115 protein-coding genes (2 of these 115 cut by a window edge) are annotated in these 115,343 nt (G+C 37.5%); 82 read left to right on the forward strand and 33 right to left on the reverse strand.

Annotation, left to right across the window (positions count from 1 at the left end; translation table 11 throughout):
• From porU to NU09_RS00315, 10 genes are all read left to right on the forward strand, one after another.
• Positions 1-1,412 carry the 3' end of a type IX secretion system sortase PorU gene (gene porU, locus NU09_RS00270; protein ID WP_129749249.1) on the forward strand. Its footprint begins 2,431 nt before the window's first position, so 1,412 of the gene's 3,843 nt are visible here — the last part of the coding sequence; its start codon lies off the left edge, out of view; it ends in the stop codon at positions 1,410-1,412.
• 41 nt (positions 1,413-1,453) lie between these two features.
• Positions 1,454-2,674 carry a type IX secretion system outer membrane channel protein PorV gene (gene porV, locus NU09_RS00275; protein ID WP_129749250.1) on the forward strand — a complete coding sequence of 407 codons (1,221 nt, stop codon included), beginning with the start codon at positions 1,454-1,456 and terminating at the stop codon, positions 2,672-2,674.
• Positions 2,675-2,878: 204 nt separating this feature from the next.
• A complete protein-coding gene (gene pdhA, locus NU09_RS00280; protein ID WP_129749251.1) occupies positions 2,879-3,880 on the forward strand; it encodes a pyruvate dehydrogenase (acetyl-transferring) E1 component subunit alpha in 1,002 nt (333 codons plus the stop codon).
• Between the two features lie 2 nt (positions 3,881-3,882).
• Positions 3,883-5,514, forward strand: coding sequence for a pyruvate dehydrogenase complex dihydrolipoamide acetyltransferase (locus NU09_RS00285; protein ID WP_129749252.1), 1,632 nt, complete (start codon positions 3,883-3,885; stop codon positions 5,512-5,514).
• 417 nt (positions 5,515-5,931) lie between these two features.
• Entirely contained in the window at positions 5,932-6,606 is a 675-nt protein-coding gene (locus NU09_RS00290; RefSeq protein WP_410501049.1) for a M20/M25/M40 family metallo-hydrolase, read from the forward strand.
• Positions 6,607-7,284: an SDR family NAD(P)-dependent oxidoreductase gene (locus NU09_RS00295; protein ID WP_129749254.1), complete on the forward strand. Its 678-nt coding sequence runs from the start codon at positions 6,607-6,609 to the stop codon at positions 7,282-7,284.
• Between the two features lie 12 nt (positions 7,285-7,296).
• Positions 7,297-7,896: a SprT-like domain-containing protein gene (locus NU09_RS00300; RefSeq protein ID WP_129749255.1), complete on the forward strand. Its 600-nt coding sequence runs from the start codon at positions 7,297-7,299 to the stop codon at positions 7,894-7,896.
• Between the two features lie 80 nt (positions 7,897-7,976).
• A complete protein-coding gene (locus NU09_RS00305) occupies positions 7,977-9,041 on the forward strand; it encodes a mannose-1-phosphate guanylyltransferase (protein WP_129749256.1) in 1,065 nt (354 codons plus the stop codon).
• Positions 9,042-9,587: 546 nt separating this feature from the next.
• Complete coding sequence (locus tag NU09_RS00310) at positions 9,588-13,268, forward strand: gliding motility-associated C-terminal domain-containing protein (protein WP_165357627.1); 3,681 nt, start codon at positions 9,588-9,590, stop codon at positions 13,266-13,268.
• A 15-nt stretch (positions 13,269-13,283) separates the two neighbouring features.
• Positions 13,284-17,051, forward strand: a complete 3,768-nt coding sequence (locus NU09_RS00315; RefSeq protein WP_129749258.1) for a gliding motility-associated C-terminal domain-containing protein — start codon at positions 13,284-13,286, stop codon at positions 17,049-17,051.
• Positions 17,052-17,096: 45 nt separating this feature from the next.
• Here NU09_RS00315 and NU09_RS00320 read toward each other — a convergent pair whose 3' ends face one another.
• From NU09_RS00320 to NU09_RS00330, 3 genes are all read right to left on the reverse strand, one after another.
• Positions 17,097-17,897, reverse strand: coding sequence for an ABC transporter ATP-binding protein (locus NU09_RS00320; RefSeq protein WP_129749259.1), 801 nt, complete (start codon positions 17,895-17,897; stop codon positions 17,097-17,099).
• Positions 17,897-18,637 carry an MlaE family ABC transporter permease gene (locus NU09_RS00325; RefSeq protein ID WP_129749260.1) on the reverse strand — a complete coding sequence of 247 codons (741 nt, stop codon included), beginning with the start codon at positions 18,635-18,637 and terminating at the stop codon, positions 17,897-17,899. Before NU09_RS00325 ends, NU09_RS00320 begins: the two co-directional genes overlap by 1 nt.
• An 80-nt stretch (positions 18,638-18,717) precedes the next feature.
• A complete protein-coding gene (locus NU09_RS00330) occupies positions 18,718-19,569 on the reverse strand; it encodes a glycosyltransferase family 2 protein (protein ID WP_129749261.1) in 852 nt (283 codons plus the stop codon).
• 58 nt (positions 19,570-19,627) lie between these two features.
• On the opposite strand from NU09_RS00330, the gene NU09_RS00335 reads away from it, so the two are divergent.
• Both NU09_RS00335 and NU09_RS00340 read left to right on the forward strand, forming a co-directional pair.
• A complete protein-coding gene (locus NU09_RS00335; protein ID WP_129749262.1) occupies positions 19,628-20,503 on the forward strand; it encodes a glycosyltransferase family 2 protein in 876 nt (291 codons plus the stop codon).
• Positions 20,504-21,967 carry a lipopolysaccharide biosynthesis protein gene (locus NU09_RS00340; protein ID WP_129749263.1) on the forward strand — a complete coding sequence of 488 codons (1,464 nt, stop codon included), beginning with the start codon at positions 20,504-20,506 and terminating at the stop codon, positions 21,965-21,967. It abuts the gene before it with no gap.
• A gap of 46 nt (positions 21,968-22,013) precedes the next feature.
• Here the strand turns inward: NU09_RS00340 and NU09_RS00345 are convergent, their stop codons facing one another.
• The 3 genes from NU09_RS00345 to gcvP all read right to left on the reverse strand — a co-directional run bounded on the left by NU09_RS00345 (position 22,014) and on the right by gcvP (position 26,529).
• Complete coding sequence (locus NU09_RS00345; RefSeq protein WP_129749264.1) at positions 22,014-23,072, reverse strand: 3-oxoacyl-ACP synthase III family protein; 1,059 nt, start codon at positions 23,070-23,072, stop codon at positions 22,014-22,016.
• A gap of 121 nt (positions 23,073-23,193) precedes the next feature.
• Positions 23,194-23,565, reverse strand: a complete 372-nt coding sequence (locus NU09_RS00350) for a group III truncated hemoglobin (RefSeq protein WP_129749265.1) — start codon at positions 23,563-23,565, stop codon at positions 23,194-23,196.
• A gap of 108 nt (positions 23,566-23,673) precedes the next feature.
• Positions 23,674-26,529, reverse strand: a complete 2,856-nt coding sequence (gene gcvP, locus NU09_RS00355) for an aminomethyl-transferring glycine dehydrogenase (RefSeq protein ID WP_129749266.1) — start codon at positions 26,527-26,529, stop codon at positions 23,674-23,676.
• 155 nt (positions 26,530-26,684) lie between these two features.
• Between gcvP and NU09_RS00360 the strand changes: the two genes are divergently transcribed.
• Complete coding sequence (locus tag NU09_RS00360) at positions 26,685-27,485, forward strand: hypothetical protein (protein WP_242501804.1); 801 nt, start codon at positions 26,685-26,687, stop codon at positions 27,483-27,485.
• On the opposite strand, the gene NU09_RS00365 is transcribed toward NU09_RS00360, so the two are convergent.
• From NU09_RS00365 to NU09_RS00405, 9 genes are all read right to left on the reverse strand, one after another.
• Positions 27,480-28,382: a TIGR01777 family oxidoreductase gene (locus tag NU09_RS00365; RefSeq protein WP_129749268.1), complete on the reverse strand. Its 903-nt coding sequence runs from the start codon at positions 28,380-28,382 to the stop codon at positions 27,480-27,482. The genes NU09_RS00360 and NU09_RS00365 overlap by 6 nt on opposite strands.
• A gap of 29 nt (positions 28,383-28,411) precedes the next feature.
• Positions 28,412-28,765: a hypothetical protein gene (locus NU09_RS00370; protein ID WP_129749269.1), complete on the reverse strand. Its 354-nt coding sequence runs from the start codon at positions 28,763-28,765 to the stop codon at positions 28,412-28,414.
• A gap of 3 nt (positions 28,766-28,768) precedes the next feature.
• Positions 28,769-29,155, reverse strand: coding sequence for a hypothetical protein (locus tag NU09_RS00375; protein WP_129749270.1), 387 nt, complete (start codon positions 29,153-29,155; stop codon positions 28,769-28,771).
• 11 nt (positions 29,156-29,166) lie between these two features.
• On the reverse strand, positions 29,167-29,517 hold the full coding sequence (locus tag NU09_RS00380) for a hypothetical protein (RefSeq protein ID WP_129749271.1): 351 nt from the start codon (positions 29,515-29,517) through the stop codon (positions 29,167-29,169).
• Between the two features lie 61 nt (positions 29,518-29,578).
• A complete protein-coding gene (locus NU09_RS00385) occupies positions 29,579-30,082 on the reverse strand; it encodes a GbsR/MarR family transcriptional regulator (RefSeq protein WP_129749272.1) in 504 nt (167 codons plus the stop codon).
• Between the two features lie 118 nt (positions 30,083-30,200).
• On the reverse strand, positions 30,201-32,231 hold the full coding sequence (locus NU09_RS00390) for a M3 family metallopeptidase (protein ID WP_129749273.1): 2,031 nt from the start codon (positions 32,229-32,231) through the stop codon (positions 30,201-30,203).
• Between the two features lie 124 nt (positions 32,232-32,355).
• Positions 32,356-32,580, reverse strand: a complete 225-nt coding sequence (locus tag NU09_RS00395) for a hypothetical protein (RefSeq protein WP_129749274.1) — start codon at positions 32,578-32,580, stop codon at positions 32,356-32,358.
• A gap of 8 nt (positions 32,581-32,588) precedes the next feature.
• Complete coding sequence (gene purE / locus NU09_RS00400; protein ID WP_129749275.1) at positions 32,589-33,071, reverse strand: 5-(carboxyamino)imidazole ribonucleotide mutase; 483 nt, start codon at positions 33,069-33,071, stop codon at positions 32,589-32,591.
• Between the two features lie 15 nt (positions 33,072-33,086).
• The gene (locus tag NU09_RS00405) at positions 33,087-34,247 is read right to left on the reverse strand and encodes a 5-(carboxyamino)imidazole ribonucleotide synthase (RefSeq protein WP_129749276.1); all 1,161 of its coding nucleotides are present in this window, start codon (positions 34,245-34,247) and stop codon (positions 33,087-33,089) included.
• 199 nt (positions 34,248-34,446) lie between these two features.
• On the opposite strand from NU09_RS00405, the gene NU09_RS00410 reads away from it, so the two are divergent.
• Positions 34,447-35,910, forward strand: a complete 1,464-nt coding sequence (locus tag NU09_RS00410; protein ID WP_129749277.1) for a glycoside hydrolase family 130 protein — start codon at positions 34,447-34,449, stop codon at positions 35,908-35,910.
• 69 nt (positions 35,911-35,979) lie between these two features.
• Entirely contained in the window at positions 35,980-37,275 is a 1,296-nt protein-coding gene (locus tag NU09_RS00415) for an MFS transporter (RefSeq protein WP_129749278.1), read from the forward strand.
• On the opposite strand, the gene NU09_RS00420 is transcribed toward NU09_RS00415, so the two are convergent.
• From NU09_RS00420 to NU09_RS00430, 3 genes are all read right to left on the reverse strand, one after another.
• Positions 37,276-38,496, reverse strand: a complete 1,221-nt coding sequence (locus NU09_RS00420; protein ID WP_129749279.1) for a cation:dicarboxylate symporter family transporter — start codon at positions 38,494-38,496, stop codon at positions 37,276-37,278.
• The gene (locus NU09_RS00425; protein WP_129749280.1) at positions 38,496-39,062 is read right to left on the reverse strand and encodes a hypothetical protein; all 567 of its coding nucleotides are present in this window, start codon (positions 39,060-39,062) and stop codon (positions 38,496-38,498) included. Before NU09_RS00425 ends, NU09_RS00420 begins: the two co-directional genes overlap by 1 nt.
• Before the next feature lie 108 nt (positions 39,063-39,170).
• The gene (locus tag NU09_RS00430; RefSeq protein ID WP_129749281.1) at positions 39,171-40,580 is read right to left on the reverse strand and encodes a T9SS type A sorting domain-containing protein; all 1,410 of its coding nucleotides are present in this window, start codon (positions 40,578-40,580) and stop codon (positions 39,171-39,173) included.
• A 257-nt stretch (positions 40,581-40,837) separates the two neighbouring features.
• Here NU09_RS00430 and NU09_RS00435 point away from each other — a divergent pair, with 257 nt between their 5' ends.
• Positions 40,838-41,446 (forward strand): acyloxyacyl hydrolase, encoded by a 609-nt coding sequence (locus NU09_RS00435; RefSeq protein WP_129749282.1) that lies wholly within the window; start codon positions 40,838-40,840, stop codon positions 41,444-41,446.
• On the opposite strand, the gene NU09_RS00440 is transcribed toward NU09_RS00435, so the two are convergent.
• Both NU09_RS00440 and NU09_RS00445 read right to left on the reverse strand, forming a co-directional pair.
• The gene (locus NU09_RS00440; protein WP_129749283.1) at positions 41,443-43,512 is read right to left on the reverse strand and encodes a TonB-dependent receptor; all 2,070 of its coding nucleotides are present in this window, start codon (positions 43,510-43,512) and stop codon (positions 41,443-41,445) included. The two genes, NU09_RS00435 and NU09_RS00440, sit on opposite strands and share 4 nt — an antisense overlap.
• Positions 43,513-43,576: 64 nt before the next feature.
• Entirely contained in the window at positions 43,577-44,848 is a 1,272-nt protein-coding gene (locus NU09_RS00445; RefSeq protein ID WP_129749284.1) for a PQQ-dependent sugar dehydrogenase, read from the reverse strand.
• Between the two features lie 181 nt (positions 44,849-45,029).
• Between NU09_RS00445 and hpt the strand changes: the two genes are divergently transcribed.
• The 9 genes from hpt (at position 45,030) to NU09_RS00490 (ending at position 54,638) form a co-directional block, all read left to right on the forward strand.
• Positions 45,030-45,557 carry a hypoxanthine phosphoribosyltransferase gene (hpt, locus tag NU09_RS00450; protein WP_129749603.1) on the forward strand — a complete coding sequence of 176 codons (528 nt, stop codon included), beginning with the start codon at positions 45,030-45,032 and terminating at the stop codon, positions 45,555-45,557.
• Positions 45,558-45,573: 16 nt separating this feature from the next.
• Complete coding sequence (locus NU09_RS00455; protein WP_129749285.1) at positions 45,574-46,146, forward strand: adenylate kinase; 573 nt, start codon at positions 45,574-45,576, stop codon at positions 46,144-46,146.
• Positions 46,147-46,161: 15 nt separating this feature from the next.
• Positions 46,162-47,442: a hemolysin family protein gene (locus NU09_RS00460; protein ID WP_129749286.1), complete on the forward strand. Its 1,281-nt coding sequence runs from the start codon at positions 46,162-46,164 to the stop codon at positions 47,440-47,442.
• 54 nt (positions 47,443-47,496) lie between these two features.
• Positions 47,497-48,405, forward strand: coding sequence for a hypothetical protein (locus NU09_RS00465; protein ID WP_129749287.1), 909 nt, complete (start codon positions 47,497-47,499; stop codon positions 48,403-48,405).
• A 26-nt stretch (positions 48,406-48,431) separates the two neighbouring features.
• Positions 48,432-48,959, forward strand: coding sequence for a metalloprotease family protein (locus NU09_RS00470; RefSeq protein ID WP_129749288.1), 528 nt, complete (start codon positions 48,432-48,434; stop codon positions 48,957-48,959).
• 63 nt (positions 48,960-49,022) lie between these two features.
• On the forward strand, positions 49,023-50,024 hold the full coding sequence (gene obgE / locus NU09_RS00475; protein ID WP_129749289.1) for a GTPase ObgE: 1,002 nt from the start codon (positions 49,023-49,025) through the stop codon (positions 50,022-50,024).
• A 186-nt stretch (positions 50,025-50,210) separates the two neighbouring features.
• Positions 50,211-52,355: a S46 family peptidase gene (locus NU09_RS00480; protein ID WP_129749290.1), complete on the forward strand. Its 2,145-nt coding sequence runs from the start codon at positions 50,211-50,213 to the stop codon at positions 52,353-52,355.
• 230 nt (positions 52,356-52,585) lie between these two features.
• Positions 52,586-53,944: a UDP-N-acetylmuramate--L-alanine ligase gene (locus NU09_RS00485; RefSeq protein WP_129749291.1), complete on the forward strand. Its 1,359-nt coding sequence runs from the start codon at positions 52,586-52,588 to the stop codon at positions 53,942-53,944.
• 67 nt (positions 53,945-54,011) lie between these two features.
• A complete protein-coding gene (locus NU09_RS00490; RefSeq protein ID WP_129749292.1) occupies positions 54,012-54,638 on the forward strand; it encodes a hypothetical protein in 627 nt (208 codons plus the stop codon).
• An 11-nt stretch (positions 54,639-54,649) separates the two neighbouring features.
• On the opposite strand, the gene NU09_RS00495 is transcribed toward NU09_RS00490, so the two are convergent.
• Positions 54,650-55,234, reverse strand: coding sequence for a DUF1287 domain-containing protein (locus NU09_RS00495; protein WP_129749293.1), 585 nt, complete (start codon positions 55,232-55,234; stop codon positions 54,650-54,652).
• A gap of 89 nt (positions 55,235-55,323) precedes the next feature.
• Here NU09_RS00495 and radC point away from each other — a divergent pair, with 89 nt between their 5' ends.
• Positions 55,324-56,022, forward strand: a complete 699-nt coding sequence (radC, locus tag NU09_RS00500; RefSeq protein WP_129749294.1) for a RadC family protein — start codon at positions 55,324-55,326, stop codon at positions 56,020-56,022.
• A gap of 24 nt (positions 56,023-56,046) precedes the next feature.
• Positions 56,047-56,850, forward strand: a complete 804-nt coding sequence (locus tag NU09_RS00505; RefSeq protein ID WP_129749295.1) for a restriction endonuclease — start codon at positions 56,047-56,049, stop codon at positions 56,848-56,850.
• A 43-nt stretch (positions 56,851-56,893) separates the two neighbouring features.
• Here the strand turns inward: NU09_RS00505 and NU09_RS00510 are convergent, their stop codons facing one another.
• The gene (locus tag NU09_RS00510) at positions 56,894-57,532 is read right to left on the reverse strand and encodes an NAD(P)-dependent oxidoreductase (RefSeq protein WP_129749296.1); all 639 of its coding nucleotides are present in this window, start codon (positions 57,530-57,532) and stop codon (positions 56,894-56,896) included.
• A gap of 204 nt (positions 57,533-57,736) precedes the next feature.
• Here NU09_RS00510 and NU09_RS00515 point away from each other — a divergent pair, with 204 nt between their 5' ends.
• From NU09_RS00515 to NU09_RS00535, 5 genes are read left to right on the forward strand one after another with little or no spacing between them, the layout of a single operon-like run.
• On the forward strand, positions 57,737-58,366 hold the full coding sequence (locus NU09_RS00515) for an ABC transporter ATP-binding protein (protein WP_129749297.1): 630 nt from the start codon (positions 57,737-57,739) through the stop codon (positions 58,364-58,366).
• On the forward strand, positions 58,363-59,736 hold the full coding sequence (locus NU09_RS00520; RefSeq protein ID WP_129749298.1) for an ABC transporter permease: 1,374 nt from the start codon (positions 58,363-58,365) through the stop codon (positions 59,734-59,736). The genes NU09_RS00515 and NU09_RS00520 overlap by 4 nt, the downstream gene beginning before the upstream one ends.
• Complete coding sequence (locus NU09_RS00525; RefSeq protein WP_129749299.1) at positions 59,729-60,235, forward strand: hypothetical protein; 507 nt, start codon at positions 59,729-59,731, stop codon at positions 60,233-60,235. Before NU09_RS00520 ends, NU09_RS00525 begins: the two co-directional genes overlap by 8 nt.
• On the forward strand, positions 60,235-60,918 hold the full coding sequence (locus NU09_RS00530; protein ID WP_129749300.1) for a YjjG family noncanonical pyrimidine nucleotidase: 684 nt from the start codon (positions 60,235-60,237) through the stop codon (positions 60,916-60,918). The genes NU09_RS00525 and NU09_RS00530 overlap by 1 nt, the downstream gene beginning before the upstream one ends.
• Positions 60,919-60,920: 2 nt before the next feature.
• On the forward strand, positions 60,921-61,634 hold the full coding sequence (locus tag NU09_RS00535) for a hypothetical protein (RefSeq protein WP_129749301.1): 714 nt from the start codon (positions 60,921-60,923) through the stop codon (positions 61,632-61,634).
• A 4-nt stretch (positions 61,635-61,638) separates the two neighbouring features.
• Here the strand turns inward: NU09_RS00535 and NU09_RS00540 are convergent, their stop codons facing one another.
• Positions 61,639-62,916, reverse strand: a complete 1,278-nt coding sequence (locus NU09_RS00540) for a replication-associated recombination protein A (protein WP_129749302.1) — start codon at positions 62,914-62,916, stop codon at positions 61,639-61,641.
• Between the two features lie 89 nt (positions 62,917-63,005).
• On the opposite strand from NU09_RS00540, the gene NU09_RS00545 reads away from it, so the two are divergent.
• Positions 63,006-63,824, forward strand: coding sequence for a rhomboid family intramembrane serine protease (locus tag NU09_RS00545; RefSeq protein ID WP_129749303.1), 819 nt, complete (start codon positions 63,006-63,008; stop codon positions 63,822-63,824).
• On the opposite strand, the gene rlmB is transcribed toward NU09_RS00545, so the two are convergent.
• From rlmB to NU09_RS00570, 5 genes are read right to left on the reverse strand one after another with little or no spacing between them, the layout of a single operon-like run.
• Positions 63,825-64,559: a 23S rRNA (guanosine(2251)-2'-O)-methyltransferase RlmB gene (gene rlmB, locus NU09_RS00550; protein ID WP_129749304.1), complete on the reverse strand. Its 735-nt coding sequence runs from the start codon at positions 64,557-64,559 to the stop codon at positions 63,825-63,827.
• A 60-nt stretch (positions 64,560-64,619) separates the two neighbouring features.
• Positions 64,620-65,126: a lipid-binding protein gene (locus NU09_RS00555; RefSeq protein ID WP_129749305.1), complete on the reverse strand. Its 507-nt coding sequence runs from the start codon at positions 65,124-65,126 to the stop codon at positions 64,620-64,622.
• Between the two features lie 11 nt (positions 65,127-65,137).
• On the reverse strand, positions 65,138-65,788 hold the full coding sequence (locus NU09_RS00560; protein WP_129749306.1) for a DUF5011 domain-containing protein: 651 nt from the start codon (positions 65,786-65,788) through the stop codon (positions 65,138-65,140).
• Positions 65,789-65,808: 20 nt separating this feature from the next.
• Positions 65,809-67,350, reverse strand: coding sequence for a SusD/RagB family nutrient-binding outer membrane lipoprotein (locus NU09_RS00565; protein ID WP_129749307.1), 1,542 nt, complete (start codon positions 67,348-67,350; stop codon positions 65,809-65,811).
• Between the two features lie 11 nt (positions 67,351-67,361).
• Positions 67,362-70,517, reverse strand: a complete 3,156-nt coding sequence (locus NU09_RS00570) for a SusC/RagA family TonB-linked outer membrane protein (RefSeq protein WP_242501805.1) — start codon at positions 70,515-70,517, stop codon at positions 67,362-67,364.
• A gap of 473 nt (positions 70,518-70,990) precedes the next feature.
• Between NU09_RS00570 and NU09_RS00575 the strand changes: the two genes are divergently transcribed.
• Entirely contained in the window at positions 70,991-73,732 is a 2,742-nt protein-coding gene (locus tag NU09_RS00575) for a fibronectin type III domain-containing protein (RefSeq protein WP_129749308.1), read from the forward strand.
• 48 nt (positions 73,733-73,780) lie between these two features.
• Here NU09_RS00575 and NU09_RS00580 read toward each other — a convergent pair whose 3' ends face one another.
• On the reverse strand, positions 73,781-75,445 hold the full coding sequence (locus NU09_RS00580; protein WP_242501806.1) for a hypothetical protein: 1,665 nt from the start codon (positions 75,443-75,445) through the stop codon (positions 73,781-73,783).
• Positions 75,446-75,626: 181 nt separating this feature from the next.
• Here NU09_RS00580 and rpsL point away from each other — a divergent pair, with 181 nt between their 5' ends.
• The 45 genes from rpsL to NU09_RS00805 all read left to right on the forward strand — a co-directional run bounded on the left by rpsL (position 75,627) and on the right by NU09_RS00805 (position 107,842).
• Complete coding sequence (gene rpsL, locus NU09_RS00585) at positions 75,627-76,007, forward strand: 30S ribosomal protein S12 (protein WP_035129761.1); 381 nt, start codon at positions 75,627-75,629, stop codon at positions 76,005-76,007.
• A gap of 25 nt (positions 76,008-76,032) precedes the next feature.
• Positions 76,033-76,509, forward strand: a complete 477-nt coding sequence (gene rpsG, locus NU09_RS00590) for a 30S ribosomal protein S7 (protein WP_129749310.1) — start codon at positions 76,033-76,035, stop codon at positions 76,507-76,509.
• 25 nt (positions 76,510-76,534) lie between these two features.
• Positions 76,535-78,658: an elongation factor G gene (fusA, locus tag NU09_RS00595; protein WP_129749311.1), complete on the forward strand. Its 2,124-nt coding sequence runs from the start codon at positions 76,535-76,537 to the stop codon at positions 78,656-78,658.
• Positions 78,659-78,669: 11 nt separating this feature from the next.
• On the forward strand, positions 78,670-78,975 hold the full coding sequence (gene rpsJ, locus NU09_RS00600) for a 30S ribosomal protein S10 (protein WP_020213633.1): 306 nt from the start codon (positions 78,670-78,672) through the stop codon (positions 78,973-78,975).
• 103 nt (positions 78,976-79,078) lie between these two features.
• Positions 79,079-79,696: a 50S ribosomal protein L3 gene (gene rplC, locus NU09_RS00605; protein ID WP_129749312.1), complete on the forward strand. Its 618-nt coding sequence runs from the start codon at positions 79,079-79,081 to the stop codon at positions 79,694-79,696.
• Positions 79,696-80,325, forward strand: a complete 630-nt coding sequence (rplD, locus tag NU09_RS00610; protein WP_129749313.1) for a 50S ribosomal protein L4 — start codon at positions 79,696-79,698, stop codon at positions 80,323-80,325. The genes rplC and rplD overlap by 1 nt, the downstream gene beginning before the upstream one ends.
• A 7-nt stretch (positions 80,326-80,332) precedes the next feature.
• A complete protein-coding gene (gene rplW / locus NU09_RS00615; RefSeq protein WP_129749314.1) occupies positions 80,333-80,623 on the forward strand; it encodes a 50S ribosomal protein L23 in 291 nt (96 codons plus the stop codon).
• Positions 80,624-80,629: 6 nt separating this feature from the next.
• Complete coding sequence (rplB, locus tag NU09_RS00620; protein WP_129749315.1) at positions 80,630-81,454, forward strand: 50S ribosomal protein L2; 825 nt, start codon at positions 80,630-80,632, stop codon at positions 81,452-81,454.
• A 10-nt stretch (positions 81,455-81,464) separates the two neighbouring features.
• Positions 81,465-81,743 (forward strand): 30S ribosomal protein S19, encoded by a 279-nt coding sequence (rpsS, locus tag NU09_RS00625; RefSeq protein WP_020213638.1) that lies wholly within the window; start codon positions 81,465-81,467, stop codon positions 81,741-81,743.
• Between the two features lie 9 nt (positions 81,744-81,752).
• Positions 81,753-82,166 (forward strand): 50S ribosomal protein L22, encoded by a 414-nt coding sequence (gene rplV, locus NU09_RS00630; protein ID WP_129749316.1) that lies wholly within the window; start codon positions 81,753-81,755, stop codon positions 82,164-82,166.
• A gap of 8 nt (positions 82,167-82,174) precedes the next feature.
• Positions 82,175-82,900, forward strand: coding sequence for a 30S ribosomal protein S3 (gene rpsC / locus NU09_RS00635; protein ID WP_129749317.1), 726 nt, complete (start codon positions 82,175-82,177; stop codon positions 82,898-82,900).
• A gap of 19 nt (positions 82,901-82,919) precedes the next feature.
• The gene (gene rplP / locus NU09_RS00640; protein ID WP_129749318.1) at positions 82,920-83,339 is read left to right on the forward strand and encodes a 50S ribosomal protein L16; all 420 of its coding nucleotides are present in this window, start codon (positions 82,920-82,922) and stop codon (positions 83,337-83,339) included.
• 12 nt (positions 83,340-83,351) lie between these two features.
• Positions 83,352-83,543: a 50S ribosomal protein L29 gene (gene rpmC, locus NU09_RS00645; protein ID WP_129749319.1), complete on the forward strand. Its 192-nt coding sequence runs from the start codon at positions 83,352-83,354 to the stop codon at positions 83,541-83,543.
• Positions 83,544-83,560: 17 nt separating this feature from the next.
• Positions 83,561-83,818 (forward strand): 30S ribosomal protein S17, encoded by a 258-nt coding sequence (gene rpsQ / locus NU09_RS00650; RefSeq protein WP_129749320.1) that lies wholly within the window; start codon positions 83,561-83,563, stop codon positions 83,816-83,818.
• 2 nt (positions 83,819-83,820) lie between these two features.
• On the forward strand, positions 83,821-84,189 hold the full coding sequence (rplN, locus tag NU09_RS00655) for a 50S ribosomal protein L14 (protein WP_035129796.1): 369 nt from the start codon (positions 83,821-83,823) through the stop codon (positions 84,187-84,189).
• Positions 84,190-84,200: 11 nt separating this feature from the next.
• Positions 84,201-84,515, forward strand: a complete 315-nt coding sequence (rplX, locus tag NU09_RS00660; protein WP_129749321.1) for a 50S ribosomal protein L24 — start codon at positions 84,201-84,203, stop codon at positions 84,513-84,515.
• 2 nt (positions 84,516-84,517) lie between these two features.
• Positions 84,518-85,069, forward strand: a complete 552-nt coding sequence (gene rplE, locus NU09_RS00665; RefSeq protein ID WP_129749322.1) for a 50S ribosomal protein L5 — start codon at positions 84,518-84,520, stop codon at positions 85,067-85,069.
• A gap of 3 nt (positions 85,070-85,072) precedes the next feature.
• Complete coding sequence (rpsN, locus tag NU09_RS00670) at positions 85,073-85,342, forward strand: 30S ribosomal protein S14 (RefSeq protein WP_026981378.1); 270 nt, start codon at positions 85,073-85,075, stop codon at positions 85,340-85,342.
• A 70-nt stretch (positions 85,343-85,412) separates the two neighbouring features.
• On the forward strand, positions 85,413-85,811 hold the full coding sequence (rpsH, locus tag NU09_RS00675) for a 30S ribosomal protein S8 (RefSeq protein WP_129749323.1): 399 nt from the start codon (positions 85,413-85,415) through the stop codon (positions 85,809-85,811).
• Between the two features lie 17 nt (positions 85,812-85,828).
• Positions 85,829-86,371: a 50S ribosomal protein L6 gene (rplF, locus tag NU09_RS00680; RefSeq protein WP_129749324.1), complete on the forward strand. Its 543-nt coding sequence runs from the start codon at positions 85,829-85,831 to the stop codon at positions 86,369-86,371.
• An 11-nt stretch (positions 86,372-86,382) separates the two neighbouring features.
• Positions 86,383-86,733 carry a 50S ribosomal protein L18 gene (rplR, locus tag NU09_RS00685; RefSeq protein ID WP_129749325.1) on the forward strand — a complete coding sequence of 117 codons (351 nt, stop codon included), beginning with the start codon at positions 86,383-86,385 and terminating at the stop codon, positions 86,731-86,733.
• An 8-nt stretch (positions 86,734-86,741) separates the two neighbouring features.
• Positions 86,742-87,266 carry a 30S ribosomal protein S5 gene (gene rpsE / locus NU09_RS00690; protein ID WP_129749326.1) on the forward strand — a complete coding sequence of 175 codons (525 nt, stop codon included), beginning with the start codon at positions 86,742-86,744 and terminating at the stop codon, positions 87,264-87,266.
• Between the two features lie 12 nt (positions 87,267-87,278).
• The gene (gene rpmD / locus NU09_RS00695; protein ID WP_129749327.1) at positions 87,279-87,461 is read left to right on the forward strand and encodes a 50S ribosomal protein L30; all 183 of its coding nucleotides are present in this window, start codon (positions 87,279-87,281) and stop codon (positions 87,459-87,461) included.
• A 14-nt stretch (positions 87,462-87,475) separates the two neighbouring features.
• Complete coding sequence (gene rplO / locus NU09_RS00700; RefSeq protein WP_129749328.1) at positions 87,476-87,928, forward strand: 50S ribosomal protein L15; 453 nt, start codon at positions 87,476-87,478, stop codon at positions 87,926-87,928.
• 14 nt (positions 87,929-87,942) lie between these two features.
• Positions 87,943-89,286: a preprotein translocase subunit SecY gene (secY, locus tag NU09_RS00705; protein ID WP_129749329.1), complete on the forward strand. Its 1,344-nt coding sequence runs from the start codon at positions 87,943-87,945 to the stop codon at positions 89,284-89,286.
• A gap of 8 nt (positions 89,287-89,294) precedes the next feature.
• Entirely contained in the window at positions 89,295-89,510 is a 216-nt protein-coding gene (gene infA, locus NU09_RS00710) for a translation initiation factor IF-1 (protein WP_007136545.1), read from the forward strand.
• A 10-nt stretch (positions 89,511-89,520) separates the two neighbouring features.
• On the forward strand, positions 89,521-89,637 hold the full coding sequence (ykgO, locus tag NU09_RS00715) for a type B 50S ribosomal protein L36 (protein ID WP_002987490.1): 117 nt from the start codon (positions 89,521-89,523) through the stop codon (positions 89,635-89,637).
• A gap of 2 nt (positions 89,638-89,639) precedes the next feature.
• The gene (rpsM, locus tag NU09_RS00720; protein ID WP_129749330.1) at positions 89,640-90,014 is read left to right on the forward strand and encodes a 30S ribosomal protein S13; all 375 of its coding nucleotides are present in this window, start codon (positions 89,640-89,642) and stop codon (positions 90,012-90,014) included.
• An 11-nt stretch (positions 90,015-90,025) separates the two neighbouring features.
• Positions 90,026-90,409 carry a 30S ribosomal protein S11 gene (gene rpsK, locus NU09_RS00725; protein ID WP_035129822.1) on the forward strand — a complete coding sequence of 128 codons (384 nt, stop codon included), beginning with the start codon at positions 90,026-90,028 and terminating at the stop codon, positions 90,407-90,409.
• Positions 90,410-90,498: 89 nt separating this feature from the next.
• On the forward strand, positions 90,499-91,104 hold the full coding sequence (gene rpsD / locus NU09_RS00730; RefSeq protein WP_129749331.1) for a 30S ribosomal protein S4: 606 nt from the start codon (positions 90,499-90,501) through the stop codon (positions 91,102-91,104).
• 20 nt (positions 91,105-91,124) lie between these two features.
• Positions 91,125-92,117 carry a DNA-directed RNA polymerase subunit alpha gene (locus NU09_RS00735; protein WP_129749332.1) on the forward strand — a complete coding sequence of 331 codons (993 nt, stop codon included), beginning with the start codon at positions 91,125-91,127 and terminating at the stop codon, positions 92,115-92,117.
• A 33-nt stretch (positions 92,118-92,150) separates the two neighbouring features.
• Positions 92,151-92,654 (forward strand): 50S ribosomal protein L17, encoded by a 504-nt coding sequence (gene rplQ, locus NU09_RS00740; protein ID WP_129749333.1) that lies wholly within the window; start codon positions 92,151-92,153, stop codon positions 92,652-92,654.
• Between the two features lie 169 nt (positions 92,655-92,823).
• Positions 92,824-93,933, forward strand: coding sequence for a glutamine-hydrolyzing carbamoyl-phosphate synthase small subunit (gene carA / locus NU09_RS00745; RefSeq protein WP_129749334.1), 1,110 nt, complete (start codon positions 92,824-92,826; stop codon positions 93,931-93,933).
• A 212-nt stretch (positions 93,934-94,145) separates the two neighbouring features.
• Positions 94,146-95,441, forward strand: coding sequence for a phosphopyruvate hydratase (gene eno, locus NU09_RS00750; protein WP_129749335.1), 1,296 nt, complete (start codon positions 94,146-94,148; stop codon positions 95,439-95,441).
• A 160-nt stretch (positions 95,442-95,601) separates the two neighbouring features.
• Positions 95,602-97,581: a tetratricopeptide repeat protein gene (locus NU09_RS00755; protein ID WP_165357628.1), complete on the forward strand. Its 1,980-nt coding sequence runs from the start codon at positions 95,602-95,604 to the stop codon at positions 97,579-97,581.
• Positions 97,578-98,339 carry a LytR/AlgR family response regulator transcription factor gene (locus tag NU09_RS00760; RefSeq protein WP_129749337.1) on the forward strand — a complete coding sequence of 254 codons (762 nt, stop codon included), beginning with the start codon at positions 97,578-97,580 and terminating at the stop codon, positions 98,337-98,339. The genes NU09_RS00755 and NU09_RS00760 overlap by 4 nt, the downstream gene beginning before the upstream one ends.
• 102 nt (positions 98,340-98,441) lie before the next feature.
• The gene (locus NU09_RS00765; RefSeq protein ID WP_129749338.1) at positions 98,442-100,574 is read left to right on the forward strand and encodes a T9SS type A sorting domain-containing protein; all 2,133 of its coding nucleotides are present in this window, start codon (positions 98,442-98,444) and stop codon (positions 100,572-100,574) included.
• Positions 100,575-100,900: 326 nt separating this feature from the next.
• The gene (locus NU09_RS00770) at positions 100,901-102,184 is read left to right on the forward strand and encodes a citrate synthase (RefSeq protein ID WP_129749339.1); all 1,284 of its coding nucleotides are present in this window, start codon (positions 100,901-100,903) and stop codon (positions 102,182-102,184) included.
• Between the two features lie 178 nt (positions 102,185-102,362).
• A complete protein-coding gene (locus NU09_RS00775; RefSeq protein WP_129749340.1) occupies positions 102,363-103,277 on the forward strand; it encodes a dimethylarginine dimethylaminohydrolase family protein in 915 nt (304 codons plus the stop codon).
• A gap of 21 nt (positions 103,278-103,298) precedes the next feature.
• Positions 103,299-104,234, forward strand: a complete 936-nt coding sequence (ctlX, locus tag NU09_RS00780; protein ID WP_129749341.1) for a citrulline utilization hydrolase CtlX — start codon at positions 103,299-103,301, stop codon at positions 104,232-104,234.
• A gap of 2 nt (positions 104,235-104,236) precedes the next feature.
• A complete protein-coding gene (locus NU09_RS00785) occupies positions 104,237-104,650 on the forward strand; it encodes an RrF2 family transcriptional regulator (protein ID WP_129749342.1) in 414 nt (137 codons plus the stop codon).
• A gap of 78 nt (positions 104,651-104,728) precedes the next feature.
• Positions 104,729-105,001: a DUF2061 domain-containing protein gene (locus NU09_RS00790; RefSeq protein WP_129749343.1), complete on the forward strand. Its 273-nt coding sequence runs from the start codon at positions 104,729-104,731 to the stop codon at positions 104,999-105,001.
• A complete protein-coding gene (locus NU09_RS00795; protein ID WP_207209740.1) occupies positions 104,976-105,689 on the forward strand; it encodes a phosphoadenylyl-sulfate reductase in 714 nt (237 codons plus the stop codon). The genes NU09_RS00790 and NU09_RS00795 overlap by 26 nt, the downstream gene beginning before the upstream one ends.
• A 2-nt stretch (positions 105,690-105,691) precedes the next feature.
• Entirely contained in the window at positions 105,692-106,597 is a 906-nt protein-coding gene (gene cysD, locus NU09_RS00800; RefSeq protein WP_129749345.1) for a sulfate adenylyltransferase subunit CysD, read from the forward strand.
• A gap of 3 nt (positions 106,598-106,600) precedes the next feature.
• Complete coding sequence (locus NU09_RS00805; protein WP_129749346.1) at positions 106,601-107,842, forward strand: sulfate adenylyltransferase subunit 1; 1,242 nt, start codon at positions 106,601-106,603, stop codon at positions 107,840-107,842.
• A 45-nt stretch (positions 107,843-107,887) separates the two neighbouring features.
• Here the strand turns inward: NU09_RS00805 and NU09_RS00810 are convergent, their stop codons facing one another.
• Positions 107,888-108,520 carry a MarC family NAAT transporter gene (locus tag NU09_RS00810; protein WP_129749347.1) on the reverse strand — a complete coding sequence of 211 codons (633 nt, stop codon included), beginning with the start codon at positions 108,518-108,520 and terminating at the stop codon, positions 107,888-107,890.
• Positions 108,521-108,637: 117 nt separating this feature from the next.
• Between NU09_RS00810 and NU09_RS00815 the strand changes: the two genes are divergently transcribed.
• Positions 108,638-109,735 carry a carboxypeptidase-like regulatory domain-containing protein gene (locus NU09_RS00815; protein WP_129749348.1) on the forward strand — a complete coding sequence of 366 codons (1,098 nt, stop codon included), beginning with the start codon at positions 108,638-108,640 and terminating at the stop codon, positions 109,733-109,735.
• Between the two features lie 73 nt (positions 109,736-109,808).
• Complete coding sequence (locus NU09_RS00820; protein ID WP_129749349.1) at positions 109,809-110,177, forward strand: CoA-binding protein; 369 nt, start codon at positions 109,809-109,811, stop codon at positions 110,175-110,177.
• On the opposite strand, the gene NU09_RS00825 is transcribed toward NU09_RS00820, so the two are convergent.
• Positions 110,152-111,663, reverse strand: a complete 1,512-nt coding sequence (locus NU09_RS00825) for a sodium:solute symporter (protein WP_129749350.1) — start codon at positions 111,661-111,663, stop codon at positions 110,152-110,154. The two genes, NU09_RS00820 and NU09_RS00825, sit on opposite strands and share 26 nt — an antisense overlap.
• Positions 111,664-111,740: 77 nt before the next feature.
• Between NU09_RS00825 and recR the strand changes: the two genes are divergently transcribed.
• A complete protein-coding gene (gene recR, locus NU09_RS00830; RefSeq protein WP_129749351.1) occupies positions 111,741-112,361 on the forward strand; it encodes a recombination mediator RecR in 621 nt (206 codons plus the stop codon).
• 2 nt (positions 112,362-112,363) lie between these two features.
• On the opposite strand, the gene NU09_RS00835 is transcribed toward recR, so the two are convergent.
• Both NU09_RS00835 and NU09_RS00840 read right to left on the reverse strand, forming a co-directional pair.
• Positions 112,364-115,189 (reverse strand): carboxypeptidase-like regulatory domain-containing protein, encoded by a 2,826-nt coding sequence (locus tag NU09_RS00835; RefSeq protein WP_129749352.1) that lies wholly within the window; start codon positions 115,187-115,189, stop codon positions 112,364-112,366.
• A gap of 9 nt (positions 115,190-115,198) precedes the next feature.
• Positions 115,199-115,343: the 3' portion of a hypothetical protein gene (locus NU09_RS00840; RefSeq protein WP_129749353.1), read on the reverse strand. It continues 878 nt past the right edge of the window; 145 of the gene's 1,023 nt are visible here — the last part of the coding sequence; its start codon lies off the right edge, out of view; it ends in the stop codon at positions 115,199-115,201.

Raw genomic sequence — 115,343 nt, forward strand, 5'->3', positions numbered from 1 at the left:
ATGAAAACAAGTATCCGTTATTTATTACTGTAACCTGTGAGCTTACCCGTTTTGATAATCCGTACAGGCCAACCTGTGGAGAGTATCTTTACTGGAATCCAAAAGGTGGTGCGATTGGGTTAATTACTACTACAAGGTCTATTTTTGTAAATGCTGCTTTTGGTTTCAATGCAGCCTTGCCTGAACATCTGTTTGCTTTTGATGGTGGTGAATACCCTTCTATGGCAGAAGCAATGAGGATGGCTAAGGTAGCTGAGGGGAATAGTAATTTAAGGGTGGTTTCTTTTATTGGTGATCCGGCTCTAGTTGTGGCTATACCAAAGCCTAAAATTGTGCTTACCGAGATAAATGATGTACCTGTTAGCGGAGCGCCTGAAGCGCTTAAGGCATTATCTTTTGTAAAGCTTGAAGGTCAGGTTACAGACGAAGGGGGTAATCTGTTAAGTAATTATAATGGAGAACTTGCTGCTACTGTTTTTGATAAACCTATTGATACGCAGCTTTTAGAGAATGATGGTATAGCAAATGGAGATGCTACCGATTTTAAGGTTTTAGGAGAGGCTATATTTAGAGGTAATGCAACTGTTGCAGGAGGTAAATTTGAATTTAATTTTGTTGTGCCCAGGGATATTCGCATTCCTGTAGGTAACGGTAGGGTTAGTTTTTATTCAAAACGTAATAATGTGCTGGAAGACCATACAGGGTTTGATAGTGATATTAAGATAGGGGGGATTAACGAGAATGCAGAGGAAGATGTAACCGGGCCTACCGTAAGGCTTTATATGAATGATGAGAGTTTTATCTCGGGAGGGATAACTAACGATTCACCTATATTTCTGGCATTTCTTCAGGATGAGCATGGTATTAATACCGCAAGTGGTATAGGTCATGATATAGTTGCTATTCTTGATGGGGATGAAACAAAACCATTTGTGCTTAATGATTATTATGAAACCGATGTTGATGATTACATGAAGGGTAGTCTTAAATATCCTTTCAGTGATTTGGAACCGGGACTTCATACAATAACATTCAAAGCATGGGATGTTTATAATAATCTTGTTACTTCCGAAATACAGTTTGTAGTGGTAGGTGACGAAGAGATGAGGCTGGAAAAGGTGTTAAATTATCCTAACCCTTTTGTTAGTTATACCGAATTCTGGTTTACCCATAACAGGCCTTTTGAGCCGCTTGATGTTCAGGTACAGATTTTTACCGTAAGTGGTAAGGTTGTAAAAACAATTAACCAATCGGTTAGCACCGAAGGATTTTTGTGTCGTGATATCAAATGGGACGGGCGTGACGATTTTGGCGACAGGATTGGTAAAGGAGTGTATGTTTATAAATTGACAGTACGTTCAGTTTCAACAGGTAAAAAAGCTGAAAAGTATGAGAAACTTGTATTGCTATAAGAAAATACTATATTTGTTACCTTAAAATTTTCAAGATAAAAATGAAGAAAATAATTTTATTTGCCATTATACTTTTAGGAGTACAGGTGGCAAAGGCTCAAACTCAAACTCAAACAGAAAGAGTAATTACCACAGGAGTTCCTTTTTTACTGATAGCGGCAGATGCAAGAGCGGCAGGTATGGCCGATAACGGAGTTGCTACTTCAACAGATGTTTTCTCTCAGCAATGGAATCCGGCAAAATATGCTTTTGCGCTTAAAGAATATGGAGGGTCTGTGAGTTATACTCCATACCTTACTGATATTGCAAACGATATATCATTGGCTCAGTTAACATTTTATGACAGAATTAACGATAGAAGTGCCTTTGGTGCCAGTCTTCGTTATTTTGGTTTAGGTGATATCGAGTTAAGGCAAAACCCGGATGAAGAGCCTGTAGTGAGAAGTCCTAACGAACTTGCTTTAGATCTTTCTTATTCACTTAAATTAAGTGAGCGTTTCTCAATGGCTGTTGCTGGGCGTTTTATCAGTTCCAATTTAAGAATACCTGAAACATCAGGAGGTGGGGATGCAAGAGCAGCGACTACTTTTGCTTTTGATGTGGCTGGTTTCTATCAGTCGGAAGAAATACCTTATTCTGATTTTGACGGTAGATGGAGACTTGGTTTTAACTTCCAGAACATGGGGCCTAAGATCAACTACAATAATGATGACAATGAAGAAAATGCAAACTTCCTTCCTGCTAACATGAGATTAGGTGGAGGTTTTGATTTCATTTTTGACGAATACAATAAAATAGGGGTTAACCTTGAGCTTACTAAGCTTATGGTGCCTACACCTCCTGCTTATACTCTTGAGGATTTTGACGGAAACGGTACTATAGATGATTCTGATAAGGCTGTTGCCGATACTAACTATTCTCAGGATCTTCAGGATTACAGAAAAATAGGCTGGGTGTCAGGTATGTTTAAGTCATTTGGTGATGCGCCGGATGGTTTTAGTGAAGAGCTTAAAGAAGTTACGTATTCGGTAGGGGCAGAATATAGCTATCAGGATGCCTTTATGTTTAGATTAGGTTATTTTAATGAGAGCGAAATGAAAGGTGCCCGTAAGTTTTTCTCTTTAGGTGCCGGTTTCAGATATACAGCTGTTAAGGTGGACGTTTCTTATTTATTCTCTGCTTCGCAGGTAAGAAACCCGCTTGAAAATACACTTCGTTTTTCACTTTCATTCAATTTTGGAGACGATTACGACGAATATTAGTAGTTGGAAATACAATATTTAAAAGGGATTTGCTTAAAATCCCTTTTTTATTTTTTGTATGTGGAAAAAAGGGTAAAATACTTTGATTTATTTTTTTAGTTATTAAAGGGAAGTCTTATTTTTGCAGTTCGCAAATTTGTGTGAGGAAACTTTTTGCGTCATAATCAGATTTTTAAAGAACATATTAGCAACATCTATTAGGAAATGAAAGAAATTACAAAAGAAGTTTATCTGAAATGGTATGAAGACATGCAGTTTTGGAGAAAGTTTGAAGACAAGCTGGCTGCTTTATATATCCAGCAGAAAGTTAGAGGTTTCCTTCACTTATATAACGGGCAGGAAGCAGTTCTTGCCGGTGCTCTTCATGCAATGGACCTGTCTAAAGACAAAATGATTACGGCTTACCGTAACCACGTTCAGCCAATTGGTATGGGAGTAGACCCAAGAAAAGTAATGGCAGAACTTTTAGGTAAAGGTACAGGTACTTCAAAAGGTCTTGGAGGATCTATGCACATCTTCTCTAAAGAACATGGGTTTTATGGTGGACACGGTATTGTAGGAGCACAGATTCCTGTGGGTGCCGGTATCGCATTTGCAGATAAATATTTTGAAACAGGCGGTGTAACCCTTACTTATTTTGGTGATGGTGCTGCACGCCAGGGATCACTTCATGAAGCATTTAACATGGCTATGCTATGGAAACTTCCTGTAGTGTTTATTGTAGAAAACAACGGTTATGCAATGGGTACTTCTGTAGAGAGGACTGCTAACCACACAGATATATGGAAACTTGGTCTTGGTTATGAAATGCCTTGCGGACCGGTTGACGGTATGAACCCTGTAAAAGTAGCCGAAGCTATGCATGAGGCTATGGAAAGAGCAAGAAGAGGCGATGGCCCTACTTTCCTTGAAATGAAAACGTACCGTTACAGAGGTCACTCAATGAGTGATGCTCAGCACTACAGAACCAAAGAAGAGGTTGAGGAATACAAAAAAATTGACCCTATCACTCAGGTTCTTGATATCATCAAAGAAAACAACTATGCTACAGATGCAGAAATTGAAGCTATTGATGAAAGAGTAAAAGATCTTGTTGCGGAATGTGAGAAATTTGCTGAAGAGTCTCCGTACCCGGATTTAAGTATTATGTACGACGTTGTTTACGAACAGGAAAACTATCCTTTTATACCACATAAATTACAATAAAAATGGCAGAAATTATTACAATGCCACGATTAAGTGATACTATGACCGAAGGGGTTGTTGCTACGTGGCTTAAAAAAGTAGGAGATAAAATACAGGAAGGTGATATACTTGCTGAAATAGAGACAGACAAAGCGACTATGGAGTTTGAGTCTTTCTATGCAGGTACTCTTTTACATATAGGAATACAGGAAGGGGAGTCCGCTCCGGTTGATTCACTTCTTGCAATTATCGGTAAAGAAGGTGAAGATATTTCAGGCCTTCTAAGCGGTAATGCTGCTCCTGCTGCTAAAGCAGAAGAGAAAAAAGAAGAAGCAGCTCCAAAAGCTGAGGAGAAAAAAGCTCCTACTGCAGAGTTGCCTAAAGATGTTAAGGTGGTTACTATGCCTCGTCTTAGTGATACTATGACAGATGGTACTGTTGCTACTTGGCTTAAAAAAGTTGGTGATAAAGTAGAGGAAGGTGATATCCTTGCTGAAATTGAAACTGACAAGGCTACTATGGAGTTTGAATCTTTCAATGCCGGTACTCTTTTATATATCGGTGTTCAGGAAGGCCAGTCTGCTCCGGTAGATAGTATTCTTGCAATAATAGGCCCTGCAGGAACTGATGTTAGCGGTATTGCCGAAAACTTTCAGGCCGGAGGTGCAGCTGCAACTGAAACAAAAGAAGAAGCTAAGCCAGCTGAGTCTAAAGCAGAAACTGCTGAAGCTCCTAAGGCTGAAGCTGTAAATAACGACGGAGGCAGAGTATTTGTTTCTCCTCTTGCCCGTAAAATAGCCGAAGAAAAAGGAATTAACCTTAATCAGGTTAAGGGTACAGGAGAAAACGGAAGAATCGTTAAGAAAGACGTTGAGAGCTTTACTCCTGGTGCTGCGGCACAACCTGCTCAGGGCGCTCAGGCTCCGGCTGCACAGGCAGCACCTGTTGCTCAGCCATTTATTCCTGCTGGAGAGGTTAGCAAAGAAGAGGTTAAAAACAACCAGATGCGTAAAACTATTGCGCGTCGTCTTGCTGAATCTAAATTCACTGCGCCGGAATATAGCCTTACTATTGAGCTTGACATGGATAATGCTATTGCAAGCCGTGGTGTTATAAACGCTGTTCCTGATACTAAAGTATCGTTTAATGATATGGTTATCAAAGCATCTGCAATGGCGATTCGCAAACACCCGCAAATCAATACACAGTGGAAAGACGATGTAACGGTATACAACAAGCATATTAGTATTGGTGTAGCTGTAGCTGTAGAAGACGGACTTGTAGTTCCTGTACTTCCGTTTACAGATCTTATGAGTCTTTCTCAAATAGGTAATAACGTAAAAGACCTTGCCGGTAAAGCAAGAAACAAAAAACTTACTCCTGCAGAAATGGAAGGAAGTACGTTTACCGTTTCTAACTTAGGTATGTTTGGTATTCAGGAGTTTACTTCTATCATCAACCAGCCTAACTCGGCAATTCTTTCGGTAGGCGCTATCGTTCAGAAGCCTGTTGTTAAAAATGGTCAGATAGTAGTGGGTAATACTATGACAGTAACCCTTACCTGCGATCACCGTACTATTGATGGTGCTACAGGAGCTCAGTTCCTTCAAACACTTAGACAGTATATTGAAAACCCTGTTACAATGCTGGCATAAGCCTGATTGTAATTTATAATAATAAATCCGTTCTGATTTCAGGACGGATTTTTTTTGGGAATATCCGTAATGCAATAACTATTAGGTGCAGCGGGTGATTTTTACTATTTTAGCAATACAAAACAAAAAACAATGAAAAGAATATCATTCTTTTTCTTTTCGGCACTATTAACCTTGGTTGTTGGCTGTGCCGGTTCTCATACTAAAAAAGAAAATGGTTATAAGGTAAGCGAAGAGAGTGTCGCTACTACACTTAAATTTTTAACCTGTGATGAACTTAAAGGGCGTGACCCCGGGACAGAAGGTATTGAAGAAGCTGCCAAATATCTTGAGGAGGTATTTGTAAAAAACAGTATTAAACCCTATTTTATTACCTATAGGGATACATTATCTAACTTTTCTAAACCGGCTTATAATATTGTAGGCTATCTGGAAGGTAACGATCCGAAACTTAAAAATGAGGTTGTGGTAATTGGTGCCCATTATGACCACGTTGGTATTGGCAAGGCAGTTGCAGGTGACAGCATTTATAACGGTGCCGATGATAATGCTTCGGGTACTACAGCTGTAGCAGAGTTTGTAAATTACTACGCAAAAGCGAAAACAAACAAGCGCAGTATATTGTTCTGTTTTTTCTCGGCCGAGGAAAAAGGCCTTTTAGGGTCTAAGCATCTTGCTGCAAAATTAAAGCAGGCTAATATGAATGTTTACCTGATGCTTAACTATGAAATGATAGGTGTGCCAATGCCGGCAGGAAAAGATATGGTAGCTTTTATGACAGGTTACGGAAAATCTAACCTTGCAGAAAAAATCAATGAATACAGTGGTAAGAAATTTATAGGTTACTATGATTTTGCTATAAAGTATCAGTTGTTCAGGGCTTCGGATAACTATCCTTTCTATACGGAATTCAATATACCGGCCCATACATTCAGTACTACTGATATGGAGAGTTTTCATTACTACCACCAGCCGGGAGATGAGTTTGATGAGATGGATACTGCACACATGGCAGATTTTATACAGCAGATGATCCCGATAACGGAAAAGCTTATTAATGCTGAAACGAAAGAAATTGTACTTAAAGACTAAATGAAAAATATAATAATTACGGGAACGAGCAGGGGTATAGGCTATGAGCTGGCACTGCAGTTTGCAAATGCAGGTCATCAGGTTCTTGCTATTTCCAGAAAAGTTCCTCAGGCTTTTATAGAAAACCAGAATATTTCCTGTTTGGCTGTGGATATTTCAGAAGAAGTTAACCTGCAAAAAGTAGATGATTTTATAGCAAATACATGGCATAAGGTAGATGTACTTATCCATAATGCAGGAGCTCTTATCCATAAGCCGTTTGCCCAAATAACTTCTCAGGAATTTGAATACATCTATAAGGTAAATGTTTTTGGTGTAGCTGCCTTAAACAGGGTAGTGTTGCCTTATATGAAAAACGGGGCGCATGTTATTACAATAAGTAGTATGGGTGGTGTTCAGGGAACAGTTAAGTTTGCGGGACTTTCTGCCTACAGTTCCAGTAAAGGGGCTGTAATAACTTTATCTGAGCTTTTGGCTGAGGAATATAAAGAGGCTGGCATTGCCTTTAATGTTCTTGCTCTTGGTGCGGTTAATACTGAGATGTTGCAGGAAGCTTTTCCTGGTTATGAAGCGCCGCTTTCGGCAACTGACATGGCCAATTATATTTATGATTTTGCTTTAACAGGAAATAAATACTTTAACGGTAAAGTGCTGGAAGTATCTTCGAGCACTCCATAAAAGAAATTATAAGTGAAGCATATTATTGAGCCTTATTTGCCGGAGCATGCTGTTGATAGTGTTTTTGAAATGATAAAACATTATGGGGTTCATCTTAAGATTGTGAATGAAAGGGTTACCCGTCACGGGGATTACAGAAGGAATGCTAACGGTTATCATCAGATAACGGTAAACTCAAGTCTTAACAAATACAGGTTCCTTATAACACTGGTACATGAAATTGCCCATTTAGCGGCTTTTGAAAAGTTTGGAAGGAATATAAAACCACATGGCGTGGAATGGAAGGCTACTTTTCAGCGACTGATGGTTCCTTACATACGTCCTGAAATATTTCCGGCGCAGTTATTGCCACTTCTCGCGAGGCATTTCAGAAACCCGAAAGCAAGTAGCGATACTGATGCAACGCTCTCAATTGCGTTGAAGCAATTTGATGAGAAGTCAGATAAAAATTATATTTTTGAAATTCCTTACGGTAGTCATTTCCGCATATACAACGGTAAGATTTTTAGGAAAGGGGCACAAAGGGTTAAACGTTTTGAGTGTATGGAGGTTAGTACCGGAAGGGTGTATCTCTTTAACCCGAACGCCGAAGTGGAATTACTGCCTCATTAATTGTTAAATTGAGGATAAAGCATTTTGAAATTGATTTATAAAATAAAAACTTTACATAAATAAAAACGATTGCCAATATAATGAACAAAAATTATTATGCTGTTTTAATGGCGGGGGGTGTAGGTTCTCGTTTTTGGCCTGTTAGTACTGTACAGTTTCCTAAGCAGTTTCATGATATGCTGGGTACTGGGGAAACACTTATACAAAAAACTTTCAGCAGGCTTTCAAAATTAATCCCTAAAGAAAACATACTTGTACTTACAAACGATATATACAATGATCTTGTTTTAGAGCAGTTGCCCGATCTTTGTCAGGATCAGGTAGTGCTTGAGCCGGCCATGAGAAATACGGCTCCGTGTATTTTGTATGCTACCTTAAAAATAAAAAAACTTAATCCCGATGCCGTTATGGTGGTGGCGCCAAGCGACCACTGGATTGAGGATGAAAATGCTTTTTTGGATAACCTTCAAAAAGCTTTTGATTGTGCCCTTAAACAGGAGGTTTTAATGACTTTGGGTATTCAGCCTACTTTCCCTAATACAGGATATGGTTACATAGAATTTAATAAACAGGATACTAATCTTATTAAAAAGGTTTCTCAGTTTAGGGAAAAGCCGGACTATGCAACTGCAAAAACGTTTTTAAGCAGCGGTAACTTTTTATGGAACGCCGGTATTTTTATCTGGACGGTAGAGGCAGTTTTAAATGCATTTAGAAAGTTTCAGCCTCAAATGTACCAGTTGTTTAAAGAGGGTTACAATCATTATAATAATCCTGAAGAGAAAGAATTTATTGAAGAGAATTATACCAAGGCAGATAATATTTCCATTGACTATGCATTAATGGAAAATGCCGAAAACGTATATGTGCTTCCTGCTTCTTTCGACTGGAATGATTTAGGTACCTGGGGCTCACTACATGAAAAACTGGGTAAGGATGAAAATAATAATGCAGTTGTAAATGCAAGGGTTTTTCTTGAAAATGCTACAAATAATATTATCCGTACAGACAATGATAAGACAGTTGTTATAGACGGTTTGGATAATTACATTGTTGTGGATAGGGATGACATACTGCTTATCTATCCAAAAGAAAAAGAACAGGAAATTAAAAAAATCACTGCTATTGTTACTAAGAATAAATAGTAGTAGATATAGTACACTGTTAAATTTAACTTTTTTTTAAGTAATTTATTTTCAATAAACTATCTTTATTCGTCAGGATATAAATAGTGCTGAAAAAGAATTGCTAGTCTGGGATAAAAACATAATGTTTATCCTGTATTTTTTCGATTAGTAAGATTTATTACTGGTCGATTTTTTTTTGCCCGAAAGTTTCATCTTTTCGGATAGGCACTTTTTTTAAATCTCGTTTTTTATTAAGAACAGTCAATAGGATTATTTCTTTTTGTTGATAATCAATATGTAAGTATGTGTGTTGTTTTGTGTAGTATGGAATTTAGGGTGAATTGAGAAGGGAATTACAACTATTTAAGGAATATAGGCATCTTAATAAGTAAGGCTGTAATGATGTTGAGTTAAAGTACTACAGTTTTAAAACGAATTTCCGGAAAAATACATGTGGTTCTGTCAGTACTACCTGTATGTAAGAATAAACCAAACCGCTATATAATGAACATAGACCTTACTTTGAGGCGATTTCTTTTTACGTTTTCGCTCTTAATGTTTAGTATGGCAACTTTTGCCCAATTGCCCAATTTTACCTTAACGGTTACCCCTACACCGCAAACCTGTTTGGGTAATGGAATGCTTGGTTTTTCTGTTTCAGGTACTAATCCTTCGGCAAGTATAGATTATACGGTGTATCTTTTACCCGATACCACTACGCCTGTAGGTGTAACCACCTCATCATTTTTAGGTAGTTTAAGTGCAGGAGATTATATGGTAGTGGCGACCCAGTCGTTAGGCGGTAATTCTAATACTCAAACCGCTTCAGTTACCATAATAGATCAGGTGATTGCATTGAACTATCTTCTTCAAACGGTTAAAGTAAGGTGTGGTGCAGATGGAAAAATAACTGTGAATGTATTAACAGGAACAGCAGTTTCTTACGAAATAATATCCGGTCCCGTAACAAGGCCGTTACAGCCATCAAATGTATTTAATAACCTGCCTGTGGGTTTATACCAGGTAAGGGTACATGATAACTGCGGAAATGCAGTTGTTGTATCTGTACAGCTATTGCAGCAAACACCAACAATGTCGTTAGAACCTTTTACAGCTTTTTTAGATCCTTTACCTGACTGTAATACTATAACGATTCAAAATACTATTCCGGATTTTCTTCCTCCCGGAACTGATATATTTTTACCTATAACTGCAACTTATACTGTATATCCTCCAAACGGAGGTCAGCCTGTTACTTTGCTGGCTCCTGATAATGGTTTAAGTGTAGATATACCTTTTTATAATGGTGAACAATATAGTTATGATGTAACGGTTGTTGATGCCTGTGGTAATGTATTTGAATTTCAGGATTTTATAATAACACCTACTTTTTCTGCTATTGTTACTCCGGAAGTTTATACTTGCGAAGACTTCAGCTTCTCTATTGATGTGTTTAATTATATGCCGCCATTTACGGTTCAGTTTTTAGATACGCCTGCCGGATTTAATCCTGCTTCTTTTAATACCATGCATCCTAATTTTGCCGAAACCGAACAAATGGTGTATGGTTCTGAAACCAATAGTGTTCCTATGGGAGACTATACAGTACAGGTTACCGATGGTTGCGGGAATGTTGCGGTAAGTAGCTTTACAATCCAAACATTAGAGCTAACGCCTCAGGTAGTAGTACAAAGTTTGGGTTGTACTTCGTCCTCTGTAAAATTAAGTATACCAGGTAGGGATATTATTAGTATAGAATTAGTAAGTGCACCTGCAGGGTATCCGGAACCTTTGCCTCAGGATTTGTCGGCCATGATAAATGGTGATGGAGAATTTATGATCACAGGATTGGCTTATGGTACTTATGTTTTTGAATTTACCGATGAATGCGGTATAGAGTATACTGAAGAAATTACAGTAGGGTCTTCAACTTTTAATGTCGATGTTAGTCAGCGCCCCGGCTGCGAGGAGGGCATAGGTTCTATGATGGCAAAGGGCATAGGTACCAATCTCACTACTGCAACTATAATTGCTGCTCCGCCTGCATTTGAAGTCCCATTGCCTGTAAGCGTTTCGGGAAATATAAATTTTGTAGGCACCTTTTATATGAACAGCCTTCCGGAAGGAGATTATGTTTTTAGTTTCAGCAATGAATGTGGTGGTATTATCACTATGGATATTACAATATTGGGATACCACAAAATAGTAAACAGCTATGCAGTTACAGAAAATTGCGGCTCATTTGTGCTTAATATACAAAATGCCAGTAACGGTACCGAACTTCAGCAATTCTGGCTGCAAAAATATTATCCGGGTATTAATGACTGGGGGCATCCGGGAACCGGGGCAACAGCGGCTAATATAAGTAGTGTAAATGCAGCTGCGTTAATAAATAATGCAAATAATTTAAGCCTGCCTTATGATGGTCAGTTCAGGATAGTTAAAACATTTAATACCTATAGCAACGGCAGTTCGGCAAATAATAAATGTATAGAAGTTTTACATGAATTCTTTGTAAGTGGAGGTCCGCAAATTATAGATTATTATAATACTCCCTGTTTAACAGGTAATGTTGAAGTGGCTATTGAAGCCGAAGGTATAGGACCGTTAAACTATGCTGTAATAGAAATGAATGGTGAGCCATTTTTTATAGATAACGAAGAGTCTAATATTTTTACAGGACTGGTGCCCGGGACTTATATTTTTAGGGTGGAAGACAGTTGCGGTAATTACAGAAATGTACAACTTGATCTTACAGAGGTACAGCCTATAGAAATAACAGCTTCAAATTTGTGTCAGGGTGTAAATGGGGAGCTGTCTGTTCCGCAGTTTTCGTTTCTTAGCTATGAATGGTATAACGGCGATGACCCGGACACGATTTTAAGTACATCAAACACTCTTGAATTTTTACCTTTTAATGGTAATACAGATTCTGGTACTTATTATGTTAGGGTATTTACTGATAATCCTGTTTCTTGTATGAACCAGATATTAGAATATGAGGTTTTACCAACCAACGAACTTAATGCAGGTGATGATAATACAGTTTTGTATTGTAATGACGGTTCTGTAATAAATCTTGAAAACTTTTTAAGTAATCCTCATGATGAAGGAGGGGTTTGGAGTGATGTTGCCGGTACCGGAATGCTTTCCGGTAGTGAGTTTGATATTGCTAATATGGAAGAGGGAATATATGAGTTCAGATATATTATAACAGGAATGTGTAATATGGCCGATGAAGCTGTTATTACCATTAACCTTAGGGATATTCCTGATGCACCACAGGCAGACCCAGTAGCGGCGATTTGTGAGGGGGGAGATATTATACTTGGTGCCGGGGAAGTTGTAAATGCAGTTTATGAATGGACAGGACCGGATAACTTTACTTCTTCAGAACAAAATCCTGTTATAACAAATGCCGGGATAGCTGCTGCAGGTACTTATCAGGTAAGGGTGTTGGTAAACGGATGTGCTTCGTTAATGACACCTATAGATGTAATAGTAAAAGAATTACCTGTTTTTGAAATTGCGGGAGATGCTTCGTTATGTGAAGGACAAACAGGGCAACTTGAAATAATAAGCGGAAATTTTGATGAAGACCTTGTTACTTATCAATGGTACCTGGATAATAATCTTCTTGAAGGTGTAGATGCTTTGGAGATTGAGATTTTTGAAACCGGTGTTTATAGTGTAACAGTAAGCAGTGATGGCTGTATTGCAGAGGAGTCTTTTGAGGTAACCGAAAATACAGCTGCTTTTGATGTAGTAATAGAAAACGGTTGTCGTGATTTTGATTATATGGTGTGGATTTCAAATGCTGATGAACTGGATGGTGTTTCATATAACTGGACAGGCCCGGAAGGGTTTAATGCGGTAGGTGCGGAAATTAATATATCACAATTACCTGCGGGTACATACAAGGTAGAAGCTGTTAATGTTGAGGGCTGCAGTGTAACTGCCTCAGTAGATATTGATAATACTTTTTGCCTTATTCCGAGGGGAATATCTCCCGGAGATGCTGATTATAACAATGAATTTGATTTGTCTAACCTTAACGCGCAGGATTTAAAGATTTATAACCGTTATGGCTTACTGGTGTATGAAAAGCAAAATTACAAAAACGAATGGTACGGACAGTCGGATAAAGGTGATGAACTACCAACAGGGACGTACTATTATGTGGTGACGCTTTCTGCCGGAAAAAAAGTAACAGGCTGGGTATACCTGCAAAGAAATTTAAACTAACTAAACCTCTATATTATGTTAAACCTTACTGCCGGAAAAAAGATTTTTACACTTTTTTGGCTATTATTTTCACTTACTGCTTTTGCACAATTGCCATCCTTTACGGTAACGGCGACCCCCACCGCGCAAACATGTTTGGGTAACGGTTCACTTGCATTTTCTGTTTCCGGTACAGATCCCGCTGCAAATATTGATTATACCGTATACCTTTTGCCTGATACCACTACTCCTGTGGGAGTTACCACTACTGCAACTTTAAACAGCCTTGTGGCGGGGAATTATCTTGTTGTGGCTACCCAGTCTCTAGGAGGCGAATCTAATACAGCATCGGTAAACGTTACTATTGCAGATAATACTGTCCCTATTGGCTATACAATACAAGGGACGAATGTACATTGTGGCAATGATGGTGTTATTGAGGTAAATGTTACCTCTGGTGCCCCCCCGTTAACATACGAAATAATGTCTGGTCCCGTAACATTTCCTATACAGTCATCAAATGTGTTTAGCAACCTGCCGGCAGGGTCTTATCAGGTAAGGGTTCACGATGGCTGTGGTGATGCTAATGTGGTTACTTATCAGTTAATAGCAGTTCCGGCGGATATTGTTATTGATGATCCCATTGTGGAATCGGCGATGTTACCAAGCTGTACGACTGTAAATGTTACTCATTATTATACCCCCGGGGGTGGCAATAGTGAAATATTTTTCCCTTTGCAATTTCAGTTTACAGTTTATCCTCCGGGTGGAGGGATGCCAATAATAGTTACACAAAATATATCAACAGGTTCACCAACTAACATAAATAATACTACCTCAACAATTCCTTATTATAATGGGCAGGCTTATAGTTATGATTTACAGATCACGGATGCCTGTGGTAATATATTTACACTGGATGATGTTGAAATTGATGAGGAAATAGATATTGAACTTAATTTTATGAATAGCGGTTGTGAGGAGTTTGTTCTCAATTTGATGCCGGATCATTATATGGGGCCTTATACAGTAACGTTTATTGATTCTCCTGCAGGCTTTGTTCCTTCAGACTTTAATGCTTCACATCCGGTTTTTGCGTCGGGAGGAGCTTTTTATGGTACGCCGGCAAACCCTGTACCTTCAGGTCAATATACTGTACAGATTACAGATGCCTGTGGAAATACGGTTCAGAAAACTATCGTTGTTGGTGGAAGCGGAAATCCAGGTTATATAGCGTCTTTTAATTCTGAGATATGTGCCGGTCAGGTAGGTATTAGTATAGAGGGAGGAGTTATAGTGGACGTGGATATAATAGCAGCGCCGGGTACATATCCTCAAACCTTACCGGATGATGTTTCTGAATATATTGATGATGTTGATTTTTTTATGCAGCCTCTTCCTGCCGGAAATTATGTGTTTTTAGTAACCGATGCCTGTGGTAATGAGTCTGAACTTATTGTAGAAATATCACCCGGTCAGGGCCTTGATTTTTCTTTTGACCAAAGGCCGGGGTGTGCCATAGGGGAAGGCTCGGTAAGAGTATATATTAGTGGTAACAGTATTGTAGATACGATAGAAATAACTTCGGCGCCTGCTTCGTTTACTGAAGTATTACCTTTTGATGCATCGGCATTTATTGCAGAAAATGGGGCTTTATACATGAATTCGTTGCCTCAGGGTAACTATACTTTTGAAGGGCTTGACGGATGCGGAGTTGCACATTCAGGCCAGGTTTTAATTGAAGGTTATGCGGAACAAACCAATAACACGCAGGTTATTCCAAACTGTGGCTCATTTGATTTTTCTCTTGAGTTTGCATCAAACAACAATAACAGTGTTTCTTTTTGGTTGCAAAAATATGATGAGGTTACCGATACATGGGGGCATCCTGAAACGGGTGTGACTTATCAGGAAGGTACGCAGCCAAGTAATATGAATTCAAGATTCTTAAATAATAACACAACTAATGTTAACCTGGCTTATTTAGGACAATTTAGGGTTATAAGAGTTTTCTTTGTGTTTTCGAACGGGCAGGTTCCTACTACAAGGTGTGTGCAGGTAGTTAATGAGTTTACGTTTGATGGCCTGCCAAAAATTATTGATGTATTCAGTCTGCCTTGTGGTGGTCCAAATATGCAGGTAGCTGTTGATGCAGAAGGTATGCCGCCACTTACTTACAGTATTACTCAAATGAACGGAAATCCGTTTCTTATTGATAACGGTACTGATAATGTTTTTACCGATTTGGCTCCGGGGACTTATAACTTTAGGGTTACAGATGATTGCGGAAACTTTAGAAATATGCAACTGGATATTAACGATCTTGAACCGGTAGATATAGTAGCTACCGGATTATGTGATGGTGCAGACGGACAACTTTCGGTTTCGCAATTTTCAATATTTGAATACCAATGGTGGAAGGCGGATAACCCAGGGGTTATTTTGAGTACAACCAATACCCTGGATTTTCCTTCATTCAATTCTGCTACCGATGCAGGAACTTATTTTGTAAGCTTAGTGGCTACAGGTGGGGGTATTGATTGTGAACAGATACTGGAGTATGAAGTGTTACCTTCTGCAGCTGCAAATGCAGGGGACGACGATACTATTAACTATTGTAACGACGGAGAGGCTATAGACCTAAACGGACTTTTAAGTACTCCGCATGATGAAGGTGGTGTATGGAGTGATGTAAATGGTAGTGGGGCTCTTGTTGGTAATATGTTTACTACAGAAGGACTAACAGGAGGTGTGTATGAGTTCAGGTACAGGGTAACCGATATGTGTGATAATGCTGATGAAGCTGTTATTGTAATTAATCTTAGAGATATTCCTCAGGCGCCACTTGCCGATCCTGTGGCAGCAGTTTGTGAAGGTGAAGATATTCAGCTTGGTGCTGTTACTGTAGCAAATGCCGTTTATGAATGGACAGGTCCTGCTAACTTTACCTCTGCAGAACAAAACCCAATGATAGCAGGTGCAGGTGTTGCTGCCAATGGTATTTATGAGGTTAGGGTTATTGTAAACGGTTGTATTTCTGAAGCAGCTACTGTTAATGTTGTAGTTAATCCATCGCCTGATTTTAATATAGAAGGCGATACTGTTCTTTGTGAAGGGCAAACCGGACAACTGACTGTTGCGGCAGAAAACTTTGATGAAAATGTGGTTACCTACCAGTGGTATTTTGAAGAGGAACAGCTTCCCGGTGTAGATGCTTCTGTTATTGATGTTCAGGAAATAGGAACCTATCGCGTTGAGGTTAACAATAATGGTTGTTTAGCAGAACGAACTATAATAGTGACAAGAAATACAAATGCTTTTGAACTGGTACTTGAAAACGGATGTAATAATTTTGATTATGTAATATCTGTAACAAGTACTGATGATCTTGACGGGGCTACTTACAACTGGACGGGTCCTGAAGGATTTAATGCTTCAGGTTCTGAAATCGTAATTTCAGAAATGCCTGCCGGAACCTACGCGGTTGAGGTTACTAATATGCAGGGCTGTTCTGCAACTGCATCAGTAAATGTTGAAAGTACTTTTTGTACAATACCAAGAGGTGTATCTCCTGGAGATGATGGTTATAATGATACTTTTGATCTTTCTAACCTGAATGTCCAGGAAATAAAAATATTTAATCGTTACGGGCTTAAAGTGTATGAAAAGGTTGGTTATATAAATGAATGGCATGGCCAATCAGATAAAGGAGAACTACCTACAGGTACCTACTATTATGTAGTTACACTTTCGGCCGGTAAACAGGTAACAGGTTGGGTCTACCTTCAAAGACCAGTTAATTAATGGTATTTTAAGTGTCAAAAAAAGCTTAGCATTTGCTAAGCTTTTTTATTTATTAAGATGTAAGTCGTTACTTCTTTCTTCATCATCTTCTTCCAGAAGACTTTCACGTACTTTCTTGAACAGGTCTGACGAGTAAACAAATTCCACAATAGATTTATTTCTTGTTTCCAGTATCTGTTCATTATTACCTTCCCACTCTTTTATTCCGTTTTTAAGGAATATAATCTTTTCACCTATCTGTAATACAGAGTTCATATCGTGTGTGTTTATTACAGTAGTAATGTCATACTCACGGGTAATTTCCTGTATAAGTTCATCAATAAGGATAGATGTTTCCGGATCAAGGCCTGAGTTAGGCTCATCACAAAATAGGTATTTAGGGTTGTTAACAATAGCCCTTGCTATGGCAACCCTTTTTTGCATACCTCCCGAAAGTTCGTTAGGAAACTTATGGTTGGCGTCTTTCAGGTTAACCCTGTCAAGTACTTCATTTACCCTTTCTTTAATTACCCTGCTTTTCTTGTCGGTAAACATTTTTAAGGGAAAACCTACATTCTCTTCCACATTCATGGAGTCAAAAAGGGCGCTGCCCTGAAATACCATTCCTATCTCTGTTCTAAGCTTTCTTTTTTCGTCTTTGCTTAGTTCAGAATATATTCTTCCGTCAAATGAAATTGTTCCTACTTCAGGGGTATGTATGCCTAAAAGCGATTTAAGCATTACGGTTTTACCCGATCCGCTTCGTCCTATGATAAGGTTAGTTTTTCCGGTTTCAAAAGTTGCAGAAATACCTTTAAGCACTTTGGTATCCCCAAACGATTTTTCTATGTCTTTAATCTCAATCATTAGCTTAAAAGTAATTGCGTTATAATATAGTTAACGGTAATAATAACCACACTGGTCCACACGAATGATGTGGTACTTGCCTTACCAACTTCCAGCGCTCCTCCTTTCATGTAAAAACCATGGAATGAAGGAATGGTTGCCAACAGCATACCAAAAATAAAGGTTTTAAGAAATGCATAAAACACATGGAAAGGTATAAAGTCGGTTTGTATACCGGTAATAAACTGATCACTTCCTACAAAGCCTCCATAAACACCTGCAAGCCATCCTCCTAAAATACCAAGGAACATAGAGATTGCGATTACAAACGGATACAAGGTAAAAGCTACAATTTTAGGAAATACAAGGTAATTAATAGCATTAACCCCCATAACTTCCAGTGCATCTATCTGTTCTGTTACCCTCATCGTGCCTATACTCGAAGTAATGTAAGAACCTGCACGACCTGCCATAATTATGGAAATGAAAGTAGGTGCAAACTCAAGTATAACTGATTGCCTTGTCGCAAATGCGATAAGCGATTTTGGTATTAGCGGATTGGTAAGGTTAAGTGCTGTTTGTATAGCAACAACCCCGCCTATAAAGAACGAAATGAAGGCTACAATGCCTAGTGAACCGATAATAAGGTCGTCTATTTCCTTAAGTATCAGCTGTTTCATTACGACCCATTTTGTTGGCTTATTAAAAACCTCCTTGATCATAAGGAAGTAATGGCCTATCTGATGTAAAGCTTTAATCATCTAAATTTCGAAATAAAGGCTAAAGTACCGAATTGTACCCAGTTTTTAGTATTACTTAATAGTTTTTTAATATTCTTGGGTTAGTTAAAGACTTTCTTTTTCATCTTTGCCCAACGGTATTTTCTTATGAACTTTGCCTGCTCTTTTGTTACCAGCATAGTTTTCTTTTCTCTCTTTGCTTTAAAGTAACCGTTTATGTAATCGGCAAAAAGTGAAGGTTTGCCTTTTCTTATTGCCAGCTTAGCAGAAGCGATAGCGGTAATTAAAAATCCGTAGCCTAAAGTATAAAATGCTGCACCCTGTTTGTAACGTGCCGCTTTATCGTAATTAGCTCCGGTAGGTTTTAGGTGTTTTACCTTGAGGTTATCTATGGTTATTACTTCCCAACCGTAAAATTTTGCAAGCAGTTCGTCTACAGTGTCCCATCCCATGGCAACCCTTAGTTTGTCCATCTGTAAAAAACACTCTTTACGATACGCTTTAAATGCGCCGCGAATATGGTCTTTGTCAGTAAGGTTCTCCAGTATCCATTTGCCGTTTTGCTCTATATAGGCAAATCCGCCTACAATGCCTGCCTTCGGGTTATTTTTAAAAGTATTGAGTATAGTTTCAAAATAATTGTCAGGCAGTATAAGGTCGGCATCCAGTTTTACAATGACATCATAATCTTCATCAATGGTTTCATAACCGGCATTAAAAGCCTGTATTACTTTGCTTCCCGGTAGGTGAACTGCATCGGAAGATTTATTGACCAGTTTTATCCAGGGATATTTTTTAGCAAATTCTTTTACTATTTCTGCTGTCTTATCTGTTGAATTATCGTTTACCACTACAGCTTTTGCAGGCAAAACAGTTTGTTCTGCAAGCGATTGCAGAGTGATAGCCATAAAAGCTTCCTCGTTGTATGCCGGGATAATGATGTAATATTTCATTTTATACAGAAATTGGTGCAAATATCTCTATTTTTGTGTTATAAGAAAAACACAAATCTTGAATAAAACAGTTTTCGTAGTTATTGTAACCTATAACGGAGCACATTGGATGGATAAGAACATTCAGTCCCTGCTTAACTCCTCGTATCAGGTTAAGATTATTGTGGCAGATAACTGCTCTACGGATGATACTGTTAGTGTAGTTGAAAAGTATCCTGAGGTTACATTTCTTAAAATGACCTCCAATCTTGGTTTTGGCAAAGCTAATAATATAGGGATAAAGGAAGCCCTTGAAAAAGGAGCTGATTATGTTTTTCTTCTTAATCAGGATGCATGGGTGTTTAATGATACCGTAGGTAACCTAATACAGGTAATGGAAAAGGATACAGGTATAGGATTGGTAAGTCCGATGCATTATATAGCCGATGAGGTAACTCTCGATTCTAACTTTAAGACATATCTGGATAGGGGAGTACCTTTTCACAATTCACAAAGTTTAATACAGGTAACTTTTGTAAATGCTGCTGCCTGGATGTTAAGTAGGGAGTGTATTGAGAAAACAGGTTACTTCGAACCGCTTTTCGGACATTATGGAGAGGATCGTAATTACTGCGACAGAGTTTTATATCATGGCTTTTCCATTGTTATAAACGAATACTCTAAAATAGTGCATGACAGGGTAATAACCCGAAATTTTAAAAAGGATATTATACAATGCAGATATAAGCTGCTTACCACTTTGCTAAACATTAATCATGGTTTGGCTAAGAGCTATATGCTGGGATTAAAAGATGTTTTAGGATTGACCAAATATTTTAGTAAGTTTTATGGGTTTGGTAAATCAGTTAAATTGTTTTTTAACCTGTTTGGATATTATATCGGCCTGATGTTTAAATCGGGACAAATAATAACAGCCAGAAACAACGCAAAATAAATGGAAAAGAAAGCCTCCATAAAGCAGTTTTTTCTTTACTCGGTTATTAACTATATCGGTACGGCAATAGGTGTCGTGTCTACTGTTCTTATATATCCTCAAAACAAAGAGCTGTATGGTACCATAAGTTATGTAGAGGGTATAGCTCAGTTGCTATTTCCTATTATGGTACTTGGGGCGTCTCAGGCACTTATAAAGTTTTATCCTGCACTCGATGAATATAAAAAGAGGCAGCTCTTTAATTACAGCATTGTTTCGGTAGGGATTATTAGCGCTGTTGTTTTTTTAGGCATACTGCTTTATAATAATTTGAAGGAGAGTGAAACCGGCTGGTTGCTGTATTTTGCTTTTCCTATAGCCTTATCGTTGGCTTTTGTGGAGCTTTTCAGAAAACAGGCTCAGGATCTTCAAAAACTTGCGGTACCTACACTTTATGAAAAGCTGTTTCCTAAAATAGCTTTGCCATTGGTTTTTATATTATTCCTGAACCATATAATCGGGGTATATGAATCGCTTTTGTTTTTTGCGGTTTGTTACGGACTGATTTTTATCCTTACAGCTATATATGTTTTTAAGCATTACAAACCGGGATTTAATTACAGATTTAAAACCCTGTTTGGAGAAATATCAAGAAAAGAATACTTCCGTTATAGCCTGTATGCTTTTGCAGGCAGTTTAGGTTCGTTGCTGGCTTTCAGAATAGACAGTATAGTAATCTTTAATATGATATCCGAAGAGGCTAACGGTACTTTTAAAATAGGGTCTAATCTGGCTTCTACGTTGCAAATTCCGGCTGTGGGATTGTTTGCCTTATATGCGCCTATTGTTTCAGGCTATCTTAAAAATGATAACTTCAGCGAACTGCATGTTAAGTATAAAGAGGTGGCAAGGCTGCTGTTTTTTATAGGAGCAGTTTTATACAGTTGTATATTTTTAGGAATCGACGATCTTTTTATGCTAATGCCTACCAGGGATAAACTGATGGACAGCATACCTGTTATTCTTGTTTTAGGATTTAGTGTGCTGGTTAATATGGCTACCGGTTTTAATTCAGAAATTATTACCTATTCTAAGTATTACAGGTTTAATCTTATTACCATACTATTACTTATATTGCTTAATATATCGCTAAATGTGTATTTTGTTTATGCCGGTTACGGAATACTTGGTGTATCCTATGCTTCCTTTATTGCTATGGCACTGTTTAATATCTCTAAGCTTATATTTATTTACAAAAAGTTTAAACTTATACCTTTTGATGCTGCTTTCTTTAAGATGGCTGCTGTGTTTGTGTTTACTCTGGTGCTGGTTTATTTTTTACCTAATGCAGAAAGTCACCTTGTTAACCTGTTGTATAAGGTAGGCCTGTCGTTTATTTTAAACATTGTAATTGTTTATAAGCTGAAATTGGTGCATCAGGTAAACGTATGGATAGATAAAGTAATGTCTTTTGGGAGGAAATAAAAAAGGACAGCCATAGCTGTCCTTTCCAAGATAATATTTAGAGGAATTAAATTTTGTAAACAAAAGCATTGATATTCATTCCGGCACCTACCGAAGCAAAAATTAAAATGTCTCCTTTATTAAGTTCCTGATTTTCCAATTGTCCTTTTATAAGCAGATCATAAAGGGTAGGAACAGTTGCTACGCTACTGTTACCAAGTTTATGGATACTCATAGGCATAACTCCTTCAGGAGGTGTTTTGTCGTATAGTTTAAAGAAACGATCAATGATAGCTTCGTCCATTTTTTCGTTAGCCTGGTGTATAAGTACTTTCTTTACATCATCTATGGCTACCCCGCTATTGTCAAGACACTCTTTCATAGCGAGAGGCACGTGGTTAAGAGCAAATTCGTAAATCTTGCGTCCGTACATTTTTATATACCGAACATCAGGATCGTGAGTAACATTATAGGAATTTCCAAAGAAAAGGAAATAGGCTTCGTCATAAGTAAATGATGCTGTTTCGTGTGCCAATATACCGCCTTCCTCATCGGTAGCTTCAATAATACTGGCTCCGGCTCCGTCCGAATAGATCATGCTGTCGCGATCATGCGGGTCTACCACACGGGAAAGTGTCTCGGCACCTATTACCAGACAACGTTTTGCCATGCCGGCTTTTATAAATGCTTTTGCCTGTATAACGCCTTCTACCCATCCCGGACAACCGAATAGGATATCATAGGCCACACACTTAGGATTTTTTATTCTAAGGCTGTGTTTTACGCGTGAAGCAAGGCTTGGTAATATATCAGTTTGAATGGCGCCTTCCTTTACATTGCCAAAGTTATGGGCAAAAATAATATAGTCTATTGTTTCCGGGTCAATACCAGCATCCTCAATAGCTCTTTGAGAAGCAAAATAAGCGATATCAGAAGTAAGCATGTCATCATCAACATAACGACGCTCTTCAATTCCGGTTATCTGTTTAAATTTTTCAGCAACCTCTTCGTTAGAGTAAGGTAGTGGTTTTCCTCCTTCGCCTAAAAAGCTGTGCTGGGCAAATTCTAAGTTTGTTACTATCCTAGTAGGTATGTAACTTCCTGATCCTGTTATTCTGATATTCATTATATTGTTTGTTTAAAGCTAAGTTAATTATAAAAACGTTATATTAATATCTAAACTGTTATGCAAGCATATAATTTGCAGATATCTAAAAATAAAGGGATTTATTTATGAAAATGATATTTTATGCAGACTGAATTTTTATTTTCATTATAGTTGCTATGCTAAGCGCTCTTGTTTTTATTTTCTCTGCATTTGAACCTGTGAACAAAGTGTCTGTTGTGGTGTTAAAATGTGACAGCCAAATGTCAAAATGAGTATTGGTTAGGGGTTCTTTAGCATTTAAATCCAAATGTAGCTGCATCACATTTTTTTTATAATTGCCGGTATGAAACAGGCTTAATTCCCAAAAATCAGTAAGATGGGGCAGGTGTGCCTCCAGATCTATTTTAGCAACATCGGTAAATATATAGCTTATGGCAGGGTCGGCTAAAAGGCGGTTGTAAAATTCCCTCATTAGTAATTCTATGTCTGCTCTTGTTTCTATATCTTTCATCCTGTTTGAAGTTTGCTCAAAGTTAAGACACGACTCACAATTTGTTTATGATGCAAATCACTATAAATAAAAAAGGCTGCCTTTGGGCAGCCTTTTTTGTTGAAGATATTAGTTGTTTTCTTCCATGTAAGCTTCAATTGGTGCGCATGAGCAAACCAGGTTACGGTCGCCATAAGCATCATCAACTCTTCTTACACTTGGCCAGAATTTATTTTCTGTTAAATACTCAAGCGGGAAAGCAGCTTTCTCTCTTGTGTATGGTAAATCCCAAGAATCAGAGGTAAGCATTGCTAATGTGTGCGGAGAATTTTTAAGCACGTTGTTTTTGTCATCAGCAGAAGCCTCTTCAATTTCCTGACGGATAGCGATCATTGCATCACAAAAACGGTCAAGCTCTTCAAGGTTTTCACTCTCTGTAGGCTCGATCATTAATGTACCTGCTACCGGGAATGATACTGTTGGCGCGTGGAAACCGTAGTCCATTAAACGTTTAGCAATATCAGTTACCTCAATGCCATTTTGTTTAAACGGACGGCACTCAATAATCATTTCGTGAGCGGCACGGCCCATTTCGCCTGTATATAAAGTCTGGTAATGACCTTTTAGTCTTTCTTTAATGTAGTTAGCGTTAAGGATAGCGTGGTGAGTAGAGCTTGTTAAGCCTTCTTCACCCAGCATAGTGATGTAACCGTAAGAAATAAGGCATACAAGTGCAGAACCCCATGGAGCTGCAGAAATTGCAGTAATAGGAGTGTTACCACCGGTAGTAATTACAGGGTTTGTAGGCAGGAACGGAACAAGGTGTGAGGCAACACATATCGGGCCAACACCAGGGCCACCACCACCGTGAGGGATAGCAAATGTTTTGTGCAGGTTAAGGTGGCAAACGTCTGCGCCAATTGTAGCAGGGTTAGTTAAACCTACCTGTGCATTCATGTTAGCACCATCCATATAAACCTGTCCGCCGTTATCGTGGATAATTTTAGTTACCTCTTTAATTGAAGCCTCATATACACCGTGAGTAGACGGGTAAGTAACCATTAAACAAGCAAGGTTATCTTTATGTTGCTCAGCTTTGGCTCTTAAGTCTTCAACATCAATGTTTCCGTCTTCAGTTGTTTTGGTAACAACCACTTTCATACCTGCCATAGTAGCAGTAGCAGGGTTAGTACCGTGAGCCGAAGCAGGGATTAGGGCGATATCTCTGTGGCTGTCACCTCTTGACTGGTGGTAAGCACGGATAACCATTAAACCTGCATATTCACCCTGAGCACCAGAGTTAGGCTGTAGTGTAGTACCTGCAAAACCTGTAATAACATTAAGCTGCTCTTCAAGTTTTTTAAGCATTATCTGGTAACCCTGAGCCTGCTCAAGCGGAGCAAACGGGTGGATGTTGTTCCATCTTGGGTAGCTTAGCGGTAGCATTTCTGCAGCAGCGTTAAGCTTCATGGTACAAGATCCTAAAGAAATCATAGAGTGGTTAAGAGAAAGGTCTTTACGCTCCAGTTTCTTAATGTAACGCATTAATGCAGTTTCGCTGTGGTATTTGTTGAATACCTCGTGCTTAAGGAACTCACTTGTTCTTATTAAAGAAGAAGGGATGTTTTCTGTTTGTGCAAGGGCAGTAACAGTTTCAGCAGTTTTTCCTGTAGCTTCAGCAAATACAGCAACAATATCGTTAATGTCTTTTATAGAAGTGGTTTCGTTAAATGCTATAGAAACCGTATCGTTATCTACATAGTAGAAGTTAATCTCTTTGTTTTCTGCAGCAGCCTTAACTTTAGCAGCATCAGCTTTAACTGTAATAGTGTCAAAGAATGAAGTGTTTGTTTGATAAACACCAATTTTGTTAAGAGCCTCTGCAGTTGTAACAGCGCTTGCGTGTACTTTATCTGCAATGTACTGAAGCCCTTTAGGACCGTGGTATACTGCATACATACCTGCCATAACAGCAAGAAGTACCTGAGCCGTACAAATGTTTGAAGTAGCTTTTTCACGTTTAATGTGCTGCTCTCTTGTTTGAAGCGCCATACGAAGGGCACGGTTACCGTTAGTATCAACAGTTACACCAATAATCCTTCCCGGCATACTTCTTTTGTACTCTTCTTTAGTAGCAAAGTAAGCCGCGTGAGGACCACCGTAACCCATTGGGATACCAAAACGCTGAGTAGTACCTACTACAACATCAGCACCCATTTCGCCCGGTGAAGTAAGTTTCACTAAGCTTAATATATCTGCAGCTACAGCTGTCTTAATTTCTTTTTCTTTTGCTTTAGCAATAAATCCTGCATAATCGTAAACCTGACCGAATTTACCAGGGTACTGTAGGATAGCGCCAAAGAACTCATCAGAGAAATCAAACTCTTCGTGGTTACCTATTACAAGCTCCACACCTATTGGAGTAGAACGTGTTTGAAGTACCGATAAAGTTTGAGGTAGTATTTCTTCGGAAACAAAGAACTTGTTTACGTTGTTTTTCTTTTGATCACGTGTACGAACATCAAATAAAAGAGCCATAGCTTCTGCTGCTGATGTACCTTCATCAAGAAGGGAAGCATTGGCAATTTCCATACCTGTAAGTTCAATTACAGTAGTCTGGTAATTTAATAAAGCTTCAAGACGCCCCTGAGCAATCTCTGCCTGATATGGAGTATAGGCAGTATACCATCCCGGGTTCTCGAAGATATTTCTTTGTATAGGAGCCGGTACAATAGCAGGGTGGTAGCCCAAACCGATATATGACCTGAATATTTTATTTTTTGCTCCTAACTGATGTATGTGGTTTAGATACTCATATTCCGTCATTGCAGGATCCAGGTTTAACGGAGCCTTTAAGCGGATATCATCCGGTAAAGTTTCATAGATCAACTGGTCTATGGATTCGACACCAATGGTCTTAAACATGTGCTGCAGATCATTCTCCCTTGGGCCAATGTGTCTTAAAGCAAAAGCATCTGTTCTCATATGATATTGTTGCGTGTTTTTTAGAAGGTACAAAATTAGTTAATTATATCCAAATTTTAATGTCTTTTTTGCTGCGAAATTTAGGAATTTTTCATTGACGAATAAATACTGTTAACATATTGATTATTTTTGTAAGTATGATAGCACTAAAACGCATGTTAGATACTTACCTTCACGGTAGTATGCACGTGGCAATGTCGGTTCTTGCACTGGTACTTATGACCAATCATATGTTTGGGTTGAAATTTAATTTGCCTATGGCCGGATTTGCCTATTGTGGTACCATGTTTAGCTACAATTTTATGAAGTATGAAAGCTGGTATCGTTTTAAAAGGACAATAACACCAAGGCTTAAAATTATTACTGCACTTAGTGTTATTGCTTTTATAGCTGCTGTTGTTTTTTTTCTGATGCTTAAGAGGGTGACCCAAATTACCGGAATCATCTTTTTTGGGTTAACGGCACTTTATACCATACCTGTTTTTCCTAAACGTCCTAACCTTAGGAACCTCAGCGGAATAAAAGTCTATCTTGTAGCCTTATGCTGGGCTGGGGTTACTACCCTTATGCCGTTGGTTGAGATGGGGCACGAAATAGTTACCGATGTAATCCTTAAGTTTAGTCAGCGCTTTTTACTGGTGCTTATCCTTATCCTTATTTTTGAGATTATCGATTTAAGGGAAGATGATCCGATGTTGCGCACTGTTCCGCAAATAATAGGGGTAAAAATGACCAAGCTGCTTAACCTGTTTCTGTTGGTTCCCTTTTACTGTCTTGAATTCTTTAAAAGCACGGTAGATACCATGCAGCTTTTGGTTAATATAGTGCTTGTAGTGGCTACGGCCCTGTTTACCATTTTTGCCACTCCCGAACGTAATAAATACTATACGCTTTTTTGGGTGGAGAGTATTCCTATATTTTGGTTAGGACTGGTAGTATTGGCGAGTAATTTATAAGTTTTGTAATGCCTCTTCTAAATTCGGGTATTTAAAAGTAAACCCGTTTTCCTGTAAACGTTTAGGTATTACGTTCCTGCTTTTTAAAACCAGTTCGGTCTCTGTGCCTATTATCTTTGCACCCAGGTCTAACATGAGTTTGCTAATAGGAATAGCAAAAGGTGCTTTTACACGCTTTGCTATAGCTGCCATAAATTTAGTGTTGCGAACAGGGGTTGGATTAACCACATTTACAACGCCTTCCGCCTGAGTTTTGATTACAAATTCTACTGCACGGGCAAAATCATGTTGATGTATCCAGCTTACATATTGCCTGCCGTTGCCCTGTTTACCGCCCATTCCCATTTTTGCTAATTTCCTTAGCATAGGGTAGGCGCCTCCTTTTTTGCCTAATACTATTGAAGTGCGTAAGGCGGTTTTTATGGTTTGGGGAGTTTCTGTCTTAAAGAAAACCTTCTCCCAGGCGCGGGCCACTTTCATAGAGAAATCAAAACCTTTGTCTCCGTTAACCTCATCCATCTGTTTGTGATATGAACCCTTGTAAATGGTAGCAGTTGATGAGTTTAGCCATTGCTTTGGAGGGTTTTTGCATTGTAAAACAGCTTTGTTCAATATGGCAGTACTGTCTATTCGTGAAGCCATTATTTCATTTTTGTTGCGCTCGTTATACCTGCAGTTTACAGATTTACCGGCCAGGTTAATAAGTACATCGCAGTTTTCAAGTTCATGTTCCCATCCACTAAAACTTTTAGCGTCCCAGTTTACATATTTAATGTTGTTTTTTTTGCCCTCTTTACCTCGGGTAAGAATCACAATTTCTTGGGCCTTATCTTTAAAATATTCGATAAGGATGCTGCCGAGAAAGCCTGTCCCTGCAGCAATAATCATCTTTTTCATAACATTTTATAATTAAGGTAAGGTGTGGTTTATTCTTCTTTTGAGGTTATGAATTTGTCTATCCTGTAGGTTACATAAACAAAGTAGGCAGCAACCATCATAGGAATGACAAATACTGTCAAAATTATTAAGTGGTCAGGTATAGCATCGTTCCATCCTAAAAATGCTAGTATCAATGCTGTAATTGCAAATAACCAATAGTAAAGAATCAGATTTTTCAAGTTTTGCGGTATCTTTTTAAAGTATAGATATGTAATTGATATTGCTATTAGCAGTTGTAATGGCCCCAATACCATCTGAGCATACATCCCAAAGAATATAGTGGTATATAAAAGTAGAGTGGCAAAAAAACAAAAGCGGTTAAGTATGTGTAGGTATCTCATAATTTACGGTCTGTAAACAATATGTTCTTCAGTTCTGCTTTGTCTTGCTTTTCTTTTTCCCCTAAAAAAGAAGTATAGGTTTAAGAATAGCATTATGCCAAGGTAAATAGAGAATCCGCCTATCTTGTGGCTAAGTGCTTCCACTAAGCTCTGATAGCTATCGTTGCTCAGGTTAAGTTTCAGGATCATAAGAGCATAGCCCAGGTTAAGAAGGTAAAAGCCTGTTTCAAAAAGTTTGTTTGTAGCATTTGCTATTTCTTCCCTGCCCTTAAAAATGTCCAGCATAAAGATCTTTCCGTTTTTAAAAAGGGTACGTGAAACTATAAATGTAAGTGCTAATACAACAGGTAAGTAAATGGTGTAGCCGATTAAAATTTTTGTGGTTTCCATAATAATAAAATTTAGTCGTTAATAATTTTTTGAACGTATTTGGTTAACAGGAATATGTTGAGGTAATGCAGTATGCAGAGGATGCTTATTATTGTTGCCGACTTAACCGCTATGGTCTCTATTAGCTGGTTTAGTGTGGTTACGGTTTGCCAGTTTAGTAATGTCATTGCTGCATAGCCTATGTTTACCAGGTAATAGCCAACCAATAATATCCTGTTAATACGCAGGCAAAGTTCCTTATGGCCGTGCAGCAATTCCAAAACATATATATTCCCGTTCTTATAGCAAATTTTTCCCACTACCGCGATAATGTAAACTACAATGAGAAGGAAGATGCCGTATGTAAGGATATTAAGATTCATAACTTATTATTTATTTCAAAGTTTCAGAAAAAAATGAAAGTTTTGATTAAAAAAAATGATGTTATTTCATCATCTTCATTAAAAGTTTAGTAAGCCAGTTGTCTTTGTACTCTGTAGCTTTTTCTATAATGTTATCTGTTTTCAGTACAAACTCATAAAGCTTGTCAGTCTGTTCAGCAAAATATTTTGCTTCAGTTGATTTTTCCTCAACCCCGGTAGAAACTTCCTTCAGTACTTTAAGGGCAGGCTTTATTTCTCGCTTGCTGCGTTCTTTAGCTATTTTAATGGCAAGCTCGTCAAGATCTTTCTCTGCAGTAAAAAACTCCTTACGTTCGCCCTGTTTAAATTCTTTATAAACAATACCCCAGTCCATAAGCGCACGTATATTCATACTGGCATTACCTCGGGAAATTTGAAGCTCTTCCATAATGTCTTCCATAGAAAGCGGTTCTTTACTTACCATTAACAGGGCGTGTATTTGGGCCATTGTTTTATTTATGCCCCATTGCGAACCTAACGCTCCCCAGGTTTGTACAAACTTATTTTTTGCTTCCTTGAATTCCATAAGTCAAAGGTATAAATTATTTTTAAACTTTCAAAAATAATTGAAAGTTTATTTGTTAGGTATAAAAAAACGTTGCTAATATTATTAGCAACGTCTCCTATCGAATGATCAAAATAAACTAAACAAGCAGTCCGGCTCTTTTTAATAAAGCTTCCGGTTTAGGCTCCTGCCCGCGGAAACGTTTATAAAGTAGCATGGGGTGCTCTGTACCTCCTTTAGAAAGGATATTGTCTTTAAATTTACGGGCAGTTTCCCTGTCAAAAATTCCTTTCTCCTGAAAATATTCAAAAGCGTCGGCATCCAGTACCTCGGCCCATTTATAACTGTAATATCCTGAAGAATAACCTCCCTGGAAAATATGCGAAAAGGCGGTACTCATGGCATTTTCATGTACGTCGGGATATAGCTGAGTAGGAGAGAACTGCTCTATCTCAAAGCTTTTAACATCACCTATAGCAGCCGGATCCTGTGCATGCCAACCCATATCAAGTAAACCGAAGCTCAACTGACGTAGGGTTGCCATACCCTCCTGGAAGGTAGCACTCTCTTTAATTTTTTCTATGTACTCCATAGGGATAACTTCTCCCGTTTTATAGTGGTGAGCAAAAAGCTCTAATGCCTCAGGCTCATAGCACCAGTTTTCCATTATCTGGCTCGGTAGCTCCACAAAATCCCAATATACGCTTGTGCCCGATAGATTAGGGTAGGTAGTGTTTGCCAGCATACCGTGAAGTGCATGGCCAAACTCATGGAAAAGAGTAGTTACCTCGTTAAAGGTAAGAAGCGACGGTTTTGTTTCGGTAGGTTTTGTAAAATTACAAACTATAGAAACGTGCGGCCTTTCGTTAATACCGTCTTTAATATATTGCGATTTGAACGATGTCATCCAGGCACCGTTACGTTTGCCTTTTCTCGGGAAGAAGTCGGCATAGAAAATAGCTGTTAGATCACCATTTTCATCTTTCACTTCATAAGTCCTTACATCTTTATGATATTTATCGATATCCTGAACTTCGGTAAACGAAATGCCGTATAGTTTACCTGCAATGGTAAAGGCGCCGTTTAGAACTTTGTCCAGTTCAAAATAAGGTTTCAGTTTTTCATCGTCAAGATTAAAAAGCTTTTGTTTTAGCTTTTCGGCATAGTAGGCACCATCCCATTTTTCAAGATGATCCAGTCCGTCAAGTTCTTTGGCAAAAGCACTAAGCTCGGTAAATTCTTTTTGTGCTGCCGGTTTTGCTTTTACCAACAGGTCGTTTAGGAAAGAACGGACTTTCTCAGGACTCTCAGCCATACGTTCTTCAAGTACAAAGTCGGCATGCGATTTATAACCTAGAAGGTTAGCACGCTCGTGGCGAAGTTTCACTATCTGTAGTACTATTTCCTGATTATCAAATTCATTGTTCTGGAAACCTTTTGCGCCAAAGGCCAATGCCATTTTTTTGCGCAGATCCCTGTTATCTGCATAAGTCATAAACGGCATATAGCTAGGGAAGTCAAGAGTAAATACCCATCCTTCTTTTTCCATGCCCATAGCTATTTCTCGGGCTGCTTCTATGGCACCTTCCGGTAAACCGGAAAGATCTTTCTCATCTGTAATATGTAATGTAAAGGCATTGGTTTCTGCCAATACGTTTTCTCCAAACCTAAGGCTAAGTTGTGAAAGTTCTTTGTCTATTTCGCGAAGCCTTGTTTTTTTGTCTTCCGGCAGATTCGCACCGTTACGTGCAAAGCTCTTGTATTTTTTATCTAATAGTGTAACCTGTTCTATGGTAAGGTCAAGGCTGTCTTTACTGTCGTATACTGCTTTTACCCTTGCAAACAGTTCTTTGTTTAAACGGATGTCATTGCTGAATTCTGATAACATAGGCGAAACCTCCATGGCCGTTTTCTGTATCTCGTCATTGGTTTCGGCAGAGTGGAGGTTAAAGAATATGGAAGAAGTTCTTTCCAGCATGTTGCCACTAAAAGACAAAGCTTCTATAGTGTTTGAAAAACCTGGTGCTTCAGGGTTGTTTACAATAGCATCAATTTCCTTTTTAGCTTCGGCAATCCCTTCTTTAAAAGCGGGAAGAAAATCTTCGGTCTTAATTCCGTTAAAAGGGGCAGTATCGTGTTTTGTATTAAATTTTTGGGTAAGTAAATTCATAGTCTCGTTTAAGGTTTTAAACATAAATATGTTGAAAGTTGGTCAACAATTATACCAAAGGTATTCATTTTGACTTAAGGTAAAAAGCTATAAAAAAAGCTGCCCAATTGGCAGCTTTATAGTGTTATCCTTTTTTAGGCAAATTAGTGGACATCTTTGCTTTTATCGAATCAAGTGATTTATTCTTCGGACTTTCATATTTAGGTTCAACAGGTTCGTTTGTTTCTTCCTTTTCATTCAGAACTGATTCGTAGCTTACGTTATCATCAGTCTCAGTTTTTTGCTGAGAGCTTTTACAGCTAATAAATATTGCTGTTACAGCTATAAGTGTGAAGAATTTTACTTTCATACTCTTTATTATTTCTGTAAACCTTCGGCAGCTTTAAGAACAGCTTCCTTAAGTTTTAATTTGTAAGCAATAATTTTATCTAAAACAGCTTTGTCATGGCTTCCCACAATTTGTGCTGCCAGTATGCCTGCATTTTTAGCTCCGTTAAGTGCTACCGTTGCAACCGGTACACCACCCGGCATTTGTAGTATAGACAATACGCTGTCCCATCCGTCAATAGAGTTGCTTGACTTAACCGGTACGCCAATAACAGGAAGCGGAGACATAGAAGCTACCATACCTGGTAAGTGTGCTGCACCACCTGCACCTGCAATAATTACAGATATTCCATTATTGTGTGCATTTGTACTAAAGTCTACCAGTTTTTCAGGTGTACGGTGAGCAGAAACGATATCTACGTGTGTTTCTATACCAAACTCTTTTAACATGTCTATGGCGTCCTGCATTACCGGCATATCCGATATGCTGCCCATTACTACAGCTACTTTCATTCTTGTTCTATTAAGTTAGCCTTGCTGGCTTATTACTTTAATCGTGTTTTTTACTTCTTCGGCTATTTTTCTGGCAACAGTAATATCCTCATTTACTATGGTAACGTGACCCATTTTTCTGAAAGGCCTTGTTTCCTTTTTGCCATAGATGTGAGGTGTAACCCCGTCTTTATCTAAAATAGTCTCAATGTTTTGATATACCACATTTCCGGTATAACCTTCAGCACCTACTAAGTTAACCATAATTCCGGCAACTTTGCTATCTGTATTTCCTAAAGGCAGGTCAAGAATAGCACGCAGGTGCTGTTCAAACTGAGATGTATAACTTGCCTCTATAGAGTAGTGTCCGCTATTGTGTGGTCTTGGTGCTACTTCGTTTACCAGTATCTGGTCATCTTCTGTCTGGAACATTTCTACAGCAAGTAATCCTACGTGGTTAAATGCTTCCGAAACCTTTAAAGCGATAGCCCTTGCTTTTTCTGCAACAGCATCATCAATACGGGCTGGGCAAATTACATATTCTACCTGATTTGCTTCCGGGTGGAATTCCATTTCAACCACAGGGTATGTTTTTATTTGTCCCGACGGAGTTCTCGTAACTATAACAGCAAGTTCATTCTTAAACGGAATCATGGTCTCTGCTATACACTGTACATTGGCAAGCCCTTCAAAGCTTTCCATAGAGCGTATAACTTTAACGCCGTTTCCGTCATAACCACCTTCGGTACTTTTCCATACAAAAGGCATGCTTATTTCGTTATTTTCAACAGCAGCTTTTAAGTCGGTAAGGCTTTCAAAGCGTTTGTAATCCGCAGTAGGGATGTTGTTAGCGCTGTAAAAGTCTTTTTGAGTGCCTTTGTTTTGTATCTGTTTTAAGGTTTTTGGCGATGGGTATACTTTAACTCCTTCGGCTTCCAGTTTTTCAAGAGCCTCAACATTAACAAGTTCAATCTCAAAAGTAAGTACGTCTACCTGTTTACCAAAGTTATATACCGTATCAAAATCCATAAGGCTGCCCTTAAAGAATTTGTTACTGCCTATTTTGCATGGTGCCTCATCGCTTGGGTCCAGTACATAGGTTTGTATATCAAATTTTCTGGTTTCGGTAAGCAGCATTTTTCCAAGCTGCCCGCCTCCTAAAATTCCTAACTTAAAATCAGAAGAAAAATAATTCATTTATCGTGTTTATTATTTTGCTGTGCAAAGATACTTAAAGCCGTAAAATTATGCAGTGCTAAACGAATATTTATCGGCAAAGCTTTTTGCTGTCAGAAATTTTTGGGTAATTTTTTAGTTAATTTTAGCAATTGAGCCTAAGTCTTATCTAAATATTAGTTGTAATTTAGGCTTTCTGTTTACAGGTAAAATTAAGAATATGAGATTGACAGTTGACCGAAAACCCGTAAAAGTACTTCCTGATACAAGACGCGTTATAGCGCGCTTTTTTTTTAATGGGGAGGAACGTGCCGTTGAAATGCTGAAGAAAATACTGACACTGGATAAGGAGGAAGTCTTTAATATCATTTCTCCCTTACTTCAGGATTTTTCCAAAAGACACAGGAGTATTACCAAAAAACTGATGCGCCATTGCGAGCGGGTAAGGAGATATATAGAAATGGCCGGGGGTAATATTGATGAAATGGATGACTGGTGCAAACTTTTGATAGGTTCTTATTTTACTCATGAATATTCTATTGAATCAGCCGCATTTTTTAACCCGTCTATAGTACCCGATCCCGATCAGGCGAATCTTGAGGAAGGGCAGCTTCGTATTATAATCAGTTTCAGGGCAGTGGGTGAGGGACATGTGTCGTCTGTTGTTTTCAGGAGGGCAATACTTGACAGGGATGGTAGTATTACCGTAATTCCGGCAGGTAATTATATAGATGAAGCCGATAAAATTCATAATCTCATTTACCATAAAAGACAGTTTTTAAAGAAGGCTGATGAAGCCGATATTAATGAGCATTTTTTGCAGGTGGTTACAGAAAAACTGGAAGACCGGTTTGATTATAACCAGTTAAAAGAACTGGTGTATGAAGCTTGGGATAAAACGACCGATCCTAAGGATATAGCGCAGTACAAAATGATACTGGCCTTGAGTGACAGTTACAGACGTATTACTTTTTCTAAGGATACGGATATTAGTGACAGGGTTATTTTTCCTATTTCTGATTTTGAAAGTAAGGGTATAGAAGATGCACGTTTTGTAAAGTTTACCGATGATAACGGGCGTATTATTTATTATGCTACCTATACTGCTTATGACGGGGTACATATAATGCCCAAACTTTTAAAGACTACCGATTTCTACGAATTTAAGACCAGTCCGCTGCATGGTAACGGTGCACGTAATAAAAACCTGGCGCTTTTCCCGAGGAAAATTAACGGTAAGTATGCCATGTTGGCCCGAATAGACGGCTGGAACAATTACCTAATGTATTCTGATAATATTAATGAATGGGAAGATCCGGTAAAAATTCAGGGACCTGAATATTCGTGGGAATTTGTTCAGATTGGTAACTGCGGATCTCCTATTGAAACAGAATGCGGGTGGCTGGTTATTACGCATGCGGTAGGGCCTATGCGTCGTTATACTATTAGTGCTTCACTTTTAGATATAGAAGACCCGTCTAAAGAAATTGGCAGATTAAAGGATCCGCTTATTATGCCTAATACAGATGAGCGCGAGGGGTATGTACCTAATGTAGTTTACTCCTGTGGTTCTATTATTCATAATGACGAGCTGATAATACCTTATGGGCATTCCGATCATAGTTCGGGCTTTGCATCGGTTAATCTTAAAACTTTGCTGGACAGGCTTAAAAGTGGCGGTTAAATAATTGTTTTTAATGCAATTGATTTTGGTACTGTTGTATATTTGCATAAAATTACGCATCTAGCCATCATGGAAAACGACAGTGCCGAAAAGCAAACCGGCTTCTTTAAAAAAAATCCTGTACTTAAAATAAAAGAATTCCGCTCTTACCTTGCGGTGCGTTTCGGGCTCATTTTTGCCCTGAATATGCAAATTACCATAATATTCTATTGGGTATACCATATTACTTCCAATAAACTTGCCCTGGGAGGTGTAGGCCTTTCGGAAGTTATTCCTGCCATTACATTTTCCTTTTTTGCAGGTCATTTTGTAGACCTTAACGAAAAGCGAAAGATGGTATTGCTGTGCCTGGCTTCTTATATTTTGCTTGGAGCAAGCCTTTTTACATTAACCACTCCGTTTGCCCTTGATAATTTAGGGGTAGATTATACATTATACCTTGTATACTTCTTTGTGTTTTGTGGCGGTGCTATACGTTCGTTCATGGGGCCGTCCATGTTTTCACTTTTCGGTCTTGTGGTTCCAAGAAAACATTATGCAAATGCTACAAGCTGGAGCAGTATGGCTTGGCAAACGGGTTCGGTTTTAGGACCTCTTGCTGCCGGTGTACTTATTGCTCTTGACGGTATTACATTAGGTATGGGAGTAGTTGTGGCTATAGAACTGTTGTTGTTAATTCCTATGCTAAGTGTTGGTGTAAAGCCAATATTAAAAAAAGAAAAAGAGCCTATACTACAAAGCCTTACACAGGGTATACGTTTTGTGTTAAAAACCCCTGAACTTTTAGGGGCTCAGTTATTGGATATGTTCTCTGTATTGTTTGGTGGGGCAGTGGCACTATTACCGGTTTACCAAAAGGAAATACTTATGGTAGACGAAGTGGGTTATGGTATACTGCGCGCAGCTCCGGGTATAGGAGCATTAATTACACTGGGTATACTGGCCTTTTTACCATTACGTACCAACCCTGGTAAAAAATTGTTTGTAGCTGTAGGCGGATTTGCCATATCAATTATAATATTCGGTATCTCTAAAAACTTTATACTCTCATTTGCCATGCTTATGCTCTCAGGTATGTTTGATGCGGTAAGTGTAGTAATACGCAGTACGATTCTTCAGCTGGTAACACCAGATCATATGCGAGGCAGGGTTGCTTCAGTAAACACCATGTTTGTAAGTTCATCTAACGAGTTAGGTGATTTTGAAAGCGGTGTTATGGCACACTGGCTGGGTACGGTTAGGGCAGTAGTTGTGGGTGGTTGCCTTACCCTGGGTGTGGTTGCAGTAACATTCTTCAGTGCTCCGCAATTACGCAGGTTTGGTTTCTATGAAGAGGAAAAACAGGATGAACAAAAAGAAGAATAATTAAATTTCTTCCGGTTCTTCGGTAAGGAATTCACCTTCCGTTTTTGCTATAACTATAGTGGCTACACCATTGCCTATAAAGTTGGTTATGGCACGGGCTTCGCTCATAAACTTATCTACACCTAAAAGAAATGCAAGCCCTTCCAATGGTATTTTATGAATTGCTGTTAAGGTGGAAGCCAATACTATAAAACCACTTCCTGTAACTCCTGCTGCTCCTTTCGATGTAATCATGAGCAGGCCGATAATGGTAACTATTTCACCAAAAGATAAGTGTACATTGTAAAGCTGCGCTAAAAATATCACAGCCATAGAAAGGTAAATAGAGGTTCCGTCAAGGTTAAAGGAATAGCCTGTAGGTACAACCAAACCTACTACCGATTTACTGCATCCCATTTTTTCCAGTTTTTCCATCAGGTTAGGTAAAGCCGCTTCTGATGATGAGGTTCCTAAAACAATAAGTAACTCAGCTTTTATATAAGAAAGGAACTCCAGTATGTTCATTTTAAAATACCTTAGGATGCCTCCAAGTATTATAAATATAAAGATAGCCATAGTGATATAAATGGTTATCATGAGCTTGCTCAATGGGAGTAGTGTATGTAGTCCAAACTTACCTATTGTATAAGCCATGCCTCCAAAAGCACCTAAAGGAGCCAGATACATTACAAACTTTAAGGCCTTAAAAACAATATTCGAACATTTGTATAAAAAGGCCACAGCCTTTTCCCTTTTGCTGCTGTAGTTTAATACAATTCCCACTATGATAGCGGCAAGTAATACCTGTAAGGTTACATTGTCTAAAAAGAATTGCAGCCAGCTAAAATCACTTTTTTCTCCCGTGTATTTTGAAGCGTCGCCAATATCAAGGCCTGATTTGTCGATTTTACCGGGTTGGATAATGTAAGCTACGATAACCCCTATGGCCAGGGCAAAAGTGGTAACGATTTCGAAGTAGATAAGGGATTTTATTCCAATTCGGCCAACTTTCTTCAGGTTGCCCATTCCTGCAATTCCAAGTACGATGGTAAGGAAGATAATAGGAGCAATAAATACTTTTATTATTTTGATAAACCAGTCGCCTATAATCTTGGTTTTAACTGCTGTATCAGGGCTAAAGTGCCCTAATAGTATAGCAGCTATAATGGCAATAAGTACCCAAAATGTAAGATTTGTGGTTATTTTATAGAGTAAGCTGTTATTGGATTGAGGCTCTTGCATTATATTGCCTTTTTAGATTTTTCTATTCTTTGTAAAATGTCTTTAGCTGCCGATTTATATGCTGCTGTGTGTTGAGGGAACCCTAAAGGTAAAATGTTTTCCAGTTCAGGATAAATCCAGTCTTCTTTCTTGCCTAAAATATACAATGTCCTCATGGAGTAGGCTTTTGTGGCAACCTTACCTTTAGGGTCTATAAGCCAGTCAAAACAGGTTTCGGTTATTTTACTGAGATGTTTGCCGTTTAAAAAAGGAATCTTTCCTTTATAATGATGGTCAGCCGCAAACAGGCATATTTTGGAAACAGGTCTTATAGCACTCTCATGAGTGTATTTTTCCAATGTGTCGCAAAACGCATCAAGGTAATCCTGTAACCAATCAATTTTATTTTCAAATACAAGCTCACTTACCCAGCATGCCTTATGATGGTTTTTGTCGGTAACATCAATGGCAATCTTTACTAAATCGGGTAATAGGTTTTTGTCTCTAAGTACCATTGCGCTCAGTTCATCTCTTATTGGACGGTGAGCAGTACTGTTTGCAATCTTATCGTAAAAAAGCTGATTCAATTTGACTGATTATTAAGAATGCGGAAAATACAAAAAATAACAGAGCATAAAAAAACCAGGGCAAAACATATTGTTTTACCCTGGTTACACAAATTGGAAATTAGCAGTTTATTTCCTGATAAATATCTGGGAGAATTGTTTGTTATCTCCTGTAAGCTTAATAATATAAGTTCCTGCAGTAAGAGAAGAAACATCTATGCTGTTGCTTGTTGAGAAAACTCCCTGTAAAAGGGTTTTTCCTGTAACATCAAAAATTGTATAATCTTGTGCTTCTGTATTGTCAGGAAGCATCACGTTAAGAATGTCAGACGTTGGGTTAGGATACAAAGTTACGTTATTGTTTAATTCAGGGTCATTAATGCCTAAGTTGCACTCAGGGTTCATTGATACTGTAAACGGATCTATAGATGCCGTGTTGTCAGGGCAAAACGATGGTGCGGCTGTAACGTAGTATACTCCCGGAGTAGTTATAGTGTAGCTTACATCGGTAGCGCCTTCTATGGCTTCTCCGTTTTTATACCATTGTGCTATTGTATAAGGACTTTGTATAGTACATGTAATTGTGCTTTCCTCACATATAAGATATCCAAAATCCGGATCAAATATTACATCATCACTTAAGTCGTTAATTGAGATTAATCCTGCCCAGTTGTATGTGTCTATGGTGAATGGTGCTGATTCATATGTTTCGCCATCTAAAGTTACAATCACTTTAAAATCTCCGGCATCATAAGTATAAGTGTCATATGTAAATTCAGCTGCAGTTGCTCCTTCTATAAGTTGGAACTCCTCTTCTAAGAAATATTTAAAATACCATTGGTATGAGTCGTATTCCATAGTGTTTGTTACTTCTACACTACTTGTGCTTTGAGGGCACTGCATAGCTGTACCATCTATAATGGGAGTTGGGTCAACTGGTCCGCAGTCAGGATTGTTTATAACTACAATAGGTAGTGTGTTTGTTGTGCTGTTAGGGCAAAAATCAGGAGCGGCAACTGCATGATAAATCCCTGCTGTTGTAATGGTGTAAGTAGGTTCTGTTGCGCCTTCAATTTCTACGCCATCTTTGTACCACTGTACAACATTGTAAGGTAGTTGTATTGTATTAGTAATGGTGCTGCCCTCACAAATATAATATCCCTGGTCAGGATTAAATATAACATCATCACTTGTTTGGGTTTCAACAATTAACCCAGCCCATGCATAACTGTCTATCGTGATAGTGTTAGACTCATAAGTTTCTCCGTCAAGAGTAACCACTACTTTGAATATTGATTGGTCATAAGTATACCAGTCGTAAGTGAAAGATGCTCCGGTTGCGCCATCAATTGGCTCAAATTCATCTGTAGTAAACCAATATTTAGAATACCACTGATAGCTCTCGTATTCCATGTCTGTTGTTATTGAGGCAGTACCATTTGTGTACGGACACAGCATAGTGTCTCCCTCGATAGTGGGTGCCTGAGCCTTTGTTAATATAGGCGCAAGGCATAGTAAAATAAGTAATAACTTTTTCATAGTAAAAGCAGTTTTAGTTCATTATGCTAAATTACTTTACCTCATTTCCTTAGTGTTTACCATTGCTTGGATAAAGTGTGACATTTTAAAATATTAGTGTGACGTTTTTTTATTTAAAACATTTACAATGAATGTTTTAATTGAAAAAGTGCTGGACGGACAATGAGTCGTTTATAAAATTTAATCAAAAATTAATTAAGTAGGTATTTATTGGTTAAATCAAAAAGCTAACTTTAATGAACTGAAAAAATATATGTATGGTCAGGATAATTTTTATTCTCTTTTTTGTGATTGAATTGCATGCTCAGGAAGTTAAATCTCCGGCTAAATTTGAATTTGGTGCCTGCTATGGCTGGGGAAAGGAATTTGATAATTATGATTATACTTTTTCAAACAGCTATGTTCAGTTGCAGTTTTATTACAGCTTTAATCCGGAAAAAAAATGGGAATATCAGGTAGCACTTATGCCCGAAATAAACTTTGCCCAGCATCAGCTTCTAAACAAATACTTTGTTACACCTGATGATCCCGAATACGAAAGGAAAAGAAATGAGTATACCAGACTTAAAGATGTAAGGCAGGTTATTTTAAATGTTGCGTTCTTTTTGAGGTATAATGTATGCGATAATTTTAATGTGTATGCTATGGGTAACGTGGGGCCAATGTTTAATGATACCGAGACAGAAAGGCTTAACAAGGGTTTTGCCTTTAATGATGTTTTTGCTGTTGGTGCCGCAGTTAGTTTTTATGATATTACCCTTGATATACGTCCAGGTGTTGCTCATGTTTCCAATGCCGGGCTGTATGAATCCAATGCCGGATTCAATACCTATAATATCTCTTTGGGCATAATTGTTCCTCTTTAAAAATGATAATTTAAACGTAAATTTCCATAATAGTTAATAGGTAAGCCAGGATAATAAAATCTTGGTGCCGAATTGCCAAATCCTGTGGCGTTTACTAAAACCATACTTGCATAAGATGTATTTGTGAGGTTGTTAATGCCTGCGGAAAAAATTAGATAGAGATTTTTCATGGGATTTATCTGTTGGCTTGCTTTAATATTTATAAGTTGAAAGCTGTCGTTATATTCTGTATTGGCATCATTTAAAGGCATTTTATCTGTATAGGAATAATTTGCTGTAAAAGATAAACCAAACCCTGTTTTTAAATCAATACCTGTATTTACATTTTTGTTGGGGACACCTGTAAGATCGTTTCCTGTGTAATTATTACCATTGTCATTAAAATCTTTAAACTTATAATTGCCTATAGAAGCGTTTATGTAGGGTTGTAAAGTTATGTTGCCGAATCTTGTAATGTAATTTAGTTTTACTTCTAATCCCTCGTGCAATGTTTTTCCGGCATTTTTACCCACATATCTGTCATCGTCAACTCGTTGAGCCACCAGGAGATCTTTTATAATCATCCTGTATACAGATAATTCCAGATACATTTTTTTATTAATAAGATTAGTTTTGCTTCCTATCTCAATGTTATAACCACTTTCAGGTTTGATATTATCATTAATTGTGCCTTCTGGGGTAAGAGTTTCTTCAATCGCAGGAAGAGAGAATCCTTTGCTGGCCGATACATATAAGGTTTGACTGGAGGATGGTTTGTATAACATTGCTATTTGAGGAGACCAAATAGCATTATAATTATATTTTTGGGTAAATTCATTTTCGTTTTGTAAAGTATTTTTAAGCTCAAAATTTGTTTTGTTGTAGTTTATGCCTCCATGCATTTCCAGTTTTCTTGTAAAAGCTATATGTATCTGCATAAAAGCGTTAATAAAAAACCTGTCTTGATTTATGGCTGAAAGTTTTTCTCCCTGTAAGCTCCCATTGCCATTGTTCTGCTCGTATAAATTTGCGAAAGTATTACCGGTAAATCCGTCTTTAAATAATTCTGCTCCGGCAATGATTTTCGTACTTAATTTACCTGTTTTAAATGAGGAGTTAAACTGCGTGCGTCCTCCAAAACCGGTAGTGTTTTGTGAAAGAATATCAAACGGTCGCGGTTCATAATTGTCTTTTACGTTTATAAATACAGAAGTAGAGCTTGTTAACCCGTTTTTTATTTTTGCGTCAAAAGCCAATCCGCCTAAGTAAGAGCGGTATTGCTCATAACCTTTAGCGGCTTTCCATGTATTAGATGCTGCCTGCGGGTTAGTTTCAAATGTGTTTTTATCTATAGAGCTGGGTATGTATGCTTTTAAATAAGTATAATTTCCAAAATACGTAAAGCTTGTTTTTTCAGCTTTAAATAATTCTCCTGCTAAAGTTACCCCCTCACGGTTGTATGAGCTATTTTCTCTATAGCCTTTAGAACTAAGGTTGTGATAGCTAATGTTTATATTTCCTTTCTGAGAGGCGTAACCATATGTTAAGGTATTTTTTATCATACCAAAAGAGCCAACGGTGGAACTTATTACAGCACTATTGCCATAATAAGAACTTATTTTTGGAGAAAATAAAACAGCACCTCCCAGTCCGGCTCCGTAAATACTTGATAATGGGCCTTTAATTATTTCAGCCTGACTGAGTATTTCTAAATCTATATCTTCTATAGTGGTTTCACTATTTCCCGACGTTAATGGAATACTCCCGTAAAAAGCTCTTATTTTATTAGTTCCGTAGGGTGTTCGCGCACCTATTCCTCTTATCGTTATGCGGTTTGTATTTAAACTGCCCGACTGCATGTTTACACCGGCAACCTTGTTTAATACAAGTGATATATCAGAAAGATTATTGCTTTGTAATTCTTCGGATGAAAGAACGCTTATGGATGCTGGTACATTAAGCAGGGTATCATTAATATGATACGGGCTTATTACTATTTCTTTAAGTATGTTTAAAGTGTCTAAAGGATGCTGTGCTGATAAAGAAGAAGTAAATAGCAGTAGGATATTAAATTTAAACTTTTGCATATATTATTAAAAGCATAAACTCTATAACATCTGTATAGAGTTTATGCCACTTTAAATTTATTTTTTATTTGTCTGCGGTTACTTTCCAAATAGTGTTTCCACTGTCATCATTAACTAACAGGCTGCCATCATTCATAACTGTAATATCTACAGGTCGGCCATAGGCTTCAGCATTTTCTTCGTTATTAATAAAACCTGTAAGAAAATCTTCCGGTTTACCAGCAGGTTTGCCGTTTTTAAAAGGTACAAACAAAACTTTATAACCACTTAATACAGATCTGTTCCATGATCCATGTTGTCCAACAAATGCACCATTTTTGTATTTTTCAGGAAATGCGTTTTTGTCATAAAAAGCTATACCTAGAGAAGCGGTGTGGCTGCCAACAGGAACATCCGGTACGATTGCCTTTTCAACCAGGTCTTTGCGCGCACCCTTCATACGCGGATCCTCAATTTGTCCGAAGTAAGAATAAGGCCATCCGTAAAAACCTCCTTTTTTAACACTTGTTATATAATCTGGAACCAGATTATCTCCAAGATCATCACGTTCATTAACAGCTGTCCATAATTCTCCCGTTGCCGGATTCCAGTCCATGCCTACCGGATTTCTTAATCCGTTGGCATATATTACTTCTCCGGTTCCGTCGGGGTTTATTTCTAAAATATTAGCTCTGCGTTTTTCTTCATCCATACCGTGCTCTGCGTTATTGCTAGCAGAACCAACAGAAATATAAATCTTTGAGCCGTCTTTACTGGCTATAAGGTTTCGGGTCCAGTGATTGTTGTAGCCACCTGCAGGCAGCTCAGCAATTTTTTCACCTTTTCCTTCTAATTTAAGGATGCCTTCTTTATAAGGATACCTGTATAAACCATCAGTATTTGCAACATAAAAATAGTTGTTTAATATAAGCATCCCATAGGGCTGGTTCAAATTTTCAACAAAAACATTGTGTGTTTCAAAAATCCCGTCTTTATCATTATCACGAAAAATTATAATTCTGTCAGCACTATTTCTTGTGCCCGATTCAGCTACAAAAACATCATTATTAGGACCTATATATGTATTGCGCGGGTTTTTAAGGTTACCGGCAAACTTTGTTACAGTAAAACCTGAAGGGGCTTTTGGCATTTGCCCTTCGGGCCATTCGGTAATGCTGTTTCTTTTCGTTACCGACTTTGTTTCATAAGGAGGGGGCAATGTAATATCACCAATTGCAGTAGTAACGGTAGTGCTGCCTTTAGCGTTTGCCTGCTCTTTTTCTTCTTTATTCAGTTTTTCTTTGCATGAATATAATGTAAATACGGAAATAAGAGATAGTAGAAATATTCTTTTCATAGATTACGGATTGGTTCAATGTAGTAACTAAGTTAATTATAAGATTTTTTGTAAAAAGCAAAAGCATAAATATTAGCTATATTTTAACGCCTTATGGAAATTAAAACAAAATACTTAAGGTATAAGGACAGCAAATTCCTAATTAGTATATTTGCAAATTATTTCAAACCTGTTAGTAAGCGTGATACAGCTTCATGATAAACATTTTGTGCCCTTTATAAACGCTGACGAAATTGATACGGCAATAGCGGATATGGCGGCTAAGATTGCTGCCGATATGGAGGATGAAGTGCCCGTGTTTGTAGGCGTGCTTAATGGTGCCTTTATGGTAGTTTCCGATTTGATGAAGCACTATACAAAACCCTGTGAAGTAAGTTTTGTCAAGCTGGCTTCTTATGAAGGTACACAAAGCACAAATGAGGTAAAGCAGCTTATAGGTTTGGATAAAAAGCTTGAGGGACGCACAGTAATAATCGTGGAGGATATTGTTGATACCGGCAATACTGTGGAAGAACTCAAAAAAATGTTTGAGGCAGTTAATGTTAAGCAGCTTAAAATAGCTGCGTTATTTTTTAAGCCTGAAGCTTATACAAAAAACATAAAGCTGGATTATACAGCATTTAGCATACCTAATAAATTTATAGTGGGCTATGGCCTGGACTATGATGGGTTAGGCAGGAATTTACCGGAAATTTATCAACTTAAATAACATACTAAAACATACAATGATTAATATCGTATTATTTGGAAAACCAGGTGCAGGAAAAGGTACTCAGGCGGAATTTTTAAAAGAAAAATACAACTTAACACATATCTCTACAGGAGACATATTCCGTTACAATCTTAAAAACGGTACTGAACTTGGTAAAGAGGCTCAGCTTTATATTGATAAGGGAGAACTGGTTCCGGATGCATTAACAATAAAAATGCTTCAGGATGAGGTAGAGAAAAACCCTGAAACTAAAGGTTTTCTTTTTGACGGTTTTCCAAGAACAGTTGCTCAGGCAGATGCACTTGATGCGTTCCTTAAATCTAAAGGATGGGGAGTAACTGCTACGGTTGCTCTTGAAGCAGATGATGAGGTGCTTGTACAAAGACTTTTAGAGAGAGGAAAAACCAGCGGAAGGGCAGACGACCAGGACGAAGCACTAATAAGAAACCGTTACCAGGAATATAATGAGAAAACTGCTCCGCTTATTGAGTATTACAAAGGGCAGGGTAAATTTTATGCCGTAAACGGTATTGGCGAAATATCAGAAGTGACCGAAAGGTTAAGCCTGATTATAGACAAGCTGTAACTAAAAGCCTAACGATTGGAAATAGCCATAATATTATTTTTAATACTGCTTAACGGTGTTTTTTCCATGTCGGAAATTGCACTTATATCGGCACGTAAAAGCCGTTTGGAAACAGCGGCAAAAAAAGGTAACTCCAGTGCTCAAACCGCATTAGATCTTGCCAACTCGCCTAATAAATTCCTTTCTACCGTACAAATAGGTATTACCCTTATTGGTATACTTACCGGTATTTATAGTGGTGACAAGGTTACTGATGATGTAAAGGTATTTGTTGTACAGTTTGAGATGCTTGCGCCTTATGCCGACAGTATTGCTGTAGGTATAGTGGTGGTTATACTTACTTTTTTCTCTTTGGTATTAGGAGAGCTGTTGCCAAAAAGGATAGGTTTAACTTATCCTGAAAGCATTGCAAAGCTGGTAGCACTGCCAATGAAATTTATTTCGATAATAACGGCGCCGTTTATATGGTTACTTACTTCGTCTACTGATTTTTTAATGAAGATATTCAACATCCGCCCAACGGCAGATGGTAAGGTGACTGAAGAGGAGATTAAAGCTATAATTAAGGAAGGTACAGAAGGTGGCGAAGTTCAGGAGATAGAGCAGGATATTATGGAACGTGTTTTCCATATTGGGGACAGGAAGGTAAACTCACTGATGACGCACCGCAAATCGGTAGCATATCTCTCCACGCAGTCAGACAAAGACCGTATCAAGGAAATAATGCTGCAGGAACTTCATTCGGTTTATCCGGTATGTGAAGACAATCTGGACGATGTTATTGGTGTGGTATTGCTTAAGGATATTTTTGCTAATTACGAAAAGCCTTTATTTAACCTGCGACAGATAACAAAAGAGCCGGTATATCTTATAGAGCATACCTCGGCATACAAGGCTTTGGAGATTTTCAAGAAAACCAAAGTGCACTATGCTTTGGTTACCGATGAGTATGGAGTGTTTCAGGGTATAATTACCCTTAACGATATACTTGAGGCTTTGGTAGGGGACGCGTCTGATTTTTATCACGACGAATTCCAGCTTGTGGAAAATACCGATGGTACATGGACTGTAGATGGGCATTATCCGCTACATGATTTTTTAACTTATTTTGATCTCGACGAGCTTACTACCGATTATGAGGTAACAACGGTAAGCGGACTTATAATGACAGAGCTTTCTTACATTCCTAAAGAAGGAGAGAAGCTGGCTTGGAATCACTTTGAGCTTGAGGTACTTAAAATGGATGGTGTTAAGATTGATAAGGTAAAGGTGAAATCGATAAATAAAGAAGAGTAGTTTTTTAACTAAAAATCTTTATTTTTTTCGCCAAACCATATCAAACACCAATTTATGAAAACTAACTCCTGCATTGTTTGCGGTGACAGTAAACCTGTTAACGAAACAATAGCAATAAATAGCCAGTTGTACTGTACCGGCTGTTTTGAAAGTACTTTTACCAGCGAAAATATGCTGGAAAATAAAACTATTGAAGTACAACGAGACCCTACCGTTTGCTCATTTTGTAAAAAAGATTTTGATACTGTGGAATTGAATAAAATTTCACAGTATCCTATTTGTCCCGATTGTGAAGTTGATGTAAAAAATAAAACATTTCCTCTTTGGGTAAAAGGTTTTTTTGCTGCCGTACTTGTATTGGTGATATTTTCTTTTTTCTGGAACTGGAAATACTTCACAGCCTACAATAGTGTTAATGAAGCAGGTAAGCTTTATGGTGAGGGAGATTTTGCTTCTGCAGCAAAGGAAATGACAAAAGCCAGGGATATAGTTCCTGAAGTTCAGGATCTAACTATTCTTATATCATATTATAATGGTATTGCATTGTTGCAGGAAAGTAAATATACAGAGGCACTAAAGGAATTTGCTGTTTGCAAAGAATATCTGCCGGAAAATTATGATATCGATTTTTTAATCGTTAGTAGTAAAATTGGATTGGCATTCGATAATAAGGATTACGAAGCTTTTTTGGATTTATCTAAGGAACGTCTTGAATTATATCCTGACATAGCGGATTACAGAGCTTCTGTAGCTTCTGCCTATGCCTGTATTTATGCAGAAAAGGGTGATGACGATGCCAAGGCAGGTGCTTTTGAATATTTGGATAAAGCAAAAGCTGTTGATAGTATTAGTGATGATGCTAAACAATATTATAAGGCTATCGAGTATAGGATTTACTCTCGTAATATAATTACAAGAGAGGAATTCCAAAAGCAATTTCCTAACGGATGGACTAAAAGCTAGTTTCCTAATTAATATACTAATCAATTATGTTTTTTATACCAGGCGAAATAATATCAATAGTAACTTTTCCGGGAGTTATTGTACACGAGTTTGCACATATGTTTTTTTGTAAATTGAGAAAAGTGGCAGTATTTGATGCTTGCTATTTTCAGGTTGGTAACCCGGCCGGATATGTAGTACATGAAAGTACTTCAAATTTTTATACCACTTTCTTAATATCAATGGGGCCGTTTTTTATTAACACGCTCCTTTGCCTCCTTATTTGTCTTCCTGCTTATATGCCAATTAAGTTTTTTGATTTGGCCCACCCTCTATCCTATTTTTTAATATGGCTGGGTGTATCAATAGGTATGCATGCAGTACCCTCAAACCAGGATGCAAATAATGTTTATGACCAGGCAAAGCACGAAATAAAAAAGCTAAATCTGCTTGCAATCCTGTCGTTCCCTTTAATCGGATTAATATATGTATTTAATGTATTAAGGTTTGTTTGGGCCGATTTATTTTATGGAATTGCGATTGGTATAGGTATTCCGTCATTAATATTTAATTAATAAGGATTAAAGGCTTAACTTTGTCGCGGTAATTTTTTAACCTTAAGCTTTAAAGCAGATAGAATGACAGAAGGGAATTTTGTAGATTACGTAAAAATATATGTTGCTTCCGGTAAAGGAGGTAAAGGATCTACTCACCTGCACAGGGAGAAGTTTATTGAAAAAGGTGGGCCTGATGGTGGCGACGGTGGTCGTGGCGGTCACGTTTACCTGGTGGGGAACAAAGGTCTTTGGACATTGTTTCACCTTAAGTTTGCACGTCACATTAAAGCCGGACACGGAGGAGATGGTGGTAGTGCGAGAAGTACAGGTGCTGATGGCGAAGATAAGTATATCGAGGTGCCGTTGGGTACAGTAGTGCGCGATAAGGAAACAAATGAGATACTTTTTGAAATAACCGAAGAAGGAGAGAAAAAAATACTTGCAAAAGGAGGTAAGGGAGGTTTAGGTAACTGGCATTTTCGTAGTGCTACAAACCAGACACCACGTTATGCCCAGCCGGGACTTTATGGTGAGGAGCTAGATGTTATCCTTGAGCTAAAAGTGCTGGCAGATGTAGGATTGGTAGGATTCCCTAATGCAGGTAAATCTACGTTACTTTCGGTGCTTACTTCTGCAAAACCAAAAATTGCAGATTATCCGTTTACCACATTAAAACCTAACTTAGGTATTGTGGCCTACAGGGATTTTCAGTCGTTTGTTATGGCTGATATTCCCGGAATTATTGAAGGTGCTGCAGAAGGTAAAGGTTTAGGGCATTATTTCCTTAGGCATATAGAACGAAACTCTACATTATTGTTCCTTGTTCCTGCGGATGCTGAGGATATCAAAAAGGAATATGAGATACTTCTTGATGAGTTGAGAAGATATAATCCTGAAATGTTAGACAAAGACAGGCTGGTAGCGATTACAAAATGCGATATGCTGGATGAGGAGCTTAAGGGCGAATTAAAACAGCAACTGGATAAAGAACTAAAAGATGTGCCGTATTTGTTTATCTCATCGGTAGCACAACAAGGGCTTACCGAGTTAAAAGATAAACTGTGGCAAATGCTTAACAGTTAAAATAACAAAAGGCGCTTTATAGCGCCTTTTGTTATTTTATAATGTGTTTTTGCATCTTCTTTATTTTACGAAATTCTTAAAAATAGGTATATTCGCAGCTCTAAAACGAGATAGTTAATAATAACGGTGTAACAAATATGTAATACAGCTACTTATTAGCTAAACTATTAACTTTATTAAAATCAGATGAAAAAACTTATTTTATTCCTTACCATGTCACTTATGGTAATGCCTGTAAGGGCTGACGAGGGTATGTGGTTTTTAATGTTCATTGAGCGTTTAAATCACAGGGATATGCAAAAAATGGGCTTACAGTTAACTGCTGAGGAAATTTACAGCGTTAATCACAACAGCCTTAAAGATGCAATCGTACAGTTTGACGGAGGATGTACTGCAGAGGTTATCTCTAAAGACGGTTTAGTGCTAACTAACCACCACTGTGGTTATGAGGCTATTGCTGAACTTTCATCTCCTGAGGCTAACTATTTAAGAGATGGTTACTGGGCTCCAACAAGGGCAGATGAGCTTAAGCCAAAAAGCCTTTCGGTTCGTTTCTTTGTAAGAATGGATGATGTTTCTAAGAGAATCCTTTCTAAACTTAACGACAATATGACTGAAGCTGAAAGAGAAAAAGCTATTCAGCAGGAAAGTGCTCTTATTGAAAAAGAAAATAATGAAGGTGGTAAATATGTAGTTTCTGTTCGCTCATTCTTTCAGGGTAATGAGTTCTACTATTTCGTTTATCAGGACTATAACGATGTTCGTCTTGTAGGTACACCTCCTGAGAGCATTGGTAAATTTGGTGGTGATACAGATAACTGGGAGTGGCCTCGTCATACAGGTGACTTCTCTATGTTCCGTATCTATGCAGATGCAAACGGTAACCCGGCAGAATATTCTCCAAACAACGTTCCGTTACATCCTAAACAATATCTTCCGGTAAGCTTAAAAGGTGTGGAAGAAGGTGACTTTGCCATGATTTTAGGTTACCCTGGGCGTACAAACCGTTGGATGCCTGCTGCAGGTATCGAGCAAAATGTAAAGTATGCTTATCCTGCATGGGTAGAGTCTTCTAAATTAGGTATGGACAGGATGAAGGTATACATGGATCAAAGCGACAAAGTTCGTCTTGACTATGCTTCAAAATACGCTCAGGTAGCAAACTACTGGAAAAATCGTCAGGGTATGATTGATGCCCTTACAGCTCACAAAACAGCTGAAACTAAAGCAGCGGGTGAAGCTAAATTTAATAAATGGGCTAACAAAAAAGAAAATAAAGCCAAGTATGGCGATGTTGTGGCTAACATCAACGCTTACTATGCTAAAACTAATGAAAAAGCACGTCAGGATAACTACCTTGTAGGTTTATTAAGAACAAGTGCTTTTGCAGTTCTTCCGTACAGAGTAGGTGGTGCATTAATGCAGTATGCTAACTCTAACGAGGCACAAAAAGCACAATATCTTCCAAGAATTGAAGAGTTTGTGGCAGAAGAGTATAAAACATTATACATGCCTCTTGAAAAAGATGTTCTTGCTGCTCAGCTTCATTTATATGCTACTAAATCTACAGGTTATGCAATTGCTCCTTTAGTAGCTAAAATAGGTGAGGAGAATAACTACGATTATACAAAATATGTAAACGAAGCTTTTGAAACAAGTATCTTCAGATCTAAAGAGAGTGTTGAAGAGTTCCTTAAGAGTCCAAATGCTGAGGCACTACAAAACGATCCTTTATTCCTTCTTTCAAACGACATCTTAACTCAGTACAGAGCGGTGCCGGATGAGATTGCTGCTTTAGAGGACAGCTATTCAAAATCATTCCGTTTACTGGTTCAGGGTATGAGAGACGCTAACCCGAAAGAGAAGTATTACCCGGATGCAAACAGTACACTGCGTTTAACTTACGGTAAGGTAATCGCTTTGCCTAAAGACGACAGGAACGATGCTGAGAAAAACTACTACACTACAATGAAAGGTGAAGTAGCTAAATATAAGCCAAACGATGCTGAGTTTGATTTACCTAAGAGACTTCTTGAAATGTATGAGGATAAAGATTTTGGCCAGTATGCAGACAAAGAAGGTTATATGCCGGTAAACTTCCTTACTGATAACGATATTACAGGAGGTAACTCAGGTTCACCTGTGTTAAACGGTAAAGGTGAACTTATAGGTGTTGCTTTTGACGGTAATATTGAGGCTATGGCCGGAGACGTTATATTTGATGACAAACTGCAAAGAACAATTAACGTAGATATACGTTATGTACTTTGGGTTATCGACAGATTCTCTGGTGCGAAACATATTGTGGACGAAATGACGATTGTGAGATAATTTAATTATTTGTTCAAATTAAAAACGGCTTCTTTTAAGAAGCCGTTTTTTTATTTACCTAAAAAAGTAAGGATGGGCTAGGGTATGGCCCGGTTTATTTTGTGTTTAATATATGTTTTGCAGTATGGGTGTTCTTATGCCATGATTTTATTACTTTTGGTATTTAATAGTATAGAGCATTATTTTCCGGCAAAGGTTGGGAAGCTCCTAAAAAAATAATCAGAAACTAAATGCGTACACATTTTATAGCTATTGGCGGTGCTGCTATGCACAATCTGGCCCTGGCCCTGCATGAAAAAGGATATAATGTAACAGGTAGTGACGATGCCATTTTTGAGCCATCGCGTTCACGTCTTGAAAAGAAAGGATTACTGCCGCAGGAACTGGGGTGGTATCCTGAAAAGATCACTGCCGATATTGATGCTGTAATTTTAGGTATGCACGCTAAGGCTGATAACCCTGAGCTTTTAAAAGCGCAGGAAATGGGGCTTACAATTTATTCTTATCCTGAGTTTTTATACGAACAGTCTAAAAATAAAACCCGCGTGGTAATTGGAGGGTCACATGGTAAAACAACCATAACCAGTATGATACTTCATGTAATGCACTATCATGGTATAGAAGTAGACTATATGGTGGGTGCACAACTTGAAGGCTTTGAAACCATGGTACACCTTACAGAGGATAACGACTTTATTGTGCTTGAAGGGGATGAATACCTTTCTTCACCGATGGACAGAAGGCCTAAGTTTCATCTGTACAATCCTAACATAGCGCTTATAAGCGGTATTGCATGGGATCATATAAATGTATTCCCTACCTATGAGAACTATGTGGGGCAGTTTGAGATATTTATCCAGAAGATTACAAACGGTGGCATATTAGTATATAATGAAGATGATGCTGAAGTAAAAAGGATTGCCGAAGCTGCTACAAACCCAATTCGTAAGCTGCCTTACACTACGCCTCAATATTCTGTTGAAAATGGTATTACCTATCTTGAAACTCCGGAAGGGGCTATGCCTATTGAGGTGTTTGGGGCGCACAACCTTAATAACCTGGCCGGAGCCAAATGGATATGCCAGAATATGGGTGTTGATGAAGCCGACTTCTATGAGGCTATTGCAAGTTTTAAAGGTGCCAGTAAACGCCTTGAAAAAATTGCAGAGAATGGTAAGAATGTGGCTTATAAGGATTTTGCCCATTCACCAAGTAAGGTTGCTGCTACAACTAAAGCCGTAAAAGAACAATATCCCGAAAGAAAACTTATCGCCTGCTTAGAACTGCATACTTACAGCAGCCTTAATGCTGAATTCTTAAAAGAATATGAGGGAGCGCTTGATAATGCCGATGTGGCAGTGGTGTTCTATTCGCCGGAAGCGGTTAAGATAAAACAGCTTGAAGAGGTAACCTATGAGCAGATAGCCAAAGCCTTTAATCGTGAAGACCTTATAATTTATACCAACCCTGAGGCTTTTAAGGAATATCTTTTCCATTTAAAATATGATACCGAAGGCGTGGCGCTTCTTTTAATGAGTTCCGGTAATTATGGCGGACTTAATTTTGACGATGTAAAAACACTGATGTAAAAACACTGATGAAGCAATATATAATTGGTTTTAAAGTTTATATCTTACAAATAAACCAATTATTGCTATGAAGAAAATTTTAAGTGTTTTAGCCTTGTCGGCTATTGTATTGTCATGCTCTGATGATGACAGTAACTCAACTCAGGAATCTTTTTTTAATCTTAAAGACGGTAATCTCTGGGTGTATAAAAAATATATTGCTAATGCAGAAGGAGTAGAGAGCTTTTCCGGAATAACCGATAGTGTAACGGTTTCCGGTAATCAGACAATTGGGGATGTTAGTTATGTGAGGTTGCTACATGAAGAATATAACCAGTCGATTAAAGTTAATGAGAGGGAAGAGTTTGTGAGAGTTGATGAAAGCGGATATCTGGTAAATGAACAGGGTGTTGTTATCCATCCTGGTGCTGACTTTAACTTTCAGGATACACAACCGGCAAATGATGGATCTGAGGTTTATGGGGAATTGAATTATACTCTTAACGAAATGCAAAACGTTACTGTAGAGGGACAAAATTATTCTGTTTACCCATATGTAGCGATGTTTGTTTCTGATCCGGAACATAATTTGCCTGAAGGGGTAGGTTGTTTTAATAATTACTCTGCGGGCATAGGAATGGTGGCTACACATACAAGATTTGTCTCTGGGACAAATTATATAGAATACAGGTTAACAGATTATGATATAAATTAAAAAAGAGGGACTTAATGTCCCTCTTTTTTATATCGGTAGTGCCCGCTTATCGAATAGTCAAAGAGGCAGTCGTCTAAATTCTGTCCGCTGCCTATATTGTGTACAATCATATAATTGCCTGATTTTCCTTTTTTGTTTACCACTATACCTATATGGGGCAGCCTGTCGTTTAACATCCAGGTTACAATATCTCCCGGTTTGTAGTCGCTTCCCTTTTGTGTTACTGCAAGTTTTTCTCCTTTACGGGTAAAAAAAGTTTGCAGGTTAGGCACCCTTCTGTGGTCAATATTAGTATCGGTAGATTTTAGTCCCCATATCTTGGGATATTTAGCAAAGTTAGCCTTCATGTCTTCATGAACTTCCTTTTGCAGGTCGATTCCAAGTTTTCGGTAAGCACGTATAACCACATCGGTACATACACCGGTATGGGCAGGAACATCTCCGTTAGGATATTTTATTTTTACATATTTCGGCTCATACCTTACAGCATCTTTAGTAAGTGTTAGGGCAGCATCAGAAAGTTGTATGTAGAAATCTTTTTGTACATCAGCTTTTAAAACAGAACCGATAAGGAATAAGAGTAAAAGTTGCTTCATTCACTATGGTGTTTTAATTTGTAACGTAATATTATTCTGTAATAGTATGTGGTTTTTAATTAAATTCGTATAACCTTACTTTAATAATTATGGAAGAAACCACAGGAGCCTTTTCGATCAAGTATTGGGCAGAAGACGATAAACCCCGCGAAAAATTAATGCTTAAGGGCAAAACCGCCCTTAGTGATGCCGAACTGATTGCCATACTTATAGGCTCAGGTAGCCGCAACGAGAGTGCTGTAGAACTCAGCAAGCGCATACTTAAAAGTGTAGATAACAACCTTAATGCTCTGGGCAAATTATCCATTCAGCAACTCATGAACTTTAAGGGGATAGGGGAGGCAAAAGCCGTAACCATTGCCGCCGCTGCCGAACTGGGCCGAAGACGAAGGGAAGAAGATACTCCTGACTTAAAAAAGGTAACTTCCAGTAAAGCAGTTTATGATATTATGCAACCGCTTATAGGTGAGTTGCCCCATGAGGAGTTTTGGGTACTTTACCTTAATAACTCCAACAAGGTTATTTACAAGTCGCAATTAAGCAAAGGTGGTATTACAGGTACAGTTGTAGATGTTCGTTTGGCCTTTAAACTTGCGCTGGAACATAATGCAACAGGTATGATACTGGTGCATAACCATCCTTCCGGAACCTTACAGGCCAGTGAGCCTGACAGGCAGATAACCAAACAAATGCAACAGGCAGGGCATAGCCTGAGCATTAATATCCTTGACCATGTTATAGTAACCGAGAAATCATATCTCAGTTTTGCTGACGAGGGTATGTTGTAATTTTTAGAATTTATTATCAAGCTTATGGGTGAAGGTTTAAAGTATGAACAGTTTACAAGGGATATATATCAGACTTTGTTGGAAAGAGAAGGCTTAACTGTCGATGTACAACATAATTTAAAAATTAAAGGTAAAGCTACTTTTCATCAAATAGATGTTTATTGGGAGTGTAAAGTTGGACTGGGTATTCATAAAGTAGCAATAGAGTGTAAAAACTATAATAAGAATTTATCGGTAGGGCGAGTTAAAGAATTTTGGAGTTCAATTTCTGATATAGGTAATATTAATGGAATAATGGTAACGTCAAAAGGATACCAAAAAGGAGCTAAAGAATTTGCAGAATATTATGGGATTAAATTGGTTGTTTTACGTGAAACTATTGACGAGGATTGGGAAGGAAGAGTTAGATATCTTACGACTACTATTGAATCAATTTCTAGTAAGGTCACAAATATTTATATTAAACTGGATAAAGAATGGATGTTTGAGAAGTTTAAGGGAAAAATATCTGATAATTTAAATTTAAAGCTTAATTTGACTAATGAATTTATGGTTGTTGATTCTAAAGGTGCTAAAGTAAATTCTTTGCTTGAATTAGAAGATAGATTACCTATTTTGGATAGTGAAGCAAAGCAAGGGTTAAAACATTTTTATACTTTTAATGATTCGTATATAATTACTGAAATGTTTGGGATGGTAAAAATTGTAGGTATTGAATTTACTTATAATATTTCAGTTGGTAAAATGAAGTTTGACTATGATGGTAAAGAAACTGCTAAAGCAATTATGAAAGATGTTTTATCAGGTGAAATTAACTTTGTTCGATGATATTAATCTTTATGACAAAGCGGGCAATATGCCCGCTTTGTTTTTATTTGTTGGCTATAAAAGGAGCCTGCCTTATGTAGGCTTCATCAGTAAGCAGCTTAATTAAAAACTGCGCCAGTGAGGTAGCGCTTATCTTACTGCCGGGACAGTCTGTAAGGCTTATGGCAATTTCCGGAGATTCTTCGGTTAAGTCAATCATCGGGAGTCTTACCATAGTCCAGTCTGTAATGCTTTCTGTTAGCATCTCATATTCTTTCTGCTTGTTTTTTGTGGTAGCGGGAAAATGCTCATACATCCAGTTGGTGGCTGCTTTAGAGTTAGGGCTTTTATTATCGGTAGGAGTATCTACATTCAATCCTGTAATAACAATGTATCGGTTTATATTCAGCTTATTCATTGCAGACAGAATATTGCCTGTAGAAGTTGTGAATATATCGATAGGATTTGGTGAGACACCCATACCCAGCACGCTTATAACCGCATCACAATCTTTTAATATCGAAAGTACATCATCAGGGTTTGAAACATTTCCTGTAATGACTTCGATTTCAGGAAGATTTGTGTTCTCAGGATTTCTAAACAACGCCTTAACTTGATAGTTGGTTTTTGCGAGTTCTTCAATAAGGAATTTACCGGCTTTTCCGGTGGCGCCTATAACGGCAATTTTTATAGATGGTTTCATAAAATTTCTCTTTTAAAATAGATAATAAACTATTGCTTCGCTAACCGGTTTTAAGGTTGGCAAAGTGCGGCAAAACCAGTTTGCCTGTCTGTTACTATTTTATAAAGAGATTCTAATGTGTTAAAAGTAGTAAATTGTAGGAAGATTACAATTTTATTATCGCCCTATTTTCGCTAACTTGCATCACATCAAAATAAATCCGGAATGATTACTACAAAAGATATACGCTTTTCTTACGGGAAAGGCACTTCTTTTCAGTTTCCTGACATAACAGCTTCAAAAGGAGACAGCCTGCTTATAACGGGAGGATCGGGAAAAGGAAAAACCACATTGCTGCATTTGCTTGGAGGGCTTTTACGTCCGCAATCGGGAGATGTTTTTATAGATGATACAAGCCTGTCTGTTTTGTCAGACAGGAAACTCGATCACTTTAGAGGTAAAAACATTGGGTTGGTATTACAGCAATCCTATTTTGTGGCATCACTAAACGTTTTGGAAAATGTTGTACTGGCATCATGGCTGGCAACAGGACGTCATGCAACAGAAAAAGCTAAGCAGCTTTTAGAACAACTGGATTTAAAAGACCATATGCATAAATTGCCTTCTCAGCTTAGTATTGGTCAGCAGCAAAGGGTGTCTATTGCCCGTGCACTTATTAATGAGCCAAAGCTGTTGCTTGCCGATGAACCTACTTCAAGCCTTGATGATGAAAATGCCTATAAGGTAGCCGATATGCTTTCGGGACTTGCCAAGCAGTTTGGTACTGCACTGGTTATAGTAACTCACGACCAAAGATTAAAAGACCGTTTCCCTAATCAAATTACGTTATCATGATTACTAAAATAGCCTGGAAAAATATATGGTTTAAGCCACTAAATACACTTCTTAGTATTATCCTGCTAACAGCGAGTGTGGCCATTATTACCCTTCTTATTTTACTGCAGGATCAGTTTGAAAAGAAATTCAGTGACAATATAGATGGTATAGATATGGTGCTTGGTGCTCAGGGGAGCCCGTTGCAACTGATACTGTCTTCGGTTTATCAGGTAGATGCTCCAACAGGTAATATAGATTATACCGAAGCTAAAAAATGGATGAAACACCCGTTTGTGGAAACAGCAATTCCGCTTGCCTTTGGTGATAATTACAGAGGATTTAGGATTGTTGGGACAACTCCGGAATATTTACATAAATATGGTGCGGAGATAACCAATGGTAAGATTTTCGATAAGAATTTTGAAGTTGTTGTAGGTAGTACAGTGGCACAAAAAATGAATATCAAGGTAGGAGATAAGTTCTTTGGTTCTCACGGAGATTCAGAAGAAGGTGAGGTGCATGAGAACCATGCCTATATAGTAACTGGTATAGCATCTTCAACAGGTAAGGTGGTAGATAACCTTATTCTATGTAATATTCCAAGCGTTTGGGCAATGCATGACCACGAACACGATCATGAAAATGAAGGGGAGGCGGTGGAAGACCATGATCACGAAGGTCACGGCCATCACGACCATGAAGCTGCTGAAGAAGCTCATGACCACGAAGACCACATGGCAGCTGAAGAGGAAGGTGAAGAGCATCATCATGAAGATGGCCACGATCACGATCATGCAGAAGAAGTTCATGATCATGTGGATATGCCTGTAAGCGAAGAAGGGAAAGAAATAACAGCTGTGCTTATTAAGTTTAAAAGCAAAATGGGGATAGTAACCTGGCCAAGGCTTATACCTCAAAATACAAAAATGCAGGGAGCTCTTCCGGCTATAGAGATAAACAGATTGTTTACGCTTTTTGGTATAGGCCTTGATGCATTACAGTACCTTGCTTATGGTATTATGCTTATATCGGGTATCAGTATTTTTATTGCCTTGTTCAATACGCTTAAAGAGAGAAAATACGAATTTGCCCTGTTGCGCGTTAATGGTGCCAGCAGGCTGCAACTATTAATGCTTGTTCTTATAGAAAGCCTTTTATTATGCGTTACAGGATACATTTTTGGAACGATTGTTGGGAGGTTAGCATTGAGCTTTATTTCGGGTTCGTCTGAAAGCGAATTTAAAATTTCGTTTAATCCTCTCGAGTTTGTGTGGGAAAAAGAGGGATATTTATTCCTGCTCACTATCTTTGTAGGGGTTTTAGCGGCGGTTATACCTGCGGTTAAGGCTTACGGATTAAATATTTCAAAAACACTGGCAAATGCGTAAAAATTATTTCATTGTAGCAGTACTTATGTTCTCGGGGTTGATGTTGATGTCATTGCGAACACCTTCTTTACAAAGTTCCGGTTTTACAACTACAAACACAGAGGCAGACAATACTGCTGTTTTCTCGGATACCTTATCCTGGAAACTTTTAGGACAAATAAAATATATTAAGAAAGCAACCGATGATTATCCTGAAGGGGTAATGTTCCCGGTTGTAAACCCTACACTAAAAGCAAAAAGCAAAAAAACTATAATAATGAGCGGCTTTATTATTCCTATTGATAATAAAAGTTATGCGCTTAGTAAAAATGTTTTTGCTTCCTGCTTTTTCTGTGGTCAGGCCGGTCCTGAAACCATAATGGGAATTAAGTTTAAAAATCCTAATATGAAGCTTAAAACCGACCAGTATGTAACGCTGGAAGGTACATTTAGATATAATGACTCTGATGTGGACGACTGGATTTACCACATTGAAAATGCTGTTATTATAAAAGGGTAATGAAGCTAAAGGAAAAGAAAGCAGTGTTTTTTGATCTCGACCATACATTATGGGACTTCGAGAAAAACTCTGCGCTTACTTTTCAGGTAATTCTTCAAAAGCATAATGTTGAGGTTGATATAGAGATGTTTATAGAGAACTATATTCCTATCAATCTTAAATACTGGAAAATGTATCGCGATGGCCATATCAGTCAGCAGGAGTTAAGATACAAAAGGCTTAAAGAAGCATTTGTTACTGTAGGATGTGATGTGGAAGATATTATTATTGATAAGCTTTGGGAAGATTATATAGCTCTTTTGCCTACCTATAATCACTTGTATGAAGGGACTGTAGAGATACTGGAATATTTGAGGCCTAATTACAGCCTTCATATAATTACTAATGGGGTTCAGGAAATAGCTAAACTTAAAAATGCGGATATTTACCATTATTTTGATACCATAACAAACTCTGAGCAGGCCGGATGTAAAAAGCCGGATGCGAAGATTTTTGAATATGCCTTAAAAATTGCTAACGTAGAAAAAAATACCGGGGTAATGATAGGCGACTGCATTGAAGCTGATGTTCAGGGTGCCCTGGATTGTGGTTTGGATGCAATTTACTTTAACGAAAACAAGCTGGCAGTAAAAGAGGGGATACCCCAGGTTCATAATCTGCTGGAATTAAAAAATTTCCTTTAAAAATGAAAAAGATAGCTCTTTTAGCAGCGTTGCTGTTTAGTGGTGTTTTATTTGCTCAAAGTACAGATATTAATGATTATAAGTATGTAGTGCTACCAAAACAGTTTACTTTTCTTTCTGATAAAAATCAGTTTAGTCTGAACGATCTTACTAAAATGATGTTTGAGAAGAAAGGTTTTGAGGTTTATTATGAAGGAGATGAAATGCCTTTTGAGCTGAAAATGGACAAATGTAAGGCCTTGTATGGTGATTTGATAATGGATTCAAAGTTTCTCTCTACACAAATGACGATTGTGTTGAAAAACTGTGTAGGTCAGGAAGTTTTTAAATCATTAGAAGGCTCAAGTAAAGAAAAAGAGTTGAGGAAAGCCTATTATGAATCACTTCGTGAAGCTTCCAAATCGCTTGAGGTTACGGATTACAAGTACAAAGGGGAAAATGCACAACCTCTACAGCAACAAACTTCACAGGATAAAACAACTGTTGCACAAAGTAAAGATAATCAGCTGTATGCAAAGCCTACGTCATACGGTTATGAACTGCTGGATAAAACACAAAAAACAGTTCTTAAAATGTATAAAACATCTCAGTCTGATTCTTATAGTGCTAAGATGGAAGATATAACGGGAGTTGTGTTTAAAAAAGATGGTAACTGGGTTTTTGAATACTATCTTAACGATGAACCTGTTTCACAGGTGCTGAATATTAAATTCTAAGTCTTTAATAATTATATTTTCCTTTCCACCTGTTCTTCAAAAAGTCGCGGGTAGAATTTTCACGGCTATTATTTCCCGGTTCATAAAAAGGTGTGCCTTTTATTTCGTCCGGTAAAAATTCCTGATCGGCAAAATTGTTGTTGTAGTCGTGTGCATACTTGTAGTCATCTCCATAACCTAAGTCTTTCATGAGTTTTGTAGGCGCATTACGCAAATGAAACGGCACAGGCAGATCACCTGTTTGTTTTACCATTTGTTGCGCTTTTCCTATAGCCATATAAGAGGCATTGCTTTTAGGTGATGTGGCAAGATATATTGCGCACTGACTTAAAATGATGCGGGATTCCGGATAGCCTATGGTAGATACTGCCTGAAAGGTGTTGTTTGCCATGATAAGAGCGGTAGGGTTGGCATTGCCTATATCTTCAGATGCGAGTATAAGCATGCGTCGTGCTATGAATTTTAAATCTTCACCACCTTCAATCATCCGTGCCAGCCAATACACGGCACCATTTGGGTCGCTGCCTCTCATTGATTTGATAAAGGCAGAAATAATATCATAATGCTGTTCTCCGGTCTTATCATAAAGTACAGTGTTTTTTTGAACCAACTGCATTACCTTATCATTAGTTATTATAATATCATCGTCTTCTGATGCATTAATAATAAGCTCAAAAATATTAAGAAGTTTTCTTCCATCACCTCCTGAAAGTCGAAGTAGGGCCTCTGTTTCCTTTAGGTCAATATTTTTATGCTTTAAAGTTTCATCAGTATTCATTGCCCTATGTAGTAATGCTTCTAAATCCTCTTTGGAAAAAGCATTTAATACATATACCTGACATCTTGACAATAAAGCGGGAATAACCTCAAAACTCGGATTTTCGGTAGTAGCGCCTATTAGTGTTACCCAGCCTTTCTCTACAGCAGCTAAAAGGGAGTCCTGCTGCGATTTGCTAAAACGGTGAATCTCATCGATAAACAGAATAGGATTTTTTGAAGTAAATAATCCGCCACTCTGTTTGGCTTTGTCTATCACTTCACGCACTTCTTTAACACCCGAATTAATTGCACTTAACACATAAAACGGCCTTTTAGATTCTTCGGCCATAATTTGAGCCAATGTTGTTTTTCCTGTTCCCGGAGGCCCCCATAGGATAAGAGACGGAATAACTCCGCGGGCTATCTGATGGGTTAACGAACCGTTTGGGCCAACCAAATGCTGTTGGCTGATATATTCTGATAAATGCTTAGGGCGTATGCGTTCTGCTAAAGGTGCTTCCATTGTGTAAAATTACTGAATTATGACAAAATTGCACTAAAGCAAAATTGGTTAAATTATTGTGTGGATACAAATAGCTTAACATACCTTTTATGACCGATAATCAATTCAAATTCACTCCTTCTGTACTGGCCTGGCCTTTGTATTTTGTTCTTTCTTTGTGGGTTATATATTGGGCCGACATTAAATTCCATCTTCATTTAAATGATTTTGGTATTTATCCGCGTACATTAAAGGGATTGCGCGGAGTTGTTTTCAGTCCTTTTCTTCATGGTAGTTTAGAGCATCTTTATAATAATTCGATACCGTTATTGGTACTTGTAGCTGCCTTGCGATATTTTTATAGAAAACAGGCATTTAAGGTAATTGTTTATGGTATTTTACTTTCGGGGTTGTTTACCTGGGCAATAGGTAGGGAATCCTATCATATAGGAGCCAGCGGACTGATATATGTGTTGGTAAGTTTTATTTTCTTTAAAGGTATACAAACGGGTTATTACAGGTTAGTAGCTTTGTCTTTACTTATAATTATACTGTATGGAGGAATGATATGGTATATATTTCCGGAGGTTAAGCAGGGGATATCCTGGGAAGGTCATTTAGGCGGATTGCTGACAGGATTACTGTTTTCCAGAATATATGTAACCCCTCAATACAAAAAACAAATTACTTATGATTGGGAGAGGCCGGATTTTGATCCCAGTCAGGATGCATTTATGAAACGCTTTGATGAGAATGGTAATTTTGTAAATCCTCCCAAGCCAGATTCCGAAGAGTTATTTGAAGATGAAAATAATATGCCGGCAGATAATTCTACCCATACACACAGCAGGCCTGTAATAAGGATAGTATATAGTTATACTCCCAAACCTGAAAAGGATGGAGAGAAGGAAAACAAAAAATCAGATTAATTAAAGGCGTTGTCTAACAGCTTCATATAGAAAAGCACCGCAGGCTACCGATACATTTAGCGAAGATATTGTTCCAAACATAGGCAGTTTTGCTTTTTCGTCTACTATTTTTAAAACAGAAGGGTTTATGCCTCTGTCTTCCGATCCCATTATTATAGCTACGGGCTCGTTAAACGAAACATCATAAATGGTGTTTTCTGTTTTCTCTGTTGCGGCTATGGTTTTTATACCTGAACCCTGAAGGTGAAAAATAGCATCTTTTATATGCTCTACTTTGCAGATAGGTACATTAAATACCGCTCCGGCAGAAGTCTTAACAGTGTCTCCGTTTACAGGAGCAGATCCCTGTTTTTGTATTATTATACCATCTACACCTGTGCATTCTGCTGTACGGATAATAGCACCAAAGTTTCGGGCATCAGATAATTGGTCAAGAATAAGGAATAATGGAGTTTTACCACTTTCTAATACATTTTCTACTAAATTTTCAAGATCATGAAAGCGTATAGGAGCAATGGTTGCCACAGCTCCCTGGTGATTGTTTGGGGTAAGCCTGTTTAGTTTTTCAACAGGTACGTAACTAAAGTTAATGTTGTTTTGTTTTATAGTTTTCATCAGGTCACGCATCAAGTCTCCCTGTGCCTCTTTCTGAATAAAAACCTTATCAATTTCTTTACCTGCATTTATGGCTTCAACAATAGCCCTTATCCCAAAAATCTGATGTTCTTTTTCCATTTTGCAAAGGTATAAAAAAACCACCCTGTTAAGGGTGGTTTAAGAGACGAAGTTTCTCTTTTAATACTCATCTTCCAAAAAGCCGGTTCTTTTGTGTCCTGCGAAGATGATTATAGTACCCGGATCATAACTAAACTCCCCTTTAAAATAGATACTATCAACTACAACACCTGATTCGGTAACTGAAGCACCTTTAAGTATTTTACCGTCAGTTACATTAAAAGTACTTCCCGGGTCTACCAGGTTTTCCTCATCTGTAGTGCTGAAGGTAAAGTTGTTAAGATCTACCGCTACTGTTCCTTTTATCCAGTAACCGTTTTGATTATCATCTATAAACATCCTGCCGTCTCCGGCATTTGTATCATAAGTTTTATGAAGTACGTGCTGTGCTAACACATCGCCTGATGCTTCATCTATTATATCAATCCACCACTCTCCGTTCATTGCTACAGATGGAGTGGTTTCCATACCGTAGTCATCATAACCATCTTCATCACAAGAAACAATCAGTGTTGTAAACAGAGTTAAGAAGAAGATGTGTACTATATTTAATTTTATTTTTTTCATATTGTTCTCTTTTATCTTGTGAAATTACGAGTTGCGGTACCGTAATAAGCAGAAGCCGTAAGTACCCAGTTGAAAGAGTCTTGACTGATTATGTTTCCAATGTTACTTTCTACATCAATTCCTGATTCGGATGCATCAACCTGAAAAGGTACATATACATGAGCATCATCCAGGTTGTAGAATGTTACATTAAGAAGATTTCTAGAATCAGAAAGAGGCAGTCCTCCGGCATTATTACATTGATATACCCTGTCGCCAAGTTTTGTAACTGTGTTAGGATTACCGTTTCTGAAAAATGTTCCTTCAAGATTTATTGTGCTTGGATCTGCACTAAGTACAATTACAATTCTTCTTTGTGAAGTTGAGAATCCATCACTGTTAACAGCTGAATAGTAAACATTGTATACTCCTGGAGTAGAAGTGTCTACATCTTCAGACCCAACGGTTGTAACCTCAATTTCTTCACCGTTCTCAGTAGCCGATGCTCCTTCTTCAGTATATGTGTCTCCTACAGAGAGCACTTCAGTTGAAGGGCCATTCATTTCTAATAAGGGATAATAAGTGACCTTAGTTGTGCCAACAGGGTCTTCATATCCGCAGGAAGCCAGTACGGCAAGTGATAAAATTAATCCTGCTTTTATTGTTTTATATAAGATTTTCATGACTTTAATTTTTTTTGAAATTATTCTGTTTTCTGATCCCACCAAACATTATCTGTAAGGCTGGTGTGCTGAGTTATATTAGGATTTCTGTTTACTTCATCATCAGGATAGAATAAAATACTAGGTATTTGTACATTAGGTAATGTTGAAATAGCAGATGGTATCCTGTTTCCTATTGAATAATCTTCAGTTCCTTCAGGTACTACCTCAGGGAATTTAGTTCTGGTTGCCTCTATATAAGCTTCAATATTATTGATATAAGGAAGAGAAGCCCATTTTTGAATTATAACCTGTCTTACTAAAGTTTCAGTATCACCTGCTGCATTATATTCATATGCGCCACCTGCCTCTGTAAGTGCTGTAGCTGCAGCTGTAGCCTCACCCGCTGTAAATACCGGTATTAGGTTTTCTTCAGTATCGGTTAGATCGTCATCTTTTTCAAAATACTTAGAATAAGTAAGGAAAGACTGTAGTACACCGTTGTCATATTTTTCTTTTGCTCCTGCTCCGCCTGCATAGCGTATTAAAGCTTCGGCCTGAAGGAAATTGCTTTCGGCTAATGACATTAAGAAAACCGGAGTTTCCTGCCAAATATTAGGTCTTCCATAAGCAACAGCTGTGTTGTTAAAGTCATTACCTGTTCCCTGAGAAATTGAAGGGAAGTTTAATGGATCTTCTCCTGCCGGTCTGTATGCTGCCTGTATTCTTATGTCTCCGTTTGATTCATAAAAATCACGTAGTGTGTTGCTGGCTACATTGTTTACATCACCAAGTCTGTCAATCTGTACTTCATAAAAAGGATTTCTCTTGTTTTGAGTATCTGCAAAGTTTGTAAATGCAGCATCAACTGTAATAAAGTTGTCTTCGGCTAATAATGCATTTACAGCAGTTGGATTTGCCATAGGAGTATAAGCCATTCTTATATACATTTTTAATTTTAATGTATTTGAAAACTCAATCCATCTGGCTACATTACCTCCATATATCTGATCCTGAGAGCCTACACCTCCATTTACTGGGTTTGCTTCGTAAGCAGCAACAGCCTCGTCTAATTTTGCTATAAGATCTGTATAAACATCTTCTCCAGGAGTTACTGCAGGAGTGATGTTTTCTATACCTTGTAAAGCTTCTGTGTAAGGAATATCACCAAATAAGTCTACCATTAACTGAAAAGTATATGCTTTTAAACAGGTTGCGATAACTACAGTACCTGTATCACCGTCTTCTTGTGCAGTAGTTATAGTGAACTCCAAGTCGTTTAGACATCCGGCATAAATCTCAGTCCATAATCTGTCGGCATAAGAAGTTGTTAGGTTATATTGGTCAAAAACTTCATATTGGCTGGCACTAGGAGACTGTGTATGATATTGAGCCCAAAAACCTCCTAAGTTTGTTAATTCACCTCCAAGAATGGTTACTAACGATGCTTCAGAAGAAGCAAGTGCAAGTCCCTTAGTTATTTGAGCAGGTGAGTTTGGGTCTGTGTTTATATCCAGCTCATCGTCACAGGATGTGAAGACTACTGCAAATGATAATAAGAATATTTTAAATATATTTTTCATGATATTTTTTTTTAAAAGTTTGCTTTAATGCTAAAACCAATGCTTCTTGTAGAAGGGTTAGCGCTAAATTCACCAAACTGACTTTGTAGATCTGTACCAAATGTTGATGCTTCCGGATCAATGTACTGATTGCTTCTTGGTGTCCATATGAATAGGTTACGTCCTATTGCAGATACCTGTAATCTTTGTACAAATCCGTCGCCTAATAACTTAGATGGTATATCATAGCTTAAAACAACCTCTCTTAATTTAACGAATGACTTGTCTATAACTGTAGCTCTTGCAAGAGCATCAGCTCTGTAATAATCATCCATGTGTTCCACATCTACCGGAGTAGTGTTAGGTGAGTAAGAAACAGTTCCGTCATCGGCTACATCTTTAACTACCGATCCCGGTACAATAAATGGTTGACGATCGTTATAAGTTGTAGTTATAGAGTTACCTGTAAATCTTGTGATATCTGCTGTACGAGAGTACATTAAACCACCCTGACGAATATCAAACGTAAAATCTAGTGATACACCTTTCCATCTGAAAGTGTTTCCTATACCCATAGTGTAATCGTACTGAGTGTCACCGTAAACTTCTTTTACAGAAGAGGCTACAGGTACTCCGTTTGCATCAACAACAATGTTTCCGTCCGGATCTGTTTCCGGTACACTACCCATAATAAGGGCGATTGGCTGTCCAGGTTGTGCTACTAATGATGTAGTACTTAAACCACCAAGGTCTACCTGTTGGATACGAGGGTCTAGTTCTTCAAGTACCGCGTTGTTTGTTGCAAAGTTTACTGAAGTGCTCCACTCAAAGCCATCTGTTTTACTTCTTACAAGGTTTAATGTTAATAAAGCTTCAAAACCTTTATTAGAGATAGTACCAATGTTAGCTGTTTGATTTGTATAACCACTACTTGGTGCTAACGGAAGATTTAATATCTGATCTTCTACTTTTGCATCATAGTAAGTGGCATCAATTGAGATTAAGTTGTCAAAGAATGATGCTTCGATACCTACTTCAAACTCTTTTCTTCTTTCTGGTCTTAAGTCAGGATTTGCTAATCTGTTTCCTACTTCATAACCCGTAATACCATTTACAGGATAGTTGTAATTTCTAAAGCCCTGATTGTCTGTGCTACCTAAAGCATAAATAGGAAGTACCTGATACGGATCTGTATCAACACCGGTTTCACCATAACCAACCCTTAACTTACCATAGTTGATAACGTTCTTAATTTCCGGGAAAGTTTTAGTGAATAACCAGCTCATGTTAGCACCTCCGTAAAATACCGATCTTTGATCTTTAGGAAGAGTAGAGTACCAGTCGTTTCTTAAGTTAGCAGTGAAAAATAACTGATCCATAAATGAAAGGGTAGAAGAGTTATAAACACCATATAGTTTTCTTGAATTTCTTGTAGAAGCTATAGTTGGTACATCTGCACTGTTTGAGAAGGAGAAAAATCCTGGTATATCCTGACTGGGTACACTTGCAGCTAATGAACTGCCTTCTCTGGTGTTGGCATTGAAACCAAAAGTAGATGCTAAACCAAACTTTTCACTTAAGTCAAAATTCAGGTTATAAAGTATATCGTGGTTTAACTGCTTAATAGTGTTATGAGCTTCAGCATAAGTACCAGGTTGCTCAGTAGACGTACCATCGTTAGGGCTGCCTGGATCTGCATCAACTTCAGCAGTCCATATTCTTAATTTATCACTATACTGGTCCAAACCAAAACGGTATGATACGCTAGACCATTTGTTTATTTCATAAGAAAGTTCGACAGAGCCGTATATTCTTTCTTTGTTATAATCACTACCATTTTCATTAAGAGTGAAATATGGGTTGGTTACACCATAAGGAGTGTAGTAGTTTGAAACATTATGGAATGGGTTAGTATAGTCTGCAAATTCTGTGATTGGAATATCTGTAGGAATCTGCATAAGGTTATTGTATGTATTAACCCCTTGTCCTGTAGATACAGCACTACCGCCTGTATTAACATAGTTTAGGTTACCGCTTAAAGTAAATCCTTTGATTTTTGATGAACCCGATAAACCTAGTGTGTTTCTTTCAAAAGAATCTGAGTCTGTAGGGTATATACCATCCTGTTGCAGGTTAGAGTAAGAAAGCCTTACACTTGAGTCTCCATTACCTCCTGAAACTGATGTTGTTGTGAAGGTAGAAGTACCTATGTCAAAAAAGTTTTCAAGCTGGTCTTCCTGGAATGAATAAGGCTTGATAAGTTGTGAATTGTCTACAACATTACCCCATGTGCGTATTTGCCCATCAAATCTTGGTCCCCAAGAACCGTTTTCACCAAGATAATGTACTCCGTCCCAACCCTGTCCAAAAGTTGACTGGTATTTAGGAGTTCTTAGTATTGAGGTAAAGAATGTTGTGGTAGAGAAGTCTACTGCCAGTTTTCCGGCTTTACCTTTTTTAGTTGTAATCATGATAACCCCGTTGGCAGCACGTGAACCATAAAGTGCTGTTGCAGAAGCACCTTTAAGTATGGTCATGCTTTCAATGTCATCAGGGTTGATGTCTGATGATCCACGACCAAAATCATAACCTCCGTTTAGGTCATCAGAAAAGTTTGTGTTGTCATTAATTGGCACACCGTCTACTACATATAGAGGCTGGTTACTACCTCCAAGAGTACTAATACCCCTGATGATAACCCCTGATGATGCACCCGGGTCAGTTGAAGCGTTTGAGATAACAACACCGGCAACCTTACCTTTAATGGAGTTGGCGATATCGCCCTGTGCTCCTTTGCCAATTTCCTCTGATCTGATTGTTGATGTGGCGGCACCAATGGAAGCTTTTTCCCTTTTGATACCTACCGCGGTAATAACCACGGCATCAAGTTCAGTAGCGTCATCGGCTAATGTTACATTGACTGTAGTGGATGTAGCAGCGATTTCCTGCGTTTTCATACCAATGTAACTAAATACCAGTGTTTGACTTGGTGAAACCGAAATTTCATACTTACCGTCAATGTCTGTTTGAACTCCCGTAGTTGTTCCTTTAATAAGAACGTTAACACCCGGAAGCGGAAAACCTGTTTGGTCTACAACAGTACCCGAAACTGCCCTTTCCTGCGCAAATGAAATTTGCATTATTAACGCAAAAAAGAGCGTTAATAATCCCTTAAGTTTTGTCTTCATTGAAATAGATTTGAGTTAGTCTACCAAATTTCATATCTAGAATTTACTAATCCAAATTTTTTGGGATATATTTTAAAATTTTAACAGATAATTAGGTTTTTTTGTAGGAAAAAAAGAGCGAAAGTTATTTAAATATTAACTATTTGTATTTATTTTTGTTAAAAGTGTTATAAAAATTTAAAAAACATAATTATTTTAACAAATTTATGAGTGTCTTTTCTTTAACTCTAATTTAAAGATGAAGTAATTTAAATAAGGAAGGTAAGGGGTAGTTTTGTTGCGGACAAATAAGTAATAGTAGATTAAGTAGTTTTAGTTTAGTTTAAAGGAAGCTATCTGTGAAAACAGATGGCTTTTTTCTTTTTTAGGATAAGGATTATTGTTAACTCTTAAATAAAGTTTATATAATCTTTCTCATTTTACTGAAGAGTAGTTTTGTCTCACTATATATTATTAACTAATTAAAAATAAAAATGCGCAAAATTTACTTGGTGGTTTTTTTGTTTCTGCTTGGTTTAGGGATGAAGGCTCAAACATTATATCCTTATTTGCAGGCTCCTACAACAAATTCGATTTATGTTAACTGGAAAACAGAGGCAAACCCGAACTCTGTTGTTGAATATGGTATTTCGGCAGATGCCTTGGTAAATACTGTTAACGGTTCCAATCAGATTTTCTCTGATACGGGTTATCAGGATAACTATTATTATCATACTGTTAAGCTGGAAGGTTTGGATGCTAACACAAAATATTACTACAGGGTAAAAACCGGTTCTGCGGTTTCTGATGTGTATTCTTTTAAAACGCTTCCGCTTCCGGGGCAGGCTGCTACTCAGGATGGACATCTTCGCTTTTTAGTGCTTGGTGATAACCAAATGAGAAACGTTCCTCGCTTTGACTCACTTGTGTCTGCTGCTAAGAGAAAAATTGCAGACAAGTGGGGAATTGACGCCGATCCGGCAGATAATATTGCATTAACTGTTATGGTGGGTGATCAGGTTGATGTAGGTACGCTGGATCATTATGAAAATGTTCACTTCAAGAAAAACAAGGCTCTTTCAGGATATTTGCCTATCCAGACATTGGTGGGTAATCATGAAACGTATGGTACTTTAGGTATGCAGGCATATTATGACCATTATATACTTGATGAAATGTCTTATCAGGGTATATCTTCGGGAACAGAAAACTATTATGCTAACCAGGTGGGTAATACCTTGTTTATAGCACTGGATACTGAGCATACAGGTTTACAGCAGTTAAACTGGGTAACCCAGGTTCTTGAGGCAGCTAATGATGATGATACGGTGGACTGGATAATCTCATTAGGGCACAGGCCTTATCAGGCAGAACAATATGTAGGAGATATTTCTAACTGGGTAAGAAATACAGTTATGCCTGTTTTGGTTACATCTCCTAAACACATTCTGCATATTGGTGCACACCACCATTTATATCACAGAGGTCAGTTGAAAGATACACCTACTTATCAGATTATATCCGGAGGTGTGGCATGGGACCAGTACTGGGGTATGTCGGTAGAACAGGATTTTGAAGATGTTCAGAAAACTATATCAAACTGGTTGTATCAGATAATTGATATAGATGTGAACAACGGTACTTTTGATGTTGAGGCTTACTCTATTGGTAGTGTATACACATGGAAAAACAATGAGCTGATGGATGAGTTTCACCGTTACTTAGGGTTGGAGTCTCCTGATACACCTACAATCGTTAACGATTTTAATGGGGGTGATGTAGAGCTACCATTGGTTATTGAGAGTACGGAGTATGCTACTTCAACCGAAGAAGCTTTAAATTCTACTCAGTTTCTTATAGGTAAAACCCCACAGTTCGATATTATAGAAAAAGATGTTTATAGGGATTTTGAAAATTTATACGGTCCTGTAGGGACACAGGTAGATACTACTGCAAATATTAATTTAGGTGTGGATATTACAAAGCTTGCCATTGCAGAAAATGAAATTCCTAACGGGCAATATTTTGTAAAGCTTCGTCATAGGGATAGTAATCTTAACTGGAGTGAGTGGAGTGAGGTTAAATCGTTTAATGTAATAAACAGTGAGTTTGCAAATACATTAATCCAAACAGATACTATAGCATATCATCCTAATACGCCTGTTACTGTTTCGTATTCTGATGCACCCGGTAATACTACCGACTGGATTGGTATATACAAACTAGAACAGGAGCCGGGTAGTGGAAGTCCTTCTCAGGATTGGGCTTACCTAAACGGACAAAATAGCGGTAACGTAGTTTTTGATGGCTTTGCTGATTATGGCAGATACTATGCTGCGATATTTGAAAACGACAGTTATACTGAAATTGCCGAAAGACAAATATTCTATGTTGGTCCTTTTGTTACGCTTAGTACAGATCAGGAAGTTTATGATTCTGGTGCTGCTGTGACAATTTCTTTTGAAAACGGTCCGCAGTTACAAAACGACTGGATTGGTATATATAAGGTAGGTCATGTTCCGGGTTCGGTAAACTCTACGCAATGGCAATATGTTACTTCGCAAAGTGGTGATTTTACTTTTGAAGGACTTGCAGATGGTTACTATTATGCCGAATACTACCTGCAGGATGGTTATTACAGTATAGGTAATAAAGTGTTCTTTCAGGTAGGGGAGCAAATTACCCAGCTTATAATCAATAAAACTATCTATAACCTTAATGAAAATATTATTGCTACATGGACAGATGCTCCGGGTATAATAAAAGACTGGTTAGGTATTTACCATGAAGGTGATGATCCAAATGTAGACGAGCTTGTGAGTTATACCTATTTTGACGGGCAGCCGGAAGGGACTAAGGTAATTCCTGATGAAAACCTTCCTGCTGAGGCCGGAGATTATTTTATAGTAATGTTTACTAACGACTCTTATAATGAAGTGTCAAACAGAATTTCTTTTGAAGTTGTTGATGATACAATGGGGATTCCTGAAAACAGCAGTCAGTCGGGTGTTATGGTTTATCCTAATCCGGTTAAAAAAGGGGAGAGGACATATATCAAGTCTAAATATCCTATTGACAAAATAGATATGTTTGATATGACAGGTAATCTGTTCTATTCTTCACAAAATATCAACGACTATAATTTCTCTTTAATAAATCAAAGCCTTCCTACAGGAGTATACGTTTTAAAAATACACTCAAACAAGGTGTACACCGTTAAGGTGATAGTTGACTAATTAATTGCATTGTGATTAAAAGGCTGCCTTCAGGCAGCCTTTTTTATTTTAGAAGGTAGTCTTAAAACTTATGTGTACAATAGAGTTGGATAGTTTAATGGTTTGCCCTTTTGTACTTCCGTTAGCATAAATAATATTAAACAATCCTGTTTTTGTAAGTAGCCCAAAACCGAAACCAAAACTTAAAAGATTGTTATTTGTGTCGCTGGTTTCATCCTGATAGTATCCGTAATCGGTAATGGAGTGGAGGTACATATTTTGGGCCAATACAAAACGGTATTCGCTCATTATTGCCGAAAATAAATTCGCCTGAAGGCTGTTCTCATTAAAACCTCTTATTGAAGTAATACCTCCAAATCTAAAAAGCTCACTTACTATGTAGGAGTCGCTTTTAAGATAATAGGTTTGGTTCTTAAGGTTTATAATGTTTCTTTTATTGAGGTAAAAATTATACGCGGCATTAATTTGTGCAAAATGCTGATTGCTGTTTCCTGCTTTGCTGTCTCTGGTACCTATGCCTGCTTTTAGCTGAAGTATGGTTTTTTCCGGAAAGAGAAAATCATCAATATTGTAGTTTGTAAATTCATAGGTTGATGTCCAAAAACGATTGGAAAAGTCACTCAATGTACTGGTGTTTGTGTTTTGAATATCGACTGACTCAGTCGTCTGGCGGCCTAAGAATAATTTTGAGTTATAGCTAAAGTAATATCCTAAATTTAAGTCGGTAGAAGTGTTTTGAAAAGTACTGTCCTGTTTAAATATTTTAAGACTACCCTTTACGCCTAGCGGACTCTTAAATATATAAGGTAGCTCTAACGCTGCGTTAAAGGTGGTTTGTTTCTGTCCGTCACTTTTCCAGAAAAGATTGAATTTCTCTCCGGAATTCAATACATTATTAAGGAGTATGTCTATATATCCGTTAAAGATGATATTGCTTTCCTCATCGTTTGTAAAGCCTATAAATCCGTCAAAAGTATTTGGCCTTCCTTTTTCAAGGTATACATATACTTTGGTGCTGTCTTCCTTAAATAGTATTTCTGGGTAGCGAACCTGGTTTACAAATCTAAGGGCATTAAAGTCTTTGTATATTCTTTCAAGGTTGTTTTGGTTAAACACCTTGCCTTTGTATTGTTTTAATATGTTTCGGCGTATTCCTTCCGGGAATTTGTCATATCCCTGAATAGCTAGTCCGTCAATAGATCTTTTCTTGTCGGTCTTTAATTTTAGCGTTGTGTATAATGAGTTCCCTTTTGAGGTATGCTCTGTAAGTTTTAGTGAGCTTATAGAATACCCTTTCTGCTCCAGTAGTTTTATGCTGGAGTTCATAAAACTTTCGACTTCTCCCGGTGTTGTTGTAATGGTGTCCTTTTTAATATTAAGGAGTTCCTTTTCGTTTTCAGATAGTTTTCCGGTATATATGTATAAGGTGTTGGTGCGATTGCCCACATTTAAATGATAGAGAAAAGTGGAGTCGTTTGGTTTGGAATAATTGGATATATGTGTTTCAAAATAACCTCTTCTCTGTAAAACGGATACGATCCTGTCTGTTTCGTCTTTGGCCAATTTAGCATTCTCATGGCTTTTATTGTAGCCTATGGAGTCGATAGTTTTCGTTTCCGTCTCGTTCTTTCCTTCAACTTTTAAATAAAAATTTTGGGCTGTTGCCGAAACCGAAAAAAGTAATACTATATATATGGTGAAAAAATGCCTCAACTTAAAAATCTTATCCGGTAAAAGTAACGTAAAAAAAGTGCAAAAAATATACGAAGGCATTTTTGACTTTGATTCATTTGAAAATTAATGGATTAAGATTTGTTTTGTAAATTATAATTTATACATTTGCATCCCCGTAAAAAGCGGGTTTTTTAAACATAAGAAATTTTTAATATTAATTATGCCAACAATTCAGCAATTAGTAAGAACAGGGAGAGCCCAGATAACTAAGAAGAGTAAATCGGCTGCTTTAGATTCTTGCCCTCAAAGAAGAGGGGTTTGTACACGTGTTTACACTACTACACCTAAGAAACCGAATTCTGCAATGCGTAAAGTTGCAAGGGTTCGTTTAACTAACGGTAATGAGGTAAATGCTTACATTCCTGGAGAGGGACACAATCTGCAAGAGCACTCGATAGTATTAGTTAGAGGCGGAAGGGTAAAAGATTTACCAGGAGTTAGATACCACATCGTTCGTGGTGCTTTGGATACTGCCGGTGTTAACGGTAGGTTACAAAGAAGGTCTAAGTATGGTGCAAAACGCCCTAAAGACAAAAAGTAATTTTAAAAACTTTTAAAGTAAAGACATGAGAAAAAGACAGGCCAAAAAAAGACCTCTTTTACCAGATCCGAAGTTTAACGATCAATTAGTAACACGTTTTGTAAACAACTTAATGTGGGACGGTAAAAAATCAACTGCTTTTAAAGTATTCTATGATGCTATTGAAATCGTAGAACAGAAAAAACAGGATGCGGAGAAATCAGCATTAGAGACTTGGAAAGATGCTATTAACAATGTAATGCCTCACGTGGAAGTAAGAAGCCGCAGAGTAGGTGGTGCTACTTTTCAGATCCCAATGCAGATCAGACCAGACAGAAAAATCTCTATGGCTATGAAATGGCTGATCCTTTATGCAAGAAAAAGAAATGAGAAATCTATGGCTCAGAGACTAGCTTCTGAAATTTTAGCTGCTGCTAAAGAAGAAGGTGCTGCTGTTAAAAAGAGAATGGATACTCATAAGATGGCAGAAGCTAACAAAGCGTTCTCTCACTTTAGATTTTAATTCATAAAGAAACATTATAAATAAAATGGCAAGAGATTTAAAATATACTAGAAATATAGGTATTGCTGCTCACATTGATGCCGGTAAAACGACAACAACTGAGCGTATACTTTTTTACACGGGTAAATCACACAAGATAGGTGAGGTACACGATGGTGCTGCTACCATGGACTGGATGGCACAGGAGCAGGAAAGAGGTATTACAATTACTTCTGCTGCTACAACTTGTACCTGGAACTTCCCTACAGAGCAGGGTAAGGCGCTTGAGAATACTAACCCGTACCACTTTAACATCATCGATACTCCGGGTCACGTTGACTTTACAGTAGAGGTAAACCGTTCATTAAGGGTTCTTGATGGTCTTGTTTTCCTTTTCAGTGCGGTAGATGGTGTTGAGCCACAGTCTGAAACTAACTGGAGACTTGCAGATAACTACAGAGTTCCTCGTATGGGATTCGTAAACAAAATGGACCGTCAGGGTTCAAACTTCCTTGCAGTTTGTCAGCAGGTTAAAGATATGCTTAAGTCTAACGCTGTGCCAATTGTATTACCAATTGGTGATGAGGCAGACTTTAAAGGTGTAGTAGACCTTATCAAAAATCAGGCTATTGTATGGCATGATGATACTCAGGGAGCTACATTTGATATCGTTCCTATTCCGGATGATTTAAAAGAAGAAGCTCATCAGTACAGATCTCAACTAATCGAAGAGGTTGCTGCTTATGATGAAAACCTTCTTGAGAAATATATGGAGGATGAAAACTCTATAACTGAAGAAGAAATAAACGAGGCGTTAAGAAAAGCTACTATTGATATGGCTATCATCCCAATGCTTTGTGGTTCTTCATTCAAAAATAAAGGTGTTCAGTTCATGCTGGATGCAGTTTGTAAATTCCTTCCTTCGCCACTTGATAAAGAGGCTATCGACGGAACAAATCCTGATACAGAGGAGCCAATTTTCCGTAAGCCGTCAGTAACCGAGCCGTTCGCTGCGTTAGCATTTAAAATTGCTACTGACCCTTATGTAGGTCGTTTAGCATTCTTTAGAGCTTATTCAGGTCGTCTTGATGCTGGTTCTTATGTGTTTAATACTCGTTCAGGAAACAAGGAGCGTATATCTCGTATTTACCAAATGCACGCTAACAAGCAAAATGCTATCGATTTCATCGAGGCTGGAGATATTGGAGCTGCTGTAGGTTTTAAAGATATTAAAACTGGTGATACTCTTTGTGATGAGAAACACCCAATCGTACTTGAGAGTATGAACTTCCCTGATCCGGTAATCGGTATCGCTATCGAGCCTAAAACTAAGGCAGACGTAGATAAAATGGGTATGGCTTTAGCTAAACTTGCTGAAGAGGATCCAACGTTTACAGTGAGAACTGACCAGGCTTCAGGACAAACTATCATCTCTGGTATGGGTGAGCTTCACTTAGACATCCTTGTTGACCGTCTTAAGAGAGAATTCAAAGTTGAGGTTAACCAAGGTGAGCCTCAGGTTGAGTACAAAGAAGCTCTTACGCGTAATGCCAGCCACAGAGAGGTTTACAAAAAACAATCAGGTGGTCGTGGTAAATTCGCAGACATCGTGTTCAAAATTGAGCCTGCAGATGAAAATGTTGTTGGTCTTCAGTTTGTTAACGAGGTTAAAGGTGGTAACGTACCAAAAGAGTTTATACCTGCTGTAGAGAAAGGTTTCAAAGAAGCTATGAAACAAGGTCCTCTTGCCGGTTATGAAATGGATAGTATGAAGGTGACTCTAACGGATGGTTCATTCCACCCGGTTGACTCTGATGCTCTTTCTTTCGAATTAGCTGCTAAAATGGGTTACAAAGAGTCTGCTAAAGCTGCAGGAGCTGTAATTCTTGAGCCTATCATGAAGCTTGAGGTTCTTACTCCTGAAGAGAATATGGGTGATATCGTTGGTGACCTTAACAGAAGAAGAGGTCAAATCAACAACATGGATGACAGAGCTGGTTCTAAAGTTGTTAAAGCAAGCGTTCCGCTTTCAGAAATGTTTGGTTATGTAACTACTCTAAGAACACTTTCTTCGGGTCGTGCAACATCAACTATGGAGTTCTCTCACTATGCTGAAACACCTTCTAATATTTCAGAAGAGGTAATTAAAAAAGCAAAAGGTAACGCTTAATTCAAAGAAAAATGAGTCAAAAAATCAGAATAAAATTAAAATCATACGATCATAGCCTTGTAGACAAGTCTGCTGAGAAGATCGTTAAAACTGTAAAAAGTACAGGTGCAGTTGTAACAGGTCCAATTCCGTTACCTACACACAAAAAGATTTTTACTGTACTACGTTCTCCGCACGTAAACAAAAAATCAAGAGAGCAGTTTGAAGTTAGTTCATACAAAAGACTTCTTGATATTTACAGTTCTTCTTCTAAAACTATCGATGCTCTTATGAAATTAGAGCTTCCTAGTGGTGTTGAAGTAGAGATCAAAGTGTGATAAATAAATAAAAGTAAAGAAGGTGTCAGGCGGTTTCTTTCTGCCTGATACTTCTTGCTATATAGAACAAAATTTAAATAAGTAATTATAATTAATTTTTAATATGTCTGGGTTAATTGGTAGAAAAATCGGCATGACCAGTATTTTCGATGAAAACGGAAAAAATATCCCGTGTACAGTAATCGAAGCTGGACCATGTGTTGTTACCCAAGTCAGAACCAATGAGGTTGACGGGTATAAAGCGTTGCAACTTGGTTTCGATGACAAGTCAGAAAAGCACACAACAAAAGCGGCTCAAGGTCACTTTAAGAAAGCTGGTACTGATGTGAAGAAAAGAGTCGTTGAATTCAAGTATTTTGAACAAGAGCATAACTTAGGTGATGTTCTAACAGTAGATCTGTTTAATGAAGGTGAATTTGTAGATGTACAAGGTGTATCTAAAGGTAAAGGCTTCCAGGGTGTTGTTAAACGTCACGGTTTTGGTGGTGTTGGACAAGCTACTCACGGTCAGCACAACCGTTTAAGAGCGCCGGGTTCTGTAGGTGCATCATCTTACCCGTCAAGAGTATTCAAAGGAATGCGTATGGCAGGTAGAACAGGAGGAGAAAATGTAACAGTTCAAAACCTTAGAGTTTTAAAAGTAGTAGCAGAGAAAAACCTACTGGTTGTTAAAGGATGTGTTCCTGGACACAAAAACTCTTACGTAATCATTCAAAAGTAATGGAAGTAAAAGTATTAGATATCAACGGAAAAGAAACAGGCAGAACAGTTACTCTTTCTGACTCTGTATTCGCAATTGAGCCTAATAATCATGCGGTTTACCTGGATGTTAAACAATATTTAGCAAACCAGAGACAAGGAACTCACAAAGCAAAAGAAAGAGCTGAAGTTACCGGAAGTACACGCAAGATTAAAAAGCAAAAAGGAACCGGTACTGCACGTGCAGGAAGTGTTAAGAATCCTTTGTTCAAAGGAGGAGGAACAGTTTTCGGGCCAAGACCAAGAAACTACTCTTTCAAACTGAACAAAAACCTTAAACGTTTAGCGAGAAAATCTGCTCTATCAATCAAGGCAAATGAATCAAATTTAACAGTAGTTGAAGACTTCACTTTTGAAGCGCCAAATACTAAAAATTTCATTAACGTTTTGAAAGCTTTAGGGTTAGAGAATAAAAAATCTCTATTTGTGTTGGGTGATACAAATAAAAATGTATATTTGTCGTCACGCAATTTAAAGGCGTCTAATGTTGTAACTACCTCTGAATTAAACACTTACGCAATTTTAAATGCGAATAATTTAGTTCTTTTAGAAGGTTCGTTAGAAGGAATTCAAGAAAATTTAAGTAAATAATAGGGCAATGAGTATCATAATAAAACCTATCATTACCGAAAAAATAACTAAAGACGGTGAAATTTTCAACCGTTTTGGTTTTGTTGTTGACAAGAAAGCAAACAAAATCCAGATCAAAAATGCAGTTGAGGCTGCATACGGGGTTTCTGTTGTTGAAGTTAACACTATGAATTACAGGGCTGATAGAACAGTTAAATACACTAAGAGTGGTTTAATTAGCGGAAAGACAAGTGCTTATAAAAAAGCAATTGTACAAGTACAGGAAGGTGAAACAATAGATTTTTATAATAATATCTAATAGAAAATGTCAGTTAGAAAATTAAAACCTATTACCCCGGGTCAGCGTTTTAGAGTTGTAAATAGCTTTGACACTATTACAACTGATAAGCCGGAGCGTTCATTACTCGCACCGAAAAAAAACTCAGGAGGTAGAAATAGTCAAGGAAAAATGACCATGCGTTACACAGGCGGTGGTCACAAACAAAAGTATCGTATCATTGATTTTAAAAGAGCTAAAGCTGGTATTCCTGCTACAGTTAAAACTATCGAGTACGATCCAAACCGTTCAGCATTCATTTCGCTTTTAGCATATGCTGATGGTCAGAAAACTTACATCATAGCTCAAAACGGTCTACAAGTAGGTCAAACTGTTGTTTCAGGTGCTGATGCAGCTCCTGAAATCGGTAACGCTTTACCTTTAAGCAAAATTCCTCTTGGTACTGTTATATCTTGTATAGAGCTACGTCCTGGTCAGGGAGCAGTAATTGCTCGTAGTGCTGGTACTTTTGCTCAGTTAATGGCAAGAGATGGAAAATATGCTACAATCAAAATGCCTTCAGGTGAAACAAGGTTAATCCTTTTAACTTGTATGGCTACAATTGGAGCGGTTTCTAACTCTGATCACCAATTAGTTGTATCTGGTAAAGCAGGTAGATCTAGATGGTTAGGCAGAAGACCTAGAACAAGACCAGTAGCGATGAACCCGGTTGATCACCCAATGGGTGGTGGTGAAGGACGTTCTTCTGGAGGTCACCCACGTTCAAGAAAAGGTCTACCGGCTAAAGGTTACAGAACTCGTTCTAAAGTTAACCCGAGTAATAAGTATATCGTAGAACGTAGAAAGAAATAATAAGTAAGATATGGCACGTTCATTAAAGAAAGGACCTTTCGTTCACTATAAATTAGAAAAGAAAGTTCAGGAAAATATCGAAAAAGGTAACAAAGGAGTTGTTAAGACTTGGTCTAGAGCTTCAATGATTACTCCGGATTTTGTTGGACAGACTATCGCAGTTCACAACGGTCGTCAATTCGTACCGGTTTATGTTACAGAGAATATGGTAGGTCATAAATTAGGAGAATTTTCGCCAACAAGATCTTTCAGAGGTCATGCTGGTGCAAAAAATAAAGGTAAAAAATAATAAGAAGCTATGGGAGTTCGTAAAAGAGAAAGAGCAGAGCAGATTAAGGAAGCTAACAAGCAAGTTGCGTTTGCTAAGTTAAATAACTGCCCTACTTCGCCTAGAAAGATGCGTATTGTAGCAGATTTAGTAAGAGGTCAGAAAGTAGAATTAGCTCTTAATATATTAAAGTTTAACAGTAAAGAAGCTTCTCGCAAACTTGAGAAATTATTACTTTCTGCTATCAATAACTGGCAGCAGAAAAATGCTGAAGAGAGCTTAGAAGACGCCGGACTGTTTGTAAAAGAGATCAGAGTTGACGGTGGTATGATGCTTAAAAGGCTGAGACCAGCACCGCAAGGTCGTGCTCACAGAATAAGAAAACGCTCTAACCACGTTACTATCGTGTTAGGTGCTAATAATAATAACACACAAAGCAATTAATTAACAGTATGGGACAAAAGACAAATCCAATAGGAAATCGCCTTGGTATCATCAGAGGATGGGATTCCAACTGGTATGGTGGAAATGATTACGGTGATAAACTTGCCGAGGATCATAAAATCAGAAAGTATATCCATGCCCGTTTAGCTAAAGCAAGTGTGTCTAAAGTAATCATCGAGAGAACTTTAAAGCTTGTAACCGTTACTATCACTACTGCCCGTCCCGGTATTATTATCGGTAAAGGTGGTCAGGAGGTAGACAAGTTAAAAGAAGAGCTTAAGAAAATTACTGACAAAGAGGTTCAAATCAACATCTTTGAAATCAAAAGACCAGAACTTGATGCTTACTTAGTAGGTTCAAGCATTGCTCGTCAGATTGAAAGCCGTATCTCTTACAGAAGAGCTATTAAAATGGCTATCGCTGCAGCTATGCGTATGAATGCTGAGGGTATTAAAGTTATGATTTCAGGTCGTTTGAACGGTGCTGAGATGGCACGTTCAGAAATGTTCAAAGAAGGTAGAATTCCTCTATCAACTTTCAGAGCGGACATTGATTATGCACTTACAGAGGCTCATACTACTTATGGTAGAATGGGAATTAAAGTGTGGATCATGAAAGGCGAAGTGTACGGTAAACGTGATCTTTCTCCGTTAGTGGGTATGGATAAAAAACAATCCAAATCTACAGGATCAGGAAAGCCGGCAGGAAAACAAGGCCAACGCAAAAGAAAGTAATTATTTAAACTAAAGAAAAATGTTACAGCCTAAAAGAACAAAATACCGTAAGGTACAGAAAGGTAAAATGAAGGGCGTGTCTCAAAGAGGACACGAACTTTCTAATGGAATGTTTGGTATAAAATCTTTAGATTCATCTTTTATTACTTCTCGTCAAATCGAAGCTGCACGTATCGCTGCAACTCGTTACATGAAAAGAGAAGGTCAATTGTGGATTAAAATTTTCCCGGATAAACCTATCACTAAAAAACCTCTAGAGGTACGTATGGGTAAAGGTAAAGGTGCAGTTGAATATTGGGCTGCTGTTGTTAAACCGGGAAGAATAATGTTTGAAGTTGGCGGTGTGCCTTTGTCAGTAGCTAAAGAGGCTTTACGCCTTGCTGCACAAAAGCTTCCAGTAAAAACTAAGTTTATTGTTGCCAGAGATTTCGAAGCATAATCTAAATTTATTATGAAACAATCAGAAATTAAAGATCTATCTGCAGCTGAGTTGCAAACACAACTTGGAGAGTTACAGAAAACATATGCCGATCTAAAATCAGCTCACGCTATTTCTCCAATTGAAAACCCGTTACAAATAAGAACTGTAAGAAGGTCTATTGCTAGAGTAGCTACAGAGCTAAGCAAAAGAGAGTTACAATAAATGTATTCTGCTGAAAGATGGAAAAAAGAAATTTAAGAAAAGAGAGAATAGGTGTGGTTACTAGCAACAAAATGACAAAGTCTATTGTTGTTTCTGAAACAAGAAGAGTAAAACACCCATTATATGGTAAGTTCGTGTTAAAAACTAAAAAATACGTTGCACACGACGAAACAAATGACTGTAACATTGGTGATACAGTAAGGATTATGGAAACACGTCCTTTAAGTAAATCTAAATGTTGGAGATTAGTTGAAATCATTGAAAGAGCGAAGTAATTATGGTACAACAGGAATCTAGACTAAAAGTAGCAGACAACACGGGAGCAAAAGAAGTTTTGACTATTCGTGTATTAGGGGGTACGAAAAGACGTTACGCCTCTGTTGGAGATAAAATTGTAGTTTCAGTAAAAGATGCAACACCTAACGGTAACGTTAAAAAAGGAGCTGTGTCGACTGCAGTAGTTGTACGTACCAAAAAAGAAGTGAGAAGAGCCGATGGTTCATACATCAGATTTGATGATAACGCATGTGTATTATTAAATGCTGCTGGTGAAATGAGGGGAACTCGTGTTTTTGGTCCTGTAGCAAGAGAACTTCGTGAAAAACAATTCATGAAAATTGTATCATTAGCACCAGAAGTGCTTTAATTGTTTTAAAGATGATAAAGCTAAAGATAAAATCAGGAGATACAGTAAGAGTTATTGCCGGAGACCACAAAGGTTCTGAAGGTAAAGTTCTTAAAGTTCTTCGTGAGAAAAACAAAGCGATCGTAGAAGGCGTTAACATGGTGTCTAAACACACTAAACCAAGCGCTAGTAACCCTCAGGGTGGTATCGTGAAGAAAGAAGCTCCTATCCATATTTCTAACATCGCACTTGTTGATCCTAAAACTAAGGAGACTACAAGAACTGGTGTAAGAACTGAAGGAGATAAGAAAGTGAGATTTTCAAAAAAATCTAATCAAGTATTATAGTGATGGCTTATATACCAAGATTAAAAGAAGAATATAAGAACAGAGTTATCTCTGCTCTTACAGAAGAGTTCGGTTATAAAAACGTGATGATGGTTCCAAAACTTGAAAAAATCGTTTTAAGCCGTGGAGTTGGTGCAGCTGTGTCTGACAAGAAATTAATTGATCACGCAGTTGAAGAGTTAACAAAAATTACTGGTCAAAAAGCTGTGGCTACTATTTCTAAAAAGGACGTTGCGACATTCAAATTGAGAAAAGGTATGCCAATTGGTGCTAAAGTAACTTTACGTGGTGAAAGAATGTATGAGTTTTTAGATAGACTTATCACTTCTGCACTTCCACGTGTAAGAGACTTTGGTGGTATCAAAGCAACTGGTTTTGACGGTAGAGGTAATTACAACCTGGGTGTTACTGAGCAAATCATTTTCCCTGAAATTGATATTGACAAAGTAAATAAAATTGCAGGTTTTGATATTACATTTGTAACTTCTGCACAAACCGATAAAGAAGCGAAGTCATTATTAGCAGAATTAGGATTACCTTTTAAAAAGAATTAAGTTATGGCTAAAGAATCAATGAAAGCCCGCGAGGTAAAAAGACAAGCATTAGTAGAAAAGTATGCAGAAAAGAGAAAAGCTCTTTTAGAAGCCGGAGATTATGAAGGTCTGCAAAAATTACCTAAAAATGCTTCTCCTGTACGTTTACACAACCGTTGCAAACTAACAGGAAGACCAAGAGGGTATATGCGTCAATTCGGTATTTCACGTGTAACTTTCCGTGAAATGGCAAACAACGGGTTGATACCAGGAGTTAAGAAAGCCAGCTGGTAATAAAAGAATTATAAATTGGTTTCAGGTTCGGCCTTAACAGGCCGAAAACCGTTACCGCAAATTAATAAATATGTATACAGATCCTATCGCAGATTATCTAACTAGAGTTAGAAATGCAGTAAGAGCTAACCACAAAGTGGTAGAGATTCCTGCTTCTAACCTTAAGAAGGAGATCACAAAGATTTTATTCGATCAGGGATATATCTTAAGCTACAAGTTTGATGACAGTACTGTACAAGGTACAATCAAAATCGCTCTAAAGTATGATAAAGAGACTAAAGAGCCAGTAATTAAAGATATCCAGAGAATTAGTAAACCAGGTTTACGTAAATATGCAGGTGCTGATAACCTACCTAGAATCCTTAACGGATTAGGTATAGCTATCGTTTCTACATCAAAAGGTTTGATGACCGGGAAACAGGCTAAACAACTTAATGTTGGTGGTGAGGTAATCTGTTACGTATACTAATAATAAAGACTTATACGATGTCAAGAATAGGTAAAAATCCAATTGCAATACCGTCTGGAGTAACAGTAGATGTTAAAGAAGGCGTTGTTACAGTAAAAGGAAAAAAAGGTGAGCTTTCTCAGGAATTTACAGATGTAACTGTAAAAATTGAAGAGGGCAAAGTTATTGTTGAAAGATCTTCTGACAACAAAAACGACAGATCTAAGCACGGTTTATACAGAGCCCTTATCAATAACATGATTTTAGGTGTTTCTGAAGGCTTTACAAAAGAACTTGAATTGGTAGGTGTTGGTTACAGGGCTTCTAATCAAGGTAATAAACTTGATATAGCTCTTGGTTTTTCTCACAATATCGTTTTAGAAGTTGTGCCTGAAGTAACTGTAGAAACTGTATCTGAAAAAGGTAAAAACCCTATCATTAAACTAGCTTCTCATGATAAACAACTTTTAGGCCAGGTGGCGGCAAAGATTAGATCTTTCCGTAAACCTGAACCATACAAAGGAAAAGGAGTTAAGTTTGTAGGTGAAGTATTGAGAAGAAAAGCAGGTAAATCAGCTTAAAAATTAAGACTATGTCATTAACAAAATCTGAAAGAAGACAAAGAATTAAGTTCAGAATCAGAAAGATTGTAAGCGGAACTGCTGCTCAACCAAGACTTTCTGTTTTCAGGAGCAATAAAGAGATCTATGCTCAAATCATAGATGACGTGAACGGTGTTACTCTAGCTTCTGCATCTTCAAGAGAGGCAGGAATAACTAAAGGTACTAACATTGAAACTGCAGCTGCAGTAGGTAAATTAGTAGCAGAGAAAGCTTTGAAAGCTGGTATCGAAACCATCACTTTTGATAGAGGTGGATACCTTTACCACGGACGTGTTAAATCATTAGCTGAAGGCGCTAGAGAAGCCGGACTTAAATTCTAAGAAAAATTATGTATCATAATTATAAAAACGTAGAACTTGTAAAACCAAGCGGCCTTGAATTAAAGGACCGTTTGGTAAGTGTTAATCGTGTTACTAAAGTTACAAAAGGTGGTAGAGCTTTCGGTTTTTCTGCTATTGTAGTTGTAGGAGACGAGAATGGAGTAGTAGGCCACGGTCTTGGTAAATCTAAAGACGTATCTGAAGCTATTGCTAAAGCAGTAGAGGATGCTAAAAAGAACCTTGTAAGAATCCCTCTTTCAAGCCAGACTGTACCTCATGAGCAAAAAGGTAAATTTGGTGGTGCTCGCGTACTACTAATGCCTGCTTCTCACGGTACCGGAGTAATTGCTGGTGGTGCTGTACGTTCAGTTCTTGAATCTGTAGGTATTCACGATGTATTATCAAAATCTCAAGGTTCATCAAATCCTCACAATGTGGTAAAAGCAACTTTTGATGCTTTATTACAAATGAGAAGCGCAGCTACTGTAGCTAAGCAAAGAGGTGTATCTTTAGAAAAAGTATTTAAAGGTTAATTCAAGGAAAAAATGGCGAAAATTTTAGTAAAACAAGTAAAAAGTCAAATCAACTGTCCTCTTACTCAAAAGAGAACTCTTGAGGCTTTAGGTCTTAGAAAAATGGGACAAGTTGTTGAACATGATGCAACTTCTGCTATCCTTGGAATGGTAAACAAAGTTAAACACTTAGTTTCTGTAGAAGAAACTAAATAACAATAACAATAGTTATGGATTTAAGTAACTTACAACCAGCTGAAGGTTCAGTTCACAATAAGAACAAAAGAGTAGGTAGAGGAGAAGGTTCCGGTAAAGGTGGTACTGCTGCACGTGGTCACAAAGGAGCTAAGTCTCGTTCTGGTTATTCTAAGAAAATAGGTTTTGAAGGTGGTCAGATGCCTTTACAAAGACGTGTTCCTAAATTTGGTTTTAAAAACATCAACCGTAAGGAATATGCCGGTGTAAACCTAGACACGCTTCAGGCTCTTGTAGATAACGGAATTGTTACAGATACTGTAGACTTTACAGTATTAGTAGAAAACCGTCTTGCTACAAAAAATGAACAGGTAAAGATATTAGGAAGAGGAGAGCTTAAGGCAAAACTAAAAGTAACTGCTCACAAATTTACTGCAACTGCTAAAGCGGCTATCGAGGCTGCTGGTGGTGAAGCTGTAAGTTTATAATCTCTTATAGTCACATGAAAAAATTTATAGAAGCGTTTATCAATGTTTGGAAAATAGAAGAGCTAAAAAACAGAATTTTAGTTACTCTTGGTTTGTTACTTGTTTACCGTTTTGGTGCGCATGTTACATTGCCGGGTATTGATGCTACACAATTAAATAGCTTAGCAGATCAGACTGATGGAGGTATTGGTTGGTTGATCGATGTGTTTACAGGTGGTGCGTTTTCGCAAGCATCTGTATTTGCATTGGGTATTATGCCATATATCTCTGCGTCTATTGTTGTGCAGTTAATGGGTATTGCAGTTCCTTACCTTCAAAAGTTACAAAAAGAGGGTGAGAGCGGCAGAAAGAAAATCAATCAGATTACCCGTTGGCTTACAATATTAATCACATTGGTGCAGGGTCCTGGTTATATCTATAACCTTTATAAGACTTTACCACCACAAGCTTTTTTAATAAGTTCAGATTCATTTCTTTTCATATTTTCTTCTGTAGTGATTTTAACTACAGGTACAATTTTTGCAATGTGGCTTGGTGAAAAAATTACCGACAAAGGTATTGGTAACGGTATATCACTGTTAATTCTTGTAGGTATTATTGCAAGAATGCCTCAGGCTTTTATCCAGGAGTTTACTTCTCGTATGGTTGAAAACAATGGAGGGCCAATGCTTTTGGTTATTGAAATAGTAATATGGTTATTAATTATAATAGCTTGTGTACTGCTTATTATGGCTGTTAGAAAAATTCCTGTTCAGTATGCGCGTCGTACTGCTTCAGGTGATTTTGAACAGGATATTGCAGGAAACAGACAGTGGATTCCTTTAAAGCTTAATGCTGCGGGAGTTATGCCTATCATTTTTGCTCAGGCTATTATGTTTATACCAGCTGCACTTGCCGGTCTTTCAAAAGCCGATGCTGCACAAACCATTACTTCTCAGTTCCAAAACGTGTTCGGTTTGGCGTATAATATTGTTTTTGCATTATTAATTATAATTTTTACGTACTTTTACACCGCGATTACAGTACCTACGAATAAAATGGCGGATGATCTTAAGAGAAGCGGAGGTTTTATACCGGGTGTTAGGCCAGGTGTTGAAACCGGAGACTATCTTGATAAAATCATGTCGCTTATCACATTCCCTGGATCATTATTCCTAGCAATCATTGCCGTGTTCCCGGCGGTTGTTGTAAGTATAATGAATGTTCAGTCTCAGTGGGCTTTGTTCTATGGCGGAACATCGCTGTTAATCATGGTTGGGGTTGCAATAGATACTATCCAGCAAATAAATTCATATTTGTTGAATAGACATTATGATGGTTTGATGAAAAGTGGTAAGAATAGAAAAGCAGTAGCTTAATAATTTTTATGGCAAAACAATCAGCAATAGAACAAGACGGATCAATCATAGAAGCATTATCAAATGCTATGTTCCGTGTAGAGTTAGAAAACGGACATATTGTAATTGCTCACATTTCAGGAAAGATGCGTATGCATTATATCAAGTTATTACCTGGTGATAAAGTGAAACTTGAAATGAGCCCTTATGATTTGTCTAAAGCAAGAATTACTTATAGATACTAAAGCTATTAAAATGAAAGTAAGAGCATCAGTAAAGAAAAGAAGTGCCGAGTGCATTATTGTGCGTAGAAAAGGCAGATTATATGTGATTAATAAAAAGAATCCTAGATTTAAACAAAGACAAGGATAATTATGGCAAGAATTGCAGGGGTAGACATACCTAAAAACAAAAGAGGAATTATTGCTTTAACTTATATCTTCGGTATTGGTAAAAGCAGGGCTAAAGAGATTTTAGAAAAAGCTCAGGTTAGTGAAGATAAAAAAGTTCAGGAGTGGAACGATGAAGAAATCGGTAACATTCGTGAAGCTGTTTCTTACTTTAAAATAGAAGGAGAGCTTCGTTCTGAAATCCAGTTAAACATCAAACGTTTAATGGATATCGGATGCTACAGAGGTATCCGTCACAGAGTTGGACTACCTCTAAGAGGTCAGCGCACTAAGAATAACTCTAGAACAAGAAAAGGTAAGAGAAAAACTGTTGCTAACAAGAAAAAAGCAACTAAATAATAAGTAGTAGTATGGCTAAAGCGAATACAAAAAAACGTAAAGTTGTTGTTGAGTCAACAGGCGAAGCTCATATTAGTGCAACTTTTAACAACATCATCATCTCTTTAACTAATAAGAAAGGTGAAGTTATTTCATGGTCATCTGCTGGTAAGATGGGCTTTAGAGGTTCTAAAAAGAACACTCCATATGCAGCTCAGATGGCAGCAGAAGATTGCAGCAAAGTTGCTCTTGAGGCAGGTCTTAAAAAAGTAAAAGTTTACGTTAAAGGTCCTGGAAACGGTAGAGAATCTGCTATCAGATCTCTTCACAATGGTGGCATTGAAGTTACTGAAATTATCGATGTAACTCCACTACCTCACAACGGGTGCCGTCCTCCTAAGAGAAGAAGAGTTTAATTTATTTATTAGAGTATAACCAAACAGGATTACGGATTATCGGAGGATGAGACCTGAATTCATAATCCCCTGTTTATTAATTTTTAGAAATGGCAAGATATACTGGTCCTAAAACTAAAATCGCCCGTAAATTTGGTGAGGCGATCTTCGGAGATGATAAAGCCTTCGAAAAAAGAAATTACCCTCCAGGGCAACATGGTTTAGCTAAAAAGAGAGGTAAAAAATCTGAATATGCTGTTCAGTTAATGGAAAAGCAAAAAGCTAAGTACACTTACGGAGTTCTTGAAAAACAATTCAGAAACCTGTATGAAAAAGCAGCTGCTACTAAAGGAGTAACAGGTGAAGTACTTTTACAGCTTTGTGAAGCAAGATTGGACAATGTGGTTTACAGAATGGGTATTGCTCCTTCAAGAAGGGCTGCAAGACAAATCGTTTCCCACAGGCATATTACAGTAAACGGTGAAGTGGTTAATATTCCTTCTTACCACCTTAAAGCCGGAGATAAAGTTGCTGTTCGTGAGAAATCTAAATCTCTTGACGCTATAGAGCGCTCTTTATCAAATTCTGCTCAAGTATATGAGTGGATAACCTGGAACAACGACACTAAAGAAGGTACTTTTGTTTCAGTACCTGCCAGGATACAAATCCCGGAAAACATCAAAGAACAACTAATCGTTGAGTTGTATAACAAATAATAATTGACATCAGTCGAAATATGGCAATATTTAATTTTCAAAAGCCCGATAAAGTTATCATGATCGATTCTACCGATTTCCAAGGTAAATTTGAATTTAGACCTTTGGAACCGGGATATGGATTGACTGTTGGTAACGCACTAAGAAGAGTTTTGCTTTCTTCACTGGAAGGTTACGCAATTACTTCTGTTCGTATCGAAGGAGTTGACCACGAATTCTCTACAATAGCTGGGGTTGTTGAAGATGTTACGGAGATAATCCTGAACTTAAAACAAGTTCGTTTCAAACGTCAGATAGAAGACATCGATAACGAATCTGTTACTGTATCTTTTACAGGAAAAGATCAGCTTACGGCTGGTGATTTCCAAAAGTTCATTTCAGGATTCCAGGTATTAAACCCTGAGCTTGTTATCTGTAACATGGACAGCAAGATTAACATAAACCTTGAGCTTACTATTGAGAAAGGTAGGGGTTATGTGCCTGCAGAGGAGAACAAAAAGCAAAATGCAGCTATAGGAACAATCTTTACAGACTCAATCTTTACTCCGGTAAAGAATGTAAAGTATACAATAGAAAACTTCCGTGTAGAGCAGAAAACCGACTACGAAAAACTGGTTTTTGAAATTATCACAGATGGTTCTATTCATCCTAAAGACGCATTAACTGAGGCAGCTAAAACGCTAATACATCACTTTATGCTGTTCTCTGATGAAAGGATAACACTTGAGGCCGATGAGATAGCACAAACAGAATCTTATGACGAAGAGTCATTACATATGAGACAGCTTCTTAAAACTAAGCTTGTTGATATGGATCTTTCTGTAAGAGCATTAAATTGTTTAAAAGCGACTGAAGTTGATACATTAGGTGACTTAGTATCGTTCAATAAAAATGACTTAATGAAGTTCCGTAACTTTGGTAAAAAATCTTTAACCGAGCTTGATGAGCTTGTTGCTTCTAAGAATTTACACTTCGGAATGGATTTAACGAAATATAAATTAGATAAAGAATAATCTGGGCCGTTAAGGTTTTAATTACAGACAGCAATGAGACACGGAAAAAAAATAAATCACTTAGGCAGGCAAGCTGGTCATAGAAAGGCTATGCTGGCTAACATGGCCTGCTCCCTTATAGAGCACAAGCGTATCAACACGACTGTTGCTAAGGCAAAAGCCCTTAAGCAGTTTGTTGAGCCTCTTGTAACAAAATCTAAAGAAGACACAACTCACAACAGACGTATCGTTTTCTCTTACCTAAGAAACAAATATGCAGTTACTGAACTTTTCAGAGAAGTTGCTGCTAAAGTTGGAGATCGTCCGGGTGGTTATACTCGTATCATTAAGTTAGGAAACCGTCTTGGAGATAACGCTGATATGGCTATGATCGAGCTTGTTGACTTTAACGAACTGTACAACGCTACTAAAAAAGAAGCTAAGAAAACTACTCGTAGAAGTAGAACTGCAAAAAAAGCTACAGCTCCTGCAGCTGAGGCTCCTGCAACTGAAGCTCCTGCTGTTGATACAGAAGAAAACAAAGAAGCTACTGAATAATCATGGTAAAACTGATTTTTCAATAATATTAAAAAAGGATAAACTTTATAGTTTGTCCTTTTTTTTTGGCTTAGCGAAATCGGTTTATACTAATCAATTGACAGCTAAATTTTAGAAACACAATTTTTTGAAGTAAATTTGCACGCAATACAGCAACAAATAGTAATAAATGAAATATTCAAATCGTAACAAAGCCATACTTCTTTTAGCGGACGGCACTGTTTTTCACGGAAAATCTATTGGGATTGAAGGAACAGTATTTGGTGAAGTATGTTTTAATACCGGTATGACCGGTTACCAGGAAATTTTTACAGACCCGTCTTACTTCGGGCAAATTATGGTTGCATCTAATGCACATATAGGTAACTATGGTACTAATGAAGAGGAAGTAGAGGCTGATAGAATAATGATTTCAGGTCTTGTTTGTAAAAACTTTAGCTTTAACCATTCAAGGGTTAATTCTACTGAAGGACTTAAAGAGTATTTTGAAAAACAAAACTTAGTAGCTATTTCTGATGTAGATACAAGAGCGCTTGTAAGCTATATACGTGATAACGGAGCTATGAATGCTGCTATCTCTACAGATGGTACTTCTGTTGAAGATTTAAAGAAACAACTTGCTGAAGTTCCTAACATGGATGGTCTTGAACTTTCTTCAAAAGTATCGACTACTGAACCTTACTTTGTGGGTAACCCGGATGCTAAGTATAAAATATCTGCTCTTGACTTAGGTATTAAGAAAAATATCTTAAGAAATCTTGTTAAGAGAGACTGTTATATTAAGGTTTTCCCTTATAACTCAACTTATGAGGATTTAAGAAGTTTTAATCCTGACGGATACTTCCTTTCAAACGGTCCCGGTGACCCGGCTCCGCTTGTTGTAGCTCAGGAAACTGCTAAAAAGATATTAGAAAATAATGAACCGGTTTTCGGAATCTGTTTAGGACACCAGGTACTGGCTCTTGCTAACGGAATCTCTACTTACAAAATGTTTAACGGACACAGAGGTATTAACCACCCTGTAAGAAACATGATTACAGGTGAAGGTGAAATAACTTCTCAAAACCACGGTTTTGCCGTAGTAAGGGAAGAGCTTGAAAAGCACCCAGACTTTGAGATTACTCACGAGCATGTTAACGACGGTACTGTAGCAGGTATGCGTATGAAGAACAAGAACTGCTTCTCGGTACAATATCACCCTGAGGCAAGTCCTGGTCCGCACGATGCATCATATCTGTTTGATCAGTTTATCGAAAATATACAAAAAGCCAAAAACTAATTATGGGCTTTTAAAAACAAAAAACGAATTTGGGCTAATGTAAAAGTTAGCCCAAATTCTGTTTATAGACGTTTTGAAAATAAAATTTTGGTTAAGTGGCAGAAACTAAAACGATTGCGTTTATAAGTTTTTAAAAATAAGACCTTTTCATTTTTCAAAATGTTTAAATTTGTTTTGATTAATTATGAATATAACAAACTAAAAACTATATAATGAGCATTATTATTAAAGTACATGCAAGGCAAATATTGGATTCTCGTGGTAATCCTACAGTAGAGGTTGATGTAATTACTGAAAATGGTATACTAGGCAGGGCAGCGGTTCCTTCCGGAGCTTCTACCGGAGAGCACGAAGCAGTTGAATTGCGTGATGGCGGTAAGTCTTATATGGGTAAAGGCGTACTTAAAGCTGTAGAAAATGTAAATACTAAACTGGCAGGTGAAATTGTTGGTATGTCTGTATTCGAGCAAAACGCTATAGACAAAGCTATGATTGAACTTGATGGTACCGCAAATAAATCAAACCTTGGTGCTAATGCAATTCTGGGTGTTTCTTTAGCAGTGGCTAAAGCAGCAGCAAACGAGTTGGGTATGCCGTTATACAGATATGTAGGTGGTGTTTCTGCTAATACACTTCCTGTTCCTATGATGAATATCATTAACGGAGGTTCGCATTCTGATGCGCCTATCGCTTTCCAGGAATTTATGATCATGCCTGTAAAAGCTAAAAACTTTACTCATGCTATGCAGATAGGTACAGAAGTTTTCCATAACCTTAAAAAAGTACTTCATGACAGAAACTTAAGTACAGCTGTAGGTGATGAGGGTGGTTTTGCTCCAAACCTTGCCGGAGGTACTGAGGATGCTCTTGATACTATTAAAAAAGCTGTAGAAAATGCCGGATATAAATTTGGTGACGAAGTTATGATTGCTCTTGACTGTGCAGCATCTGAATTCTATGTAAACGGTAAATATGACTATACTAAATTTGAAGGTGCAGAAGGTAAAGTAAGAACTTCTCAGGAGCAGGCAGATTATCTAGCTGAGCTTGCTGCTAAGTATCCTATCATCTCTATCGAAGATGGTATGTATGAGGACGACTGGGAAGGATGGAAATACCTTACTGAAAAAATCGGAGATAAAGTTCAGTTAGTAGGAGACGATTTATTCGTAACTAATGTTGAGCGCCTTTCAAGAGGTATTAAGCAAAACATTGCTAACTCAATCCTTATAAAAGTAAACCAGATTGGTACTTTAACCGAAACTATTGCAGCTGTAAATATGGCTCACAATGCGGGCTATACATCTGTAATGTCTCACCGTTCTGGAGAAACTGAAGATAATACAATTGCTGACTTAGCGGTTGCATTAAACTGTGGTCAGATTAAAACAGGTTCTGCTTCACGTAGTGACCGTATGGCTAAATACAACCAGTTACTAAGAATTGAGGAAGAGCTTGCTGAAGTGGCTTATTTCCCAAGAGAAAACGCTTTTAAAGTAAAAAGATAATTTCTTTAGGCTATAAAATTATATAAGGCGCTCCTGCAATTCAGGAGTGCCTTTTTTTATGGATTAAACGAATTCTAATCCATAAGCATCAAATTCTAATCGGTGCCCTTTAATTCGGGAGGAAATCATAAATTTGTTAGATATGATTAACATATTGCATATGAAGCTGTTAAAATTGCTCCCTGTATGTGTAGCTATACTTTTACCTTTTACCTGTTTTTCTCAAAATAAGGTGTTAGACAGTCTTTTAACCGAGCTGGAAAAGGCGGATACCGATGCCAAAAAAGTTGAGTTGCTAAATGCTGTGGGAGCAGAATATATTGAAAATGACCCTGCCATGATGATGCAGTATGCCGAAAAAGCCTTAAAACTGGCTCAGCAAAAAAAACTGAAGAAAGGGGAAGGTGAGGCATGGTTTAATATGGGTAATGCCAATATTATGCTGAGTAACTATTCTAAAGCTCTAAAGAGTTTTACAAGTGCGCAGGATATTTTTGAGCAGTTGTTTGCCGAAGATGTTTCAGATAAAAATGAGATTAAAGGATACCTGGCTAAGACCTATGGTAGTATCGGTATTGTTTGTTCAGAGCAGAATAACTATGCCAAGGCTTTGGAATATTATTTTAAGGCACTTAAAATTTATAAGGAAGCTAAACAGCAGCAGATAGTATTCAGGCTTTATAATAATATTGGGATAGTTTATAAAACCCAAGGGGAGTATACCAAGGCTTTAAAGTATTTCAATAAGACTTTGGAAATTCAGAAAGAACTGAACGATGATACTGCCGGAACCACGATAACCAATATTGGTAATATTTATTTGCTGCAAAATAAAAACAAGGAGGCTTTTGCTTCTTATCAGGAGGCGATTAACATATTTGAAAGGTTTGATAGTAAACGTGGACTGGGTGAGTTGTATAACTCTCTTGGTAATTATTACGAGAAAACAGGAGATAAGGCTAAAGCGGAAGAGTATTATAATAAAGGCCTTGAAGTTTTTGAAGGTGTTGGAGAAAAGTATGGTGCTTCGGCATCATTAGGTTTTTTAGGCGATTTATATGCGAAGCAGGGTAAAACCGAACAGGCAGCTGAGTTTCTAAACAAATCATCTGCTTTTGCTCACGAAATAGGAGTTCTTGAACAAGTCAGGACTTCAGAGAAAAGCCTTAGCGATCTGTATGAGAAACAGGGAGATTATAAGCTGGCATTATTACATTACAAAAAATTTGAAGAAGCCAAAGACAGTATTGTTAATGCCGAAAACATTAAGAATATTGTTAGGGAGGAAATGAATTATGAGATGGAGCGTAAAGCTGAGCTTCAGAAGATAGAGAGTGAAAAGAAACAGGCTATTTATAACGAGGAAGTAAAACGACACAATCAACAGATGTTTTTTGTTGTGCTGTTTATACTCCTTATGTTTGGCGTGACCTTCCTGGTATCAAACAGGAGGCAGCTTAAAAAGACGCTTACCCTGCAAAAGGAATTGGCAGAATATGAGCAAAAAGCATTGCACTTGCAAATGAACCCACATTTTGTGTTTAACTGTTTGGGGTCTATTTCCAGTTTTATAGTGCAAAACGGTACAGATTCGGCTATAAAATATCTTTCTAAATTCTCTAAGCTTATGCGTTTAACCTTAGAGTACAGTAAGGAGTCGCTTATTCCTATTGACAAGGAAATTGAAGGGTTACAAAATTACCTGGAGCTGGAACAGCTTCGATTTAATAAGTTGTTTGATTTTTCGATAACCAAAGATTCGCATATAGAAGATGATATGGCTATACCGCCACTGTTGTTGCAGCCTTTTATTGAGAATGCGATTATACACGGGTTGGTTCCTAAAAAGGAAAAAGGGATTATTCATGTTGATTTTGCCTTAAACGGGGATAAGCTTGTTTGCACGGTTACCGATAATGGTATAGGGTTTACCAAATCGAAAGAGCTTAAGGAAAATTCGGTTACGGTTCATAAATCTATGGCACTGGAAATAACAAGAAAAAGGCTTGAGGTAATACAGGCATTTACCTCTAAAACTTCAAAAGTGGAAATAAACGACGTGATTGATGAAAACGGGGAAGCCGCAGGAACCAGGATTGTTTTAAATTTACCAATACAATACGCAACGAACCAGATATGATTACAGCACTACTGATAGACGACGACGCTAACCTGAGAAACGGTATGAAAAGCTTTTTAACACGATATGCACCCGATATAGAAATAGTAGGGGAGGCAGACAGTGTGAAAGCAGGAATAAGTGCTATTGAGTTTCATCAGCCTAATGTTGTGTTTCTGGATATCCAGCTAGGTGATGGTACAGGTTTCGATATACTGGAGCAGGTTATGCAGCGAAAAGGCAGTCTTTCCTGTCATGTGGTGTTTATCACCGCACACGAACAGTATGCTGTAAAGGCATTCCGTTTTAGTGCATTGGATTACCTTTTAAAGCCGGTAGATCCGGAAGATTTGAATAATGTGGTGGATAAGATTAAAAAAACATTGTCAGGAAATGATAACTATGCGCATATTGACCTGCTGCTGGAAAACATACGTAAGAAAGTGGATAAGTTTAAAAGAATAGCACTTTCCACTTCCGATGGTATTCATTTGTTTGAAGTGAGCGATATCATACGTTGTGAATCGCAGGATAATTATACCAAGTTTTATATAAAAGACAATAAGCCGATTTTAATAGCCAAAACACTTAAGGAATATGAAGATTTACTGTCAGAACAGGGCTTTGAACGTATTCATCAGTCACACCTTATAAATCTGGCCTATTTAAAGTCGTATATAAAGAAAGACGGAGGGTATGCTGTAATGGCAGATAACAGTCATTTGCCTATTAGCCAAAGGAAAAAAGAACGTTTGCAGGAAATATTAAAGTCGATGTAACTGCAAATTCTAACTGATAGTAAGCGAATTCTAAACGACAACAGTTGGGAGAAGGATAAAAAAATATATTTGGAAGACCGATTAACCACACACTAAACTAATATGAAAAAGAAATTACTTTATTTATTACTACTGTTCTCGGGTATTGTTAGTGCCCAGATAGTTAATATACCCGATATAAATTTTAAGAATAAACTGTTGTCGGCAAGTATATCTAATGATGTTGCTAAAGATGTTAACGGTAATTCAATTGTTATTGATGTTAACAATGATTATGAGATTCAAGTGAGTGAGGCGCTTTTAGTTTGGGAGTTGAACTTGTTTGGTGCAGGAATAACTGATGCCACTGGTTTGGAGTATTTTACTAATTTGAGAAGCTTAGAATGTTCAAATAATAGTGGTCTTACTTCTTTAGATCTAACGAGTTTAATTAATCTGGAAGGTTTTGATTGTGATGCAGGAACCGGATTAGAGTTTTTAAGCTTTGCAGGTTTGTCCAATCTTCAAACGGTTTATATCTCAGATACGAATCTCGAAACAATTAATCTTACGGGAACAATAGGAATGCAAGAATTTGTATTGGAAGATGTTCCTGTTTCAAATTTAGATTTCTCTTATATTACTGACCTTACTAAATTAGAGCTTTATAATACTAATCTTATAAATATTGATTTAAGTAATTCTTCTTTTCTTCCTCTGTTAAAATGTATTGGTAATAACCTTTTGGAAACCATTAATCTTAAAAATGGGAATAGTTTTTATGTGGGGCTTGGCTCAGATATAAGTGATAACCCCAATCTTAATTTCATATGTGTGGATGAAGGTGAAGAGTCTTTGGTAGAAGGGTTTATTGGTTCTGGTAATAATCCTTCGTACAGTTCTTATTGCTCTTTCACTCCGGGAGGCGATTACAATATTATAACCGGGAATGCTGTTTTTGATGCTGACAGTGACGGTTGTGGTCCGGAAGATTTTCCATATCCTTTTGTAAAACTTAGCATAAATGATGATGCAGAAGAAGGCTATGTTTTTACGAATACAAATGGCGAATATAGCTTTTATACTCAGGAGGGAGATTTTACAGTAACTCCTGAATTTGAGGATGACTGGTTTACAGTAACTCCTGCATCGGTTAACTTCCCGGTAGTAGACGGTTCTGTTTCTGTTCAAAATTTTTGTATAGCACCTAATGGCGTGCATAATGATGTAGAAGTTGTTATGGTGCCAGTAGTACCTGCAATGCCTGGCTTTGATGCTGTGTATAAAATAGTCTATAAAAACAAGGGAAATCAGATAGCTTCAGGAACTGTAGGTTGTGCATGGGATTATCAAATCCTTACACCTGTTGCTTTAGAACCAATGGCTGACGATATAGGGTTGGGAATTTATGGATGGAACTACTCTAACCTGCAGCCATTTGAAAACAGGGAAATTTTAATGACACTGCATGTTAACAGCCCTACGGATGAACCAGCTGTGTATATTGATGATGTATTGCCTTTTACAGCAAATATTAACGGAGGAACAGATGAAAATCCCGGGGATAATGAGTATGTGTTTAATCAGATTGTTATAGGCGCATACGATCCTAATAACATAATATGTATAGAAGGTGAAACTGCATCGGTAGATGATATAGGTAATTATCTGCATTACGTGGTTAATTTTGAAAATACAGGTACCGCAGCAGCTTCTTTTGTTGTAGTTAAACATATTATCAATGAGACTGATTTTGATATTTCGTCGCTTCAGATTTTAAACAGCTCCCATCAGGTTGAAGCAAGAATAACAGGTAATGTTATCGAGTTTATTTTTGCTAATATTAATCTTAATGCCCTTGATCACGGTAATATACTGTTTAAGCTTAAATCTAAAGCTGATTTGGCAGAAGGTGATCAGGTAATGAATCAGGCGAACATTTACTTTGATTATAATTCTCCTGTAGAAACAAATGAAGCTATTACTGAGTTTGCAGGTATTTTAGGAACTGGTGAATTTATTCAGGACACTTCTGTTAAGGTTTATCCTAATCCGGCAACAGATATGATTACTATCATGGCAGATGCTAATTTACAGTCAATAAGCCTGTATGATATACAGGGTAGATTACTGCAAACGCAACTGGTAAACAACAAAGAAACAAAACTTAATATTTCGGATAGGCAAAAAGGAATTTACTTACTTAAAATAACTTCTGATAAGGGAGTTAAGGTGGAAAAAATTGTAAAAGAATAAAATTCCGAAAAAGAAAATCTTCATGATGAAAGGTCGGTTCATATTTTGTACCGGCCTTTTAATTTTTAAGTAAATTATATTCTAAAACGAAACATGCAGATTATTAACAGATTAGTTTTAAAAAATTAATTAAAAAATAGATTTTTAAGGGGTCAAAATGCTCTTATTTTGAATATTTTTCAATTTATATAGCTTCAAAGTAAGAACTTTTGTTTTTTATACGCAGATTTAACGATTTTAATAAGTAATTTTCTTCCTAAATAAATTACAATTTATTAAATTCGCAGGAATATAAAATTTACAAACAAAAATAAACTCAATACATCATGTCAAATATTGCAATATTGGAAATTGATGGCAAAAAATATGAGTTTCCGGTAATTGTGGGAACTGAAAATGAAGTAGCTATCGATATTAATAAGCTTAGAGGTGAAACAGGCGCCATTACTATAGATCCGGGTTATAAAAATTCGGGCTCATGTACCAGTGATATTACCTTTCTGGATGGAGAACAGGGTATTTTACGTTACAGAGGATATTCTATAGAGGATCTTGCCGAAAAATCTAACTTTTTAGAAGTAGCTTATCTTTTAATTTTTGGAGAACTTCCTACTGCAGCTCAAATACAAAAATTTGAGAATGACATAAAAAAATATACACTTGTAAACGAGGAAATGAAAAACATCATTGATGGTTTCCCTAAAACGGCTCACCCAATGGGAGTTTTAGCATCGTTAACAAGTGCTCTTACTGCGTTTAACCCTAAATCGGTTAATGTAGAGAACGAAAAAGAGATGTATGAGGCTGTTTGTAAAACTATGGCTAAGTTTTTAGTTATAGCAACTTGGACTTACAGAAAAAACATGGGTTATCCTCTAAACTATTATGATAACACTAAAGGGTATGTAGAAAACTTTATGCGCTTAATGTTTGAGCTTCCTACAGGTCCTTACAAAATGAATCCTGTTGTTGTTAACGCCCTTGATAAACTATTTATACTTCATGCAGACCACGAGCAAAACTGTTCTACTTCTACAGTAAGAATGGTAGGTTCATCTCATGCAGGTTTATTTGCTTCAATTTCTGCAGGTGTATCTGCACTTTGGGGTCCGCTTCATGGTGGTGCTAACCAGGCTGTGCTTGAAATGCTTGAGGAAATTCAAAAAGATGGTGGTGATGCTGAAAAATTCCTTGCGAAAGCAAAAGATAAAAATGATCCATTCCGTTTAATGGGCTTCGGTCACAGGGTATATAAAAACTTTGACCCAAGAGCAAAAATCATCAAGAAAGCAGCAGACGAGGTTCTTGCAGACTTAGGTGTTGATGATCCGGTACTTGATATCGCTAAAAAACTTGAAAAAGCAGCTCTTGAGGACGATTACTTCAAATCAAGAAACCTGTATCCTAACGTAGATTTCTATTCAGGAATCATTTACAGGGCTATGGGTATACCAACAGAAATGTTTACTGTGCTGTTTGCTATAGGCCGTTTACCGGGTTGGATTGCTCAGTGGAAAGAAATGAGAGTAAACAAAGAGCCAATTGGTCGTCCGAGACAGGTTTACACAGGTAGTCCTCTTAGGGATTTTAAAGATTTAAATAACAGATAATTGTTATCGTTTTAAATAGTTAAGGCTCTGCAATGCAGAGCCTTTTTTGTTAAGGTATTATTATTAATTAGCCTTTAATTGTTATTTGTTTTGTGTAATTAATAGCAAGGAAACTAATATTGTAATAAATGTTTATAATTAGAGGGCATTTTTTATATTTGCCTAAAAGCCAAAAACTATGTTGAATTTAAATATAAAGAACGAAACATCAAGATTAAGGGCTGTTATTCTGGGTACTGCTGTCAGCAACGGGCCAACTCCGGAAATATACGAAGCATACGACCCAAAATCTCTTGAGCACATTAAAGCCGGAACCTATCCTGTAGAAAAGGATATGGTAGAGGAAATGGAAGCTTTTAATAAGGTGTTTGAGAAATATGACGTTAAGGTATACCGTCCTGAAATTATAGAAAACTATAACCAGATATTTAGCCGTGATATCGGTTTTGTAATTGAGGATGTATTCATCAAAGCTAATATTCTTCCTGACAGGGAGAGGGAGCTTGAAGCGATACAATATATCATCGACCAGATTGATCCTGGAAAAGTTGTACGTCCTCCGGATGAAGTACATATAGAAGGGGGAGATGTTATGCCCTGGAACGATCATATCTTTATAGGTACTTATAAGGGTAGCGATTATAAAGATTATATTACTGCAAGAACAAATATGCAGGGTGTAAACTATATAAAAGAGCTTTTCCCTAATAAGATTGTAAAGGAGTTTGATCTTGTAAAGTCTAAAATAGAACCTCGTGATAATGCCCTGCACTTAGATTGCTGCTTCCAGCCTATAGGTACAGATAAGGGAATTATCTATAAAAGCGGTTTCCGTGAAGAGGCAGATTATATGTACCTTGTTAATCTGTTTGGTATGGAAAACCTTTTTCATATCGATAGGGAAGAGATGTATAATATGACATCTAACGTGTTTTCTATAGCACCTGATGTGGTTGTTATAGAAAAGAACTTTACCAGACTAAAAAAATGGTTACTTGAAAGGGACTTTACAGTAGAAGAAGTTCCATATGCTGAAATTGCAAAGCAGGAAGGGCTTTTAAGATGTTCTACCCTGCCTTTAATAAGGCATTAATAATATCCTTATCTTTATATTATGAGACAGATTACAGATACTATACTAATGATACGTCCTGTTGCTTTCAGGATGAATGAACAAACTGCAGTAAACAATTATTATCAGAAGATAATGGATAATCTGCTGCCTGATACTGTTAATGCTAAAGCACAGCAGGAGTTTGATGCTTTTGCAGATAAACTTAAGGCGGCCGGAGTAAATGTAGTTGTTGTGGATGATACCGTCAATCCGGATACTCCTGATTCTATATTCCCAAATAACTGGGTTTCTTTCCATGAAAATGGGGATGTAGCCTTATATCCTATGTTTGCAGAAAACCGCAGGCTGGAGAGAAGGGAAGAGATTCTTGATATGCTGGAGGATAAAGGTTTTGTGATAGAAAATATAGTAGATTATACTTCGGCAGAAGAGGATGATATTTTTCTTGAGGGGACTGGTAGTATCGTTCTTGACAGGGTCAATCATAAAGCCTATTGCGCCTTATCACCTCGTGCCGAAGAGGAACTGTTTATAGAGTTTTGTGAAGATTTTGAATATACTCCTGTTATATTTGAGGCATTCCAGACAGTAGACGGTGAGCGCAAGCATATATACCATACCAATGTAATGATGTGTATTGGTGAGACATTTGCAGTTATTTGCTCAGACTGTATTGATGATAAAAAGGAGCGTAAAATGGTGTTGGATAACCTTAAGTCAGACGGAAAGGAGATTATCCTTCTTACTGAGGAGCAACTAAATCATTTTGCAGGAAATATGTTACAGGTTAGTGGCAATAATAACAAGGGTTATCTCGTTATGAGTGCTTCGGCCCATCAGGTTCTAACTAAAGACCAAATTGCAAAAATTGAAAAACATACAGAAATTTTAAGTTCAAGCCTTGATACCATTGAAGCCTGCGGAGGCGGTAGCGCACGATGCATGATGGCAGAGGTGTTTTTACTTAAACAATAAATATGCTTTCTAAGAAAACTAAATACGGATTAAAGGCTCTTATCTACATTGCTAAGCATTCGGGTACAGAGCCTGTCCTTATATCTGAAATATCGGATCGCGAGCGTATACCCAAAAAGTTCCTTGAAGCTATTCTTTTGGATTTAAAAAAGTTTGGTATTCTTGGGTCTAAAAAGGGTAAGGGTGGAGGATACTACCTGCTTAAAGATCCTAAAGAAATTTCTGCAGCTACAATCATTAGGGTTTTAGACGGTCCTTTAGCCATGCTTCCATGTGTTAGCCTTAACTATTATGAAAAGTGTGATGATTGTCCGGATGAGGCAAAATGTAACCTTAATAAATTTCTTGCACAGGTGAGAGATAACACGCTTAGCCTGCTTCAGCAAAGGTCTTTGTATGATTTGGCGATTTTATAACAAAAAAATTTATACTATTACTCTATAAAATCTATAGACTAATAGTATATTTGAAAAAATTAATACGAGGGAAGACAAATGCTTGATTTGATAAAAGCCAAAAAGAACTTTTCACTAAAAGACAGCCCTAAGATTTCGGCTATAAAAGCAGTGACCTGGCGTATAGTAGGTACTATAGATACAATGATAATTTCCTATATACTAACCGGTAACATTACAATTGCATTTTCTATAGGGAGTGTAGAGGTAATGTCTAAAATGCTGCTTTATTTTTTACATGAAAGGGCCTGGGCAAGATTAACCAGAAAGAATAGTAATGAAGGTAATGGAGAGATTAAAATATCTGAATAAGGAATTACAGGGCAAAAGTATAGAAGAGGCTATTGGTTTTGTACTGCAAAATATAGAGGGTAAAAAGGTTTTTTCTACGTCTTTTGGTATAGAAGACCAGTTGTTAACACACTATATGGTTCCGCATCATAGTCAGGTTTCAGTTTTTACACTGGATACCGGAAGACAGTTTAACGAAACCTACGAGGTGTTTCATAAAACCCAAAAAAAATACACTTCATTAACCATTGAAACTTATTTTCCTGATGAACAGGATGTAAAAGAATATGTTTCCGTAAATGGGATAAATGGTTTTTACGACAGTATAGAAAAGCGAAAATCCTGCTGTTACGTAAGGAAGGTAAAACCGTTACAGCGCGCCATTAAAGGTGCTGATTTATGGATAACAGGCCTGCGTGCAGAACAATCGCAAAACCGGGAAGAGATGGAGTTTTTAGAGTGGGACGAAGTGAACCAGCTTATAAAATTCAATCCTTTATTGCATTACAGTCTTAAACGGGTAGAGCAGGAAATTAATCAGTTTAATATACCCATAAACAGTTTATATAAAAAAGGCTTTCTAAGCATTGGCTGTGCACCCTGTACCAGAGCCCTTGAAGAAGGGGAAGACTTTAGAGCAGGCCGCTGGTGGTGGGAAAACGGAAAAAAAGAATGCGGACTGCATATTCATCAGGATAAAAATTATTAATCATGACACATTACATACAATCACATCTGCAAACGCTGGAGGATGAAAGTATTTATATAATACGGGAAGTAGTGGCACAGTTTCAAAAACCGGTGTTGCTTTTTTCCGGGGGAAAAGACTCCATAACGCTGGCAAGGCTGGCGCAAAAAGCTTTTTACCCAGCAAAAATACCATTCCCGTTTTTGCATATAGATACCGGGCATAATTTCCCTGAAACTATTGAATTTAGAGATCAGCTTGTAAAGGAACTTGGTGTTGAACTTATTGTACGCTATGTACAGGATAGTATAGACCAAAAGAAAGTACAGGAAGAAACAGGTAAATATGCAAGCCGTAACGCATTGCAAACTGTAACCCTGCTGGATGCTATTGAAGAGTTTGGTTTTGATGCCTGTATGGGCGGAGCAAGACGCGATGAGGAAAAATCCAGGGCTAAAGAAAGAATATTCTCCGTAAGGGATGACTTTGGACAATGGGATGCAAAAAAACAACGTCCTGAGTTATTCAATATACTGAATGGTAAAATACACTTTGGCGAAAATGTAAGGGCATTTCCTATAAGCAACTGGACCGAAGAGGATGTGTGGAATTACATTGCACAGGAAGAAATTGGTTTGCCAAGTATTTATTTTGCCCATAAGCGTAAACTGGTGAAAAGGGATGGTGCCTTTTTAGCGCATTCTGATTATCTGAACCTAGTGGAAACCGATGAGATAGTAGAATCGATTGTACGTTTCAGAACTGTAGGGGATATGACCTGTACGGCTGCTTTCGTTTCGGAAGCCAATACAATACCTGATATTATGTATGAAAACAAATCTTCCAAATCTTCGGAGAGAGGTGCCAGAATGGACGATAAACGTTCGGAAGCGGCATTGGAACAAAGAAAGAAAGGAGGGTATTTTTAAGATATGGATTTACTTAGAATTAATACGGCCGGTAGTGTAGACGACGGCAAGAGTACACTTATAGGGCGATTTTTAAACGATAGCCATGCACTTACCATAGAGCAGGAAGAGCTGATAATAAAAAAGACCAAGGAAAAAGGACTTGAAGATCTTGATTTTTCGGTTATAACTGACGGACTTATTGCCGAAAGAGAACAGGGAATTACCATTGATGTGGCTCATATATACTTTTCTTCAGATAAGAGAAAATTTATTATAGCCGATAGTCCAGGCCATGTGGAATATACGCGTAACATGGTTACGGGAGCTTCTAATTCGGAGGTTTCGATTATTCTTATTGATGCCCGAAAGGGATTATTGGAGCAAACATACAGGCATTATTTTATAAGTAATCTGCTAAGGCTAAAAACGGTTGTTTTCTGTATCAATAAAATGGATCTGGTGCAATTTAGTGAAGATGTGTTTTTATCTATTGCGGCGGACATCAATAAGATGGCAGGCAAGTTTGAGTATAAGCCTCATGTGCATATTTTACCTATCAGTTCGCTTAAGGGGGATAATGTGGTAAACCATTCTGAAGCTATGCAATGGTATACCGGGCAAACCCTTTCGGAAGTACTGCATGATATAAAACCGGGAGAAGCGCAAACTGCTGATTTTAGATTTGATGTTCAGCAGGTAATGCATGTGCAAAATAACGAGTTTATAGATTACAGGGCTTATGCCGGAAGGGTGATAAGTGGCAGTATAGCTATAGGGGATGAGGTTATAGTGCTTCCTTCCGGTCAAAAAAGTAAAGTGGCCGAATTACGTAAGTTTACCAATACTTTTAATGAGGTTAAAACAGGGCAGTCTATACAGCTAAGACTGGAAGACGATGTGGATGTTAGCCGTGGTATGATGCTGGTGAAAGATAATGATGAAAAGTTATTGTCTAAAGATATAAAGGCTACACTGGTTTGGCTTGATGAAAAACAAACAATTCCGGGAGGCAGGTATTTACTGCAGGCCGGAACCAGAACAGTACAGTGCAAACTCCAGCAGATTGAAGCGGTTATTCCGCCTGAAAATCCGGAGGAGTTGGTTCAGGCTGATACACTTAAGTTAAATGATATTGCCAGGGTAAGTTTAAAAACAGCTACTCCGGCATTTATAGACTCTTTTGAAAATAATAGGCTTAACGGAGCCTTTATAATAATAGATCCGCAAACTAACAATACCGTAGGTGTCGGTTTTTCGGAATAATCAGAGTGTTCGTAATAATAAACCCCGCTTTAAGCGGGGTTTTGTTTATTTAATCTGTATCGTTTGGAGTATGTTAACTACCGAACTGCTTATGTATTGTATACCAATGGCAATAACTATAAAACCAATTATTCTTGAAATGGCAACGATACCCGATGCTCCTAAAATCCTGGAAAGGTAGTGTGCACTTCTCATTACTAAAAAGATTACTATGGCTACCGAAGCTATGGCAATACAGGCAATAACCTTTTGCATGATATCTGTATAATCCTGATAAAGGGCTATAAGCAACGACATAGATCCCGGGCCTGCCAGCATAGGGATAGCAAGTGGCGTTAGTGCGATGTCGTTTCTCTTTTGGGCATCATTAGCTACTTTTTTGTTCACCCCTCTTGTTTTACTGAACTTGCCGGATAGTAAAGCAAATCCTGAATTTACAATAATAAAGCCTCCGGCAATACGAAGGGCATCAATACTAATTCCGAAAAATGCCAGTATGTACTGTCCTATAAAAAATGATATGATAAGGATGATAAATACATTAACTGCGGTCCAGAAAGAAATACGGGAACGTTCGGCTTTGGTGTCATCCTGTGTAAGTCCTACAAAAATAGGTACAGCTCCTAAAGGGTTAATAACTGAAAATAGTGCGGCAAAAATGTAGATAAATAATTCCATGAACGATTGTTGGTTTTTTTTCTATTGTAAATTTAATAAGAAAATATGGGCGGGCAATTGAAAGGTATTTATTAAAGCATTAATTATTTCCTTATTTTTAGACAATAATAACACCTTATGAAAACAAAAATATTACTATTTGTTATACTCCTTTTAACTGTCACGGCACTTAAGGCACAATCTGTTTCAGGCTATGTATATGATGAGAAGGAAGATATACCTCTCGAAGGGGCTTTTGTATATCTGGACGGGACTACTTATTCTGCAAGTACCGATTCAAACGGGGCTTTTAGCATAAATACCGGGCAACAGCTCTCGGCTGCTTTAGTAGTAAAGTATATGGGATATCAGACCAGGATAGTTCAAAATCCTTTTTCCTATGAGGGTAAAATTAAAATCCTTTTAAAGGAAGATGCCATAAAAATGGAAGAGGTGGTAATAAACAAAAAGACTGCTTTTTCGAGAAAAGAGATGCTACAAGTATTCAGGGAGCAGTTTTTAGGAAAGACAAAAGCAGGAAAATCCTGTAAAATACTTAATGAAGACGATATAATATTGTATTATGATTTAGCTACAAATACATTAAAGGCCGAAGCAAATAAACCGATTCAGATAACTAACAAAAAGCTGAAATATGAAGTGCAGTTTGATTTGGTTGATTTTCAGGTGCATTTTGGCAGGAAGACGCTTTCACCCTTTGCCATGCAAACAAGTTTTTATGCCGGAACAAGTTTTTTTAAGGATGTCTCTAAAAAGGAAAGTATTAAAGAAGATAGGGATGAGGTTTACAAAGGATCTTTATTGCATTTTATGCGGGCCATCGCGGCGAATGAATGGAATGAAGAGAAATATGCACTTTATGTAGAGAGTTTTCCTGCTAACCCAAATGACTATTTTAAAGTAAGCGATACACTGGATTATAAAAAAGTAACCTGTTTAAAAACTAAAGTTTCTATACCTGAAACGAATGTGAAAATTCAAATGAATAAGGAGCTTAGTGAAAGGACTTTAGAAGCTCCGAAAGAAAGAAATATACGTTTTGCCGTACTGCATGACGGAGAGCAACAGTCTTTTTTTGAAATGAATGCCGATCATTTTTATATAGGTAGTAATGGTTTATTCTGGCCTATAACCTCAATGGTGTTTGGCGGATATTTTGGAGAACTTAAAGTAGGGGATATGCTGCCTGCCGACTATACTTATATAGATAATTAACTATGTTATCGTTAGGCTAAAAAGATTTGAGAAGTTACTTCCTTTACTTATTTTTGATATAAACTTATTTGCCATGAAAACAGAAAAAAAAACATTAGTAATGGGAGCTTCCACTAATCCCGACAGGTATGCTTACAGAGCTGTAAAAATGCTTCAGCAGTATGGGCACCCTGTAGTAGCTATTGGAAAAAAGGAAGAAGATTTTGGTAATATTCATATAGAGAAAGAACTTATCCATTTTGACGGAGTGGATACGGTAACATTGTACCTTAACCCAATGAATCAAAAGCAATATTACGACTATATAGTAAGCCTGAAACCAAAAAGGGTAGTATTTAATCCCGGTACAGAAAACCCTGAGCTATATGCTATTCTTAAGGAAAATAACATTGAGGTTGAGGTGGCCTGTACGCTTGTTATGCTTTCTGTTGGGAACTACTAACCAATGTCTTTTTACTGATGCATAGTAAAAGTATGAAAGTAATAAGTCCGTTTACAATTATCAGTTCATTGTCAAAAACATAATCACCGAATAATACGTTTGAATTAAGGCTTAATGCCAGAGTAAGTAAAGGGGAGGCTATACACACTAACGGAGTAAGCTTATCCCTTAAGGTGAGATTCTTTATAAACAGTCCAAAGGCATATAATCCCAGTAACGGACCATAAGTGTAAGAAGCAATTCTGAATATCATACTTACTACAGAGTTGTCGTTTATGATATTGAAAACTATAATTACCAAAAACATAAGTAATGAAAAGGATATGTGTACCCAATGCCTGGTTCTAACCACATTGGGCTTGTTCGCATTTTCTGTTTTATCCATTCCTAAAAAGTCCACACAAAAAGATGTGGTTAATGCCGTAAGGGCCGAGTCGGTTGTTGCAAATGTGGCTGCGGTTAAACCCAACAAGAATATTACCGACGGTATAAGTGCCAGATGATGAAAGGCAATTTCCGGGAATAGCAAGTCGGTTCTTGGTTTGCCGTCTACAAGAGGGACATCTACACCGTTTTTATTGGCGTAAATATAAAGTAAGGCACCAACCCCAAGGAAAAATAGGTTGATTACCACAAATATCCCTGTAAAGGTAAACATGTTTTTTTGAGCTTCACCTATATTTTTACAGCTCAGGTTTTTCTGCATAAGGTCCTGATCAAGGCCTACCATAGCTATGGTGACGAAAATCCCGCCCAGTATCTGTTTTATAAAGTGGAAACGGCTTCCTATAAAGTCTTCAAAGAAGAATATTTTTGAATAGTTGCTTTCCTTTACAGTTTCAAAAGCCTGTGGCAGGCTAAGGTCTAAGCTCTCGCATATAAAGTAAATGGTAAAGAATACCGAAGAGACTATAAAGAAGGTTTGAAGCGTATCGGTAATAATAATCGTTTTTAAACCACCCTTATAGGTGTAAGCAAATATGAGTATAAGCGATATTAATACCGTAGCCCAAAAGGGAACACCAAAAGAATCGAAAACATAACGTTGCAGTACAATTACAACCAGATATAACCTGAAAGCCGAACCTATAGTTCTGCTTATTAAAAATATCATGGCTGCTGTCTTATAGCTGTATTGTCCTAATCTGTTTTCTATATAACCATAAATAGAGGTCAGGTTCAGTCTATAATAAAGAGGCAACAATACCTTGGCTATAAGTATAAAGCCTATGGCATTACCCAATACAAACTGAAAGTATTTAAACTGCTCTCCGTTAGGAGAACCCACTTCGCCCGGTACAGAAATAAATGTAACCCCCGATAGCGCCGTACCAATCATACCAAAAGCAACCAGATACCATTTGGAATTTTTATTGGCTTTAAAAAAGGCGTCGTTTCCGCTGTCTTTTTTGCTTACTAGCCTGGATATGGCAATTAGTACCCCAAAGTATACTATTATTATTGATAAGATGGTTATTGGCTGCATAAAATAAGTTTGTATACAAAACAAATAAAAAATATTACAATATACTCACAATTTGCAGGTTTTGTACATTTGCATTTATGGAAATGTCTTCAAAATTACTGGAAAGGGCAGTGGCTGAAATTTCTCAGCTACCGGGTATAGGGAAACGAACGGCCTTAAGGCTGGCATTACATTTATTAAAGCAACCTAAAGATATGACAGAACATCTTACAGGAGCTATTTTAAAGATGCGTGAGGAGATACGTTTTTGCAGGGAATGCCACAATATATCTGATGTTGAGGTGTGTGAAATTTGCAGTAACCTTTCCAGGGATAAATCGGTTATTTGTGTGGTTGAGGATATAAGAGATGTAATGGCAATAGAAAACACCGGACTGTTTAAAGGTATTTACCATGTGTTGGGAGGGAAAATATCTCCTATAGATGGTATAGGCCCAAGCCAGCTTAATATTGTCACACTGGTAGAAAAGGTAAAAACCGGAGTAGCCAAAGAGCTTATTTTTGCATTAAGCTCTACTATGGAAGGTGATACCACCAATTTTTATATCTACAAGCAGATTAAGGATTATAATATAGTACTTTCGGCTATTGCAAGAGGTATAGCAGTGGGTGATGAGCTTGAGTTTGCCGATGAGGTAACCTTAGGAAGAAGTATTATACACAGGGTGCCGTTTGAAAGCAGCCTTAAAAACTCATAAACCTATTTTTTCTTTTTCTTCTTTTTATCACTGTCATCGCCAGTTGACTGACTAGGGAAACCTCTGGAAGTAAACTTGCGGGTCTCAATCCTTTTTTCCTTGATATTAAGATTGAATTTTACCTGAGTAGTACTGTCCGGAACTGCATCAACAGTTCTGTTGTTTTCTTCTACCTCTACATATTCAGATACTCCTGCTTTTTCTAAAGTAAGTGTATATGTGCCTTTAGGAACATAAAGTATAAAGTTTCCGGAATCATCTGAACGGGTTTGGAATACATTGCCCGAATCATCTATGGCTATAATGGAAAGCCCCGATTTTTTCTTGGTAATTTCAAAACTTCTCTCTGTTTCTAGATAGGTAACAGACCCTTTAATGGTTGAGGTTTTGGTAAGTCCAATAGCAACTTTTGTGTCCTGAATTACATTTATGATTCTGCTGTAAGCATGCCATTCGTTGCTGTTAACGGGTCGTACTTCATAATCTCCCGGTGGCAGGTGTCTGTACTTAATTATTCCCTGATCATTAGTTCTAAAGGCTTTCCCGCTTATTATTACCAGTTGGTTTGCTGCAGGGATGTTATGCTTGTCTTCCGGTCCTTTTCCATTTGTTTCATAATAAACATACACCTCTAAATCACTTTTGGAACTGTCTATTCTTATTGGGCGGAATTGTTTTGTTAAACCAACCTGAAATGAATTTATGGCATAAGGGTTATTGGAAATATCACTATAGTAGCCATTGGCAAAAATGCTGAAATCTGGACTAAGCCTGTAATCTGCACGACCGTTAAGTTGGGTTATGCGATCTGTAAACAGATTTGAAGCCAGTGTGGCACCTGTATATAAAACCAGTTTGCTGTCAAAAAATTTAATCACCGCACTCGGGTTAAACATTACATTATAAAATGTCTTATCGTTATTAAGTTGCTGGTTGGCGATAATCTCACCAAGGTTAAAATAATTGTGCTGGTAAGTTGTAAGTATATTTAGGAACTTCCAGTTGTAAATAAGGTTTGTTTTAAAATGAAACTGGTTAGATACCGGGTCGGCATTACTATTAAAAATACCACCCTCAAATGTTAGGCTAAGACTTGAGGATACATTGTTGAATATTAAGCCAACATTTGCCCTGCTAGCATTCAACGTATAATCCTGTGGTGTATTTCCGAATAGGGATTCTGTTCTTTTTTCTTTATAAAGGTAAGGAGATAACGAAACAGTTACTTTGTTTATTCTTCTTGAAGCTCCTATGTTATATCTTGATGTTGAAAATTGAGAAGGGTAGAACACCTGGTCGCTAAAAGATTTAGGGTCTACAGATATGTAGTTATACAATGCCCAAAAGTTATAGTTTTCTTTAATCCAGTTTAACCTCTCATTAAGGCTGAAAACACCTTTTCTTACACCGGCATAATATCCTGAGCTTAAATAATTGGTACTATTATAAAAGAAGTCTTTATATCTTCCTGTAGCGACCATGTCTACAGTACCACCGGTTTTATTTTCACCGGTTACCTCATTATTTACACTGCTTAAACCACCTCCGGCCCTTAATGAAAGATGTTTTTTTTGGAATACATTAAACCTTGCGGTAACAAGATAATTGGTGAAACCGCTAAATTTATCGTTGTCATAAATCAGGCTCGATTCAAAACCTTTATCAAGCCATCCTCCTTTGTAGTAGTAAGAGGCCCAGGCTGAAGTGCCCCCGGAAGGTATTGAGAAATCAGCAAGATTGTATGATTTATCAATGCTTCCAACTTCAATTTTACTATTTTCTGATGTGTTGTAATATGCCTGGGCACCTCTACCCACTAAATTGATATCGGAAAACTTAGATACGTTACCGGCCAAAATACCCATGGTTTTGTTTTTATAACCTAGCCAGGTGTTTCTTAAAAAGAGCTGGTTTGTGTTTGTCCACAGGTTTGCATCTATGTTTGTATATATTGTACTGTTATTAATTTCTGCTTCAGCATTAGCATATAGATAATATGCTGTACCACCGCTACTGTTTTGAAGGTAGCTGGTACTTACCTGGTTAGACCTGTTAAAACTTTGAGCGTATTCCGGAGAAAACTGATTGGAGTATCGTCTGTCCTGCTTAATGGAACTAGCCGTTACATTAGCTATGCCTATTATATCTCCGCTTTGATATAGCGAGGTAATTGTGATAGCAAAATCTTCCTGAGAAAGAATAGTTTTGTTTACTATCTTTTTAAGATTGATTAAGGTGTCTGTAAAGGCCCTTACTTTTACAGTTTCAGACTCTATCATGTCTTTGGCTATAAAATTAGGGTAGCGCGTAACAATGTTTATTTTCTGATCGGTATTACCATCATTTGATATTCTGATTGGTATGGTAAGGCTGTCTCCGATGTTTTCATAAATAAGATTGGTTTCCAGCAGAAACATTTTAACCAGCTTTCTTTCTTTTATGGTTACCGGTAATGTTACATTTTTACTTGCTCCACCAGTAGTGGTAAAAACAGCTTCTATTGAAGATTCACTTCCTGCTTTTGCCGTGTTTGAAATAATTGCCTTAATGGGAATAAAAACAGAGTCTTTTCCCTGAAGTATGATTGGTTTCGGTTTTCGCTGTACTAAATACAGGTCTTCATGATTACTGTGTACGTCAAACTCTCCTGTAATTGAAGTGTTTGAAGTATTTTTTATTTTTACAAATGCATCTATTATACTGGTATTTTTTGCATTAGCATTTTGTTGGGTAAACTCAATAGTAAAGTTGCCTTCCTGCGCCATGGAAATAAATCCAGACAGCAAAAAAGCTGTTACCATTATTTTTTTAAGAGTATTACCCAGCATAATAAACCTTTAGTTAGGTATTATAACAAAATATACATAGGTTGTATAGGTGCCCGGAGTAACATCCAGATCAAGAGCATTAGGCGGAATAAAAAACCTTAAATTAAAATCTATACTTGCCACATATTGCGACCTTACAGCAATAATCTGATCG

Origin of the sequence: Flavobacterium beibuense (genome assembly GCF_004151245.1) — a bacterium.
In the GTDB taxonomy this organism is placed as follows: Bacteria; Bacteroidota; Bacteroidia; order Flavobacteriales; family Flavobacteriaceae; genus Flavobacterium; species Flavobacterium beibuense_A.

Bases quoted from the DNA above. Each gene is read 5' to 3' on its own strand.
- porV (WP_129749250.1), top strand. From the start codon at position 1,454: ATGAAGAAAATAATTTTATTTGCCATTATACTTTTAGGAGTACAGGTG.
- pdhA (WP_129749251.1), top strand. From the start codon at position 2,879: ATGAAAGAAATTACAAAAGAAGTTTATCTGAAATGGTATGAAGACATG.
- NU09_RS00285 (WP_129749252.1), top strand. From the start codon at position 3,883: ATGGCAGAAATTATTACAATGCCACGATTAAGTGATACTATGACCGAA.
- NU09_RS00295 (WP_129749254.1), top strand. From the start codon at position 6,607: ATGAAAAATATAATAATTACGGGAACGAGCAGGGGTATAGGCTATGAG.
- NU09_RS00305 (WP_129749256.1), top strand. From the start codon at position 7,977: ATGAACAAAAATTATTATGCTGTTTTAATGGCGGGGGGTGTAGGTTCT.
- NU09_RS00310 (WP_165357627.1), top strand. From the start codon at position 9,588: ATGGCAACTTTTGCCCAATTGCCCAATTTTACCTTAACGGTTACCCCT.
- NU09_RS00315 (WP_129749258.1), top strand. From the start codon at position 13,284: ATGTTAAACCTTACTGCCGGAAAAAAGATTTTTACACTTTTTTGGCTA.
- NU09_RS00320 (WP_129749259.1), bottom strand. From the start codon at position 17,897: ATGATTGAGATTAAAGACATAGAAAAATCGTTTGGGGATACCAAAGTG.
- NU09_RS00325 (WP_129749260.1), bottom strand. From the start codon at position 18,637: ATGATTAAAGCTTTACATCAGATAGGCCATTACTTCCTTATGATCAAG.
- NU09_RS00330 (WP_129749261.1), bottom strand. From the start codon at position 19,569: ATGAAATATTACATCATTATCCCGGCATACAACGAGGAAGCTTTTATG.
- NU09_RS00340 (WP_129749263.1), top strand. From the start codon at position 20,504: ATGGAAAAGAAAGCCTCCATAAAGCAGTTTTTTCTTTACTCGGTTATT.
- NU09_RS00345 (WP_129749264.1), bottom strand. From the start codon at position 23,072: ATGAATATCAGAATAACAGGATCAGGAAGTTACATACCTACTAGGATA.
- NU09_RS00350 (WP_129749265.1), bottom strand. From the start codon at position 23,565: ATGAAAGATATAGAAACAAGAGCAGACATAGAATTACTAATGAGGGAA.
- gcvP (WP_129749266.1), bottom strand. From the start codon at position 26,529: ATGAGAACAGATGCTTTTGCTTTAAGACACATTGGCCCAAGGGAGAAT.
- NU09_RS00360 (WP_242501804.1), top strand. From the start codon at position 26,685: ATGTTAGATACTTACCTTCACGGTAGTATGCACGTGGCAATGTCGGTT.
- NU09_RS00365 (WP_129749268.1), bottom strand. From the start codon at position 28,382: ATGAAAAAGATGATTATTGCTGCAGGGACAGGCTTTCTCGGCAGCATC.
- NU09_RS00370 (WP_129749269.1), bottom strand. From the start codon at position 28,765: ATGAGATACCTACACATACTTAACCGCTTTTGTTTTTTTGCCACTCTA.
- NU09_RS00375 (WP_129749270.1), bottom strand. From the start codon at position 29,155: ATGGAAACCACAAAAATTTTAATCGGCTACACCATTTACTTACCTGTT.
- NU09_RS00380 (WP_129749271.1), bottom strand. From the start codon at position 29,517: ATGAATCTTAATATCCTTACATACGGCATCTTCCTTCTCATTGTAGTT.
- NU09_RS00385 (WP_129749272.1), bottom strand. From the start codon at position 30,082: ATGGAATTCAAGGAAGCAAAAAATAAGTTTGTACAAACCTGGGGAGCG.
- NU09_RS00390 (WP_129749273.1), bottom strand. From the start codon at position 32,231: ATGAATTTACTTACCCAAAAATTTAATACAAAACACGATACTGCCCCT.
- NU09_RS00395 (WP_129749274.1), bottom strand. From the start codon at position 32,580: ATGAAAGTAAAATTCTTCACACTTATAGCTGTAACAGCAATATTTATT.
- purE (WP_129749275.1), bottom strand. From the start codon at position 33,071: ATGAAAGTAGCTGTAGTAATGGGCAGCATATCGGATATGCCGGTAATG.
- NU09_RS00405 (WP_129749276.1), bottom strand. From the start codon at position 34,247: ATGAATTATTTTTCTTCTGATTTTAAGTTAGGAATTTTAGGAGGCGGG.
- NU09_RS00410 (WP_129749277.1), top strand. From the start codon at position 34,447: ATGAGATTGACAGTTGACCGAAAACCCGTAAAAGTACTTCCTGATACA.
- NU09_RS00415 (WP_129749278.1), top strand. From the start codon at position 35,980: ATGGAAAACGACAGTGCCGAAAAGCAAACCGGCTTCTTTAAAAAAAAT.
- NU09_RS00420 (WP_129749279.1), bottom strand. From the start codon at position 38,496: ATGCAAGAGCCTCAATCCAATAACAGCTTACTCTATAAAATAACCACA.
- NU09_RS00430 (WP_129749281.1), bottom strand. From the start codon at position 40,580: ATGAAAAAGTTATTACTTATTTTACTATGCCTTGCGCCTATATTAACA.
- NU09_RS00435 (WP_129749282.1), top strand. From the start codon at position 40,838: ATGGTCAGGATAATTTTTATTCTCTTTTTTGTGATTGAATTGCATGCT.
- NU09_RS00440 (WP_129749283.1), bottom strand. From the start codon at position 43,512: ATGCAAAAGTTTAAATTTAATATCCTACTGCTATTTACTTCTTCTTTA.
- NU09_RS00445 (WP_129749284.1), bottom strand. From the start codon at position 44,848: ATGAAAAGAATATTTCTACTATCTCTTATTTCCGTATTTACATTATAT.
- NU09_RS00455 (WP_129749285.1), top strand. From the start codon at position 45,574: ATGATTAATATCGTATTATTTGGAAAACCAGGTGCAGGAAAAGGTACT.
- NU09_RS00465 (WP_129749287.1), top strand. From the start codon at position 47,497: ATGAAAACTAACTCCTGCATTGTTTGCGGTGACAGTAAACCTGTTAAC.
- NU09_RS00470 (WP_129749288.1), top strand. From the start codon at position 48,432: ATGTTTTTTATACCAGGCGAAATAATATCAATAGTAACTTTTCCGGGA.
- obgE (WP_129749289.1), top strand. From the start codon at position 49,023: ATGACAGAAGGGAATTTTGTAGATTACGTAAAAATATATGTTGCTTCC.
- NU09_RS00480 (WP_129749290.1), top strand. From the start codon at position 50,211: ATGAAAAAACTTATTTTATTCCTTACCATGTCACTTATGGTAATGCCT.
- NU09_RS00485 (WP_129749291.1), top strand. From the start codon at position 52,586: ATGCGTACACATTTTATAGCTATTGGCGGTGCTGCTATGCACAATCTG.
- NU09_RS00490 (WP_129749292.1), top strand. From the start codon at position 54,012: ATGAAGAAAATTTTAAGTGTTTTAGCCTTGTCGGCTATTGTATTGTCA.
- NU09_RS00495 (WP_129749293.1), bottom strand. From the start codon at position 55,234: ATGAAGCAACTTTTACTCTTATTCCTTATCGGTTCTGTTTTAAAAGCT.
- radC (WP_129749294.1), top strand. From the start codon at position 55,324: ATGGAAGAAACCACAGGAGCCTTTTCGATCAAGTATTGGGCAGAAGAC.
- NU09_RS00505 (WP_129749295.1), top strand. From the start codon at position 56,047: ATGGGTGAAGGTTTAAAGTATGAACAGTTTACAAGGGATATATATCAG.
- NU09_RS00510 (WP_129749296.1), bottom strand. From the start codon at position 57,532: ATGAAACCATCTATAAAAATTGCCGTTATAGGCGCCACCGGAAAAGCC.
- NU09_RS00515 (WP_129749297.1), top strand. From the start codon at position 57,737: ATGATTACTACAAAAGATATACGCTTTTCTTACGGGAAAGGCACTTCT.
- NU09_RS00520 (WP_129749298.1), top strand. From the start codon at position 58,363: ATGATTACTAAAATAGCCTGGAAAAATATATGGTTTAAGCCACTAAAT.
- NU09_RS00525 (WP_129749299.1), top strand. From the start codon at position 59,729: ATGCGTAAAAATTATTTCATTGTAGCAGTACTTATGTTCTCGGGGTTG.
- NU09_RS00530 (WP_129749300.1), top strand. From the start codon at position 60,235: ATGAAGCTAAAGGAAAAGAAAGCAGTGTTTTTTGATCTCGACCATACA.
- NU09_RS00535 (WP_129749301.1), top strand. From the start codon at position 60,921: ATGAAAAAGATAGCTCTTTTAGCAGCGTTGCTGTTTAGTGGTGTTTTA.
- NU09_RS00540 (WP_129749302.1), bottom strand. From the start codon at position 62,916: ATGGAAGCACCTTTAGCAGAACGCATACGCCCTAAGCATTTATCAGAA.
- NU09_RS00545 (WP_129749303.1), top strand. From the start codon at position 63,006: ATGACCGATAATCAATTCAAATTCACTCCTTCTGTACTGGCCTGGCCT.
- rlmB (WP_129749304.1), bottom strand. From the start codon at position 64,559: ATGGAAAAAGAACATCAGATTTTTGGGATAAGGGCTATTGTTGAAGCC.
- NU09_RS00555 (WP_129749305.1), bottom strand. From the start codon at position 65,126: ATGAAAAAAATAAAATTAAATATAGTACACATCTTCTTCTTAACTCTG.
- NU09_RS00560 (WP_129749306.1), bottom strand. From the start codon at position 65,788: ATGAAAATCTTATATAAAACAATAAAAGCAGGATTAATTTTATCACTT.
- NU09_RS00565 (WP_129749307.1), bottom strand. From the start codon at position 67,350: ATGAAAAATATATTTAAAATATTCTTATTATCATTTGCAGTAGTCTTC.
- NU09_RS00570 (WP_242501805.1), bottom strand. From the start codon at position 70,517: ATGAAGACAAAACTTAAGGGATTATTAACGCTCTTTTTTGCGTTAATA.
- NU09_RS00575 (WP_129749308.1), top strand. From the start codon at position 70,991: ATGCGCAAAATTTACTTGGTGGTTTTTTTGTTTCTGCTTGGTTTAGGG.
- rpsL (WP_035129761.1), top strand. From the start codon at position 75,627: ATGCCAACAATTCAGCAATTAGTAAGAACAGGGAGAGCCCAGATAACT.
- rpsG (WP_129749310.1), top strand. From the start codon at position 76,033: ATGAGAAAAAGACAGGCCAAAAAAAGACCTCTTTTACCAGATCCGAAG.
- fusA (WP_129749311.1), top strand. From the start codon at position 76,535: ATGGCAAGAGATTTAAAATATACTAGAAATATAGGTATTGCTGCTCAC.
- rpsJ (WP_020213633.1), top strand. From the start codon at position 78,670: ATGAGTCAAAAAATCAGAATAAAATTAAAATCATACGATCATAGCCTT.
- rplC (WP_129749312.1), top strand. From the start codon at position 79,079: ATGTCTGGGTTAATTGGTAGAAAAATCGGCATGACCAGTATTTTCGAT.
- rplD (WP_129749313.1), top strand. From the start codon at position 79,696: ATGGAAGTAAAAGTATTAGATATCAACGGAAAAGAAACAGGCAGAACA.
- rplW (WP_129749314.1), top strand. From the start codon at position 80,333: ATGAGTATCATAATAAAACCTATCATTACCGAAAAAATAACTAAAGAC.
- rplB (WP_129749315.1), top strand. From the start codon at position 80,630: ATGTCAGTTAGAAAATTAAAACCTATTACCCCGGGTCAGCGTTTTAGA.
- rpsS (WP_020213638.1), top strand. From the start codon at position 81,465: ATGGCACGTTCATTAAAGAAAGGACCTTTCGTTCACTATAAATTAGAA.
- rplV (WP_129749316.1), top strand. From the start codon at position 81,753: ATGGGAGTTCGTAAAAGAGAAAGAGCAGAGCAGATTAAGGAAGCTAAC.
- rpsC (WP_129749317.1), top strand. From the start codon at position 82,175: ATGGGACAAAAGACAAATCCAATAGGAAATCGCCTTGGTATCATCAGA.
- rplP (WP_129749318.1), top strand. From the start codon at position 82,920: ATGTTACAGCCTAAAAGAACAAAATACCGTAAGGTACAGAAAGGTAAA.
- rpmC (WP_129749319.1), top strand. From the start codon at position 83,352: ATGAAACAATCAGAAATTAAAGATCTATCTGCAGCTGAGTTGCAAACA.
- rpsQ (WP_129749320.1), top strand. From the start codon at position 83,561: ATGGAAAAAAGAAATTTAAGAAAAGAGAGAATAGGTGTGGTTACTAGC.
- rplN (WP_035129796.1), top strand. From the start codon at position 83,821: ATGGTACAACAGGAATCTAGACTAAAAGTAGCAGACAACACGGGAGCA.
- rplX (WP_129749321.1), top strand. From the start codon at position 84,201: ATGATAAAGCTAAAGATAAAATCAGGAGATACAGTAAGAGTTATTGCC.
- rplE (WP_129749322.1), top strand. From the start codon at position 84,518: ATGGCTTATATACCAAGATTAAAAGAAGAATATAAGAACAGAGTTATC.
- rpsN (WP_026981378.1), top strand. From the start codon at position 85,073: ATGGCTAAAGAATCAATGAAAGCCCGCGAGGTAAAAAGACAAGCATTA.
- rpsH (WP_129749323.1), top strand. From the start codon at position 85,413: ATGTATACAGATCCTATCGCAGATTATCTAACTAGAGTTAGAAATGCA.
- rplF (WP_129749324.1), top strand. From the start codon at position 85,829: ATGTCAAGAATAGGTAAAAATCCAATTGCAATACCGTCTGGAGTAACA.
- rplR (WP_129749325.1), top strand. From the start codon at position 86,383: ATGTCATTAACAAAATCTGAAAGAAGACAAAGAATTAAGTTCAGAATC.
- rpsE (WP_129749326.1), top strand. From the start codon at position 86,742: ATGTATCATAATTATAAAAACGTAGAACTTGTAAAACCAAGCGGCCTT.
- rpmD (WP_129749327.1), top strand. From the start codon at position 87,279: ATGGCGAAAATTTTAGTAAAACAAGTAAAAAGTCAAATCAACTGTCCT.
- rplO (WP_129749328.1), top strand. From the start codon at position 87,476: ATGGATTTAAGTAACTTACAACCAGCTGAAGGTTCAGTTCACAATAAG.
- secY (WP_129749329.1), top strand. From the start codon at position 87,943: ATGAAAAAATTTATAGAAGCGTTTATCAATGTTTGGAAAATAGAAGAG.
- infA (WP_007136545.1), top strand. From the start codon at position 89,295: ATGGCAAAACAATCAGCAATAGAACAAGACGGATCAATCATAGAAGCA.
- ykgO (WP_002987490.1), top strand. From the start codon at position 89,521: ATGAAAGTAAGAGCATCAGTAAAGAAAAGAAGTGCCGAGTGCATTATT.
- rpsM (WP_129749330.1), top strand. From the start codon at position 89,640: ATGGCAAGAATTGCAGGGGTAGACATACCTAAAAACAAAAGAGGAATT.
- rpsK (WP_035129822.1), top strand. From the start codon at position 90,026: ATGGCTAAAGCGAATACAAAAAAACGTAAAGTTGTTGTTGAGTCAACA.
- rpsD (WP_129749331.1), top strand. From the start codon at position 90,499: ATGGCAAGATATACTGGTCCTAAAACTAAAATCGCCCGTAAATTTGGT.
- NU09_RS00735 (WP_129749332.1), top strand. From the start codon at position 91,125: ATGGCAATATTTAATTTTCAAAAGCCCGATAAAGTTATCATGATCGAT.
- rplQ (WP_129749333.1), top strand. From the start codon at position 92,151: ATGAGACACGGAAAAAAAATAAATCACTTAGGCAGGCAAGCTGGTCAT.
- carA (WP_129749334.1), top strand. From the start codon at position 92,824: ATGAAATATTCAAATCGTAACAAAGCCATACTTCTTTTAGCGGACGGC.
- eno (WP_129749335.1), top strand. From the start codon at position 94,146: ATGAGCATTATTATTAAAGTACATGCAAGGCAAATATTGGATTCTCGT.
- NU09_RS00755 (WP_165357628.1), top strand. From the start codon at position 95,602: ATGAAGCTGTTAAAATTGCTCCCTGTATGTGTAGCTATACTTTTACCT.
- NU09_RS00760 (WP_129749337.1), top strand. From the start codon at position 97,578: ATGATTACAGCACTACTGATAGACGACGACGCTAACCTGAGAAACGGT.
- NU09_RS00765 (WP_129749338.1), top strand. From the start codon at position 98,442: ATGAAAAAGAAATTACTTTATTTATTACTACTGTTCTCGGGTATTGTT.
- NU09_RS00770 (WP_129749339.1), top strand. From the start codon at position 100,901: ATGTCAAATATTGCAATATTGGAAATTGATGGCAAAAAATATGAGTTT.
- NU09_RS00775 (WP_129749340.1), top strand. From the start codon at position 102,363: ATGTTGAATTTAAATATAAAGAACGAAACATCAAGATTAAGGGCTGTT.
- ctlX (WP_129749341.1), top strand. From the start codon at position 103,299: ATGAGACAGATTACAGATACTATACTAATGATACGTCCTGTTGCTTTC.
- NU09_RS00785 (WP_129749342.1), top strand. From the start codon at position 104,237: ATGCTTTCTAAGAAAACTAAATACGGATTAAAGGCTCTTATCTACATT.
- NU09_RS00790 (WP_129749343.1), top strand. From the start codon at position 104,729: ATGCTTGATTTGATAAAAGCCAAAAAGAACTTTTCACTAAAAGACAGC.
- NU09_RS00795 (WP_207209740.1), top strand. From the start codon at position 104,976: ATGGAGAGATTAAAATATCTGAATAAGGAATTACAGGGCAAAAGTATA.
- cysD (WP_129749345.1), top strand. From the start codon at position 105,692: ATGACACATTACATACAATCACATCTGCAAACGCTGGAGGATGAAAGT.
- NU09_RS00805 (WP_129749346.1), top strand. From the start codon at position 106,601: ATGGATTTACTTAGAATTAATACGGCCGGTAGTGTAGACGACGGCAAG.
- NU09_RS00810 (WP_129749347.1), bottom strand. From the start codon at position 108,520: ATGGAATTATTTATCTACATTTTTGCCGCACTATTTTCAGTTATTAAC.
- NU09_RS00815 (WP_129749348.1), top strand. From the start codon at position 108,638: ATGAAAACAAAAATATTACTATTTGTTATACTCCTTTTAACTGTCACG.
- NU09_RS00820 (WP_129749349.1), top strand. From the start codon at position 109,809: ATGAAAACAGAAAAAAAAACATTAGTAATGGGAGCTTCCACTAATCCC.
- NU09_RS00825 (WP_129749350.1), bottom strand. From the start codon at position 111,663: ATGCAGCCAATAACCATCTTATCAATAATAATAGTATACTTTGGGGTA.
- recR (WP_129749351.1), top strand. From the start codon at position 111,741: ATGGAAATGTCTTCAAAATTACTGGAAAGGGCAGTGGCTGAAATTTCT.
- NU09_RS00835 (WP_129749352.1), bottom strand. From the start codon at position 115,189: ATGCTGGGTAATACTCTTAAAAAAATAATGGTAACAGCTTTTTTGCTG.